The organism is Deferribacter autotrophicus, assembly GCF_008362905.1.
In the GTDB taxonomy this organism is placed as follows: domain Bacteria; phylum Chrysiogenota; class Deferribacteres; order Deferribacterales; family Deferribacteraceae; genus Deferribacter; species Deferribacter autotrophicus.
In genome coordinates, this window is the sequence record NZ_VFJB01000010.1 from 1 (window position 1) to 115,343 (window position 115,343).

Annotated in this window: 101 protein-coding genes, 10 tRNA genes and 1 other RNA gene (1 of these 112 running past the window's edge); 45 read left to right on the forward strand and 67 right to left on the reverse strand. The window is 32.6% G+C overall.

Annotated features, from left to right (window positions below; translation table 11 throughout):
• Positions 1–111: 111 nt before the first annotated feature.
• The 3 genes from istB to FHQ18_RS11830 form a co-directional block, all read right to left on the reverse strand.
• Complete coding sequence (gene istB, locus FHQ18_RS11820) at positions 112–849, reverse strand: IS21-like element helper ATPase IstB (RefSeq protein WP_149265513.1); 738 nt, start codon at positions 847–849, stop codon at positions 112–114.
• Positions 849–2,399 carry an IS21 family transposase gene (gene istA / locus FHQ18_RS11825; RefSeq protein ID WP_149265514.1) on the reverse strand — a complete coding sequence of 517 codons (1,551 nt, stop codon included), beginning with the start codon at positions 2,397–2,399 and terminating at the stop codon, positions 849–851. The genes istB and istA overlap by 1 nt, the downstream gene beginning before the upstream one ends.
• A gap of 231 nt (positions 2,400–2,630) precedes the next feature.
• Entirely contained in the window at positions 2,631–3,608 is a 978-nt protein-coding gene (locus FHQ18_RS11830; protein WP_223144621.1) for an ERCC4 domain-containing protein, read from the reverse strand.
• A gap of 451 nt (positions 3,609–4,059) precedes the next feature.
• Between FHQ18_RS11830 and FHQ18_RS11835 the strand changes: the two genes are divergently transcribed.
• Positions 4,060–4,133, forward strand: a tRNA-Arg gene (locus FHQ18_RS11835).
• 350 nt (positions 4,134–4,483) lie between these two features.
• Here FHQ18_RS11835 and FHQ18_RS11840 read toward each other — a convergent pair.
• Entirely contained in the window at positions 4,484–4,735 is a 252-nt protein-coding gene (locus FHQ18_RS11840; RefSeq protein WP_246798770.1) for a hypothetical protein, read from the reverse strand.
• Between the two features lie 559 nt (positions 4,736–5,294).
• Between FHQ18_RS11840 and FHQ18_RS11845 the strand changes: the two genes are divergently transcribed.
• Positions 5,295–5,864 carry an IMPACT family protein gene (locus FHQ18_RS11845; RefSeq protein WP_149267391.1) on the forward strand — a complete coding sequence of 190 codons (570 nt, stop codon included), beginning with the start codon at positions 5,295–5,297 and terminating at the stop codon, positions 5,862–5,864.
• Here the strand turns inward: FHQ18_RS11845 and rsmI are convergent.
• Genes rsmI through FHQ18_RS11910 form a run of 13 tightly spaced genes read right to left on the reverse strand, consistent with a single transcriptional unit; the run spans position 5,838 to position 15,841 of the window.
• Positions 5,838–6,659: a 16S rRNA (cytidine(1402)-2'-O)-methyltransferase gene (gene rsmI / locus FHQ18_RS11850; RefSeq protein ID WP_149267392.1), complete on the reverse strand. Its 822-nt coding sequence runs from the start codon at positions 6,657–6,659 to the stop codon at positions 5,838–5,840. The genes FHQ18_RS11845 and rsmI overlap by 27 nt on opposite strands.
• On the reverse strand, positions 6,656–7,036 hold the full coding sequence (locus FHQ18_RS11855; RefSeq protein ID WP_149267393.1) for a DUF2914 domain-containing protein: 381 nt from the start codon (positions 7,034–7,036) through the stop codon (positions 6,656–6,658). The genes rsmI and FHQ18_RS11855 overlap by 4 nt, the downstream gene beginning before the upstream one ends.
• Positions 7,037–8,005, reverse strand: coding sequence for a thioredoxin-disulfide reductase (gene trxB / locus FHQ18_RS11860; protein WP_188020415.1), 969 nt, complete (start codon positions 8,003–8,005; stop codon positions 7,037–7,039).
• Positions 8,006–8,524 carry a TlpA family protein disulfide reductase gene (locus tag FHQ18_RS11865; RefSeq protein WP_149267394.1) on the reverse strand — a complete coding sequence of 173 codons (519 nt, stop codon included), beginning with the start codon at positions 8,522–8,524 and terminating at the stop codon, positions 8,006–8,008.
• Positions 8,524–8,784, reverse strand: coding sequence for a hypothetical protein (locus tag FHQ18_RS11870; RefSeq protein WP_149267395.1), 261 nt, complete (start codon positions 8,782–8,784; stop codon positions 8,524–8,526). Before FHQ18_RS11870 ends, FHQ18_RS11865 begins: the two co-directional genes overlap by 1 nt.
• Entirely contained in the window at positions 8,781–9,623 is an 843-nt protein-coding gene (nadC, locus tag FHQ18_RS11875) for a carboxylating nicotinate-nucleotide diphosphorylase (RefSeq protein ID WP_149267396.1), read from the reverse strand. The genes FHQ18_RS11870 and nadC overlap by 4 nt, the downstream gene beginning before the upstream one ends.
• Entirely contained in the window at positions 9,617–12,238 is a 2,622-nt protein-coding gene (locus FHQ18_RS11880) for a valine--tRNA ligase (RefSeq protein WP_149267397.1), read from the reverse strand. Before FHQ18_RS11880 ends, nadC begins: the two co-directional genes overlap by 7 nt.
• 44 nt (positions 12,239–12,282) lie before the next feature.
• Positions 12,283–12,555, reverse strand: a complete 273-nt coding sequence (locus FHQ18_RS11885; protein ID WP_149267398.1) for a hypothetical protein — start codon at positions 12,553–12,555, stop codon at positions 12,283–12,285.
• A complete protein-coding gene (locus tag FHQ18_RS11890) occupies positions 12,533–12,745 on the reverse strand; it encodes a hypothetical protein (RefSeq protein ID WP_149267399.1) in 213 nt (70 codons plus the stop codon). Before FHQ18_RS11890 ends, FHQ18_RS11885 begins: the two co-directional genes overlap by 23 nt.
• Positions 12,746–13,174, reverse strand: a complete 429-nt coding sequence (gene tsaE / locus FHQ18_RS11895) for a tRNA (adenosine(37)-N6)-threonylcarbamoyltransferase complex ATPase subunit type 1 TsaE (protein WP_188020417.1) — start codon at positions 13,172–13,174, stop codon at positions 12,746–12,748.
• Complete coding sequence (locus FHQ18_RS11900; RefSeq protein WP_149267401.1) at positions 13,158–14,669, reverse strand: NAD(P)H-hydrate dehydratase; 1,512 nt, start codon at positions 14,667–14,669, stop codon at positions 13,158–13,160. Before FHQ18_RS11900 ends, tsaE begins: the two co-directional genes overlap by 17 nt.
• Positions 14,656–15,666, reverse strand: coding sequence for a D-glycero-beta-D-manno-heptose-7-phosphate kinase (rfaE1, locus tag FHQ18_RS11905; RefSeq protein ID WP_149267402.1), 1,011 nt, complete (start codon positions 15,664–15,666; stop codon positions 14,656–14,658). Before rfaE1 ends, FHQ18_RS11900 begins: the two co-directional genes overlap by 14 nt.
• The gene (locus FHQ18_RS11910) at positions 15,656–15,841 is read right to left on the reverse strand and encodes a Trm112 family protein (protein ID WP_149267403.1); all 186 of its coding nucleotides are present in this window, start codon (positions 15,839–15,841) and stop codon (positions 15,656–15,658) included. The genes rfaE1 and FHQ18_RS11910 overlap by 11 nt, the downstream gene beginning before the upstream one ends.
• Before the next feature lie 90 nt (positions 15,842–15,931).
• Here FHQ18_RS11910 and FHQ18_RS11915 point away from each other — a divergent pair, with 90 nt between their 5' ends.
• From FHQ18_RS11915 to FHQ18_RS11935, 5 genes are all read left to right on the forward strand, one after another.
• On the forward strand, positions 15,932–16,675 hold the full coding sequence (locus FHQ18_RS11915; protein ID WP_149267404.1) for a ZIP family metal transporter: 744 nt from the start codon (positions 15,932–15,934) through the stop codon (positions 16,673–16,675).
• Positions 16,676–16,677: 2 nt separating this feature from the next.
• Positions 16,678–17,574 (forward strand): tRNA modification radical SAM protein MnmL/YtqA, encoded by an 897-nt coding sequence (gene mnmL, locus FHQ18_RS11920; RefSeq protein WP_149267405.1) that lies wholly within the window; start codon positions 16,678–16,680, stop codon positions 17,572–17,574.
• The gene (gene cls / locus FHQ18_RS11925) at positions 17,568–18,974 is read left to right on the forward strand and encodes a cardiolipin synthase (protein ID WP_149267406.1); all 1,407 of its coding nucleotides are present in this window, start codon (positions 17,568–17,570) and stop codon (positions 18,972–18,974) included. The genes mnmL and cls overlap by 7 nt, the downstream gene beginning before the upstream one ends.
• Positions 18,975–19,051: 77 nt before the next feature.
• Complete coding sequence (locus tag FHQ18_RS11930; RefSeq protein WP_149267407.1) at positions 19,052–20,362, forward strand: FAD-dependent oxidoreductase; 1,311 nt, start codon at positions 19,052–19,054, stop codon at positions 20,360–20,362.
• Positions 20,363–20,380: 18 nt separating this feature from the next.
• Entirely contained in the window at positions 20,381–20,833 is a 453-nt protein-coding gene (locus tag FHQ18_RS11935; protein ID WP_149267408.1) for a universal stress protein, read from the forward strand.
• A 25-nt stretch (positions 20,834–20,858) separates the two neighbouring features.
• Here the strand turns inward: FHQ18_RS11935 and cuyB are convergent, their stop codons facing one another.
• The 4 genes from cuyB to FHQ18_RS11955 form a co-directional block, all read right to left on the reverse strand.
• Positions 20,859–21,563, reverse strand: a complete 705-nt coding sequence (gene cuyB, locus FHQ18_RS11940) for a cysteate racemase (RefSeq protein WP_149267409.1) — start codon at positions 21,561–21,563, stop codon at positions 20,859–20,861.
• Positions 21,563–22,846: a dicarboxylate/amino acid:cation symporter gene (locus tag FHQ18_RS11945; protein ID WP_149267410.1), complete on the reverse strand. Its 1,284-nt coding sequence runs from the start codon at positions 22,844–22,846 to the stop codon at positions 21,563–21,565. Before FHQ18_RS11945 ends, cuyB begins: the two co-directional genes overlap by 1 nt.
• Before the next feature lie 575 nt (positions 22,847–23,421).
• Positions 23,422–24,768, reverse strand: a complete 1,347-nt coding sequence (locus FHQ18_RS11950) for a sigma-54-dependent transcriptional regulator (RefSeq protein WP_223144622.1) — start codon at positions 24,766–24,768, stop codon at positions 23,422–23,424.
• The gene (locus FHQ18_RS11955) at positions 24,761–26,332 is read right to left on the reverse strand and encodes an ATP-binding protein (protein ID WP_149267412.1); all 1,572 of its coding nucleotides are present in this window, start codon (positions 26,330–26,332) and stop codon (positions 24,761–24,763) included. Before FHQ18_RS11955 ends, FHQ18_RS11950 begins: the two co-directional genes overlap by 8 nt.
• Positions 26,333–26,391: 59 nt before the next feature.
• Between FHQ18_RS11955 and FHQ18_RS11960 the strand changes: the two genes are divergently transcribed.
• Positions 26,392–27,273 (forward strand): amino acid ABC transporter substrate-binding protein, encoded by an 882-nt coding sequence (locus FHQ18_RS11960; protein ID WP_149267413.1) that lies wholly within the window; start codon positions 26,392–26,394, stop codon positions 27,271–27,273.
• 522 nt (positions 27,274–27,795) lie between these two features.
• On the opposite strand, the gene metH is transcribed toward FHQ18_RS11960, so the two are convergent.
• The 3 genes from metH to FHQ18_RS11975 all read right to left on the reverse strand — a co-directional run bounded on the left by metH (position 27,796) and on the right by FHQ18_RS11975 (position 32,402).
• Positions 27,796–31,170 (reverse strand): methionine synthase, encoded by a 3,375-nt coding sequence (gene metH, locus FHQ18_RS11965; RefSeq protein ID WP_149267414.1) that lies wholly within the window; start codon positions 31,168–31,170, stop codon positions 27,796–27,798.
• A gap of 185 nt (positions 31,171–31,355) precedes the next feature.
• Positions 31,356–31,772, reverse strand: a complete 417-nt coding sequence (locus FHQ18_RS11970; RefSeq protein ID WP_149267415.1) for a CoA-binding protein — start codon at positions 31,770–31,772, stop codon at positions 31,356–31,358.
• 12 nt (positions 31,773–31,784) lie between these two features.
• Positions 31,785–32,402, reverse strand: coding sequence for a flagellar hook-basal body protein (locus FHQ18_RS11975; protein WP_149267416.1), 618 nt, complete (start codon positions 32,400–32,402; stop codon positions 31,785–31,787).
• 419 nt (positions 32,403–32,821) lie between these two features.
• On the opposite strand from FHQ18_RS11975, the gene FHQ18_RS11980 reads away from it, so the two are divergent.
• Genes FHQ18_RS11980 through FHQ18_RS12000 form a run of 5 tightly spaced genes read left to right on the forward strand, consistent with a single transcriptional unit; the run spans position 32,822 to position 36,322 of the window.
• A complete protein-coding gene (locus tag FHQ18_RS11980) occupies positions 32,822–34,024 on the forward strand; it encodes an ABC transporter substrate-binding protein (protein WP_149267417.1) in 1,203 nt (400 codons plus the stop codon).
• A complete protein-coding gene (locus FHQ18_RS11985; protein WP_149267418.1) occupies positions 34,021–34,710 on the forward strand; it encodes a GTP-binding protein in 690 nt (229 codons plus the stop codon). Before FHQ18_RS11980 ends, FHQ18_RS11985 begins: the two co-directional genes overlap by 4 nt.
• 1 nt (position 34,711) lies before the next feature.
• Positions 34,712–35,704 carry an ATP-binding cassette domain-containing protein gene (locus FHQ18_RS11990; RefSeq protein ID WP_188020418.1) on the forward strand — a complete coding sequence of 331 codons (993 nt, stop codon included), beginning with the start codon at positions 34,712–34,714 and terminating at the stop codon, positions 35,702–35,704.
• A gap of 1 nt (position 35,705) precedes the next feature.
• A complete protein-coding gene (locus FHQ18_RS11995) occupies positions 35,706–35,948 on the forward strand; it encodes a hypothetical protein (protein WP_149267420.1) in 243 nt (80 codons plus the stop codon).
• Positions 35,949–35,989: 41 nt separating this feature from the next.
• A complete protein-coding gene (locus tag FHQ18_RS12000; protein WP_149267421.1) occupies positions 35,990–36,322 on the forward strand; it encodes a nitrous oxide-stimulated promoter family protein in 333 nt (110 codons plus the stop codon).
• Between the two features lie 62 nt (positions 36,323–36,384).
• On the opposite strand, the gene FHQ18_RS12005 is transcribed toward FHQ18_RS12000, so the two are convergent.
• The 3 genes from FHQ18_RS12005 to FHQ18_RS12015 all read right to left on the reverse strand — a co-directional run bounded on the left by FHQ18_RS12005 (position 36,385) and on the right by FHQ18_RS12015 (position 37,414).
• The gene (locus FHQ18_RS12005; RefSeq protein ID WP_149267422.1) at positions 36,385–36,903 is read right to left on the reverse strand and encodes a DUF2155 domain-containing protein; all 519 of its coding nucleotides are present in this window, start codon (positions 36,901–36,903) and stop codon (positions 36,385–36,387) included.
• 316 nt (positions 36,904–37,219) lie between these two features.
• Positions 37,220–37,313: transfer RNA gene (locus tag FHQ18_RS12010), tRNA-Ser, on the reverse strand.
• A 9-nt stretch (positions 37,314–37,322) separates the two neighbouring features.
• Positions 37,323–37,414 (reverse strand) — tRNA-Ser (locus FHQ18_RS12015).
• A gap of 160 nt (positions 37,415–37,574) precedes the next feature.
• Between FHQ18_RS12015 and FHQ18_RS12020 the strand changes: the two genes are divergently transcribed.
• From FHQ18_RS12020 to FHQ18_RS12060, 9 genes are all read left to right on the forward strand, one after another.
• Positions 37,575–37,665 (forward strand) — tRNA-Ser (locus tag FHQ18_RS12020).
• A 213-nt stretch (positions 37,666–37,878) separates the two neighbouring features.
• Positions 37,879–38,073: a LytTR family transcriptional regulator DNA-binding domain-containing protein gene (locus FHQ18_RS13000; RefSeq protein ID WP_425457916.1), complete on the forward strand. Its 195-nt coding sequence runs from the start codon at positions 37,879–37,881 to the stop codon at positions 38,071–38,073.
• A gap of 117 nt (positions 38,074–38,190) precedes the next feature.
• Entirely contained in the window at positions 38,191–38,799 is a 609-nt protein-coding gene (locus tag FHQ18_RS12030) for a 4Fe-4S dicluster domain-containing protein (RefSeq protein ID WP_149267423.1), read from the forward strand.
• Positions 38,800–38,817: 18 nt separating this feature from the next.
• Positions 38,818–40,698: an anaerobic carbon-monoxide dehydrogenase catalytic subunit gene (gene cooS, locus FHQ18_RS12035; RefSeq protein ID WP_149267424.1), complete on the forward strand. Its 1,881-nt coding sequence runs from the start codon at positions 38,818–38,820 to the stop codon at positions 40,696–40,698.
• A gap of 42 nt (positions 40,699–40,740) precedes the next feature.
• Complete coding sequence (locus tag FHQ18_RS12040; protein WP_149267425.1) at positions 40,741–41,232, forward strand: NADH-quinone oxidoreductase subunit NuoE family protein; 492 nt, start codon at positions 40,741–40,743, stop codon at positions 41,230–41,232.
• Positions 41,229–43,148: an NADH-quinone oxidoreductase subunit NuoF gene (locus FHQ18_RS12045; RefSeq protein ID WP_149267426.1), complete on the forward strand. Its 1,920-nt coding sequence runs from the start codon at positions 41,229–41,231 to the stop codon at positions 43,146–43,148. The genes FHQ18_RS12040 and FHQ18_RS12045 overlap by 4 nt, the downstream gene beginning before the upstream one ends.
• Complete coding sequence (locus FHQ18_RS12050) at positions 43,145–43,954, forward strand: 2Fe-2S iron-sulfur cluster-binding protein (protein ID WP_149267427.1); 810 nt, start codon at positions 43,145–43,147, stop codon at positions 43,952–43,954. Before FHQ18_RS12045 ends, FHQ18_RS12050 begins: the two co-directional genes overlap by 4 nt.
• The gene (locus tag FHQ18_RS12055) at positions 43,944–44,825 is read left to right on the forward strand and encodes an ATP-binding protein (protein WP_149267428.1); all 882 of its coding nucleotides are present in this window, start codon (positions 43,944–43,946) and stop codon (positions 44,823–44,825) included. The genes FHQ18_RS12050 and FHQ18_RS12055 overlap by 11 nt, the downstream gene beginning before the upstream one ends.
• Positions 44,826–45,125: 300 nt before the next feature.
• Positions 45,126–46,466, forward strand: a complete 1,341-nt coding sequence (locus tag FHQ18_RS12060) for an NAD(P)/FAD-dependent oxidoreductase (protein WP_149267429.1) — start codon at positions 45,126–45,128, stop codon at positions 46,464–46,466.
• 167 nt (positions 46,467–46,633) lie between these two features.
• Here FHQ18_RS12060 and FHQ18_RS12065 read toward each other — a convergent pair whose 3' ends face one another.
• On the reverse strand, positions 46,634–47,884 hold the full coding sequence (locus FHQ18_RS12065; protein ID WP_149267430.1) for an EAL domain-containing protein: 1,251 nt from the start codon (positions 47,882–47,884) through the stop codon (positions 46,634–46,636).
• Between the two features lie 446 nt (positions 47,885–48,330).
• On the opposite strand from FHQ18_RS12065, the gene FHQ18_RS12070 reads away from it, so the two are divergent.
• Positions 48,331–49,389, forward strand: coding sequence for an IS5 family transposase (locus tag FHQ18_RS12070; protein ID WP_149267431.1), 1,059 nt, complete (start codon positions 48,331–48,333; stop codon positions 49,387–49,389).
• A gap of 298 nt (positions 49,390–49,687) precedes the next feature.
• Here FHQ18_RS12070 and FHQ18_RS12075 read toward each other — a convergent pair whose 3' ends face one another.
• The 7 genes from FHQ18_RS12075 to FHQ18_RS12105 all read right to left on the reverse strand — a co-directional run bounded on the left by FHQ18_RS12075 (position 49,688) and on the right by FHQ18_RS12105 (position 56,954).
• Positions 49,688–51,112, reverse strand: coding sequence for an aldehyde dehydrogenase family protein (locus tag FHQ18_RS12075; protein ID WP_149267432.1), 1,425 nt, complete (start codon positions 51,110–51,112; stop codon positions 49,688–49,690).
• Between the two features lie 39 nt (positions 51,113–51,151).
• Positions 51,152–52,309 (reverse strand): iron-containing alcohol dehydrogenase, encoded by a 1,158-nt coding sequence (locus tag FHQ18_RS12080; RefSeq protein WP_149267433.1) that lies wholly within the window; start codon positions 52,307–52,309, stop codon positions 51,152–51,154.
• Positions 52,310–52,321: 12 nt separating this feature from the next.
• A complete protein-coding gene (locus tag FHQ18_RS12085) occupies positions 52,322–52,978 on the reverse strand; it encodes an ATP-binding cassette domain-containing protein (RefSeq protein ID WP_149267434.1) in 657 nt (218 codons plus the stop codon).
• Positions 52,979–52,999: 21 nt separating this feature from the next.
• Positions 53,000–53,737 carry an ABC transporter ATP-binding protein gene (locus FHQ18_RS12090; protein ID WP_149267435.1) on the reverse strand — a complete coding sequence of 246 codons (738 nt, stop codon included), beginning with the start codon at positions 53,735–53,737 and terminating at the stop codon, positions 53,000–53,002.
• A gap of 9 nt (positions 53,738–53,746) precedes the next feature.
• Positions 53,747–54,697 carry a branched-chain amino acid ABC transporter permease gene (locus tag FHQ18_RS12095; RefSeq protein ID WP_149267436.1) on the reverse strand — a complete coding sequence of 317 codons (951 nt, stop codon included), beginning with the start codon at positions 54,695–54,697 and terminating at the stop codon, positions 53,747–53,749.
• Positions 54,694–55,587 carry a branched-chain amino acid ABC transporter permease gene (locus FHQ18_RS12100; RefSeq protein ID WP_149267437.1) on the reverse strand — a complete coding sequence of 298 codons (894 nt, stop codon included), beginning with the start codon at positions 55,585–55,587 and terminating at the stop codon, positions 54,694–54,696. The genes FHQ18_RS12095 and FHQ18_RS12100 overlap by 4 nt, the downstream gene beginning before the upstream one ends.
• Before the next feature lie 68 nt (positions 55,588–55,655).
• Entirely contained in the window at positions 55,656–56,954 is a 1,299-nt protein-coding gene (locus FHQ18_RS12105) for an ABC transporter substrate-binding protein (RefSeq protein ID WP_223144623.1), read from the reverse strand.
• A gap of 220 nt (positions 56,955–57,174) precedes the next feature.
• On the opposite strand from FHQ18_RS12105, the gene FHQ18_RS12110 reads away from it, so the two are divergent.
• The 4 genes from FHQ18_RS12110 to FHQ18_RS12125 all read left to right on the forward strand — a co-directional run bounded on the left by FHQ18_RS12110 (position 57,175) and on the right by FHQ18_RS12125 (position 62,076).
• Positions 57,175–58,527, forward strand: a complete 1,353-nt coding sequence (locus tag FHQ18_RS12110; protein ID WP_149267438.1) for a sigma-54-dependent transcriptional regulator — start codon at positions 57,175–57,177, stop codon at positions 58,525–58,527.
• A gap of 2 nt (positions 58,528–58,529) precedes the next feature.
• On the forward strand, positions 58,530–59,804 hold the full coding sequence (locus FHQ18_RS12115; protein WP_149267439.1) for an ABC transporter substrate-binding protein: 1,275 nt from the start codon (positions 58,530–58,532) through the stop codon (positions 59,802–59,804).
• 112 nt (positions 59,805–59,916) lie between these two features.
• Positions 59,917–61,506 carry a sensor histidine kinase gene (locus FHQ18_RS12120; RefSeq protein WP_223144624.1) on the forward strand — a complete coding sequence of 530 codons (1,590 nt, stop codon included), beginning with the start codon at positions 59,917–59,919 and terminating at the stop codon, positions 61,504–61,506.
• A gap of 207 nt (positions 61,507–61,713) precedes the next feature.
• Positions 61,714–62,076: a transposase gene (locus tag FHQ18_RS12125; protein WP_149267441.1), complete on the forward strand. Its 363-nt coding sequence runs from the start codon at positions 61,714–61,716 to the stop codon at positions 62,074–62,076.
• A 23-nt stretch (positions 62,077–62,099) separates the two neighbouring features.
• Here FHQ18_RS12125 and FHQ18_RS12130 read toward each other — a convergent pair whose 3' ends face one another.
• The 6 genes from FHQ18_RS12130 to FHQ18_RS12155 all read right to left on the reverse strand — a co-directional run bounded on the left by FHQ18_RS12130 (position 62,100) and on the right by FHQ18_RS12155 (position 71,216).
• Entirely contained in the window at positions 62,100–62,420 is a 321-nt protein-coding gene (locus tag FHQ18_RS12130; RefSeq protein ID WP_342788503.1) for an ATP-binding protein, read from the reverse strand.
• 50 nt (positions 62,421–62,470) lie between these two features.
• On the reverse strand, positions 62,471–64,144 hold the full coding sequence (locus FHQ18_RS12135; protein ID WP_149265531.1) for an IS1634 family transposase: 1,674 nt from the start codon (positions 64,142–64,144) through the stop codon (positions 62,471–62,473).
• Between the two features lie 417 nt (positions 64,145–64,561).
• Positions 64,562–65,536, reverse strand: coding sequence for a Wadjet anti-phage system protein JetD domain-containing protein (locus tag FHQ18_RS12140; protein ID WP_149267443.1), 975 nt, complete (start codon positions 65,534–65,536; stop codon positions 64,562–64,564).
• A gap of 208 nt (positions 65,537–65,744) precedes the next feature.
• Positions 65,745–69,278, reverse strand: a complete 3,534-nt coding sequence (locus FHQ18_RS12145) for an ATP-binding protein (RefSeq protein WP_149267444.1) — start codon at positions 69,276–69,278, stop codon at positions 65,745–65,747.
• Between the two features lie 2 nt (positions 69,279–69,280).
• On the reverse strand, positions 69,281–69,955 hold the full coding sequence (locus tag FHQ18_RS12150) for a condensin complex protein MksE (RefSeq protein ID WP_149267445.1): 675 nt from the start codon (positions 69,953–69,955) through the stop codon (positions 69,281–69,283).
• The gene (locus FHQ18_RS12155) at positions 69,915–71,216 is read right to left on the reverse strand and encodes a hypothetical protein (protein WP_149267446.1); all 1,302 of its coding nucleotides are present in this window, start codon (positions 71,214–71,216) and stop codon (positions 69,915–69,917) included. Before FHQ18_RS12155 ends, FHQ18_RS12150 begins: the two co-directional genes overlap by 41 nt.
• Before the next feature lie 124 nt (positions 71,217–71,340).
• Between FHQ18_RS12155 and FHQ18_RS12160 the strand changes: the two genes are divergently transcribed.
• Complete coding sequence (locus FHQ18_RS12160) at positions 71,341–72,969, forward strand: DUF3843 family protein (RefSeq protein ID WP_149267447.1); 1,629 nt, start codon at positions 71,341–71,343, stop codon at positions 72,967–72,969.
• Between the two features lie 697 nt (positions 72,970–73,666).
• On the opposite strand, the gene FHQ18_RS12165 is transcribed toward FHQ18_RS12160, so the two are convergent.
• From FHQ18_RS12165 to FHQ18_RS12205, 9 genes are all read right to left on the reverse strand, one after another.
• Positions 73,667–74,887, reverse strand: coding sequence for an NAD(P)/FAD-dependent oxidoreductase (locus FHQ18_RS12165; protein ID WP_149267448.1), 1,221 nt, complete (start codon positions 74,885–74,887; stop codon positions 73,667–73,669).
• Positions 74,884–75,480: a 4Fe-4S dicluster domain-containing protein gene (locus FHQ18_RS12170; RefSeq protein WP_149267449.1), complete on the reverse strand. Its 597-nt coding sequence runs from the start codon at positions 75,478–75,480 to the stop codon at positions 74,884–74,886. Before FHQ18_RS12170 ends, FHQ18_RS12165 begins: the two co-directional genes overlap by 4 nt.
• A gap of 1 nt (position 75,481) precedes the next feature.
• Positions 75,482–76,333: an ATP-binding protein gene (locus tag FHQ18_RS12175; protein ID WP_149267450.1), complete on the reverse strand. Its 852-nt coding sequence runs from the start codon at positions 76,331–76,333 to the stop codon at positions 75,482–75,484.
• A gap of 13 nt (positions 76,334–76,346) precedes the next feature.
• Positions 76,347–78,260, reverse strand: coding sequence for an anaerobic carbon-monoxide dehydrogenase catalytic subunit (gene cooS, locus FHQ18_RS12180; RefSeq protein ID WP_149267451.1), 1,914 nt, complete (start codon positions 78,258–78,260; stop codon positions 76,347–76,349).
• 129 nt (positions 78,261–78,389) lie between these two features.
• Positions 78,390–79,097: a LytR/AlgR family response regulator transcription factor gene (locus tag FHQ18_RS12185; protein WP_149267452.1), complete on the reverse strand. Its 708-nt coding sequence runs from the start codon at positions 79,095–79,097 to the stop codon at positions 78,390–78,392.
• Between the two features lie 287 nt (positions 79,098–79,384).
• Positions 79,385–79,457 (reverse strand) — tRNA-Gly (locus tag FHQ18_RS12190).
• Between the two features lie 37 nt (positions 79,458–79,494).
• Positions 79,495–80,349 (reverse strand): NAD(P)-dependent oxidoreductase, encoded by an 855-nt coding sequence (locus FHQ18_RS12195; RefSeq protein WP_149267453.1) that lies wholly within the window; start codon positions 80,347–80,349, stop codon positions 79,495–79,497.
• The gene (locus FHQ18_RS12200) at positions 80,346–80,732 is read right to left on the reverse strand and encodes a RidA family protein (RefSeq protein WP_149267454.1); all 387 of its coding nucleotides are present in this window, start codon (positions 80,730–80,732) and stop codon (positions 80,346–80,348) included. The genes FHQ18_RS12195 and FHQ18_RS12200 overlap by 4 nt, the downstream gene beginning before the upstream one ends.
• A gap of 14 nt (positions 80,733–80,746) precedes the next feature.
• Complete coding sequence (locus FHQ18_RS12205) at positions 80,747–81,430, reverse strand: hypothetical protein (RefSeq protein ID WP_149267455.1); 684 nt, start codon at positions 81,428–81,430, stop codon at positions 80,747–80,749.
• A gap of 142 nt (positions 81,431–81,572) precedes the next feature.
• Between FHQ18_RS12205 and FHQ18_RS12210 the strand changes: the two genes are divergently transcribed.
• The 7 genes from FHQ18_RS12210 to FHQ18_RS12240 are packed head-to-tail and all read left to right on the forward strand — an operon-like array spanning position 81,573 to position 87,420.
• Positions 81,573–82,547, forward strand: a complete 975-nt coding sequence (locus FHQ18_RS12210) for a polyprenyl synthetase family protein (protein ID WP_149267456.1) — start codon at positions 81,573–81,575, stop codon at positions 82,545–82,547.
• Positions 82,544–83,527 (forward strand): AmmeMemoRadiSam system radical SAM enzyme, encoded by a 984-nt coding sequence (amrS, locus tag FHQ18_RS12215; RefSeq protein ID WP_149267457.1) that lies wholly within the window; start codon positions 82,544–82,546, stop codon positions 83,525–83,527. The genes FHQ18_RS12210 and amrS overlap by 4 nt, the downstream gene beginning before the upstream one ends.
• The gene (locus tag FHQ18_RS12220) at positions 83,488–84,444 is read left to right on the forward strand and encodes an FAD:protein FMN transferase (protein ID WP_149267458.1); all 957 of its coding nucleotides are present in this window, start codon (positions 83,488–83,490) and stop codon (positions 84,442–84,444) included. The genes amrS and FHQ18_RS12220 overlap by 40 nt, the downstream gene beginning before the upstream one ends.
• Complete coding sequence (locus FHQ18_RS12225; RefSeq protein WP_149267459.1) at positions 84,434–84,787, forward strand: NusG domain II-containing protein; 354 nt, start codon at positions 84,434–84,436, stop codon at positions 84,785–84,787. Before FHQ18_RS12220 ends, FHQ18_RS12225 begins: the two co-directional genes overlap by 11 nt.
• On the forward strand, positions 84,771–85,271 hold the full coding sequence (locus FHQ18_RS12230; RefSeq protein ID WP_149267517.1) for a Gx transporter family protein: 501 nt from the start codon (positions 84,771–84,773) through the stop codon (positions 85,269–85,271). The genes FHQ18_RS12225 and FHQ18_RS12230 overlap by 17 nt, the downstream gene beginning before the upstream one ends.
• A gap of 8 nt (positions 85,272–85,279) precedes the next feature.
• A complete protein-coding gene (locus FHQ18_RS12235; protein ID WP_149267460.1) occupies positions 85,280–85,867 on the forward strand; it encodes a Maf family protein in 588 nt (195 codons plus the stop codon).
• The gene (locus FHQ18_RS12240) at positions 85,867–87,420 is read left to right on the forward strand and encodes a fatty acid--CoA ligase (protein ID WP_149267461.1); all 1,554 of its coding nucleotides are present in this window, start codon (positions 85,867–85,869) and stop codon (positions 87,418–87,420) included. Before FHQ18_RS12235 ends, FHQ18_RS12240 begins: the two co-directional genes overlap by 1 nt.
• 126 nt (positions 87,421–87,546) lie before the next feature.
• Here the strand turns inward: FHQ18_RS12240 and FHQ18_RS12245 are convergent, their stop codons facing one another.
• Positions 87,547–88,599 (reverse strand): hypothetical protein, encoded by a 1,053-nt coding sequence (locus tag FHQ18_RS12245; protein WP_149267462.1) that lies wholly within the window; start codon positions 88,597–88,599, stop codon positions 87,547–87,549.
• Positions 88,600–88,684: 85 nt separating this feature from the next.
• On the opposite strand from FHQ18_RS12245, the gene FHQ18_RS12250 reads away from it, so the two are divergent.
• From FHQ18_RS12250 to FHQ18_RS12280, 8 genes are all read left to right on the forward strand, one after another.
• Complete coding sequence (locus FHQ18_RS12250; protein ID WP_149267463.1) at positions 88,685–89,128, forward strand: PepSY domain-containing protein; 444 nt, start codon at positions 88,685–88,687, stop codon at positions 89,126–89,128.
• Positions 89,129–89,171: 43 nt separating this feature from the next.
• Positions 89,172–89,417, forward strand: a complete 246-nt coding sequence (locus FHQ18_RS12255; protein WP_149267464.1) for an SHOCT domain-containing protein — start codon at positions 89,172–89,174, stop codon at positions 89,415–89,417.
• Positions 89,418–89,541: 124 nt separating this feature from the next.
• The gene (locus FHQ18_RS12260; protein ID WP_149267465.1) at positions 89,542–90,351 is read left to right on the forward strand and encodes an FTR1 family iron permease; all 810 of its coding nucleotides are present in this window, start codon (positions 89,542–89,544) and stop codon (positions 90,349–90,351) included.
• A gap of 71 nt (positions 90,352–90,422) precedes the next feature.
• Complete coding sequence (locus FHQ18_RS12265) at positions 90,423–90,857, forward strand: DUF2318 domain-containing protein (RefSeq protein WP_149267466.1); 435 nt, start codon at positions 90,423–90,425, stop codon at positions 90,855–90,857.
• A 32-nt stretch (positions 90,858–90,889) separates the two neighbouring features.
• Positions 90,890–92,053 (forward strand): ABC transporter permease, encoded by a 1,164-nt coding sequence (locus FHQ18_RS12270; RefSeq protein WP_149267467.1) that lies wholly within the window; start codon positions 90,890–90,892, stop codon positions 92,051–92,053.
• A 15-nt stretch (positions 92,054–92,068) separates the two neighbouring features.
• The gene (locus FHQ18_RS12275; RefSeq protein ID WP_149267468.1) at positions 92,069–92,740 is read left to right on the forward strand and encodes an ABC transporter ATP-binding protein; all 672 of its coding nucleotides are present in this window, start codon (positions 92,069–92,071) and stop codon (positions 92,738–92,740) included.
• A 431-nt stretch (positions 92,741–93,171) separates the two neighbouring features.
• Positions 93,172–93,345, forward strand: a complete 174-nt coding sequence (locus FHQ18_RS12685; protein ID WP_188020420.1) for a hypothetical protein — start codon at positions 93,172–93,174, stop codon at positions 93,343–93,345.
• Positions 93,346–93,521: 176 nt separating this feature from the next.
• Positions 93,522–93,728 (forward strand): hypothetical protein, encoded by a 207-nt coding sequence (locus tag FHQ18_RS12280; RefSeq protein WP_149267469.1) that lies wholly within the window; start codon positions 93,522–93,524, stop codon positions 93,726–93,728.
• A 144-nt stretch (positions 93,729–93,872) separates the two neighbouring features.
• Here FHQ18_RS12280 and ssrA read toward each other — a convergent pair.
• The 7 genes from ssrA to FHQ18_RS12315 all read right to left on the reverse strand — a co-directional run bounded on the left by ssrA (position 93,873) and on the right by FHQ18_RS12315 (position 96,066).
• Positions 93,873–94,219, reverse strand: a transfer-messenger RNA (tmRNA) gene (ssrA, locus tag FHQ18_RS12285).
• 46 nt (positions 94,220–94,265) lie between these two features.
• Positions 94,266–94,721, reverse strand: a complete 456-nt coding sequence (gene smpB, locus FHQ18_RS12290; protein ID WP_149267470.1) for an SsrA-binding protein SmpB — start codon at positions 94,719–94,721, stop codon at positions 94,266–94,268.
• A gap of 76 nt (positions 94,722–94,797) precedes the next feature.
• A tRNA-Asp gene (locus FHQ18_RS12295) sits at positions 94,798–94,872 on the reverse strand.
• Positions 94,873–94,880: 8 nt separating this feature from the next.
• A tRNA-Val gene (locus FHQ18_RS12300) sits at positions 94,881–94,953 on the reverse strand.
• 8 nt (positions 94,954–94,961) lie between these two features.
• Positions 94,962–95,036 (reverse strand) — tRNA-Glu (locus FHQ18_RS12305).
• A 4-nt stretch (positions 95,037–95,040) separates the two neighbouring features.
• Positions 95,041–95,116 (reverse strand) — tRNA-Lys (locus FHQ18_RS12310).
• Positions 95,117–95,977: 861 nt separating this feature from the next.
• A tRNA-Leu gene (locus FHQ18_RS12315) sits at positions 95,978–96,066 on the reverse strand.
• 241 nt (positions 96,067–96,307) lie between these two features.
• Between FHQ18_RS12315 and FHQ18_RS12320 the strand changes: the two genes are divergently transcribed.
• Positions 96,308–99,295 carry an ABC transporter substrate binding protein gene (locus FHQ18_RS12320; protein WP_149267471.1) on the forward strand — a complete coding sequence of 996 codons (2,988 nt, stop codon included), beginning with the start codon at positions 96,308–96,310 and terminating at the stop codon, positions 99,293–99,295.
• Positions 99,296–99,331: 36 nt separating this feature from the next.
• On the opposite strand, the gene FHQ18_RS12325 is transcribed toward FHQ18_RS12320, so the two are convergent.
• Together FHQ18_RS12325 and FHQ18_RS12330 are read right to left on the reverse strand one after the other, a co-directional pair.
• The gene (locus FHQ18_RS12325) at positions 99,332–100,696 is read right to left on the reverse strand and encodes a 3-oxoacid CoA-transferase (protein ID WP_149267472.1); all 1,365 of its coding nucleotides are present in this window, start codon (positions 100,694–100,696) and stop codon (positions 99,332–99,334) included.
• 11 nt (positions 100,697–100,707) lie between these two features.
• Positions 100,708–102,471 (reverse strand): aldehyde ferredoxin oxidoreductase family protein, encoded by a 1,764-nt coding sequence (locus FHQ18_RS12330; protein ID WP_149267473.1) that lies wholly within the window; start codon positions 102,469–102,471, stop codon positions 100,708–100,710.
• Between the two features lie 172 nt (positions 102,472–102,643).
• On the opposite strand from FHQ18_RS12330, the gene FHQ18_RS12335 reads away from it, so the two are divergent.
• A complete protein-coding gene (locus tag FHQ18_RS12335) occupies positions 102,644–104,368 on the forward strand; it encodes an ABC-ATPase domain-containing protein (protein WP_149267474.1) in 1,725 nt (574 codons plus the stop codon).
• Positions 104,369–104,382: 14 nt separating this feature from the next.
• Here FHQ18_RS12335 and FHQ18_RS12340 read toward each other — a convergent pair whose 3' ends face one another.
• From FHQ18_RS12340 to dnaJ, 7 genes are all read right to left on the reverse strand, one after another.
• On the reverse strand, positions 104,383–109,071 hold the full coding sequence (locus FHQ18_RS12340) for an NAD-glutamate dehydrogenase domain-containing protein (RefSeq protein ID WP_149267475.1): 4,689 nt from the start codon (positions 109,069–109,071) through the stop codon (positions 104,383–104,385).
• 181 nt (positions 109,072–109,252) lie between these two features.
• Positions 109,253–109,834: an NUDIX hydrolase gene (locus FHQ18_RS12345; RefSeq protein ID WP_149267476.1), complete on the reverse strand. Its 582-nt coding sequence runs from the start codon at positions 109,832–109,834 to the stop codon at positions 109,253–109,255.
• A 15-nt stretch (positions 109,835–109,849) separates the two neighbouring features.
• Positions 109,850–110,146: a phasin family protein gene (locus FHQ18_RS12350; protein WP_149267477.1), complete on the reverse strand. Its 297-nt coding sequence runs from the start codon at positions 110,144–110,146 to the stop codon at positions 109,850–109,852.
• Positions 110,147–110,155: 9 nt separating this feature from the next.
• On the reverse strand, positions 110,156–111,043 hold the full coding sequence (locus tag FHQ18_RS12355; RefSeq protein WP_246798773.1) for a sigma-70 family RNA polymerase sigma factor: 888 nt from the start codon (positions 111,041–111,043) through the stop codon (positions 110,156–110,158).
• Positions 111,044–111,177: 134 nt separating this feature from the next.
• Positions 111,178–113,781, reverse strand: coding sequence for an ATP-dependent chaperone ClpB (gene clpB / locus FHQ18_RS12360; protein WP_149267479.1), 2,604 nt, complete (start codon positions 113,779–113,781; stop codon positions 111,178–111,180).
• Positions 113,782–113,949: 168 nt separating this feature from the next.
• Positions 113,950–114,333 (reverse strand): heat shock protein transcriptional repressor HspR, encoded by a 384-nt coding sequence (locus FHQ18_RS12365; RefSeq protein WP_149267480.1) that lies wholly within the window; start codon positions 114,331–114,333, stop codon positions 113,950–113,952.
• An 11-nt stretch (positions 114,334–114,344) separates the two neighbouring features.
• Positions 114,345–115,343, reverse strand: partial view of a molecular chaperone DnaJ gene (gene dnaJ, locus FHQ18_RS12370; protein WP_149267481.1) — the 3' portion only. Its footprint extends 117 nt past the window's final position; the window shows 999 of its 1,116 coding nt (coding positions 118–1,116); the start codon falls outside the window, past its right edge — the gene reads right to left on this strand; its stop codon occupies positions 114,345–114,347.

Consider the following 115,343-nt stretch of genomic DNA (forward strand, 5'->3'; position numbering starts at 1 on the left):
TGCCCGTATCGCTTTATTCGGACACCCGTATCGCTATCATTCGGACACTTTAGACACTAATTTTAAGACCCCTTCTATGCAAAACTAACCTCACGGTATTTTTTAGTATCACTAAACTATATTCTCCTCTGATTTCAGTTTTCTAACACTTTCTCCGCTAAGTTTTATCTTATGACTGCTATGTACCAATCTGTCAAGTATTGCATCTGCCACAGTGGCATTCTTTAGACAATCATACCAGTTATCAATTGGTAATTGAGAAGTAACTATTGTTGAATTCACGCCAACTCTATCCTCTATTACTTCTAATAAATCATTAGCTTCATCAGCCTCAAACGCACTGATACCAAAATCATCTAAAATGAGAAGATTAAACCTTGCAAGACGGGAAAGCATTTTTATATAATCACCTTCTAACCTTGCCAGTTTTAATTCTTCCATTAATCTGGGAACCCTGTAATATCTCGCAGTATAACCATCAAGAATTGCTCTGTTTGCCAGTGCTTGAGCTATATAGCTCTTCCCCGTACCAGTAGGCCCAGTAATAATTATGTTCTGTTTTCTTCTCAAATAATCACCTCCTATCAGAGAAGTCATTATACTTTTATTCAATCCCCGTTGAATACCGTAATCGATATCTTCCACCCTTGCCATCTTCTCTTTCAGTTTTGCGGCAGCCAAGTTTCTTTTAATCTTTCGATTCAGCCTTTCCGATAGTTCGGCTTGAAGTAACTGAATTAATCTTTCTTCAAAGGGCATTTCGTTGTAAACTGGGTTTTCTTGTTGTTTGGTAAGTGCAGCACTAAACCCTTTTAAACTTAATTGTGATAAAAGATTATCAAGTTCCATTACTTTTCCTCCTTCTCTTCCTTGTAGTATTGTTTACCCCTTATATTCTCATGCTTATTTAAAGGGGTGATATCTTTTTTCGGTCTTTGCTGATAAGATTTGGTCTTCAAGATAGTTTTTACGCTTTTTACTGTAAACGCTCCTATTGAAATCGCTTTTTGACAGCTTAATTCCAATTCCTTTGCAGAGTATTCATCGGATAATTTTAATATCGCAATACAGGTTCTATAAGCATTTACAGGGTGATTCCTTGATTCCATTATCATTTTCATCAACTTAGTCGTATTTAAGCCTATTTTAGATGCCCAAAAAAATATTCTTTTTGGACTCCATCTTTCTTTACTCAATACGTGGTTAGGTGGCATATGTTCATCCAAAGTAGAAGCTTGACCTTTAATAAATAACCTGGGATGAACTGCTATTAATTTACCTTTGAAAAATATTTCTACGGTAGTGTTGGAATACCATACATCAACCTTTGATTTTATATATTGATAAGGAACAGAATAATAATTACCTGCAACTTCCACATGATAATCTAAATGAACCGTTCGTAATAAGTGCTCTCTATATTGGTAACGCTTCTTAGGTAATGGTAGCAATTCTTGACGCTCTAACTCCTCTAACAGCTCAAACCTACTCTTACCTATACCCCTTATCTTTTTTTCATTGTATTGCTCCATAAGAGGCTTTATAACAGCATTTATCTCTTCTACTCCGTAAAACACCCTATTCCTCAATTTGGCTAATATCCAGCGCTGTATCCCCTGAACTGCCTGCTCCACTTTCGCTTTATCCTTTGGATGGTTAGGTCTAGCTGGAATTATTACTGTATTGTAATATCTTGCCATATCTAAATAGCTGGAATTCAATTCAAGGGTTTCTCGAGTATTCTTTATTACTGCTGATTTTAAATTATCAGGAATTATTTGTCTCGGAACTCCTCCAAAATATTCAAAAGCCAACGTATGAGACAATATAAACGAAGACTGCTTTTGATTAGGAGTCGCATGAACAAATACCGCACCCGAGGCTCCAAGTACTGCTACAAATATTTGAACTGCTTTCTCCTCTCCTGTACTTACATCAACCATATTCATCGTTAATCCTGAATAATCAACAAACATCGTCTCCCCAGCATAATATATCTGACGCATTGTAGGGGATAGTCTTTGAATATAATCTTGGCAATATTTCTTAAACTGAGTATAGTTGTAACCTTCCGGATGTCTTTCTTTGTATTCCTGCCATAATAGTAACCATGTGACACCTTTTTTGCGTATCTCTTCAGCTATGTATGCAAAATCAGGTAATGGACGGTTGTTTCTTGACTTTGCTTTACGCTCTGGGAATAGCTTATCTTCAAGCTCATTATCCAAAAGCTTTAGCCCTTCTTCTATCGATAATCCCGTTATTTGAAAACGTGTACAGTAATCTAATACCGTTGATTTGGGAACTCCTAAAGAACGGCTAATTGCCCGATACGATAACTTATTTTGAAATCTTAAACGTAAAACATCTTTTACCATAGCCATAGCTAACCTCTTCATTTTTACTCCCCCTTTGTTTACTTTATGGGGAGTTTAGAGGTTAGTTTCGCTTAACTCAAGGTGTCCGAATAGTAGCGCTATGGTGTCCGAATGTTTCCGATACGGTGTCCGAATAAAAACGATATCACTGTCCGAATGTCAGCGATACAGGCAGCTCCATTAATTTTTTTATTTTGGCAACACAAAATTACAAATCTTCCAAACTAAAAATGTAATAACGCAAAATTCTTTTTACATTTTTTTCCAAACATTTTTTCTTCTGTTTTTTTTAGTAATGAGTTTTTCTTTTTTTAAATCATCGATAACTTTTTTTATAAAATCGATTGGTATATCGGGAAACAGTTCACTTATCATCTCAAATGTAAATTCTTCTGGCAAGTCATCCATAATTTTCTTTTTTATCTCATAATAGATTCCTCCTTTGATTACTGGCGTAGTTCCATATTCTTGTATTATTTCAGATATTTTTTCATGAGGAGTGTCATTTTCATGGGAATCTACAGCTTCAAAAAATCTATATGTCCATTCGTTGGCAAGTTTACGATTACCAGCAAACACTATAGGAAGATTCGGGTGGAAAGCAAATAGTTCAGCAATGGCTTTTACCGCAAAAGAGGGTGTATAAAATTTTAATTTATCAGCTTTTAAAAAATCTGAGTAGTTTGCTTCAATAACAAGAGCTGAATATTTGTATGCTGAAAGTTCAGCAAGCTGTTGATGGAAAACTGACATTTTTCGAAATTCGGAAATCAGATTATCAAATGTTTTTCTTTCCACTACAGCAAGTATTTCATTATCTTTTAGTAATGCATAATCACCCACGGGTAATCTTGTTTTTTCGGTATTGCTATTTGAGAATTTCCATGGATATTTTTCATTAGTATCTATTAGAATATTTAAGTTTTCTGAGTGATAGGTTATTAACTTAACCCTTGGTTTCCTTTCCTTTAATGCTTGTTGTGTTCTCCAAAAAATTTGTTCGTATTCTCCATCTTTGGTTTTGTACTTTTTCTTAAGAAATAAAAAATCGCATCGTTTGTTTATTGGTCTATCAAGGACAACGACAAGTCTTTTGCCTATTCTTTTTAAAGATATGACAGGTACCCTTTCTATTTCTTCAATTGGTGGATCCATTTTTCTATTATCTTCACGAAGACAAAAAATATTACCTTTTTGTCCTGGCCATTTATCTTGTACTCTGAGTGCCAATAAGGTTTTATCCCCCTGTCTAATAGTCAGGCGGTATGGAAATTTTTCGTTATTAACTGATTCAAGAACGTAAAAAGTTGTTGCCATGGCTAATTGCTCAGAGCTATATTTTCTCTTTAATAACTTGTTTATTAATTTATTTTATACAAAATTTTTTCTGTAGTCACTCTATTTTTTCAAAACCTTGTTTGATTGTCTTTATGGAAAAACATTTTCTGGGTTCAAGTTCCCATAAAACCGACATGGACGGCGGTTTTAGAGGAACTTGCCTCGGAGCAAAACTGGACGTTTTGCGAGAATGAAGAAAATGTTTTTCCATAAACAATAAAGTGTAACTTTTTGAAATATAATCATAAATTATACTAGTAACCAAAAAAATGGGGTGACTCCAGAGGTAATTTTATTCTTGACTAAATTGGAAAAAACTATATATTTGCATCTGCTTGAACATGCGCCCTTAGCTCAACTGGATAGAGCATCTGACTACGGATCAGAAGGTTGGGGGTTCGACTCCTCCAGGGCGCGTTTCCTTTTCTTAATTTTTCAATAAATTATCAAAATTCAAAATAGCCTAAAATAGCTCAAAATAAACATAAAAAATGATACAAAGACGTCACAGTTTTTTCATGAATTTTCCAATAGCTGAAATAAGGATGTTGTACAGTCATATACTCAACCTATAACATGCTGATAGTGTTGAGATTGCTTCGCTAACGCTCAGGGTGACGCCTTTATGTTTTTAGTCATTGCGAGGAGCATTTGCGACGAAGCAATCTATTGTTTATCAATAAGTTACAAATCTATAATATCTTTTTTATTGTGCAATATTCTCGAAATATAAATTATTTATTTTAAACAGCTATTTTTTTCAACATTTAATACTTCCCTTCATCAATAGCCACAAGACACCACTCGAGATTTTCCCTACTGAAAGACAGCTCATAAATATTTTCTCCTTCTGTCACAGTATACTTATAAATCACATCTCGCCCTTCTCTTTCCTTCCACTGATAAATAATTTTTTTTATGAAAATTTTTGTGCCATAATATATAAACCACACAGGCTTTGGAAACCCCTCATAAAAGATAGCACCGACCTTTATTTTCTCATTTAGCATCACCAACATATTAAAAACCTCCATAGCAAACATATGTTCGCCTATACATTTTATACCATATCTCCTTTTAATTTTCAAGAAATCATTGAAATGTACTTTAATCTAACGTCACTCCAATTTTTGTAAATATCCCTATTACTGCACAAATTGAGGAAATACATTTTTCGTTGTAAGGGTTGTAAGAGTAGTAAAAGTAGTAGGGGTAAAAGGGAAATAAGGAGATAGAAAAAGTTCAATAACTAAGATTCAATGTTTAAAATAGGTTTATGTTGAAATTAAAGAAGTAAATATGAAGTACCACTCATACAGCTCTTATTACTCTTACAACCTTTACTACCCTTACGACCATTGACAACTATAAAGATAATCCTCCTGTTCATAAAGAACTGGAATACTCCAACACTTTAATCCATTGACTAACAATAAAAATAGAATAGTATGGTTAATATAAAATTTTTGGTGACAGCAGTCATGCCAGTTATTACAATTGAAGGAACAAAGGTAAATATAGGACAAAAAATAGGCCTGACAATGTAAGCATTGAGAGAAAACTTATCTCAGAGGGAACATGTTCACTGTAGATGAAATAGTTACCGAAAAACTTGAAATAAAAAAATCCACATTCATATCATATCTTGTTCCGTATGATCAATTTGATAGTTATCATGCTTATCTGAAAAAAGAACATAAAAAAGCAAACCATATTGTATGGGCTTATAGATTTTTAAATGATTATAATCAGATAATAGAAAATCAAACAGATGATGGAGAACCAAAAAACACATCAGGTAAACCCACATTAAATGTATTGAAAGGGAAAAATCTTGTTAATGTAGCCATCTTTACTGTCAGGTATTTCGGTGGAATAAAACTTGGAACAGGTGGACTTGTCAAAGCATATACAGAATCTGCAGCCAAAGTGGTTTCTAAAGCTAGATTAATAGATATTGATAAATGTTACACAAAAGATTTTTTATTAGACTATAACAAACTAAATTTTTTTGAATATCTTATTAGAATAAATAATGTAAAAATAATTGATAAAAAATTTACAACAAATCAAGTTAATATCAAACTACAAGGGGATAAAAAGGTTTTAGAAGAAATTGCGTTATCCATTGAAAACAAATTCCACTAAGTTATAGGCATCATTTCTTTTCAAACCAAACGTTTTTAAAATCTTTACAATATCCTTTTTATCAAACCCTTCCTTATAAAGTCCTTTTATAATCTTTTTATAGTCAGCATAATTTGTTTTATTATAAGTCTCTTTGTTGTTATCTACAACTATAACAAATTCCCCTTTAACAGTAATATCTTCAACTTCATTAATATTATCTATAAAAACTGTTTCCTCATAAATTTTTGAAATCTCTCTTATAACAGCAAAAGGAGGAGTAAAATAATCAAAAAGAATCTTCAAAGTATCTTTAACTCTGTGAGGTGCTTCGTAAAATATCAAAGTAGATTTTATGGTAGTTAATCGCTCAATCTCTTTTATCTTTTCACTTTTTTTATGTTTTAAAAACCCATAAAAGAAAAAATGGTCACTTGGAAATCCAGACATAATAAGGGCAGGAACGAATGCAGTAGCCCCTGGCAACACTTCAAACTTTAAATTATTTTTTATCAATTCCTTTATTATAAAATGACCTGGATCTGAAATACAGGGAGTACCGGCTTCACTTATTAAAGCAAGCCTCAATCCACTTTTAAGTTTAGAAAGAACAAGAGAAATATTTTTTTTTTCGTTGTCCTTGTGAAGAGAAGTTATTTTTTTCTTAATTCCATAATGATTTAATAAATTTAAAGCCTTTCTTGTATCTTCAGCTAAAACCTCATCAACTTGCTTTAAAACTTCAATACTTCTTAATGTAATATCACCCAAATTCCCAATAGGGGTAGGAACAACATAAAAAGAGGTTTCTATCATTTAACAGTGAAACTGATTGAATCAATCATTTTCCCATCTTCCGAATAAATCTCCACTTTCCACTCACCTTTCCATTTTGGCAATATTTTTTTCGAACTATATGTACGCCATCTATTTGAATTAACTGCTAGAGGAACTTCTGCCATAATGTTATCCTTGTAAATCCATATATGAATCACCTTTGTAGGATATTTATCAGTTTTGATTTCTGTAAAACAGTAAAGTTTCCCTACATGGGAATCAAAACTATCAGAAACTTCTACAGGCTCACGATTTTGAATCCCTTTTGCTATAGCTTTTCTGCTTACTTTAATATCTGCATAGGCAAAAGCATTCAACAAAAAAATGGTCAAAAATACTAATATTAGACGTTTCACTTAATCCTCCTGAGGATAATTTTCTTCAATATACCTTTCAGCCATCTTTGCAGCAACAGCTCCATCTGACACAGCAGTCACAATCTGTCTAAGCTCTTTCTTTCTTACATCACCAGCAGCAAAAATACCCGGAATATTAGTTTTTGTAGTTTCATCTGCAATTATGAAACCTGACTCATCCATCTCTATCAACCCTCTAAAAGCATCAGTATCTGCAGTCCACCCTATAAAAACAAATACACCATCAACTTTCAATTCACTTGTCTTACCTAGCTTTTTATCATAGAGGGTAATAGATTCAATTTTATCCTCACCATTTACCTTTTTAACAACACTATTCCAAATAAACTCTATCTTAGGATTTGCAAATGCCCTATCTTGTAAGATTTTTGCAGCTCTAAGCTTATCTCTTCTATGCACAATATAAACTTTTTTAGCAAATTTAGTCAAATAGTGTCCCTCTTCAACGGCAGAATCCCCTCCACCAATTACAGCCACCACTTTATCTTTATAAAATGCTCCATCACAAGTAGCACAAAATGATATTCCTCTACCAAGGAATTTATTTTCACCAGGAACCTCAAGATTTTTTGGTTTTGCACCTGAAGCGATTATGATAGTTTTAGTTTTAATTTTTATATCCTTATATTGCAAACATACATATTTATAACCATCACAAAACTCAACACCTCTACATATTCCATTCTTTATCTCTACTCCAAAATGCTTAGCATGCTGATAAAGTTTCTCAGTTAAATCTCCACCTGAAATCCCTTCAACAAAACCTGGATAGTTTTCAATAATTTCAGTTATAGCTACCTGCCCCCCAGGAAAGTTCTTTTCTAAGATTAAAGTCTTTAAATTATCCCTCGCAGCATAGATTCCAGCTGTGAGCCCAGCTGGTCCTCCACCAATTATCACTACATCGTACACTTCTTTTAAGTCATCAAAATTAAAAAAATCTTCCATCTATTCCCCTCTCAATATTCTTTTTATCTCTTTCATTACAGGCACCTTAGATGCATAAATAAGCCTGTTCTTTTCATCTAAAATCACCAAAAATGGCCAACTGTTTATGCCAAAAATCTTCTCAACATTTTTTATATTAGTCAAATATAAATGTTTTTCAATAAGTTTATAACTTTTGTCAGAAACATATTTGAGGAGTGAATATTTATTCTGTCTAGTCTTGATAAACACCATTAAATATACATTCTCTTTTTCTGCTAAATAAACAATTCCCGCTAAGTTTTTCTTATAAAATGTAGAAAAAATATTTCTTTTATTCAAAAAAATTATCATTTTTTTTAGCTTTACATCATAAAGATTAAACGAATTACCATCCAATGTCTTAACTTCAAAATTAGGAATTACAGAATACAGAGGAGGTGGGTCGTTTTGTCTATATTTATAAAGATAATAAAAAGCGTAAGCTACAAGTATAAAAACTAATATGTTTTTTCCAGAAAAAAATCTTGCGCCTCTCATTACCAGATTTTGGAATCCACATCTTTTCCATATTTTGCTATTAAAATGTCTATTAACGTCTTATCATAAATTTTTGGACTGATAACGGATGTATCCACTTTTTCATTGAAAAGTTTTTTCCCTAATTCAATTTCCTCTTCCAAAACTTCAAAAACATTATCATTTTTAATCCCATCTACTACCTTTTCCTTATTGTATAAAACAATATCACTAACAATTGTTCTTGCCAATCTTTTCGCTTTTTCCAAATCCGTAATCATAGGAGCTCTCCAAATTTCATACTGATATCTACCGCTTTAAATCTGTTTGTCAGGGCGCCCACTGAAATGTAGTCAATAGGGAAATTTTTATACAAAGCCAACTTCTCTAATGTAACACCCCCTGATACTTCAATTCTAGCACGACCATTCACTATTTGGCAAGCCTCTTTGATTTTATCCAAAGGAAAATTATCAAGCATAATTATATCAGCACCGGCTTCCACAGCTTCTGCAACTTCATCTAAATTTCTTGTTTCAACCTCAATTTTTACCGTAATAGGTATACCTTCTCTTAATATTTCCACAGCTTTTCTAATTGAACCAACCGCATCTATGTGAGTATCCTTTAACATAACTCCATCAAAAAGACCAATCCTGTGGTTTGTGCCACCACCTGTTCTTACAGCATACTTTTCAAGAACACGCATTCCAGGAGTAGTCTTCCTAGTATCTAAAATTTTTATATTTGTCCCTTCTAATGCTTTCACATATTTATAGGTATTTGTTGCTATTCCAGACAATCTTTGCAAAAAGTTTAAAACAGTTCTTTCCAGCTTTAAAATAGTCGCTGCTTCACCTGTAATTTCAGCCAAGATATCTCCCGGATTAACAAAGTCACCATCATTTTTTAGATAATTCACCATTACATTTTTATCGGCACTGTTAAATATTTTCTCCACTAAAGGCAAACCACAAACAACGAAATCTTCCTTTGCTAGCAAATAATATTTACTTCTTTTCAAAAAAGGCGCAATAAACTTTGTGGTCAAATCTCCACTGCCAATATCTTCAAGCAGTGCAAGTTCTATAATTTTGTCAACCAAAGCGGAATTTAACATAGTTTCTTTAACCTTTCGATACTCTTTTCAATTTCTTCAAGCTTTATTTTAGCCTCTTCATATTTTTTCTTATCCTTCTCAATAATATGAGCAGGAGCCTTTTTAAGATACTCCTCATTTTGAAGTTTTTTCCCGTAAACTTTAATATCTTTTTCAAAAGATTTTTTCTCTTTTTCTAGTCGCTTAATTTCTTCTTCAAAATCCACAATACCTTCTAATGGTATATAAATTGTAAAATCTTTCTCCACCTGAACAGCTGACTTCTCTATCTCACTATCTGTGAAAGAAATATTTTCAATCTTAGCCAACTTTTTAATGATTTCAGATTTCTCATTAATCAGATTTTTAAAATCATCTCCACATCTCACAAAAATATCAATCATTTTTGCAGGAGCAATATTATATTCGCCTCTAACTGTCCTTACATTTGTAATAAATGCAATAACTTTTTCGATATTATCAAAATCATCTTTAAAATTAAACTCATGCTCAGGATATGGTCCAAAAGTGATTGTTTCATTACCAGTTAGATTTTTGTAGATAAACTCCGTCACAAAAGGCATAAATGGATGTAAAATTTTCAATGACTCTTCCAGAACAAATCTCGCCACAGCAAGGGCATTCTTCTTATTCACATTATTGTAGATTCTGTGTTTAATAAATTCTATATACCAGTCACATAATCTATGCCAGAAAAATTGATATATCGCATTTGCTGCTTCATTAAAGTCGTATGACTTGATATATTTTTCTACATTTTTCCCTGTTTCAGCAAGGTTTTCAAGGATCCATTTATCTTCCATTTCAAGTGCATCAAAATCTATATCATCCACACTACCATCTAAATTCATCATTATAAACCTTGATGCATTCCAGATTTTATTTACAAAATTTTTATACCCTTCGATCCTATTCTCTGCCAACTTAATATCTCTACCCTGAGCAGCGAAGGCAGCTAGGGTAAACCTGAAAGCATCCGCACCATATTTATCAATCATTATCAGAGGATCAATTACATTGCCTTTTGATTTACTCATTTTCTGCCCATACTGATCTCTGACCAGAGCATGAATATAAACATGTCTAAAAGGAACATCATTCATAAATTTGAGTCCCATCATAATCATTCTGGCAACCCAGAAAAATAGGATATCAAATCCAGTTACAAGACAACTTGTGGGGTAAAATTTTTCGAGGGTTTTCGTTTTTTCAGGCCACCCCATAGTTGAAAATGGCCAGAGTGCAGAAGAAAACCATGTATCAAGAACATCTGTTTCCTGACGTAACTTTTTGCTTCCACACTTCTCACAAGATTCAGGATCTTTATAATCTACATTTATATGACCACATTCATCACAATACCATGCAGGAATTCTGTGTCCCCACCAGATTTGTCTTGAAATACACCAATCTCTAATATTATACATCCATTCAAAATATGTTTTTGTCCACATTTCTGGAAATATCTTGATCTCCCCTTTTTCCACAGCCTCAATAGCCTTTTCTGCAAGTGGTTTAATCTTCACAAACCACTGCATTGAAATTCTAGGCTCAATCACTGTTTTACATCTATAACAATGTCCAACAGAATGCTCATGTTTTTCTATTTTCTCAATAAGATTAAGTTCTTTCAACTCTTCAACTATTCTCTTTCTCGCCTCAAACCTATCAAGCCCCTTAAACTTACCCCCGTTTTCATTGATGATACCTGAATCATCCATTACGTTTATCTCTTCAAGCCCGTATTTTTTCCCTAATTCAAAGTCATTTGGATCGTGAGCAGGAGTAACTTTAAGTGCCCCTGTCCCAAATTCCATATCAACATATTCATCCGCAATTATGGGCAATCTTCTCCCCACAATGGGAAGTATCACATATTTGCCAATTAGATGCTTATATCTATCATCATTAGGATTAACAGCTACAGCCGTATCTCCCAACATTGTTTCAGGTCTTGTGGTAGCAATAAGAAGTTTTTCATCGCTATCTTCCACCGGATAGTAAATATAATAAAGTGCTCCTTCCTTATCCTCATGCTCCACTTCAAGATCGCTTAAAGCCGTATGACACCTAGGACACCAGTTAATAATATAGTTTGACCTGTATATAAGCCCTTCCTTATATAGTGTCACAAAAACTGTACGAACAGCGTTTGACAAACCTTCATCCATTGTAAAACGTTCTCTATCCCAATCACAACTTGCACCAAGCCTTTTCAACTGATTAATAATCTGTCCACCTGATTCCTCTCTCCATTTCCAAACTCTTTCTATAAATTTCTCTCTTCCAAGATCGTGTCTTGAAATCCCCTCCTTCGCAAGCATCTTCTCCACCACATTCTGGGTGGCTATCCCCGCATGGTCAGTCCCTGGCAACCAAAGAACTTCATACCCTTTCATTCTATGAAATCTTATTAAAATATCCTGCAATGTATTATTCAAAGCATGCCCCATATGTAGGGAGCCTGTTACGTTTGGTGGTGGAATAACAATTGAATAAGGTGGTTTATCGGAATGCTCATTCGCATGAAAATACTTTTTTTCAAGCCATTCATTATAAAGCTTCTCTTCAAACTCTTTAGGATCAATGCGAGTAGGTAAGCTTGTCTCTTTCATCTTCACTTCTTTTCCCTTATTGCTTTTAAACTTTTCTTAAAATCTTAATTTAATGTTACGTCTTTATTTTCCATATGGATAAAACTGCTAATAAGTTTGTTTAACTTATCGATGTATGATTCAATAACCTTTAATTTATACTGCAAAAATTTCCTTTCCTCATCATCAATATCGTCACTCGTAAGCCTTTTATAAATTTTCTCCATCTCCGATAAAAACAGAGTTAAATCTTCCAATCCATCCTTTGCAATATTTACAGCATTCAAATCTTTCGCCTTTAACTCTTTCAAAATATCAATTCCATCCACCTTCTTCATATCCACCCTCTTCACCTTCCATTCCACCCATAACTTCTTCACCTTTTAAATATATTTTGTCAAAAACTTCTCCACAAGATTGACACTCATAATGAAAAATTATCCACAAATCGTTATCCACCATTATTTCAGTGGGATTTAATTCTTCAAGATTTTGCTCTCCACAATATGGACAAAATACTGGTTCCATCTACTCTCCTTTTTTATAAAAAATTTCAATGACTCTACTAAATTCACCTGTTTTCTCAATATTTATTTTAATATAGTTATCAAGCATACTTTCCAAGTTAACCCTTTCTGCCCATTCCACAAACTTTATACCATCCTCTTCTAAGTATTCAAAAAATCCAAAATTTTCAAGTTCAATAAAATTTTTAATACGGTATAAATCGAAATGAAAAATGGTAAATTCTCCTCCTGAATATGTTTGCATAAGAGTAAAGGTTGGACTTGTAATTACATCTGAGCATCCTATACTTTTTGCAACAGATTTTACAAAAAACGTCTTTCCTGCTCCAAGATCCCCCTCAAGGAGTATAATTTCACTGCCCTTTAAATTATTAGCAAACTGCTCTGCAATTTTTTCTGTATCATTTATACTATTACTGATATGCTTCAATTTTATTAAACCCTCTGTAAAGATTTTCGATTACTTCAGTAGTTTTTATACATTTTTCGTTTTTCTCTTCCATCAAAAGTGAAGCTGTCACATTCATCACAAAACATCCAATTTTGGCTGCATCTACCAAAGAATATTTTTGAGCTATAAGACCTCCAATCACTCCAGCAAGACAGTCTCCACTGCCACCTTTTGCAAGAGCTGGTACTCCATTTGAAACTACAAAGAGTAAACCATCAGGTGTAGCAATGATAGTGTCAGCACTTTTCAAGACAAGCACTACACCATATTTTATCGCAAACTCCTTTGCAAGATTTATCCTATCTTTTAAAACCTCATCCTTTGAGACCCCAAGAAGCCTTGCAAACTCACCTATATGAGGAGTAAGCACCGCTCTGTACCTTAATTTTTCAAGCAAGATTTCATCCAAATGAAAAAGCCCATCAGCATCAATTACTGTAAAATGGTCAGTTTTATCAATTAGTTCAGCCAAAAATTCTTTAATCTGATGGTTTCTACCCATCCCACAACCTATAGTCAAAACATCTTTATCCTGCACAAAATCCACAATTGCATTAACTTCATTCAGTGTATAAAAATCTTTACCCTGTACAATGTATGCCATAACTTCAGGATATCTTGACAGATAATAGTAATAATCTTCAAAAATTGCACAGGTTGTAAGGCCAGCTCCTGCCATCAGAGATGCATAGGCTGCCATCACAGGAGCTCCCATTTTTCCTTTTGAACCACCGATAACCACATTGTGCCCAAAATTGCCTTTATGAGAATCAGGCTCTCTCTTGTAAATCAAAGGTAAGTTTTCATAGTTTAACATAAACAACTCAGGATTTACCTTTGAAACGGCAGAGTCCGGTATGGAAATATCCTTAACAACTACTTCACCACACATCTTTTTTGCAGGGTAAAAAACATGTACAATTTTAGGCCTTGCAAGGGTTACGGTCAAATCAGCTTTTACACATTTACCAAAAATTTCATAACTACTACCTGATAATCCGCTCGGTATATCCACTGCAATTTTAAATCCTCTTGAAAAATTAATTTTCTCAATGACCTGCTCAGCCACACCTTTTACTGCTTTGCCCAGTCCAGTACCGAAAATCGCATCAAAAATCACATCATAACTGTCAAACTCAACATTTTCATCATATTGTATAAACTTAACCGGATACTTTTTCAAAATGTCATAATTTATTTTGGCATCACCTTTAAAATCTTCAGGAGGGTAGATCAAAATAACATCCACAGAAAATCCGTTGTTGATAAGATGCCTTGCCACAGCAAGCCCATCTCCACCATTGTTCCCCTTCCCTACTACAACGGCAATTTTATCTTTTTTCACCTCACACTTTAAAAACTCTTCAAAAATCCCCTTTGCCGCATTCTCCATCAAAACAATAGATGGAATTCCAATCTCTTCAATTGTATATCTATCAGCCTCCATCATCTGAGCAGAGCTAAGCACTTCCATCTGTAACCTCCATCATCTTTTTTAACAACATAGGGAGGTTTTCTTTTAACTCATCTGTTGTTGTTGTAGCAGTTCCTACTTTTCCAACCACAATACCGGCAGCAGCATTTGAAAGGATCGCTGCATCTACAAAATTACCACCAGCAGCAAGCGCTGATGTAAACACAGAAATCACAGTATCACCAGCTCCAGTAACATCATAAACCTCTTTTGCCACTGCAGGAATATGTCTAACTTCTTCATCAACAAACACCGTCATCCCTTCCGCACCACGAGTGATAAGAAGTGATTTTGTCCCAAGTTTATTTAGAATATATTTCCCGCACTTAATGAGAGATTCTTCATCCTCTATTTTTATATTAGTAGCTTGTGATGCCTCTTTGTTATTAGGAGTAAGAGAAGTGACATTTTTATAATAATAAAAATTTTCTATCTTAGGATCAACTGTAATAATCTTTTCAGAAAAATTCTCTACAAGCTGTTCAATCAAATATTTAGTTATAACCCCTTTACCATAATCTGACACTATTATAGCATCAAGTTCATCTTTTACTTCTTTTAAATAATCTATTATTTTATCAGTATCTTTCTTTTTTAGCTTATGTTTTTCTTCTTTATCAAATCTCACCATCTGCTGGCTGTGTGCCACAATACGAGTTTTAGTGGATGTCATCCTGCCATCATCTATAAAAAATTGATTTTCAACCCCTCTTTCAACTAAAAGTTGTTCCAATATTTTACCATTACCATCTTTTCCCACAATACCACATAAAAAAACATTTACACCAAGAGCTCTCAAATTAGCCGCCACATTGGCAGCCCCTCCTGGCATTAACACCTCTTTTTTAACATCCACCACAGGCACAGGAGCTTCTGGAGAAATCCTGTCTACAGTTCCATAAATAAAAACATCAAGCATCAAATCGCCAATAACAAGAATTTTGAGTTCTTTAAAATTATCAATTAAAGAATAAAAATGCTTTAAATCAATACTCATCTGTATTCTCTACCTCTTTTGCTTCATCAATAAGCATAACAGGAATATCTTCTCTTATTTCATAAAGAAGTTTGCAATTATCACATACTATCCATTTTTCATCTTTAGAAAGTCTAATATCACCTTTACATTTAGGACAAGCAAGTATATCAAGAAGCTCTTTATTGATTCCCATAACACACCTCTATATTTTTGTTTGCAAACTTTATATATCTAATTTATATTTGATTAAAAAACAAGTGGTAAAATTAGTGGGAGTTTCTTGATGAATGCAATTTTTTACGGATTTTTAGGCAGTTTTATTGCAGGGCTTGCAACTACACTTGGAGCTTTACCTCTTTTTATTATAAAAAATCCTTCGAGAGCTGCTCTAGATTTCATGTTAGGAATATCTGCAGGAATAATGCTCGCTGCCACCATATTCAGTTTGCTTATCCCAGCCATGGATATAGGTGGAATAACCATTACAGTTATTGGATTCCTTGCGGGAGCCATTTTTCTAAATTACATGGAAAAATTTATTCCACATTACCATGTAGAAAAAGGTTATGAAGGTCCTCCATCTAGAATGAGAAAAATTTGGCTTTTTGTACTTGCTATTACATTACATAATTTCCCTGAGGGGTTAGCTGTGGGAGTATCCTTTGGAGGAAACCAAATTCAAAATGGAATATCACTTACAATAGCCATCGGTTTACAAAATATCCCTGAAGGGTTGGCTGTGGCTGCAGCACTTATTTCTGAAGGAAAAAGTATATGGTATGCTACTACCATCACCTTTTTATCTGGAATTGTTGAACCAATAGGAGGATTATTGGGAGCTGGAATCGTTTCAATTATGCTACCATTGTACCCCTTTTTCTTGTCGTTTGCTGCAGGTGCCATGTTTTTCGTAATAAGTGATGAAATTATACCTGAAACTCACAAAGGGGGATATGAAAGACTTGCCACTTTTGGCATAATTGCTGGTTTTGTTGTAATGTTAATTCTTGATAATGCATTGGGATAATTATGAGATATTATACATTCAGTGAATTTCTTAAAAAAAGGTATGGAAAAAAGGTATGGAAAATACCTGTTGATGCCGGTTTTACCTGTCCAAACAGGGATGGCACAAAAGGTATTGGAGGATGTGCATATTGTAATGTCAGTTCTTTTTCAAACATAAGCACTGATGAAATAAAAGATCAGATTTTAACTAAAATAGCAAAACTTGAAAGGCGCAAAATAAACAAATTTATAGTTTATTTCCAGTCATATTCAAATACTCATGCACCAATTAATATAATCAAAGAAAAAATCGAATCAGCACTTGTCGACGACAGAATTGTGGCATTATACGTGGGTACTAGGCCTGACTGTATCGACGAAGAAAAACTTGAATACTTTAAGAATTTAAGCAAAAAAATTGATATAGTGATGGAATACGGACTTCAAACCATCCACAATGTAACACTACAGAAAATAAACCGTGCAAGTACCTTTGAAGAGTTTGACAATGCTTTAAAACTAACCAGAAAATACGAATTACCTGTTTGCGCACATATAATATTAGGTCTACCTGGTGAAAATGAATCAATGATGTACGAAACAGTTAAATATTTAGCAAAAGAGAAGATAGACTTTATTAAATTTCACCACCTTCATATTGTAAAAAATACTAAAATGTGTACAGATTACCAAAAAGGTAAAATAAAGTTATTATCAGAAGATCAGTACATAAAAATTCTTGCTCACAGTATATCTCTCTTGCCTGAAAATACTGTAATAGCAAGGGTTGTAGGAGATGCACCCAACGATTTTCTTATTGCTCCAAATTGGCCAGCAAATAAAAGCGAATTTTTAAAAAAACTTAATAATTATATGGAGACAAATAATCTCTTTCAGGGTAAACTTAAACAATGTTAACCATTTTAGAGTTTATATTTCAATATATCGGTTTAATAATCTCTTTTGTTTTCGCTCTTATAATTTTGTCAGGTAGAAGAGAGGCAAGAGCTACCCTTGCCTGGCTTCTGGTGGTTATATTTTTCCCCTATATTGGTGCCATTTTTTACATTTTTTTTGGCAATTACAGATTAAAAAGAATTGTTGAAAGAAAAATTAGAGATTCAAAAAGAATTCATGTTACTCAGTACCATAGCTATTTACCTGAATATGAACAGAACAAGTTTGGAAAAATTGTAGAGAAAATAACAGGGCTTGAGCCATTTTTATGCAGTGAAATGGAACTTTTACCAAGTGCAATTGAAAAATATTCAAAACTTTTTCAGGATATAAATAATGCAAAAAATTATATTTTACTGGAATACTATGTCTTTCGCCAAGACGATGTTGGAAAATTTTTAATAAAACTTCTGACAAAAAAAGCACGTGAAGGGGTAAAAGTTTTTCTTATTTACGATGGAATTGGTGCTATCGGACTTACACTTAAAAAAACACTTAATCCTTTAATTGAGGCAGGTGGAAAATGTGCTCCTTTTCTATCCCCTTTAAGTTTCAAGACCTTTTCAAGGGTAAATTTTAGAAACCATAGAAAAATCGCCATAATTGATGGAGAAGTCTGTTATACCGGTGGGATAAATATAGGGAATGAGTATGTAGGCGATTTGTTTAATGAACAAAAATGGTACGATGCACATATAAGATTTAGAGGTAATGGGGTAAGATTTGTTGAAGAAATTTTTGCTGAAGATTGGTACTTCATAACCAATGAAGATATCACTGAACTTTTCGATACAAGAGAAATAAAAGGCGGAGATACTACTGTTCATATAATTCCTTCTGGACCAGATCAAGAATCTCCTTACATCTATGATACCCTCTTTACAGTTTTTAATCAGGCCGAACAATCCATTGAAATTATTACTCCCTATCTTGTTCCTGATGCACCCATAATGGAATCACTGAAAAATGCCGCCAAGAGAGGAGTTTTAGTAAAATTAATACTTCCTGGGAAAAATAACCATCCAATGGTGGCTGCGGCAGGTCGCTCATATTATGAAGAATTGCTAGCAGCTGGTGTAAAAATCTACGAAATGAAAGATATCATGCTCCATGCTAAAATAATAAAAGTGGACAATAATTGGGTTACAGTTGGTTCAGCTAATCTTGATATCAGAAGTTTCAGACTTAATTTTGAGCTCAATGTAGTTATTTATTCAAGTGATTTTTCTTACCAGGCTACTCAGCTATTTAACTATTATCTGAACATGTCAAAAGAGATAAATTATGAATATGTAATAAACAGACCATATCGTGTAAGAATCTTTGAAGGTATCTGTCGCACCCTTTCCCCTGTGTTATAATAAAGTAATTCACAATGCAAAATATTACCCCTTATGGTATAATTAATTAGTAGGAGCATCTTATCAGGAGTTTATTAATGAAAATAGTAATTATTGGTGGCATTGCAGGCGGTTTGACTTGCGCCAGCAACATAAAAAGAAAGAAGAAAGACTTTGAAGTGGTAGTTTTTGAAAAAGGTGGTGATGTCTCATATGGAGCATGTGGCATGCCGTACAATCTTATGTTTCCTGATATACCTCCAGAAGAACTGTACGCACTCAGTTTGGATGAAATCATCAATAAACGTGGTGTAGATTACAGGTTAAATCATGAAGTTATAGAGGTGGATTTAAGTTCAAAAATTGTCACTGTGAAAAATGATAAAGGAACATTTCAAGAGAAATATGATAAGCTTGTCATTGCAACAGGAGCAAGAAGTAACAAAATTCCGATATTTAACAATGAACCAGATTCATTCTATTTCAAGACATTGGAAGATTTAAAAAAGGTCAAAGGATATCTCCAAAATAAAGAAGTAAAAACAGTGTGCCTAATCGGTGCCGGTTATGTCAATTTGGAATTAGCAGAAGTTTTTAGTGAAATGGGTAAAAAAATAATAATCCTTGAAAAAATGGATAAAATTTTACCTGCATTTTGTGATGAAGTGAGAAAAAAAGTTTATCACAAGATGAAAGAAAAAAATATCGATTTACATCTGAATGTAGATATCATCTCAAAAACAAAAGGAAAATTGGAAACAAACAAAGGTACATTTGAAGCCGATATGTTCATTATATCAGCTGGAGTGACTCCAAATAGCGAAATGTTTGATGTGGAAAAAGGGGTAAAAAACGCCATAAAGGTAAACAGATATCAACAAACCAACGTAGAAGATGTATATGCCGTAGGAGATGTAACATTAGCATATAATAGAATCATCGATGATTATGTGTATTACCCTCTTGGCACCACAGCCAATAAACAGGGGCGAGTTGCAGCCCACAACATCGTTTATGGAAACACTCTCGAATTTTTCGGCATTGTTCAAACCGCTGTTTTCAAATTTTTTGAATATACAGTCGCCACCACAGGATTAAATGAATTCCAGATGAATCAACTAGATATAGATTTTGAAAAAACTGTCATTATCTCCCATACAAGGGGAGCATACCCTGGCAGAGGACGCTTATCCGTAATTCTATATCACGACAAGGAATCAAGAAAAATACTTGGCTGTCAGATGGTTGGTGAAGATGTTGTAGCAAAAAGAATTGATATTGTGGCTACTGCTATAAGTATGGGAGCTACTGTGGATGAATTTGCATGGTTTGACCTCTCTTATTCTCCACCTTTTTCCCCAGTGTGGGATCCTGTGCTTATTGCAGCACAGAAGGCTATGAAAAAATAAAATAAAAGGAGGTCTGTAATGTTCAAACCAAAAAAAATACTAGTTCCAGTTGATTTTTCAGACGGATCTGAAATATGTTTTGCAAAAGCCTTTGAAATTGCTGAAAATGCTGGCTCAAAAATTGTATTACTTCACGTGATTGAAAAAAAAGATAACGAATTAATTCAAATGTATCTCACAAAAGAACAGATTGAAAAAGTCAATAAAGACATAAAAGAGTATGCCGAGAAAAAAATGGATTCACTCTTAGAACAAGTTGGAACAGGTAAAACAGTAGATGTAGAAAAAAGAATCATTTTTGGAATTTCTTACAATGAAATAGTTGCAGCTACTGAAAATGAAGATTTTGACCTTGTGATAATTGCATCACACGGTAAAAGCAGTATGGAAAAATTCTTCTGTGGTAGTACTACAGAAAAGGTAGTGAGAAGAGCTGCCTGCTCCGTATTAGTGGTAAAAGAGAAAAAATAAAAGAGGGCACCCCCTCTTTTTATTGTCAACTAACAGACTGATCCAAGCAAAATGAAACCACATGTTTCGCCAGAGATTCTGTCGCATCAAAAATATCTACATTTTTATTTTTTTCAATATATGGGAGTAAAATGGGAATTTCAGTACAACCGGCAATTAAACAATCGTAATCTTCGTCTACAATCTTCTCAAATACATCTTTAAAAATATCCACAGCTTTTGTAAAATCTCCAGCCTTTAAAGTATAAATTGAGTTCATTATACTTTGTTGAATTTTGTCATTAAAATCAACTATTTCCAAACCTTTTAACTCAAAAGGGGTATGGTACACTTTTCCGATAAAAGTACCATCTGTTGCCATAAGGCCTATTTTTTTATATTCTTTTTTACTTTTCAAAATATCGCTTAACACAGCTTCCACAATACTTATAAAGGTTACCTGTGTCCGCTTTCTTAACTCTTCTATAAAATAGTGTGCGGTATTGCACGGCATACACAAACAATCGACTCCTGCCTTTTCCAACCGCTCCATTGACTCTAACAAATAAGGAAGCGGATTTTCACCTTTACCATAAAGAAAAGCTGTTCTGTCAGGTATTTGCGGATAATTATCTATTACTACAGGAATATGCTCTTGATCCTTTTTAGCAGGAGTATTTTTTATAATTTTTTTAAAAAGGTCCAGAGTTGCCTCTGGACCCATACCACCGATAATTCCGGCTCTTTTCATTATTTTTCCAATATATTAAAGTCAACTTCGTTTTCAAACTTGGCAACAACAGTTGTACATGTCAAGTCCCCTGCAACGTTGAGAGCTGTTCTACCCATATCAAGTAACGCATCCACACCTAAAATCATAGCATATGCCAAAGACACAGGGCTACTTGCTGAAAGATCTAATCCAACAGAATTTAATACCATGAGAAGCATAATCGCACCGGCTCCAGGAACACCTGCAGTACCGATAGAAGCTAAAACTGCCGTAACAATTACAGTAAGCTGTTGAGAAAAAGTTAAATCCATACCTGTAGCAAAAGCCACAAACATAACACAAACACCTTGATAAATGGCAGTTCCGTCCATGTTAATTGTGGCACCAAGAGGCAATGTAAAGGAATATACACCTTTTGAAACACCAAGCTGATTTTTTGCCACATTCATTGTTACAGGCAATGTCCCACTACTACTTCTTGTAACAAAAGCTGTAATAATAGCTTCTTTTGCTTTACTGAAAAATTTTACAGGTGAAATGCCGGTTACTTTCAACAGGCCTCCATATATTAAAACAAGATGTACAATCAATGCCAAATACACCGTAAGTGTCACAGCACCTAAAGGACCAAAAGCCTTTGCCCCTTGCTTTGCAAACACAATCGCAATAAGCGCAAAAACACCAATAGGTGCATATTCTAAAATCCATTTAACTATTCTGTAAATTACTTCAGCAGCACCGTCAAAGAAATTGAATACAGTTTCAGCTGAATTTCTAATTCTGCTATCTTCACTGCCCCTTAAAAAAGCAAGACCAATACCAATCAGCATGGAAAAGAATATGGTTGGTAAGATTTGTCCTTTGGCAATTGCAGCAAAAGGATTTTTAGGAATAATATTCAAAATTGTATCAACTAAACTAGGAGCATTCGCTTTTTTTACAACTCCTTGTCCAACTGTAGCAAGATCAACACTTGTTCCAGGATGTAACAAATTACCAAAGAACAAACCAATAGCCACAGCAAAAGCTGATGTAACAAGGTAAATAACTAAAACTTTTACACCAATCTTACCTATTCTTGATGGATGAATACTAGCTGAACCTACTATTAAAGATGTAATAACCACAGGCAACACTATCATTTTTAACAGCCTTACGAAGACATCACCGAAAGGCTTCACCCAAAGTATCTTTTCACCAAAAATAATACCACATACTGCACCCAATATTAATCCTATAAGGATTCTTAATAAAAGGTTTGACTTAAAATACAAAGACAACAAAGATTCTCTTTGATTCATTATACACCTCCACAAATTTTAATTTTTAATTTGCAAAAAAGGTGCCAGAAAGCTAATTACTATAACTGATTGATATTTCTGAACACTTATGAAAAGATAAATCAAAATTTTGTGCGCTTTCACACCCCTGGCGTGCTATTTCGCACAACCCATAACTAGCGCTTGCTGAAAAAAATCCCAATGTTTTGTTACAATTGTGTTTTTTAGAAAAACAAACTAAATTTCCCTCAGTTTTTTCTATAATTTATAATGAAAACAGGGGTGTTTTTTAATGAATATTTGCTATAAGCCATTCACTTTACTCAGAGCAACGATAAATTTCTCCCTCCCTATCTCCCTATTCCCCTCAACCTTATCCTGCCCCTATTTTGAACATTTAACTTTTTCTATCTCCCCATTTCCCTTTTACCCTTACAACCTCTACAACCCCTACTACTTTTACTACCCATACTACCCTTACAACTCTTACAACCATTGCCAACCATAAAAACAATTCTCATACTCATAAAAAACAGGGGTGACGCCAGACTTCTCATCCAATTCTATGAAGCAATCTTATTCCTAACTCAATCAAACTATAATAAATTATATTTTTTCATTTTTCTTAATAAAGCATACCTACTGATTCCTAACTTTTCAGCAGCCTTTGTTTTAACAAAATCACTTTCTTCCAATGCCTTTATAATCATTTCTCTTTCCAGCTTATTAATTTCTATAACACTTTTACTTTCTGATAAAGAAAGTCCTTGATAATTATCATCACATTTTATCACAAAATGTTCCGTAGTAATAACCGGCTCATTGGATAAGATAACTGCCCTTTCAATAAGGTTTCTTAGCTCTCTGATATTTCCAGGCCATCGGTATCTCTTAAGAATTGAAATAACCTCTTCATCAAACACCAGCTTTTTATTATATTTTTTCGTGTATTGCTCCAAAAAAAAGTTAGCTAGTTCTATAATATCCTCTCCTCTTTCTCTCAAAGGAGGTATTTTAATATTAATTACATTCAGACGATAATATAAATCTTCACGAAACTTTTTATCTCTCACAAGTTGTTCCAAATCTCTATTTGTAGAAGCTATAACCCTAACATCTATATTAAATTCTTTCACACCTCCAACTCTTCTAAATGTCTTGTTCTCTAAAAAAGAAAGAAGCTTTGCCTGCATATCAAAAGGGATTTCTGCCACTTCATCCAAAAAAAGTGTTCCTTTATCAGCAAGTTCTACTAGCCCTTTTTTACTATTCTTAGCATCTGTAAAAGCCCCTTTTTCAAATCCGAAAAGCTCACTTTCAATCAAATTATCAGGAATAGAAGCACAATTTACCTCTATAAAAGGATTCTCTTTTCTTTTACTCAAGTTATGTATAATTCTAGCGAATAAATTTTTCCCGGTACCGCTTTCTCCCTGAATCAATACCGTTACATCATCCGCATCAGCCACCATCATCAAAAGCTTTTTCAAATCCTTCATTTTTGCACTTGAACCGATCAGCGAATCAATCTCCACACACTCATACTCTTTATTTCTTCTAAAATTCAACTCTTCTAAAATTTTCTTTCTTTCCAACGCCCTTTTTATTATCAAAATAATTTCATCTAACCCGAAAGGCTTATTGATATAATCGTAACAACCCATTTTTATCGCTTCTACTGCTGTATCAAGATTGCCATGAGCAGTTATAACAATTACTTGGGTCAAATTGTTTGATTTTAAAATTTTAGGATAAAGGCTTAGACCATGGCAATCAGGCAAACTCAAATCAAGCAAAACTACATCGGGATCATAGTTTTCCAAATATTTCAGAAAACTGGAACCATCAAAAAATATATCAACAAGAAAATTCTCGTTTCTTAAATTTTTTGCTAAAAATCTTGCAAAATTAACTTCATCATCAACTACTGCAATTCTATACATCTTCATCACACCTTTTAAATTTTAATATAACTTCGGTACCAACCCCTTCATCACTTTTTATATCAAATTCTATATCATTTTCTCTACAAAGACTATAAACAATGGATAACCCCAAGCCAGTCCCGGAATGTTTTGTGGTAAAAAAAGGATCAAAAATCTTTGATATAATCTCTTTTTTAATCCCTTTTCCATTATCAATAATTTTCAATATATATCCTTCCTCGCACCTAAAACCTTTAATATCAATTTCACCATTCTCATCAATTGCTTGAATTGAATTTAGGAGAATATTCAACAATATCTGCTGAAAATGATTTTTATCAAGAAAATACACATATTTTTCTAAATCTAGTTCAACTTTTACTCTTTTAGTATCCATTTGATGTTTCAGCAACCTCAAACAACTTTTTATCTCATTAGATATTTCCACTTTTGTTTTCATCGCTGGAGATGGCTTTGCAAAATTAAGTAGATCAACAATTAACTTACTGACTCTATCTATCTCGTTGTTTAAAATCTCAATAGTCTCCAAATCACAACTTACAGAATCCCTTTTTAAAGACTCCAACCCCATCTTAATACTAGCAAGTGGATTTTTAATCTCATGAGCAATACCTGCGCTTAAAAGCCCTAAAGAAGAAAGTTTTTCAATCTGGATAATTTTTTCCTGAGTTTTTTTCAATTTATCAAGCATTTGATTGAACTGCTCGTAAACGAAATTTATCTCTTTACTGTGAGAATCTGTGATTTTATAATTCAAATTCCCTTTTGCAACTATATCGTAGCTCTCTAACAACGTCTTGTACGGCATCGTAATCCAATTCAAAAAATAAAAACTAAAAATTATAGACAAAAAAACAAAAGATAAAATTAACGCAACAATGGTAACGATTTTGCTTTTATAATTTATAAATACAGCTTTTCTATCAATATAATAATTTAGTTTTATCGGTGCATTTTTTAAAGCCAAAGAAAATATTAAAGGGTCAACTAGTTTTTTATTCTCTTTGTAAAAATAGTTATCGTTAAATATAATCTCTTTTCTTGTTTTATAATTTTTATCGATTGTAAAATCGATAAAAGATTTCAATAACTTTTGCAATTTCACATAGGTACAAACATATCCCAACAACTTTTTATCAAAACTAATTATCGGCTCTTTAAAACTTAAAAAATCATTATCCATTTTACCTTTAGTTTCAATCAAAACTTTTCCGTTTTCTCTTACCAAAGAAACAGAATCAAAACCGAAATAATCACCAAACTCTTTTAATCTCTTATTTAAAAAATCCTTCTTCAAAGGAGAAAGATATTCGGTCATACTCGCTTTGATAATCGATAACTGAGCAATAGCAAACGTACTCTTTCTATATCCGTCTATTTTTTCGTCAATAGAAACGGATATGTTTTTAAGAGAACTGGAAACACTACTTTGCAACTCATTCAAAAAGCTGTTAATGTATTCCTGGGTATAATAATACGTCAAAAGAAGTAATGGTAACAAACCTGTCGCAATATAAAATAAAAAAATATAATATCTTAATCTTACGCCCTTTTTCAGCATAAACTCCCTTTACTTTGCAATACTATTGATTTTAGCAAAAGTCTATAATATATTTGCGTATGCTTGTTTACAGACTTTTTTTCATTATTTTTCTTTTCATCTATTCAACATCAATTTTTGCCGAAGATATTATGAGCAAAATAGAAAAAAATGGAATGATAAAAATAGGTTTTAGAGATCATTTATATCCTTTTTCATATATTGACTCACAAAACAAATTCAGAGGATTTGCAGTTGACTTTGCCAACCTCCTTGTTGAAAAACTAAGTGATCATTTCGGCAAACCAATTAAGCTAATCCCGGTCCAAATTACCACACAAAATAGATTTAATAAAATTGTTAATAACGATATTGACATCGAAATGGGATCAACAACTTATAGTTTTGATAGAGAAAAAATCGTAGATTTCAGCATAATATATTTCTTTTCCGAAACCACCATAATACATAATAAACACAGCATTAAAAACACAAACGACTTAAACGGTAAGATAGTTGCCGTCACCATGAATACAACCAATTATCACTTTTTGATAAAATTCTTGAAAAATCATGATGTTAAACTCAAAAAGCTTATACTTTTGAATGAGCATTTCGATTCACTCCCATTGTTAGAGGAAAGAAAAATTGATGCATTTTGCTCTGATAGAACGATTTTATTAGGTATTATAAAAAAAATAAAAAATAAAGATGATTTCATCATCTCAAATACACCCATCGGCTATGAGCCATATGCTTTTATGCTGCCTGAAAACAACTCCGATTTCAGAGATTTTGTTAACAATTTTTTAATATGGACAATTAAAACAAACATTTATTTCGATATCTATAAAAAATGGTTTAAAATCAATGATACAATAATCCCTATTTCCCCATATTTGAGAGAATATTTATCCGTCATCTCTTTTGATCTACCAGACAACTGGTGGGAAAAAAACTAGTTACTTATCATTGAAAAAATCATTTAAGAGGTTGTCTGGCACCTCAGTTGAATAAAATCAAAAAAGGATGAAGTTATATATGAATAAATACAATTATTCGAGTAAATTCCTTGAGATGCTCGATCACTTCGTTCCTCGCAAAAAAACGTAACGCGTTACGTGTCACACATTACGCGTTACGTTTCACGCATCACGGTATTATAGTCATTGCGAGCGCGAGTGAAGCAATCTCATTCACTCATATTTTCATTACATCTTTATCCTTAACCTTACTTAACCTCAACCTATTTCAAACCTTGAACTATGAACACATGTAATAAAGCATTTGAATAGTATATCGACCACGCATAACTCAAGTTACATTGTTCGGAAATTACAATACGTACGGTGTTATTACACATGTTGAACCTTGAACTTTGAACCTTGAACCTTGAACTTTCTATATCTCTCCCTCCACAAAAAATGAGATGACGCCAGTTACCTTTCTATTAATTTAGAATTATCCTTAATTAGCCTAAATCACTATGTCACAAAATAGTTTGCCTCCGGATGATGAACAATTATAGCGCTTGTGGTATATTCAGGCACCATTTCATAACCCTCAGTCAATTCCACACCGATTTCTTTACCATTAAGCAATTTATGAACTATTAAATTACCCTCTAAATCAGGACAGGATGGATACCCAAAGCTATACCTTCTTCCTTGATATCTCATATTTAAAATCTGCTCTACAGAAAGATCTTCATTCTCAATACCAAGTTCTTTTCTAATAACATGATGCCAGTATTCTGCTAAAGCCTCCGTCAATTCTGTAAAAAAGCCGTGATACAAAAAGTATTCTTTATATTTATTCTCATTAAAAAGCTTTTTGGTGTAATTTACAGGCTTCTCTCCTATAGTCACAAGCTGAATCGGCAGGATATCGAACTTATCAGATTCTAGATCATGAAAATAATCGGCAACACACAGATAAGGGCTTTTTTTCTGTCTTGGAAATTTCATTGTAGCAATATGTTTCTCATCATTATCATAAACAAGTAAATATCTCCCATTACTTTTTACTTTGTAATATCCATAAGCAACGGATAGTTCACAAAGATTTTCTCCAACAATAGTATTTTTAATTTTTTCAAGCTCAGGATAAGCCACTTTCTTCAGCAAATTATTATATTCTTCATCACTCATATCTTTCTTCTTGTAACTCCACCTTGTATAAAAAAGTGTGTAAAGATTCATAAATTTTACCACATCCTCAAAGCTTATGTTTCTCACAACAGCATTTCCAAAAAATGGTGGCTTAGGTGGACTATCCACAGGCTTTATATCACTTCTCACATCCAACTCCTCTTCAACAATTATTTTTTCAACTCTACTTGACTTTTTGTCTATCAAGTTGTTGTTATCATCATCCTTCTTTTCAAGGTATTTAAGGGCGTCAAAAGCATCTCTACAATAAAAAACTTGTCCAGGTAAAATAGGTTCACATTCATTTTTTACAAACCCCTCGGTTAATGCAGCACCGCCTAATAAAATTTTTGCTTTTAAATTATGCCTTTTAATTTCATCAATATTATCTTTCATCACGGTAGTTGATTTCACAAGGAGACCACTCATCCCTATAGCATCCGCATTTACCTCTTTTGCCTTTAAAATCATATCTTCCACTGATACTTTTATCCCGAGATTATACACCTTATATCCATTGTTCGATAAGATTATATCCACAAGATTTTTTCCGATATCATGCACATCCCCTTTTACAGTAGCAAGCACAATAACTCCTTTATTTTCGGAGTCATCTTTCTCCATAAAATTTTCAAGATAAAGTACAGATTTTTTCATCACCTCTGCTGATTGAAGAACAAAAGGTAGTAACATTTTCCCTGCACCGAAAAGATCCCCCACCTCTTTCATCGCCACAATAAGAATATTGTTAATAATATCAATGGGAGAATACTTTTTCAAAAGCTCATCAAGTAATTCTTCCAGTCCCGATTTATCTCCTCTTAAGACCTTCTTCTTCAACTGCTCTTCAGGGGTTAATTTCTCAGCTAATTTATTATCTTCACTCTCATCCACCCTTTTACTGAAATAATCTAGAAATCTTTCAAGAGCTTTTTCTTTACCATAAATCAAATCCAAGCAAAGAGTTACCTCATTTTCAGAAATTCTAGAAAGAGGAATCACTTTTGCAGGATTAACAATTGCCATATCAAGGCCACATTTTACAGCTTCATTCAAAAAAACCGAGTTCAAAATATGTCTTGAATGTGGTGCCAGTCCAAAGGATACATTGCTTACTCCTAAAACCGTTTTAGCGCCCTGTAAGTTCTCTTTTATCATTTTGATAGCATTAAGAGTTTCAGCTGCAGCAAAGGTAAGAGTCTCATCCCCACTACCAATGGAAAAAGTCAGAGGATCAAATATGAGGTCTTCTGGATTAAGCTCGTAATCCTTTGTCCATACATCATATATTCTCTTTGCTATCTGAAACTTTTTTTCAGCCGTCATAGCCATGCCATCTTCATCAATGGTTAGAGCTATAACAGCCGCAGGAAATTTCTTTACAATTTTTAAAATCTTGTGAAGTTTTTCTCCTCCGTCTTCAAAATTAATGGAGTTGATTACAGGTTTTCCTGCATATCTTTTAAGAGCATTTTCAATAACAAGTGGCTCCGTAGAATCAATGACTATAGGTATAGTCAAAGCAGTATTTATCATCGAAACAAATCTACTCATATCATTTACTTCATTGCGCTCGGCATAAGCCACACACACATCTATTAAATGAGCACCAGCATCTTCCTGCTCTTTAGCCACATTTACCATTCCATCAAAATCATCTTTTAACAAAAGTTCCCTAAACGCTTTACTCCCATTAGCATTTGCTCTCTCGCCAATAAGGGTTGGTGGTGGTGATTGCATAAGCTTTGTGGATGTATACAGACTTGCAGCTTCTCCTTTGTATTCGTATCTTTTTTTAGCTTTAGGTTTAAAAGAGTTTGCCACCATCCTCAAAGCCGCAATATGTTCATAGGTGGTTCCACAACACCCACCAATTAGATCCAACCCATATTTCTCACATAAATCAGCCATAATTTCAGCCATCTTTTCAGGAGTAAGATCATATACAAATTTCCCATTTATATTCTGAGGCAATCCGGCATTCGGGATACATGAAATCTTTCTATCCCACAACTCACTCAACTGTTTTAACGGCTCATACATCAAATCAGGTCCCACAGCACAGTTTATTCCTAAAGAAAAAATAGGATAATCTCTCAATACCGTAGTCACAGCGCTTAAATCCGATCCTAAAAGCATTGTTCCGTTCTGCTCTATTGTCACGGATACCATTACGGGCAGTTCTTTATCTTTTTTATTCAACGTATTAAATGCAGCAAGTAGTGCTGATTTTATCTGCAATAAGTCTTGACACGTTTCGATTAAAAGCAAATCCACACCACCGTCGATCAGTCCCGAAATCTGCTCCTCATACATTTTATACAAATCATCAAAAGAAATCTGTCCAAGACTCGGCAATTTGGTGCCCGGACCTATAGAACCTGCCACAAATTTATTTTCAAATTTATCTGCAGCTTTTCTTGCGATTTTTGCTGCAGTAAAATTTATATCATAAACTTTATCTTCGAGATTATACTCTGAAAGGACAAGTCTTGACGCACCAAAAGTATTTGTCTCCACTACATCTGCGCCAGCTTTAAAAAACCCGGTATGAATATCTTCAATTATTTCAGGGTAAGTAAGATTCAATACTTCATTACAACCAACTCTTCCATTCCACTTGTCCTCAGGAATTTCTAATTTCTGAATAGAAGTCCCCATCCCTCCATCAAAAAGAACTACGTTATCTTTAGCAAACTCCCTAAACATTTTCACCTCTAAAAAATTACTTTTATATTTATAATTGTTTGTTTTTAACAATGAAATGATAACTTTTCAACAAATTATTAAGATTTCTAAGACTTTAAAAAACTTTGTAGGGTGTGGTTTTATACCACACCCTACAAATCCATAATCTACCACCTAATAATCTTTAATTTAAAATTCAAGCCATCTTACACAGCGTACAATCCTAACCTCATAAATTCTTTATAAATACATTTATCCATGATAATAGGAACGCCTGCTTCTTCGGCAATTTTTTTAGCCTCTTCAGAATAAACCTCTTCCTGCAGCCAGATTAACTTTGCACCTTTTTTTATGGATTCTTTCACAATCTCCGGAGCAAATTCGCTTCTTCTAAAAACATCCACTATATCCGGTGTAACAGGAACATCAGAAATTGATTTATATGCCTTAACACCTAAAACTTCTTCCTCTTTAGGATTTACGGGAAAACAGTTATACCCCTTTTGCATCAAAAATTTCATAATACCGTTACTTGCCCTCTCAGGATTATTTGAAGCGCCCACAATAACAATATTTTTTGCATTTTCTAAGAACTCTTTCAAGAAATCATCTGTAATTTGCATCTTATCATCCCCCTATGTAGTAAGATTATCTATGATGGTACCCAGCATTTCATCCGCTGTCTTTATACTTTTCATATTTGCTTGAAAATATCTTTGATTAACTATCATATTTACTATTTCTCTTGCCATATCTACATTGGAAGCTTCAAGATAACCAGGCAAAATTTCATAACTATTTTCGGGGATCTTTTTTCCCGATGAGCTAAATATCTCGATTTTACCCAAAGGTTCTTTATCGATATACACCGTCCCATCAGGAGCAACTCTCACCTCTCCTGTTTTCCCGATACTTAACAAAATTCTTCCATTACTATCCACTATATTTCCATCTTTATCCATCTTAAAATTACCGTTTCTTGTGAAAACTTCTCCATTATTATCTGCAAGTTTAAAATAACCGTTACCATTAATTGCCAAATCAAGATTTCTTCCGGTATAAATTAAATATCCAGGTGACTTAGTATCTCGCAGAGAATAAACTTTTACGCCATCTTTTGAGAGTTCCTGATTATATGTTACTATTTTTTTATATCCAGGCGTATTTACATTAGCTATATTGTTAGCCGTATTTTCCTGATATACTGTGGCAGCATTTAATGCACTTAAAGCACTGTACAACCCTTTTATCATACTCCTAATCTAATTCACTCAAAAACTTTTTTCAACAAATATGATATACAATGTTCAATGTTCAACGTTCAAAGTTATAATTCAAAATTCAAAATCCAAAATTAATTCATTATCTTTCTACTTTCCTACATACCATTACAAAGCAAAGCAATCTAAGTACTATCAGTAAGTCATGACTCGACACTCTTCAGTACAACACCCCCGATTCGCGAATCGAATACCATACACTCACCATTCGTTCTGCCTAAACTTCAACCTTGAACTTTGAACGTTGAACATTGAACATTGAACTTTTTCTATCTTCCACTACTTTTAACACATTACAACCTTATTTCATTAAAATTTGACTATAATCAAAGAAAAAGATAAATCTACTCCTATTATTAGTTGCAGAATAAAATAAAGAGGTGAAAAGAAAAATGAAACCAGATATAAAAATAAAGGATCTTTTACAGAAAAAACCAAAAGCTGTAAATTTTTTCAAAAGTATTGGTTTTAAAAATATCGAAAAGGAAAATAGCCCTTTAAGATTGCTCACATTAAACTCTTTAGCCAATATGAAAAAGATAAATGTGGATACTCTAATAAGCCAATTGGAAGAATATCTTGAAATAGAAGAAAACAAAGCAGATATCACTCTCTTAGAGCAAAATAAAAAAGGTGATATAACCATTGCCGGTGTATTACCATGCCCTGTAAGAATACCTTTACTTGAGAAAATTAACGAAAAGATAGAAGAATTTGAACTCTCCAAAAATCATCAGGTAAACATTAACCTTGAGTCCGCATCAAAAGGCCTTGAATGGATGAAAGAAATAATAGACTTTGATAACCCTGATACTATCCCTGACATCTCTATTTCTGCAGGCTTTGAATTCTTTTTATACGAAAAATCCAAAAAATTAATCAAAAAAGGTTTTTTTGAAGATGTGGTACCAACCCCTTTAAATAGCGATTTTGAAGATATAAATCTCAAAGATCCTTACAATGCACTCTCCGTTTTTTCCGTGGTACCTGCCATCTTTATGGTAAATTTGGAAGAGTTAAATGGCAGGGAAATACCAAAATCATGGAAAGATCTCATTTTCGGTGATTATGAAAATCTTGTTTCAATACCCGTTGGAGATTTTGACTTGTTCAACAGTATATTAATCCACATCTATGCTGATTATGGTGAGGAAGGGATTGAAAGATTACAAAAAATCATGTTTACTGGACTTCATCCGACGGTTGCGGTAAAAACTCAGCAAATGAAAAACAGTCAAAAACCTGCTGTAACCGTTATGCCTTACTTCTTTTCCAGAATGGTGGGCAACTTACAAACGGTAAAAATTATCTGGCCAGAAGATGGAGCAATTATCAGTCCTATCTTTGCTCTTGTTAGAAAAGATAAAAAAGATAAAATAAAACCTCTTACTGATGCTCTCATATCAAAAGAAGTGGGTGAAATATTATCTCACAGAGGACTTTTCCCATCTTTAAACCCTGAAGTAAAAAACACACTTATTGAGCCCGGAAACTTCAAATGGGTGGGCTGGAACTATTTATTTGAAAACAATGTTGAAGAGTTAATAATTAGACTTAATAAACGTTTCGAATCATTAGCAGGAGTTGTCAAATGAAACTTATAACAGTAAGCGGTCCTCCATCATCAGGGAAAACAAGTATTATTATTAAAGCCACTGATGAACTGCAAAATAGAGGTTTAAAAGTAGCAGTGGTAAAATTTGACTGTCTTTCCACTGATGATGATAAGATTTATGCTAAAAAAGGTGTACTTGTAAAAAAAGGATTATCAGGCTCCATCTGTCCAGATCATTATTTTGTAAGTAATATTGAGGAATGTTTTAATTGGGCAAAAGAGCAAAATGTTGATATCCTGATAAGTGAAAGTGCAGGACTTTGCAACAGATGTTCACCACATATAAAAGACATTTTAGCTGTTTGCGTTATCGATAATTTATCAGGGATTAACACCCCAAAAAAAATCGGCCCAATGCTTAAAGGTGCCGATATAGTCGTCATTACAAAGGGTGATATCGTATCTCAAGCTGAAAGAGAGGTTTTTGCATTGAAAGTCAAAATCGTTAATCCAAAGGCATTCATTATGCATGTAAACGGCATCACAGGCCAGGGAGCAAATGAACTTGTAAACCTTCTTTTAAAAGCAAAAGATACAGACTCAATCACTGAAAATAAATTAAGATTTCCCATGCCGGCAGCTGTTTGCTCTTATTGCCTTGGTGAAACAAGAATCGGCAAACAGTATCAAATGGGAAATGTAAGAAAAATGGAAATGGGTGAGTAATATGAAGTTGAATGAACTTTTAGAAAAATATCCTTACGTAAAAGATATTTTCGACAGTTATAATTTAACATTAGAAAACCTGGACATAACTCTGGATCAATTCTTAGAATCGATCAATGAAGATGAATTACAAGAACATGGTGTCACAAAAAATGAGATCCTTGCTACAATAAACAATCTCATAGAAGAAATTAAAGAAATTGAAGAGGAAGAAGCTAAATTTAATGTGGAAACCCTTACAATTCTCGGTGGTTTTGACAAGTCAGGACAGAAGGAAGATGTGGAAATAACCATTAAAAAAGGCGAGATCATCTCTGTTGTGGGCCCAACAGGTTCAGGAAAAAGTAGATTGCTTGCTGATATCGAATGGTTGGCACAGGGCGATACGAATACAAAAAGAACCATTTTAATAAACGGTCAAAAACCTTCTCTGGATTTTAGGTATTCCACAGATAAAAAACTTGTAGCCCAACTTTCACAAAACATGAATTTTGTTGTGGATTTAACAGTCAGAGAGTTTATCACCCTTCATGCGGAAAGCCGAATGGTTTTAAATACAGAAAAAGTGGTGCAACTAATTTATGAAAAAGCCAATGAGCTTGCAGGTGAAAGGTTTGACTTTGATGTACCCATTACCTCTTTAAGTGGTGGTCAATCAAGAGCATTGATGATAGCAGATACAGCATTTTTAAGTAAATCTCCCATTGTGCTTATTGACGAAATTGAAAATGCAGGAATAAACAGAAAAAAAGCTTTGGAGATATTAGTCAGCAACGACAAAATTGTTATCATGGCTACTCATGATCCAATCCTTGCTCTATTGGCTGATAAGAGGCTTGTTATAAACAATGGAAAAATTGCAAAAATAATTGAAACAACGAAAGAAGAAAAAGAAATTTTACCAGCTTTGGAGAAAATAGATCAAAAACTTTTGAGTATTAGAAACAAGCTTCGTGATGGCTTTGTAATAAACGAAATATATATGGAGGTATAATATGCACGAAGGATGTAGTGGAAATTTTGAAAATGGAAAACAGGTAGTAAATAAACTAAGAATGATGGGTTTTAGCAATCAATACATGCCCATGCCTATGAAAATAAAATGTAAAAACTGTGAAGAAGAGTTTATGATGGAAACTTTTGAGGCAAAATGTCCGAAATGTAGAATGACTTATGGAGTAACCCCCTGTCACGCTTTTTCTCCAGAAAATGTCAAGGAAGCAGGAATAGATTATTGAGAACCGATAAATTTAACTGTTAACTGGAGGCAGAATTTTAAATGTTTAAAAGAACACTAAGCAAAGAAAAAAGGATAAAAAAAGACGCAAAAGTTCTAAAAAAATTTATAAAGGTCTATTGTAAGAAAAATCACTTAAAAAACGGTGTAAAAGAGTACAAAGAAGGATATTGTGAAGATTGTTACGACCTTCTACATTATGCTTTAAAAAGAAATGAAAAATGTCCTTTAGATCCTAAACCTCAATGTAAACATTGCACTATTCACTGTTATAAACCCGAATACAGAGCAAAAATCAAAGAAGTCATGAAATTTAGTGGAATTTATTTCCTAAAAAGAGGCAGACTTGATTGGGTATTTCATTATTTCTTCTGATGAAAATACAAAAAAAGCCCCTCAAAAGAGGGGCTTTTTTTTATTGATATAACAACTATTCCTTATTTTTTTAGAGCACTTTTATAAACTATAGAATACCTATCATCAGTAAAAGCATGCATTGTAGGAAACTTACCAAAAACCCAACCATCAAAAACAAGCTGTTTATCTTTATAAATTTTCACTTTAACAGCCGGATTATTTTCTTCAGCACTTTTAGATGTCATTACGCCACTTTCATCCATAACAAAGTCAGGTAAAAACGCTTCCACTTGAATTGATAGAGGGGTTCCTGATACTTCAGAAGTTTGCCCAATAATTATTTCAGTGTCGATATCCTTTTTTTCTTGATTATCTTTAACAGCGATAATTACACTTTTAAATTTCTTTGCTACTTCATCTGGAACAACAATTCTTTTCTCTACTTTTTGTTCTGTTTCATGAGGACTTTCAGCCTTTACGGTTGTTTCTTGCTGAACTGGTTTAGCATGTATATCAGTCTTACTTTCTCCTTCATCTTTCATTGTGTTTTGTGAACACGCAATTGCAATTGCTAAAAAAATAAACAAAAGTTTTTTCATCATTACCTCCTGAAATAATCGAACACGAAAAGGGTAAATTCAACCCCTCACCGCAATATTATTTTTGATATGTATAGTTATAAAAATTATTTAAATCAAGTGTTTTTTGAACTAGGCATCATCACAGTTTTTGCAAATAAGTTGTAAAGGTCGTAAGGATAGTAGGAGTTATAAAGGTTGTATGGATAAAAAATAATTTCCTAGTTAACAAAAAGTTAGGTGATGCTAGATAATTTTGGATTAAAAAAATCGATTAAATATTTTTGAAAACTTTCTCTGATTCGTCCCTGAAAACTAAAATGTGGAATTTTATAGATGGCGGAGAGGGCGGGATTCGAACCCGCGGTACCCTTTTTAGGGGTACACTCGCTTAGCAGGCGAGCGCCTTCGACCGACTCGGCCACCTCTCCATAAAAAAATGGCGGAGGGGGTAGGATTCGAACCCACGGTGGGCGTCAACCCACAGCGGTTTTCAAGACCGCCGCCTTAAGCCAGACTCGGCCACCCCTCCGAAGAGCGAGTCATTATATAATACAACAAAAAAAATTTTTCAACAATTTTATTTTTGAAAATTATTTTTTTGTAAAAATCACTTTATTATAAAGAAAATTTTATTGAAAAGAAATAGTTTATTTACAATTTGTTATAATTTATTATAAAGATTTATATATGGAGAGGTGCCGGAGCCTGGCTTATCGGGCCTGACTCGAAATCAGGTGTCCGACCTTTGTCGGACCGCGGGTTCAAATCCCGCCCTCTCCGTATTCTTTATAATATTCTTTATCAATCAATAACATATAAGAAACTGTTCGCCCCACCCTCTCCTTCTTCTTGTGATTTTAGAAATGGCTGAAAGATAAAAACGTAAGAAAATTGAAAACAGCAATTACTTTATGACAGCACTGAATAAGAAACGATAAGAAAAATATGGTAGATTAAGGTAATAAACATTTTTCCAATATAGGCATATCTGATATAAAAAATAGTTTGAAATCTATAGGTTTCTTTAGAACTCACAAAAGTTATCTTATAAATTTACAATATTTAAGTGAAATGGAATGTGAAGGAAATAAATGTCAATTAATTCTTAAAACACCTAAAAAGACCTTTATTATTCCATTAAGTAGGCGTAATAAAACAAAATTAAAGGGTAATTTGTCCATTCGTTAGAGTATTTTACCACTAATTATCCTTTTTCAACCTGTTAATACATGTAATCACCCAGGTATCATTCAATTGACAAACTATGTTTTAATATGTTTAAATGTTTAAATAAGGGGGTGCTAAATGAAAGCCGTACTTATTTTTCCGGAAAGGTGCATTGGTTGTAAACATTGTGAACTATCGTGTGCTATTGCACATTCTCAAACAAAAAGTCTGTTTAGCATGTTTTCAGAGAAAATTATTTCAAAACCTAGAATTCATGTAGAAGTTGGTGAAGATCTTCTAACATTTCCAAACAAATGCAGACACTGTAATCCTGCTCCTTGCATAGAAATTTGTCCTACAAATGCTATTGTAAGAGATGAAAGTACCGAATTTGTTTTGGTGGAATATAGTAAATGTATAACATGTGGCATGTGTGCCATAGCTTGTCCTTTTGGAATAATCACATTTGATAAGACACCAAATGTAATGACTAACAGGAGTGTTAATCTAAAATGTGACAATTGTATTGAGAGAGTGGAAGAAGGTAAAGAACCTGCATGTGTTGAAGCATGCAAAACAAATGCTTTGGTATTTGGAGAAATAAATAATTTAATCGGCAAAAAACGGAAAAATATTACTAAAACAGTTACAAAATCTCCGGATGAAGCAGAGGAATTTGAATTACCAGAAAATATTAAATTGTGGCGAAGCATGTTAAAGCATGAAGCCCACTCAAACAAAAATTAATCAAATAAGGAGGTAAAAATGCCTAAAAATTGGAAACCTGAAGATAAATCTATAGATCAGGCAACTCAAGAAATGATAAAAAAAGCAGAAAAAGAAAATATTGAAACTATATGGGATAGGTTGGAAGCTCAACAGCCACAATGCGGTTACGGTCAGCTGGGTATATGTTGTAAAAATTGTTTTCAGGGACCTTGTAGAATAGATCCTTTTGGTGATGGACCTAAGAAAGGGGTATGTGGAGCAACCGCAGATACCATAGTAGCAAGAAATTTAGCGAGAATGATAGCTGCGGGCGCTGCGGCTCATTCAGATCACGGTAGACATGTTGTCATAGCGATGTACGAAGCGATTGAACATGGTGCACCCTATCCTATAAAAGACGAAAAGAAATTAAAATCCGTTGCTAAAAAGCTTGGTATAGCCGTGGATAATAGGGAAATCAAAGAAATTGCAAAAGATGTAATAAAAAAAGCATTCGAAGACTTTGGGAAACAAGATGATAGTATCATAAATTTTGCTGATGCCTATGCAAATGATAAAAGGAAGCAAACATGGAAAGATGCTGGAGTTGCACCAAGAAATATTGACAGAGAAGTAGTAGAGATAATGCACAGAACAACTATGGGAGTTGATCATGACACCGTTTCTTTAATCGCTCAAGGTATAAAAGCTTCTCTTGGAGATGGATGGGGCGGATCTTTAATAGCCACTGAATTTCAGGATATACTTTTTGGAACACCGCAAATAGGAAAAAGAGAAGCAAATTTAGGCGTTCTTAAAGAAGATTATGTTAATATTGTTGTACATGGACATGAGCCTGTTCTTTCAGAAAAAATAATTGAGGCTGCACAAGATCCAGAGCTTATAGAGCTTGCAAAAAAATATGGCGCCAAAGGTATAAATGCAGTTGGAATGTGCTGTACAGGTCTTGAACTTTTGGTAAGACATGGCACTCCCATAGCTGGTAATTACTTACAACAGGAATTAGCTATAGTTACAGGTGCAGTTGAGGCAATGGTAGTTGATGTGCAATGTATAATGCCTTCTTTAGTAGATGTGGCAAGATGCTTCCATACAAAAATTATTGATACAAGCTCGTTGGCTACTTTTCCTGGTGCTACCCATATCAAATTTGATGAAAGAAAAGCAGACGAAATAGCAAAAGAAATAGTTAGAACAGCCGTTGAAAATTTTTCAAATAGAGAAAAAAACAAAGTTCAGATTCCAAAAGGCAAAAGTGAAGCAATAGGTGGTTTTTCCGTTGAAGCTACTCTTGAAGCATTAGGTGGCAGCTTACAACCACTAGAGGATGCAATAAAATCCGGTACAATTAGAGGAATAGTTGGTATAGTTGGCTGCAATAATGTTAAGGTAAAACATAATTATAATCATATTACTCTCACCAATGAGCTTATAAAAAACGATATTCTCATCATTGGAACCGGCTGTTGGGCAACAGCATGTGCGGAATACGGTATATTCTTACCTGAGTATGCGAAAAATGCTGGCGATGGATTAAGAACTATTTGCGAATCACTTGGTATTCCACCGGCTTTAAATATGGGCTCGTGTGTTGATTGTTCAAGGATGCTTGTACTTGCAGATTTGATGGCAAGAGATTTAGGGGTTGATATTTCGGATTTACCTCTTGCAGGTTCTGCTACTGAAGCAATGACGGAAAAAGCAGTTTCCATAGGGACATATTTTGTTGCTTCAGGAATATTCACCCATTTGGGTACTACACCTCCGGTTCTTGGCAGTCAAGAAGTTGTAAAAGTATTGACAGAAAATGCTTTTGATATTGTGGGTGGAGCATTTTATGTCGAACCGGATCCGGTAAAAGCAGCCAAAACTTTAACCGAGTATATAGAGAAAAAGAGAAAAGCTTTGGGAATTTAAAGGAAGGGCAGTCCCCTCCCTTTAAATTTTAAGAGGTAAACAATGGATGCAAAAACCATAGATGAAATTATCGAAAAGTATAAAAATCCATCAGGTATGGTGTTAGGTATTTTGGAAGAAATACAAAATATCAATAAGTATTTATCTAAAGATGCATTGATTTATGTTTCAAAAAAAATCAATGTACCTTTTTCTCAATTGTATAGTGTGGCAACGTTTTATTCGTTTTTTAATTTAAATCCCGTAGGTGAACACATTATAAGCGTTTGTACGGGTACTGCATGTCATGTGAAAGGTGCTGCCGAGATACTTAAATCGCTGGAATACCTGCTTGGTATAACCAAAGAAGAATCTACAGAGGATTCGAAGTTTTTTTTAACCACTCATGATGGATGTTTTTCCCTAAATGCGGCTCGTTGTTTTGGTTGTTGCTCTATGGCACCTGTCATAAAGGTGGATGATAAAATGTATGGCTATGTAACAATCCAGAATCTACCAAAAATACTTAAAGAGTATGGCTGGAGTAAAAAATGAAAATTACGTCATTGGAGGATTTGGAAAATATAGCCAGAAAAGGTTTAAAAAAATTAAATCCCGATAACAAAGTACGCATAAGTGTAGGATTTGCGACATGCGGTATTTCGGTAGGAGGGGATGATGTTTTTAAAACCTTTAAAGAGAAAATATATGAAAGAAAACTTAATAACTTAGAACTATGTAAGACAGGTTGTATAGGTTTTTGCGGAGAAGAACCTCTTGTAAATATAAAGATGCCGGGCAAAAGTATAGTAGTGCTACATAGAGTAACACCTAATGATGTGGATGATATATTGCAAAAAATAGAAAATGAAACATACGAGTTTCATAAGGCTTTCTTTAAAATAGATGATTGGGATCACGTAACATCCAAAATACATTATGGTGACGGTTATGAAAATATACCTAAATGGAATGAAATAAAATTTTTTAAACCTACTAAAAGAGTCGTGTTAAGAAATTCTGGAATTATAAATCCCGAAGATATCGATGAATATATTGCTGTGGGCGGATACAGATCCCTTTATAAAGTTATAAAAAGTATGACTCCTGATGAGATAATTGAAGAAGTAAAAAAATCCGGATTAAGAGGTAGAGGAGGAGCAGGATTTCCAACCGGATTGAAATGGGAATTTGCAAAGAAAGAACAAAGTGATGTCAAATATGTTATATGCAATGCGGATGAAGGTGATCCGGGTGCTTATATGAATCGAAATGAAATGGAATCTGATCCACATATGATAATTGAGGGAATGATAATAGGAGCCTATGCGACAGGGGCAACCGAAGGTATAATTTATATAAGAGCCGAATATCCTCTGGCTGTAGAAAGGTTTAAAAAGGCTATAAATGACGCCAAGAAGTACGGATTATTGGGAGAAAAGATATTGGGAAGTAACTTTAATTTTGACATAATAGTAACAGAAGGAGCAGGTGCTTTTGTATGTGGTGAAGAAACAGCTTTAATAGCTTCTGTGGAAGGGGAAATAGGAAGACCGAGATTAAAACCACCGTATCCTGCTCAAAAAGGGTTATGGGGTAAACCGACAAATATTAACAACGTTGAAACATGGAGTAATGTCCCCGTAATAATAGCAAAGGGTGGTGATTGGTTTTCCAAACTTGGGACCCAAAAAAGTCCTGGTACAAAAGTATTTTCTCTTGTTGGAAAAGTTAAGAACGTTGGTTTAGTTGAAGTGGAGTTAGGAACCACTATTGATAGGATAGTTAATTATATAGGAAATGATGGCGTTAACAACGGGAAAATTAAGGCAGTTCAGACGGGAGGTCCCTCAGGCGGATGTATCCCTGAAAATTTGTTTAATACTCCGATAGATTATGAACATCTTGCTGCGGTAGGATCTATTATGGGTTCCGGTGGAATAGTAGTGATGGATGATGATACTTGTATGGTAGATACAGCAAAATACTTTCTTGATTTCTCTATAGATGAATCATGCGGTAAATGTGTATCTTGCAGAGAAGGATTAAAACATATGCATGATATATTGGATGATATTACAAAAGGAAAAGCGACATTTGAAGATATTGATACATTGAAAGAACTTGCTCAAACTGTAAAAGTAACATCTCTTTGCGGTCTAGGAAAAACCGCCTCAAATCCTGTTTTAACTACATTGAAGTATTTTTATAAAGAGTATGAAGAGCATGTGAAACATAAACGCTGTTTTGCTAGAGTATGTAAAGATTTGATTCGGTATGTAATAGCCAAAGATGAATGTACGGGATGTACCATTTGTGCGAAAAGATGTCCCGTAAATGCCATCAACGGAGAAAAAGGCAAGCCTCACATCATTAGTCAAAATGTATGTGTAAAATGTGGAATATGTTATGACGTATGTAAATTTAATTCAGTTAAAAAATTATCTGAAGCTATAGGCGGTGAGAAATGACTGAATATGTGAATATCTACATAAACGGTAGGAAATATGAGGCGAAAAATGGAGAAATGCTTTTATCAGTAGCAAGAAGAAACGGTATATATGTACCTTCCTTATGTTATGAAGAAGCTCTCGGCGCTTATGGATCATGCCGTATGTGTATTGTTGAAGTGATAGCAGGAGAGCAAAAAGGTATTACTACTTCTTGTTCGCTTGCTTGCACAAAAGATTTAAAAGTAGAAACAGATACTCAGGAAATAATCAAACACCGTAAGATACTTATAGAACTATATTTAGCTCAAGCCCCAAACTCTGAGAAAATTCGTGAATTAGCAAATAAATATGGCGTTAAGAATACTAGATTTAAAAGAAAAATAGAAAAAAAAGATCCTTTGGATAATAAATGTATTCTCTGCGGTCTATGTGTTAGAACATGTAATGAGTTAATTGGAAGAGGTGTAATAAATTTTATAAATAGAGGTTACAAAACAAAAGTTAATACGCCGTATTTCGAATCCAGCGAAATATGTATGGGATGTAAAGCATGTCTAGAAGTATGCCCTACTGATGCCATAACTATAACGGATAAAGGAGATACAAGGATACTATCATCTTGGAGTAATACAACCGTTAAAATGGAAAAATGTATAGGATGTGGTAAGTTTTCTGTGCCTGAGCCAATAAGAAAAAAAATGGATTCTAAATTTTTCTATGAAGATGAAGTATTAAAGAATTTATGTCCGGATTGTAGAAAAAAACTTATAACGAAAAAAGTAACATTAATAAGTGAGAAAAAGGTGGAACAATATGTCAAGTAAGGAAAAAGAAAAATTATTTAGCGTAGCAAAAAAGTTAAAGGAAAAAACCAATAATGATAATGAAAATCTAGAGTTTAAAATTGTTGTTACAGGTAAAGGTGGTGTTGGAAAAACAACTACTTCGGCTATTTTATCGCATTTGTTTGCAAAGGATGGATACAATGTGTTGGCAATAGATGAAGACCCTCAGATGAATTTACCATACTCATTGGGATTGGATGAAAAAAAGGCGAGCAAAATTATACCTTTATCACATAACCTTGACTATATAGAGGAAAAAACAGGTGCAAGACCTGGTACATCATGGGGATTGTTTTTAAGTCTTACCCCTGATGTTAAAGATGTGGTGGAAAAATTCGGAGTAAAGGTAAATGATAAAATCAGCGTGTTTGTTATGGGGACGGTAGTTCAGGCTGCAACAGGCTGTCTTTGTCCCGAAAATGCCTTGCTCGATGCTGTTATAAGATACATCTCTTTAAGGAAAAATGAAATAATTATTATGGATACTCAAGCCGGGGTTGAACATTTCGGCAGAGCTTTGGCAAAGGGTTTTAGACATTGTGTTGTTGTAACGGACTATACTTTCAATGCAATTGAGGTTGCCAAACATACAGCTAAGTTGGCTCAACAAATTGGAATCCCAAACATATATCTGTTAGTAAACAAAATTAGGAAAGAAAGAGACATTGAAAAAGCCAATGAATATTTACAAAGCTGTAACGGTCTATTTAAAGAGGTGTTTTTCGGAAAACACAGTGATTATATACTGGACAATGAGCCGTTTGTTACACCAGTTATAGATGTAAATGACGAATATATAATAACATTACAAAAACTAAAAACTACACTACAAAGAAATAATATAAACTAATTTGTATTACTCGTATAATTGTTTTTAAAACCAATAATTTTCTGGTGCTTTTTATTAGTGTTTTAATAAAAATTTTGGCTTCAGAGTGTTGTGTTAGAATTGTGATAAGATTCATTACCATATTATTTTAACGTAGTCTTAATCTACTAGATAACTCAACTTATTTATAATTAAATGCAATTATAAATATACTTAAAATTATGGTTAGAATCCCATCCTTTCTGTATTTCCAAACTTTTTATTGACATATGTTCATTATTTGCTATCTTCTTCTGAAAAAGCAACAATAAGGAGGTTGTTATGAAAGTAGTGGTTATTGGCGGAGGACCTGGAGGTATTCAAGCAACAAGAACAATTAAAATGCATAATCCTGACATTGATGTGACAGTGATTAGACCTGAACCATACAGTGTAATTTATTGTGCTCTTCCATATGTGATAGAAAATCTTGTTGAAAGGGAAAAAATTAGAAAAAGTGATGAATTAGTTACAGGTGTTGGAGCAAAACTCATCAAAGACAAAGCAACCAAAGTAGATTTTGATACTAAGACTATCCATACCGAAAAAAGTGGAAACTTTAACTATGACAAATTAATTATTGCAACAGGTGCAAATCCATTTGTACCCCCAATCCCTGGTCATGACCTTTGTAATATAGCAACAGTAAAAACCGAAAATGATTTAGAAAACATTTTAAAATATTTAGAATCAGGAGCAAAAAAAGCAGTAGTTGTGGGAGCTGGAAATATCGGTATTGAAATGGCTGTTGCTATGAAAGAAAGGGGTTTGGAAACATACCTTATTGAAATGCAAAATAGAGTTTTACCAAATTTGCTAGATAAAGATTTTTCAAAATATCCAGAAGAAGACATCCGAGAAAAAGGGATAAATTTGCTTCTAAATACAAAGGTGGAGGCCCTTGAAGGTCAAAAATATGTTGAAAAAGTAATACTTTCCACTGGTGAAACAATAAATTTGGGTGAACATGATCTAGTAATTTTTGCAGTGGGCGTAAAGGCAAATGTAGAAATTTTTAAAGATACAAATTTAAATATTGATAACTCTGGTATAGTTGTAGATGCCCACATGAGAACTAACATAGAAGATGTATATGCCGTAGGAGATGTAGCATCATTCATCTCTTTTATCGATAAAAAACCGATAGGAGGAAAACTCGCCACAAATGCGGTTCCAATGGGCAAAATTGCTGCATACAATATTTTAGGAAGAAATTACAAATATCAAGGATTTATAAATGGAGCCATCACTAAGGCAATTAAATGGAGAATGGGTGGTACCGGTTTTACTGAAGAAGTAGCTAAACAACGTGGTTTTGAAATTGTCTCAGCTGTGGGAGAAACTACAACAAGATTTCCTATAATCCCAGGTGCTAAAAAAGTATACGTAAAACTTATAGCTGATAAAAAAACTAAAAAGATTATTGGTGGTCAAGTGGTTGCCGGAGAAGGTGTTCCTGGCAGAATAGATACAATCTCACTAGCAATACAAAATAAAAATACAGTATATGACCTTTTTAATTTTAGCTACTGTGCTCAACCTTTCCAAACATTTTTCCCTGCTAACAACGCCATTACAATGGCAGCAGAAAAACTAATGAATTATTTTGAAAAAAATGCTTAACAAAAAGAGGAGGGGGTCCCCTCCCCTTTAAATCACACAATTATTAATGGTTACCTCCATAATGGTATAATTATTTTTCTCAGAATCTTCTTAAAATCTTTTTAAATTTTAAGAATTAGGAAAGAGTTGTTTGTTGAATAAAAAATGCTTAATGTTTTTGTACATATCTATGTTGATGCTTTTTTGAATTCTTGAACAATAAAATCTACACAAAGTATGTAATGCTTAGAATTTTTATTTTTAAAAACCACCGAAAGCGTTCTGCATAAATTCCCAGTTGCGTGAGAAATATATTCATCTGAAAAATAAAATGGTAATCCCAACTTTTTTAAATAGTAGTAATATTCTTTCAATGAATGGTCAGTACCAATTTTTGCTGGCTGAAATATTTTATGCTTTCTTTGAGGTATTTCGTTAGAATCATAAGTTGTTATGCTGATCTGTATACCATCCATATTCAAAATATATATACATTCTACATCCTCAAGGCCCTTTTGGATATTAGCTATTTCTTGATTAAAATTCTCTGGTTTTGCTTTTTTTAGTTTAAGCAATATCTTTTCTAACATTGCTAAATATTTTTGTTTATTTTGCTGATTTTTGAAAAGTTTCTCTTGTAAGTATAAATTTATGGAGTTAACCGTTTTTTCGATTTTTTTTAAGCAATGTTCTTCAAAGTTATTTACATCGTTTGTTGGTTCTGAAAAATAATATCCCTGAAAATGGCTAATTCCCATCTCGTAACATTTTATAACTTCTTCTTCAGTCTCAATTCCTTCAGCTAGCGTTATTGCTCCTATTTTGTTGGACAAGTGTATTATAGAATTTATAATGGATTGTTTGAAATAATCCTTGTCAACTCGCTTAACCAACTCTTTGTCAATTTTAATGATATCTGGTTTTACCTGTACTATTCTATCCAAGTTCGAATGATTTGCACCAAAATCATCCAAAACAATTAGAAACCCGTTATTTTTACAATCCTCAACAAATTTAATCAGTTTTTCAATAGATCTGATCCTAGTTTCCACAATTTCTATAGCAATAGAATTAAATGCAATACCAGCACTTTCAGCTAGCCTTTTTGTCCATCCTGGGATAATATTAGGTCTATCGAGAATAGAAGAATCAATGTTCATAAAAAGGATATAATTACTGATATGCTGTAACCTAATAAAACTTTCGATGGCTTTTTTCCTGCATATTCTGTCTATTTCTAAACTTTTTCCCAACACTTTTGCTTCATTAAATAATTTCATTGGAGAAATAATCTTCCCTGTCCCTGGCTCTATACCCCGGCTTAATGCCTCAACACCCACAATTTTCTTTTCTTTAATGTTGATTATTGGTTGAAATACAGTAATTATATTTTCTTGCTCAATAACCTCAATTACCTCAGAATAACTACTATTAATCATGGATTATTTTCCCATAAAATTATTTTTAATATCAAGTTTAGTTAATGCAAATAAAATGCCACAATAAAAATAGCCAATTAATATAAAAAAAATGTATTTTATGGCTGACATATGGCTAACAACTAGAACCTTCTAATAGATTATAACTTTAATCAAATGATTATTTTTTGACTTAATTTGTATAATCATTAATCAATATGACTAACAACTATAAAATACTTATAGAGTGTTTTTCCATTTTAGAACCTCCCGTATTTTTCTTAAGGGCTCACAGGAGGTTCTTTTTATCTAAACAACAGACACAATTAAAGTTACACTAAATATTTAACTCTTCAGATTTCTTATACAAATAAAGGATGTTGCACAGTAAATTTTAATAACCAATTGATATTCTTTGTAATATTCACTAAAATAGCATTGATTTTTAAAGAATAAGGGGGGGAGAAATGCCTGAAAGAAAGATAATGGGTCTAACAGTAGCCGATTTAGCAACTCAGGATAAATTGTCAAAACAAAAGAAGAACAGACTAAGATTGATAAAAGAACTCATAGATTTTTCAAGGATAGATAAGATATTACGCAAGCATTATAAATACACAAAGAATGCGAGTGGTCATTCCGCCTATCCTCCATTATTACTGTTCAAGATACTGTTTTTGCAGAATTTGTATAATTTAAGTGATTACGAGATAGAAGAGTGTTTGCACGACCGATTGAGTTTTATGGACTTTGTGGGTTTATCGATGGAAGATGAAGTTCCAGATCATTCTACGATATGCCGTTTTAGACAGAGATTATCTAAACTTAATTTGGATAAGAAATTATTCAAAGAGATAAACCGTCAATTAAAGAAGCATGGCTTTATATTGGAGAAGGGTGTGATAGTAGATGCTACAGTTGTGGAAGCAAAAAGCCGTCCTGATAAGCATATAGAAATAAAAGATCAAGAATTTTCAGAGGATGAGCATTCAGATACGGATACAGATATTTCTAATACAGATGTAGAGATAAAATATCCATTAGAAGAGGATGCTAATTGGTTGAAAAAGGGTAAAAAGTCTTATTATGGTTACAAGGCACATGTAGCAGTGGACAGTGCTCACGGATTTGTATTATCAGTAGGAATTACTGGCGCTAACGTTCATGAATCTAGATATTTGAGATATTTGGTAAATGATTTAAAGAGTAACGGGTTAAATATAGAGAGATTATTTGCGGATAAGGGTTATAGTAGCAGAGCTAATCGTGCTTTTTTACGAGCAAATGCTATAGAAGATTTAATAATGCATAAGAGAGTTAAAGGAGGCGGATTGACGGAATTGCAGGAAGAATTGAACAGGCTGTGTCGCAAATTTCGTTACAAGATAGAGAGAAGTTTTGGGACATTGAAAACGAATTATGGATTGGGTAGATTTAGGTACAGGGGGCTTCGCAAAGTATTGTATGAATTTTTAATGAAATCGCTATGTTTTAATGTTGTTAAGGCGTTGAGATTATGTTTTTAGGAGGTTTTGACAGTGGAATTGCGTCCAAAATCGGAGATTTTGGGCGTAAATATGGTTTTTAATAACGAAAATTGGCTGTAAGAATGAATTTTTTTTAAATTTTAGGTGATAAAAAAATCAAAAAAAACTGAAATTTTAAAAATATCCTTGCTGTGCAATGTCCTTAAGATTTATTGTACTAAATAAAAATTTCGTTGCATAGCATAATTTACTATTAAACAATTTGTTAAATAACTTGTTTTTTTATAATATAATTTTTATTCTATATTATCAAATAACAAAGGGGGATTTCCCCCTTTTAGCTTAAATTGAATACCACCATCCTAACTTCTGTCATTTCATCTACAGCGTATTTCACACCCTCACGGCCAAGGCCTGAAAGCTTAACACCGCCATAAGGCATATTGTCAACCCTGAATGTTGGAACGTCATTCACTATTACACCACCAAAGTCAAGCCTATTAATCAGATAAAAAGCAGTATTTATATCCTGAGTAAACACACCCACCTGCAACCCGTATTTTGTATCATTAACAAGCCTGATTGCCTCATCTAAATTATTATATTTAAACAAACTTACTACAGGTGCAAAGACTTCATCCTTAACCACCTTCATATCGCTTGTGCAATTTTCAAGCACTGTAGGATAATAAATACTGCCTTTTCTCTTTCCACCTACAAGTATTTTGGCCCCCTGGCTAACAGCTTCATTCACCCACTGTTCAACCCTTTCAGCCTCTTTTAAATCTATCATAGGGCCAACTACAACATCATCTTTCAACTGGTCACCTACTCCCATCCCTTCCAGACTTTTTACATACATATCTTTAAATTCATCATAAATACTCTCATGGATATAAATCCTCTGCACACTTATACACACCTGACCAGAATTTGCAAACCCGCCAACCACACATGTGGGCAAAGCTTTTGCAATATCAGCATCTTTATGAACAATTACAGGCCCATTATTTCCAAGCTCTAATGTAACTCTCTTAGTCCCTGATTTTGCCTTTATCTGTAGTCCCACTTCAGGAGAACCTGTAAATGTAATTTTAGCCACTTTATCTGATTCAACTAAAGCATTACCCACCGTTGAACCAGAACCAACGACAATATTTATCCCTTCTGCAGGAAATCCTGCTTCAAGAATCACTTCCACAAGCTTGATTGCTGTAATTGGCGTAGATGAGGCAGGTTTCAAAACAACAGGGCAACCAGCAGCAATACCAGGGCCTACTTTATGAGCAACAAGGTTCAGTGGAAAATTAAATGGAGTAATAGCACCCACAACCCCAATAGGATGCCTCTTATAATATCCAAACCTGTTTTTACCACTTGCCGCAGCATCAAGAGCAACTACTTCTCCATTATCACTTCTTGCTACATCAGCACTAAATTTAAATGTCTCGATAGCACGTGCCACTTCCCCTCTTGCAAATTTGATCGCTTTACCAGACTCTAGTGAAATTGTTTTTGCAAAATCCTCTGCTCTATCCTGAAGAAGCATTGCAATTTTTTCAAGGATCTCCCCTCTTTCTTTTGCTGTTAGGGAAGCAACTTTTTCCCTTGCCGCATATGCTGTATTTATAGCAAACTCAACCTCTTTTTTACTTGCTTCATAAACTCTTGCTATAACTTCTCCATTATAAGGATTAGTTACATCAAGAACTTTTTCTGTTTCTCTCCACTTTCCTCCAAAAAACAATTTTTTTGTTTCCATGTTATCCTCCTGTTTTTTTTCAAAATTTATCTTAATTTATTAAAAAGCAGCTTTATAAATGCTATATGCATCTTCTTTTTTTAATTCTCTAGGATTATTAACCAATAACCTTTCTTGCTTCATTGCATCTTCTGCCATCATTTCTAAATCCGACTCACCTACACCAACTTCTCTTAACTTAGTTGGCAAATTTAATTTTTTAATCAACCCTTCTAATTCTTCTATGTATTTCTCGGCTATTTCTTCGTTAGAACCTTTAAAATCAATATTTGGGAAAGTAACCCTTGCTAATTCCGCATAATATTTTGATGCAAGAGGTAAGTTAAATCTCATAACATGTGGTAAAACTAATGAATTACTTAACCCATGAGGCACATGAAAATGCCCACCAATAGGATAAGCTAACGCATGGACAGCAGCAACAGGTGAATTTGCAAATGAAATACCTGCTATAGTTGCGCCTAACAGCATATTTGACCTTGCTTCAACATCACTTCCAGTGAATACAGCTTTTTCAATATTTGTTCCAAGCAAATTCAAGGCCTCTTTAGCAAAAGCATCTGAAATTTTATTCTTTTTATATTTGCTTGTATAAGATTCAATAGCATGTACCATAGCATCAATGCCAGTCATCGCTGTAATTTTAGGCGGTAAATTCAAAGTTAAAATAGGATCAAGTAAGGCAACATCAGCATATAATATTTTAGAGACAACACCCTTTTTCTCGTTTATACCTGTAGTAACTATTGCTATAGGCGTAACTTCTGATCCTGTACCTGCCGTTGTAGGTATTTGAATTAAAGGAAGCCTTTCACCTTTTGCTTTATCAACTCCATAAATATTTTCTAAATTTTGTTCAGAAATTGATAAAAATGAAACTAGCTTAGCAACATCCATTGAGCTACCACCACCAAAACCAATTATACCATCAACAGATTCTTTTTTAGCAGTGTCAACAGCTCTTAATACAATTTCTTCTGGTGGATCTGCTACCACTTCAGAAAATATACAATAATCTAATCCTCCCTCTATCAAAACTTTTTCAACATTATCAACTAATTCATTCTCAATCAAACCTTTGTCAGTCACAATTAAAAACTTTTTAATCCCATACTCGCTAGCTAAATCATTAAGCTTAGTTAATGAATTAACTCCAAATATTAAATTTTTCACAGTTTGAAATGAAAACTCTTTCATAATTATCTCCTTTTAATTAATATTTTCCTGCTTTACAATCGTACCCCTTTCTATATAAAAAATCATATCCAATAATCCTACAGCATGTTTATACTCTGACTCAGTTATTAATATTGTAGTACCTAGTGATTTTAACTTTTGAAGTAGTTCAAGTAATCTTTTTGCTAACGCTGGAGCTACCCCTTCAAAAGGCTCGTCTAATAATAATATGCTTTTTCCAACAACAAGAGCCCTAGCTAAAGCAACCAATTTTTGTTGTCCACCACTCAACTGCGAAGCTTTTTTTTTAGCAAATTTTTTTATTTCTGGAATCATTGAATAAATTAAATCAAGCTTCTCATCATAATTATTTGATTTAAGGGACCACAATGGAAGCAATATATTTTCCTGCACGGTTAAATCAGGAACTAATCTTCTATCTTCAGGCATATAACCGATACCATATTTAATACGATTATATGGTGGATAATTTACAATATTTTCATTATTAAACAATATTTCTCCAGATTTTATTTTTAAAACCCCCATAATAGATCTTAATAATGTAGTTTTGCCAGCTCCATTTCTACCAACTAAACCTGCAAAAATACCATTTGGTATTGATAATGAAAGTTTCCTAATTATTGGTATCTTATTAATTTCAACATCTAACTCCTTAATTTCTAACATCTTGAACTCCTCTTGATATCCTTATCCTATAACATATTTTCTTACTAATTCATCTTTCAACACTTCATTTTTATGCCCATCTGCTATAATCCTACCTTCATGAAATGCAATAACTCTCTTAGAATATCGTTCTATTAATTCCATATCATGTTCTATAAACAGACATGTAGAATTCATATTCGAAACCACTTGAAATATTCTGTCCATTAATGGAATTTTTTCATCAGCAGCAACACCACTTGTTGGCTCATCTAAAATGATAACCTCAGAATTTCCAAGGGTTGCCATACATATATCTAATAATTTTCTTACCCCTTGTGGTAGAGCTGAAACAAAATGATCTTTGTAGTCAATTAAGCCAAAGTTCTCAAGTTGCACAATACATTTTTGGACTCTATCATCATTCTTTATCAATTTAAAGAAAGCTAGTTTCTCATTATTTAAAAGAGCTTCAGCAATAAGCATATTTTCTAATACAGTTAAGCTAGTAAAAAGCTGTGATATTTGAAAAGAACGTCTAATTCCAAGTTTGACAATATACTCAATATTATAATGAGTAATATCTTTCTTTTTATATAATACTTTTCCATGATCTGGTTTTAGATATCCCGTGATGATATTAACAAAAGTTGTTTTCCCAGCCCCATTTGAGCCAATAATTCCTATCAATTCATTCTTTTTAATCACGACGTTGATATCATTTAGTGCCACACTACCACTAAAATTCTTCTTTACATTTAACGTTTCTATAATTGTCACATTACCCCCCTAATTATTAACAACTTTTTTAAATTTCTTAAACACTGATAAAATTCCATTAGGTAAAAATATTATAATTATTAATAATGAAATTCCTAAAATTAACTGCCATAAATAAGGGAAGTAATTATAAGCATAAGTACGTATTAACTCATAAACAATGCTTGCAAATAAAGGACCAAATACATTATAAATTCCACTCATTAACCCAATAAAAACAAACTCTCCAGATGTGCTCCAATATGCCAAATCTGGATCAACATGCCCTGTCACTAAAGCAACTAATGCCCCTCCAATACCAGCTAAAATGGAAGAAAAAATATAATTTGCATACACAAGCTTGAAAACATTACCACCTAAATACTCAACTCTAATCTCATTTTCTTTAATTCCAAACGCTACAAAACCAAACTCTGAATTAAAAAATTTATAATTAACAATAGTTATTAACATAGATAAAACTAAACAATAACTAATTAACACTATATCTTTTATATTACCTATTAACGTAACACCAAACACAGTAACTTTATCAATATTAAAGCCATCTGTACTACCTAAATATGGAATTTTTACAATTAAGGCATATAAAATCATTGACAACGCCATAGTAAACATAGCAAAAAAGATATCTCTGTATTTACATAATATTAAACCTGTTATAACACTAACCAACACTACTGTTATTATCGTAATAATAAGAATTAAATTTATTTCGTATACCATAAAATTATTAATTAATAATCCCACAACATAACCACCTATACCATAGAAGAATCCTTGACCAAAAGAAACTAACCCCATTCTCATTAATAGTACTATTCCAACTACAACAATTCCTTTTGCTAATGATATTTTAAGTATAAAACTCAACCATTCAGGAACAACAAAACTTAATACAAATAATAAAATATAAACGATTAAAATCATTAAATAGTCTTTGCTTTTCTCAAACATCATATTTTCCTCACAACTGATTTGTAAAATAAACCTTGAGGTCTAAATAATAACACCAATGCCATAACTACATAAATAACAAAGAGATCAAATTGAGGAAAATAATGTATAGCAAAAGATCTCGCAAGTCCTACAATTAGTGCCCCTAATAAAGAACCTTCAATACTTCCCAATCCCCCTATCACAACAACAGCAAACGAAACAATAATTACTTCAACACCAATACCGGGCACAACAGAAATTGCAGGTGCAGTTAAGGCTCCTGCTACTGCACTTAAACTACATCCTAATAAAAACGTAAACAGAAATATTTTTGATACATTTATTCCTAAACAAACACTTACTTCCCTATCAAAAATAACTGCTAGTATCTTTTTACCAACTATAGTTTTGTTGATCATAAACCATAGCAAAAACCCAATTAATAAAGCTACCAAAATCAAAAATAAATCATACCCAACAAATGAGACATTACCTAGACTTATATTTCCAAACATTGTATACGGCTGATATGCAAAATACCCATCTACTCCCCACACTAATTTTATAATATCTTCAAACATCAACAATACTGCATAAGTAACTAAAACCATAAGTACTTCATCATTCCCATACATATAACGCAATAAAAACTTTTCCAAAATAAATCCTGTAATAATTGCTATAATAATAGAACTAACTATATACAATAAAAGTGCTATAAAATTATTCGTGTAATATCCATAATACCAAACTATTATAGAGGCTGCTGTATATGCTCCAATGGCATAAAAGCTCCCGTGCGCCATATTCAAAATTCTCATTACACCATATATTAAAGTCAATCCCACAGCTATTAAAAATATCCAAGAAGAATATATTAAAGCATCCACAAGCACTATCAATACTTCCATGACTCCTCCAATCATAATCCAGACCGGCTATAGATACCGGTCTGAATTTAACTACAATTCGTATATATTTAATTACATTTAGCACCAGGAAATCCTTGATTAATCCAATCTAGTGTTTTAACTCCGTCAGGAGGGCTAACGCATTCTGGAGAAAATATTACTACGTCTTTAACTGAAGGTTTACCATCTTTTTTAGTAAATTTTCCAACAGGAATTTCTTGAACTGCTTGATGTCCCTTACCAAGTCTCATATAAACTTTTCCACTTGGTGCTTCAAATTCAGCATATTCAAAAGCCTTAACAATTTTTTCTTTATCTTTAACACCAGCTTTGTCTACAGCATACTTAAGTCCAAGTATCGCTTGAGCCATTTTATAAGCAGGATATGTTGGAGGGATTCCATATTTTTTAATAAAATTTTTCCTAAACCATCTGTTCAACTCATTATCAGGGGCATAAACTCCAAACCTTCCTCTTCCAGCACCTAATATAGCACCTTCAGGCATTTGACCTTTTAACCTAAACATAGCAGTTTCACCACAAGAAAGAATTGGTGTCTGTTTTTTAAATAAACCTCTTGCAGATGCTTGTAATATGAATGCCTCCATATCTCCACCCCAGAAACTGCTATGAATATATTGAGCAGGTTTACTCATTAAAGTAGAAATTTCAGCACCATATTGCCCTGCAAATAATTTTGGAAAAAGGACGGCCTTGAACTCTATATCTGGTTTTAATGTTTTTAATGCAGAGGAAAACTCATTCCAAGAATCTATTCCCCATGAATAGTTTTGATTTATTGCAGATACATATTTTAAATTAGGATCTGTCTTAATTAAATATCTTGCTAATGCAATACTCTCTATTGCTGAATGAGTGCCTGTACGAAATACGTATTTATATGAATTTTCTTCAAAAATTCTATGTGTACCACAATCAAAAAATACTGTGATTGTACCAAGCTCATCAGCTACAGGAGCTATAGCTAAACAATCTCCGCTTGATATATAGCCTACAACTGCATCAACTTTTTCTCTTAAAACTAAATTTTTAAATTCTGCAACTTGCTTTGTTGTCCCTCCAGCTTCATCTATAACAACTGGAATTATTTTCATGCCAGCAAAGCCTTTTGAATTATAAGGTGCAGGTAATTTTCCTTTATTAATAGCATCAACCACTAAATCTGCAGCATTTTTTGCAGGAACACCAAAAGGTCCAGCTGCTGCTCCTGATAGAAAGGTTACAACGCCTAATTTAAATACTTCTGCTTTTACTGAACTATTAACTAAGCTTATTAAAAATATAAAGATCATAAAAAATGATGCAATCTTGCTTAAGCTCTTAAACATAAAACTCATAATACGCATGACATCCTCCTTTACTTTTATTTACTACACAGCTGCATTTTTTTATTTGCAATTTTGATGCCATCAAAAAAACCCTGTTCTATTAATGGATACTATTATTCTTTTCTATCTAATGATGAGCGCTTTTTTACCAATATGAGCGGTTTTGAACTATCATTAATGTGTTGATTTTATTGTTTTTTTGTATTATATTTTTTGAAAAATATAGGTAACTAAATCTATGTTATATAATAAAAGTGTTTTAATTATTGACGACGAAAAAAAATTAGTCAAATCATTGTCTATAACATTAGAAAATCTAGGTATATCAACATATAAAGCATATAATGGGAAAACTGGTTTTGAAATTGCCTTAAAAACAAAACCAAAAATAATTTTATTAGATATGCGTTTGCCAGATATTAATGGTTTAGAACTACTTAAAGATCTAAAAACTGAACTACCTGATACTGTTGTTGTAATTATTTCAGCTTACGGTGATGTTCGTACAGCAATAAACGCCGCCAAAAATGGTGCTACTGATTTTCTAACTAAACCGTTTGATATCAATGATATCATTAATTTAATAAAGGATGTTAACACCTTAAACAATAACTGTAATGACATTGAAATTCTAAATCAACTTATTGGAGAATCTCAAATAATAAAAAATCTAAAAAACAATTTAGTTAGGATTGCAAAAAGTTCCACTGACAAAATCCTTATTTATGGAGAAACAGGAACTGGAAAATCCTTAATTGCTCGTGCAATACATGAACTATCAAATCGTAAAAATAATCCTTTTGTAGAACTTAATTGTTCAACTATTCCTACTGAATTATTTGAAGCAGAACTTTTTGGTGCTGAAAAAGGCTCATACACAGGTGCAATTACAAGAAGAGAAGGTTTAGTGGAATTAGCCAATAACGGTACACTTTTTTTAGATGAAATATCAGAATTGCCTCTTAATCTTCAATCAAAATTCCTAAGTTTTTTAGAAAATAAAAAGTTTCGTCCCTTAGGATCTAAAAATGAACTATATGCAAATGTACGAATTATAGCGGCGACTAATAAAGATCTTAGTGACTTAGTTGAATATGGAGAATTTAGAGCTGATCTTTATTATAGATTAAACATAATAACTGTACATATTCCTCCATTGCGTGAGAGAATTGAAGATATACCTTTACTTTGCGAATATTTTGTAAATCATTTTGCATTTAAAGAAAATACCAAAAAAATTGTTTTAACAGATGAAGTTTTAAAAATTTTCAAGAACTATATGTGGCCAGGTAACATAAGAGAGCTTAGAAATTTAATTGAACGTTTAACAATATTATATCCTGGAGAAACAATCACTCAACAACATCTACCACCTGAATTTTACCATACACAAGATAACTTTAAACACGATAGTCAATTAAAAGCACATAACTCTGATAGTATATTAAAAGAAAAATTAATGACTACTGAGTATAACTTAATCTTAGAAGCATTAAAAACAACTAACTATCATAAAAGTAAAGCTGCAGAATTATTAGGAATTTCTCGTCATGCACTGAAAAGAAAATTAAAAAAATACGGTATTAGTTAAACATGAAATCTATTAAATTAATCATCTTAATTTTTTTATTAACATTCTCGTTTAACTCTTATAGTAATGGAACATTGATTTTAGGGTTTCCACCAAAGTCAGCAAATGTTAGAGTTGGTTGTCTTTATCCTCTAAGTGGTCGTAATAAATTATATGGTTTAGATAGCATAGAAGCTATTAAGTTAGCTTTAAAAGAAAATAACAATACATCATTAAAAATCAGTGTTATAATTGAAAATACAAAATCAAAACCATATATTGCTGCTAAATTAGCTAATTATTTAATAAAAAAGTATAAAGTTAATTTTTTATGCGGTGTAGTAAGTTCAGCAGTTGCTCTTACTGTAACCAAAATTGCTAAAAATGAAAAAATACCTTTTTTAGGTACAGATCATTCATCTTCAAGATTAACAATTGAAGAGTTTCATAAGTATTACTTTCGAGTAACTAACAATACCTTACAATCAATGAGTGCTGGAGCTTTATTTTTAAAAGAATTAAAAGAAAAACTTAAATGGAAAACAATTGCTTTTATTGGCCCTGATTATGAGTATGGACATAGAGCCTGGATGGATTTAAAATTAGCATTAAAAAGTCTTAATATTAAATTTAAAATTGTTGGTGAATATTGGCCGAAATTATTTGAACCTGATTATACATTATACATTCAAAATTTATTAAGAAATAAACCAGATATTCTTATTAATGCTCATTGGGGACAGGATTTAGTTGCCTTTTTGAGGCAAGCAAAAAATTTTGGTCTTTTAGATAAAGTCATATTTTGTAATTTTGATACTGGAGGAAACTATGAGGTAATGGCTTCTCTTCAAAGTGAATTACCCTCGGGACTTATTTTAGGCGCAAGGCATTATAATAACTGGCCTCAAACAAAAGATAATATAAACTTTGTAAATTCTTTTTTTAAACAAACAAATAGATATCCCAGTTATGTTGCACACGGTGCTTATGCAGGTATAAAAGTGATTTTCGAAGTATTAAAAAAAGTTAAACACATTAACAACAAAGAAGAAATTATAAAAGCATTAGAACATTTAAAAATTAAATTGCCTAAAGATCCAGATAATTTTACATCATTTTTTAATCCAAAGACTCATCAAATAATGCAAGTCATAGCACTTGGTGAGACAGTTCCTAATTTTAATTATCCACCTGCTACACGCATGTTAGGTAATTGGAAAATATACTATCCTACAGCTTTAGAACAAATAATAAATAGTGTAAGAAATAAATATCTAACTCAAAATGTCAATTATTAAAGTTTTAATTCAAAAACCTTTAAATTTTATAAAATTCTTTAACAAGTCGATAACACGAAAGTATCTTGTTTTAGCATTATTAACAACACTTTTACCAACATTCCCCATATTTATGTTATATGATAAATACACCATAAAACTTATCAATAAACTTAATAAAAACCAATTAAATGGTTTATTAACTGTAGCAGCCAACAAAATGCAAAATTATCTAAATTCAAAGATATCACAGATTCAATCTATTGCAGATTTACCATCTATTATCAATTTCTTAGAAAGCAAAAATATTAAAATTCTTCAAAATTCCACTATAGATATTATTTCTTATGAAATAGATAAAAGTGATACTTTTGGCTTAATAATTTTCGATGAAAAAGATAATATTATTATATCATTTCCTGGCCAAATTGCATCAGGTCCTCCGTATTTCGGATCATCAAATTTGGATTTAACTAATTTATATATTACAAAATTTAAAAATGATATAGAAATTGTCGGCCCATATCCACCAAATAAAGGTTATTCTGGTTGGTTTTTAATTCGCAAAATCATAAAAAAAAATAATACTATACTAGGAAGTGTAGCTTTACATTTACGATTAGCATCGCTGACTGAAATTATTGGTAATTTATCTACTTCAAAATACTATAGATTCATTTTACTTACCCCTGATAACATTTACTCCAGTATAGGTATCCCAATATCAGAAAGATATCTTCCTGATATTATAACAGGTTATCCCATAATTCCAGGATGGTATTCAGGTGTTATAAAAATCAATTTAAGCTCATCTAATTTCGGAATAATTCGAGAATATTTATTAGTTTTATATATAATAAGCATTATAATTATAATTTTTATATTTCATAGACTTTCTCAAAGAATGAAACAAGATATATTTCCTTTAATTAAAGCTGCTAAAAAAATCGCAAATGGTGATTTGAATTATAAAATAAATATAAAAGGGGAAAATGAAATTTCATCTTTAGCTCAAGAATTAGAAAAAATGAGAAAACAATTAAAATATTTCATAGATAATAAAATTTATAATGAAAGAAAAATGCTTATGGGGCAACTATCAATTAACATTGCCCATGAATTAAAAAACCCATTAGCAACCATAAAAACAAGCATCCAATCATTGCTTTTTAGAGAATCTGATTTTCAAAAAAAAGAATTATATATTATGATTGTAGAAGAAATTGACCGTATTAACATCATTATCAATGAACTTTTATTATTCTCTAATTCCAAGAAACCCAAAATAACTATATTTGTACTTAAAAACCTAATTAATAAAATTGAAGTTCTTTTTAAGTCAACTTTTTCTAATAATAATATTAAGTTCATCAAAAAAGGTAACTTTGAAATTAAAATTAAAGCCGACAAAAATCATATTTTTCAAATTTTATATAATTTAATTATTAACTCCATAGAAGCTATGCCAAATGGTGGATTACTAGTAATATCTTGTAAAGCTGCTAATAATGAAGCAAAAATAGAAATTAGAGATACTGGTTCTGGAATACCTAAAAAATATTTAGATTTAATAACTACACCTTTTTTTACAACAAAGAAAAATGGACAAGGACTTGGATTGTCAATAGCTTTAGAATTAACAAAAATTAACAATGGAAAACTAGAATTCATTAGTACCTTGGGTAAAGGGACAACAGCTATACTTACCCTTCCCTTAAAATAAACATTGGATCATAAGACTCCGTAACAAAAACAGTCAAATCCTTCTTAGTTTATGTTAACTAAAAATAAGATCTAAAACCTAAAAATGAGGTTATTTAGTCATTGCTGAAAAACATCTAATATTTTGATATTACTTGCAAAAATAAGATTTCAGTGCTAATATTCCCCTAGAAAATACCTCAATTTTGTCAAAAAACTGGGGGATGAAATGAAATCAAAAAAACAAGAACATATGATAGAACAACTAGTAAAACCAGTTTTAGTTAACATGATAGACTTAAAACATCCTTTAGTAGAATTAGCAGATTCTATAGATTGGGAAAAGCTAGAAGAAATATTCGGTAAACTTTACCATGAAAATCAAGGTCGTCCAGGAATAAAAATTAGATTGATGATAGGTCTTCATTATTTGAAATACACCTATAATATGAGTGACAGAGAAGTGTTATATCGTTGGTTAGAGAATCCATATTGGCAATATTTTGCCCGTATCGCTTTATTCGGACACCCGTATCGCTATCATTCGGACACTTTAGACACTAATTTTAAGACCCCTTCTATGCAAAACTAACCTCACGGTATTTTTTAGTATCACTAAACTATATTCTCCTCTGATTTCAGTTTTCTAACACTTTCTCCGCTAAGTTTTATCTTATGACTGCTATGTACCAATCTGTCAAGTATTGCATCTGCCACAGTGGCATTCTTTAGACAATCATACCAGTTATCAATTGGTAATTGAGAAGTAACTATTGTTGAATTCACGCCAACTCTATCCTCTATTACTTCTAATAAATCATTAGCTTCATCAGCCTCAAACGCACTGATACCAAAATCATCTAAAATGAGAAGATTAAACCTTGCAAGACGGGAAAGCATTTTTATATAACCCAAGTTTGACAGTTGATTTTGCAAATGATATTGTTTATTAATAAGATAGCGAAAACAAAAAGTGAAATTATTTACTACAAATGTCTCAACTTAGGTATAGGACAACCCAGAGCCTTAAATATCTTCTTTTGCCTATCAGTTACACGAGTAAGCGATATACCCCTTATCCCAGAATTCGTAAGATAACTCACTGTCTTCAATTTCCTCAGCTCAAATAATGCCTTCTCCCAGCTCAAATCTACACCAGCATCTTTCAATCTCTTCTCCATTATACTCGTTACCAACATTGATAGAAAACATAAGAATATATGACCCCTTATCCGATTCTCGCTAAAATGATACATCGGACGAACTTCAAGTGAATGCTTTAACTCCCTAAATCCATGCTCCACTCTCCATAACTTCTTGTAACTCTCTATTATCTCTTCCTTACTATAGTCAAGCTTACTTAAATTACTTACAACCATAAACCAGCCAAAACCAGATTCCAAACGATTAAGTACTTCCATATTAGGCTCTACATCAATCTTTCCATCTGATAATGAAAGTTTATACCACCTGCTCATGCCTTGCGACTTTAAAAAAGATTTCAACAGATGATACTTATCCGTAACACTTATCCGCTTCTTATTTATCTCTTGAAATTTGTTCTCAAAAAGAGATAACTTCTCACGATAACGCTTCATATTCAACCTGTAAGTCTCAGGATTAAACGATAATACATACCTCAATTTTGCCAATTTACCATTAGAGGTCTCATAATCCAATTCCTTCTCAAAAATAAATTCCTCTTCCTTATTTCTCTGATTCAAGTTTGCTTCTGATAAAATTTCTCTGCTAATCTTCTTATTCTTATCCTCTCCTATAATAAATGTCTGATCTCCTTCTATAAGCTTATCCAAATTTGAAGAACTTATCATTCCCTTATCTGTCACTATCGATACCTCTATAAGCTCTCCAAATCTCAACTTAATATCCTCAATAACTGATATTAACGTTGTCTTATCTACTCTATTACCTTCAAAAACATAATGACATAATGGAATACCTTCTTCTGTCATTACAACTCCTATCGTTACCTGTACCCTGTCAGGACGATTATCCCTAGAATATCCATACCTCCTAATATCCGATGAATCTAACTCTGATGAAGTCTCAAAATAGCTCGACGTTATATCATAAAAACACATCTTCAAATTCAAATCAAACATAGTCAACACTCTTTTAGCCAACTTATTCTCAATCTCTTTCTTATGTTTTATCAAAAAATCCATCGTACGTAGTAAATTCTCATAACTTATATCTTTTCTCTTCAATCCTGGAATATATACCGTCTCAAGCCAAGAAAGTAACTTTAGTTTACTCGATGGCTCCGATATCCTATTCGTCAATAATGCTTTAAAATGTGATACCACATCAAACTGTATCTTACTCTCCTTATCCTGCTTCTTTTTCAATTCTTGAAATAATTTCAGCTCCTTCAATATCGATAAAACCACAAATATATCACCAAAATCTTTGCTCTCACCAAATTCCTTTATGCTTTCGTAAAAAACTTCACCTTTTAATTTCATTATACTATCTACAAATTTATCTGCATCAGTTTCGAGAAATTTATCTAATGGACCGAAATGATATAATATTCTTGTTCTTGGTTTACCTTCTTCATTACGGTAAGATTCTACTAACTGTACAGCTTGGTGAATTTTACCTGAAGAGCTTTTTGATTTTACGACTCTCAAAAACATACATATAGATACCATAATAAAAACATTAAGTCAAGAAATATGAGACATACAAGAACAATATACGTACTACATCACACATTTTTTTTCAAGTTTTTTCAACACAAAAATCCTTTATTTAAAGCATTCCTGACAACGAGTATCTTGAAATACCCTCAGATTCTGTCAAACTTGGGTTATTACGAAAAAAATGGGGGGTGAAAGTTATACTATTACCTTATTTCGGGGGTTTTAAAGGGGGTTTACCCCCTTTAAATTTTCGTTAGAAAACTAATTTCCAAAGGATTCATACTGTTTTTATCCAATTTTCGGGGGATTTAAAGGGGGGTACCCCCTTTAAGTTATACTTACAAATGTTCCTAAAAAAGTATTTGCTTAATTATTAATAAGATATACTTTTTCAGCAGAAACTACTTATGTTTATTTCATAGAACACCAATCTGGTGTTCTTAGTTTATTTTGCAGTATAAAGGCAGTAATCAGTTCCTGTTCAATCCTGTAATTCCCTAAGTTTCTCATATATTCAGAGATTTCTTTTAAGATGCTGGAGTTTAATGTACTTGCATTATACTCTTTTTCTGCAGGCAGAAGATTTTCTATCATAATACTGACTGATTTTATTGTATCTAAGTCTGGATAGAAAACTGCTGCTTGGTTGTTGAATAGTAAGATATCGGCTATCATCAAACCTGATGGATCAACATCTCCAAAATGAATTATTTGTTTATCATTAAAAGGTTGCAATGCTCTACTTACCTCAGAAATATTCTGAAAACCACCAGCGTAAATGAAAAGGCTATTTTTAGGAGTGAGTTTGAAAAAAGGGGATAAATTTTCAAATATTACTATATATTTTGCATCTGTTACAATTTTACTCAACTTGTTGCTAAAACAGGAGAAAAAATTGTTTTTGGCCATAATATTTGTAATATCTTCATTATCAAAATACACTTTGTTGTCGCTTCGCAGATGAATAATGTTGAAATAATTTTCAGCTTTTTTATTAGATTTCTTGATATATTTATCAACTATTTTTCTTAATAAAGAGGATTGCTGTATGGTTTTTGAATTTCCAAAAACAACGGTGGAAATATGCCTTAGATCCCGATTTTCAGGCTCATGTTTTTCCAGATACTTGTAGAGTTTATATGCCTTTTCTAATGATTCAATATCTTTTGGATGTATATTTTCAGATTTTAGAAAATTATATTTTTCAACTATATCTTTGCAATGTTTGTTAAAAAATTTTTTTAAATAATCAACATCACCAACAACGATTTTTCTGTTTTTTCTTATAACAATCCCGGCATTGATAAATTCATCAACGCACTTTGAATAACTGCATTCACCTGTTTCTAAAAGTTTTAATAAAAGAAGACACCTTTTAAGCATCATTTAATTTTCACTGAAAAAGCATTTTTAGTAGAAATTAGTTTATCATAGCTGCTTGTGTCAATGTAAATTTTCGGTTTTGTTTGTTATTGATATACTTTGAGATTGCTTCGCTATCGCTCGCAATGACGACTTCATTACCGTCATCGCGAGGAGCAAAGCGACGAAGCGATCTCTTTTAATTAACGCTGAAAAACTTTGTTTTTCAGCATTAATTATTTAATTCGAATCTGACATGCGGCATGACAACACCGTTTTCACCGGATATCAGATGATAATGCATCCCTTTGTTGAAGTTTGGAAGATTTGGAAGTGCTACAATTAATTGCAGCCCCCAGTTTTTGGCTATTTCATAAAGGGTATTCAAAGAATCTGCATCAAGGCGATCTGCTTCATCCAGCACAATGGGAAGCATTTTATTTTTGAGACTCTCATCTGATAATCGTGTAAGCATACTTAAAACTATAACAATGTTAGTGCCAAGATTTTCACCGTTTGAAAGTCCTCTGTTTCGCAGGTTGCCAAATTCGTCAAAAAGTTCAATTTCAATATCAAAGTAATTTTTGTAATCCAAGACATCATTTTCTGTTACCTGTGCTCTATTATATCCCAGGTTTTTTCCTAATTCTTTTATAAATTCTTCAAAATCTACGTTATCTGATTCTAATAAACTCATTATGGAACCTGATTGATGAATTTTCTGTAGTTTATGATATGCAGACCTTTCTTCCACTCTAAGTCTGATCTGTCTTATTTTACCAAAACGCACTGATTTTAAATCGTTATTTAATTTTCTGAGTGTGCTTTTTATTTTGTAAATATTCTCTTCAATACCTGTTTTAAAGTTACCGATTACTGCTTTAATATCCTCTTCAATCTGTAAAAGTTGCACATTGAGTTTTTCAAGATCTTCCTGTAGCTTTGATAATGACTGAAAGTTTGGAAATACCTTAACTACTGCATCATTAAATTGTTCTAAAATCCCAGAGGATTCTGGGTAATTTTTCTCATGTTTTTTCAAAAAGTTTTCAAGCTCCTTTTCAAATACACCTTTGCTTTTGTAAAATTCACTTTCTGTAATGTTAAACTGCTTTGGTGAAATATCCTCTTTGATCAAAGAGTTTGCTTCTTCATTGATTTTATGCAGTTTTTCTTCGTATATTTGAATATTTTCTTTTAATCTCTTTATTTCCTCCACCAATTTTTCTTGCCTGTATTCAATTTTTCGCCTTTTATCTTTGAGTTCATCTATTTCATTTTGCAGTTTTTCTTTAACATTTTTCAATTTTTCCTTTTCTCTGTGTAAAACTTCTATTTCTGTAAAATCAATTTCACCTTTTAAAATTTCCATTGGGTATTCATTTTCAAGTTGTTTTTTGGTGGCTTCAAGTTCATACTTACGTCGTTCTACATCCTGAATATCTTTTTCTGCTTTTGTGTATTGAACTTCTGCAGCCTGTAATTCTTTTTCAATTTTTTTCACTTCTTCCTGAATGATAATAAATTCTTCTTTTATTTTCTCAAGTTTGTCTGAAGCTTTAAGGTATTCCTGTTTATAATCATCTCTGGCGTAATAAGATTTAAGCCTTTGGATGATAGTGAAATCATTTTTTATCTTTTTATAAATGAAACTTTTTTCTTCAATTAATTCAATCTGTTTCTGTTTTTCCTGAACCTCATTCTCCAAATGAGCCATATCCAAATATTCGAAAATGTATATTAAATTGTTTATATCATTCAGTATGTTTGAGTTACTAAGAATTTTCTGTTCAATTTCATCTATTTCTTTTTCTAATACTTTGATTTCATTTAAAAGGGCATCTGCTTTCTGTTTTCTCGATTTTTCACCTATTATTGGATATTTTGGCTTAGGCTCAAATCTGATTATATTTGGTGAGTTTTTATCTGTCACTAAATAACCATCATTTACACTTTCTGCAATAAAATCATCAATATTGATATCCTTTTTATTTATGAAATAAAGGCGCCTGTTTCCTTTTGCGTAACTGTATATTTCATCAGGATGTTCTAATATCGCTGCATATTTCAGTTCACCAAGGATCGATTCAAGTTTTTCACTTTCTTCGAGAGAAACATTATCGAACATTTTGTATAAAAATTTACCTTTAAAATTTTTTAAAGTATCAGGTAACACAATTTTACCTTTTAAAAGTTCGTTTACTTCTCTGTTTTTCTCTATGATTTCTTCTTTATAGGCTTCTTTCTGCTTCTTTAAGTTGAAAATCTCAGATTCTTTAGCTTTAGCTATTTTTTGCAGTTCTTCTTTTGATGTAAATGTTATGCCGATACTTTTTAACTTGTTTTTTAAAGTAGAAGCTTTTCTATGGTATTCGAGTTTTTCCAACAATGCATCATATTCTTTTTTAAAAAAGTGTAAATTTTCAATATCTTTTGATACCTGTTCCCAGTAGTTTAAAACCCGCTCAAAATCAGTTAGATTATCTACTTTCTCTTTTGTTATCTCCAACATTTTTTGGAAATGTTTTTGAAATTCTAAATAATTTTTGTAGTGATAAGATAAAGCCTTTAGCTCACCTTCTATTTTTGCTTTTTCTATTTCCAGAGTATGTTTTTTTGATTTTAGTTCTGCAATCAATTCCTGTTTTTTGGTAAGCTCATCGTATAGCTTTTTATAAACCTTCTGGATTTCTATCAATTCGCTTTGAATCTTTTTCAATTCATTTGAAATGGATGAATATTGCTCATATGCTCGAAAATTTCTTTCTAAATCCGAAATATTTAACAACAATTTTTCCAACTGTTCCTCATTAAATTTCAGTTCTTTGCTTTTTTTATCCAATATTTTGTTTATCTTTTCAATTTCTACATTTTGTTTTTTTATAATGGTTTCTTTATCGATTATTTCTGTTTTAGCATTTTCTAATTTTGAAGTATAAACGTTTAATTGATTACTAAAATATTTGATTGCTTTATCGTAATACTCTTTTGCCGCCTCTTCCAGATTGGAAATTTCTTCTTTAATCATTTTTATTTGTGATATTTTTCTGACAATGATGCCACGTTGTTTGATACTTTTGGTCAGAGAGTAAATTAGCTTTCGTGGACTTGAATCACCTGTGGATAGCATATCTTTTATCATTTTTTTACCTTGCCTGAGTATTCCGGTTGAGATGGATCTGTATAATGTTGAGAACTCAGATATCCTGGATGAAATATTGATCGCCAGAATCCCTTTTTCGTATAAATAATTGTGATATTCAGTTATTGTTTGAAAGTTTTGAAACCTCATTTCAGGATATTTATTTAATAGATGTTTTGTTAATATCTGAAAATTATCTAAAAGCAAATTTCCGTCAAAAAAATCATCAGGAATAACTTTAACATTTTCTATTGCAAACGGCTTTATATCCACTTTCATGTCAGGATTTTTTAGCAGTCTGATGCCAAAAGATATTTTATGATTTATATGAGCGGTATTTTCGGCAGAGTTTATATTGAAAACAATATATCCTGCAGAGCCATACATATAATCGCCAAGTGAGCGGTCATCTTTTTGTGTGGTTATATTAAATTTTGTATAATGCTGATTGGCAATGAGGCCTATCTGGATAGCATCAAGTAGCGTTGTTTTGCCGACACCATTTTTACCAAACAATGAAGTAAAAGTTTTATCAAAATAAATCATGCACTTTGGGTATAGTTTGAAACCGATAACAATGAGTGATTCAAGATAAATTCTATCTCTTTTCAAAATAACGGACATTTTTAATCTTCCTCTACAATATCAAAATCTGTCTCATTGATGAAAATATTTAGAAGCTCACCAATATCCATATCTTCGTTGTTCTGTTTATCATAAAGTTCAAGTGCAAGATCAAAAAATCTCTTAATGCTACCTTTTATTTCGATTTTAGAGTTTGCAATGTTAGCAGGAGTGCCATCTACAATATCTATAAAATTATATTTGTTAAGCTGTCGCAATGTCTTTGCATAGTTATCCTTCACTGTTTCAAGACGCTTGTCGGATTCATAAAAATTCTGCATTTTTTTAACAAATATCTCATACAGATGTTCTAACGCAAATATAGAGTTTAACTCTTCAAACAACTCATTTGCATTAAATGTAGGATCTTCCATATTTTGGAAAAACTTTAAACTTAGATACATCCCAAGAAATGTTTCAGATTTGCTGAAATATTCAAATGAAGTATATCTGTCCTTTTTAAGAACTGAAAGATAAAAGTTGCTATCGTAATTTTGTAATTTATATCCTAAAAATTCATAATATTCAGACAAAATTTCAATATTTTCCTCTATAAAGGCATATTCGGAAGGCATATTACTTGCAGAAATGTTAACACCATCCAAAAGTAAATAATTAACTTTTCTAAAGATAGAATTATTTTCCCTGATGAGTTTCTCTAAACTGTTCTCTGTCATTTATACCTTTTTTTTGCTTTAATATAATGTTTGATAAGTAACAATTTTCATATTTGAATTCTGTACTGTCCAATATTACAGACACTTTTTCTGAAATTTCAAAAAGTATTTTGTTATAATATTTAGGCAAATTACTTTCCACCAGAGGGAATTTTATAATCTCGGAGATATAGTCTATTTCCCCTTCTTTTTCAAGTTTCATTAATAAATGCTCTATTATTTTTTCAATTTCTTTTTTCTCAAATGTATCTATCTCTTCATGTGTAATAATATTTTCTGTGTATATATAAACTGGTTTTCTCGGCCTTGTTTTCCATTTGTATTTAAAATCTTTAACTCTGAGACGACTTGGTTTTCTAAGTAAAACCTTCTTTTTAGTAAAAAACAAAAGCAGTTTTTTTTGAAATTGCAAAATATTATCCAATGAACTGATGCTTATTTGTGAAGTGATAAGACTGACATGTCTGTTTATAAATTCTGTGACATCGGTTAATGTATTTTCAAGTTCATTTTTGATACTGAATAATTTTCGATAAGCTTTGTGGATACTGTCGATTGTATCGCCATCATTTTGACATTTTTTCTCAAGAATATTCATAAAATAAAGGATTTGATTATAAGCAGAATATTTTGATAAAGAGGTGGCAATTTCTTTTAGCAAGTTGCGAATTTTTTCCAGATATTCTAAAAAATGAGTAAAAGATTCTTCATTACCACTCCTGATGGATGCTTTTATTTCTGCTTTTATATCCAATATCTCTTCTTTAATCTGCATAATTTTTTTATCTATTTTAAATATTAGATCAAAAAAAGTGTGTTTGAAAAATCCATAGATTTCATTAATAGAAGCATTTTCAAGGTTTTTTAGAGCTATATAAATGGTATTTAGATTGCTTTCCACATCTGAAATGGTTTCCAGATCTTTTGAAAATAATCCGTTTAAAATACTTGAACTTATTTCTGATAAGTAGTAAGCGTTTTTCTCAGTGGCAGAATACAATAAAAACCCTTTTTTTAAAAGGTTTTCCATTACAGTATCAGTTTTTATTGGGATATTACAGTTAAACTGACTCAAGTATCCCATACTTCTTTGTATCGCTATATTTACGATTTCTTTGTCTATAAAATCGTTTTCATCTGATTCTTCTTTATGGATATGCAAAAGATAAAGTGTTACAATTTCTACAGGTGAAAGCGTAATACCATCTGGAAATTTTGTAAGTAAGTTTTTTATTTTTTCTATAATTTCCGCTTCAGTCATAAACTGATTTTATAACATAAATTATTATTCGTTGCAAAAACTTTGTAGAAAAACCAATTTAAGGATCAACTTTTGATTGATTTTATACAAAATTTTATTACTATACATCAACCGTGAGATACGTATGAAGAAAAAGAAAAAAATTGAAAAAATTTATATTAAAACATGGCTTGATATTAAACCTTATACAAAACAGACTTCCTCGGATAATTATTACCTGGAAGTTGCAAATAAAGTCAAAAACATTCTTCTTTCAAGCAAATATAAGAATGAGTTAATTGAAACTTTAGATGATGATTTTATAGATTTATTATCTGTTTTTCTGACATCATATTTAGAAGATATTGTTTCTGAACTAAATATCTGGAGCACTTTTATACACCTACATAATAAGCTATATAATAAGCTGTTACCCTTTTACAAACCAAGTGAATACAAAAGAAATGATTTAAATTATGAGGATATCTGTTTCTTGCTCTGGTATTATATGAGTTTAACGGAAGATGATCCCCTACTGGAACCTGATCATGAAATAGTAATAAACCTGGCAGAAGAGATTTTCAATCTCTTTCTTAAAACTAAAGATAAATTGCCTAAAAACAAATTTTTAAAACAATTTTACTATATTGATGGAAATGAAGAAAATTTTTATAAAATTCGAGATATTATTCAGAACATATTATTTTCCACCTATTTATTTTTTCCAGATACAGGAATTGATTACATATATAAACTTGAAAATTTCATGATTAAACTTCCTGAAAAAATAAATATGCCAGAAGATATTATAAAAATGAAAAATATATTCAAAAATGATTTCACCTGGAAAGCAAGAACTAAGTTGTTAAGCTTAAAAGGGAATGAATGGTTAGCTGAAATGCTTGGAGATAATCATCCCCTTTATGATGCTATCAAGAAAATTTCACCAAAAGTAACATCTCACTTTTTATTCGAGTCAGAAGATGAAAACTATGTCTATTTAAAACATATCGCCACAGACAAGATCTTAAATGTAACAAAAAAGTCAATGCTTGATGTACCTTTTGATATATTAAAAAAAGACATACTTTTAATTGATCTTATAAAGTTTAAAGAGGACTGGTGGTTTTCAGGTGGAATTTATTTTATAGATTACGATGAAGATTTAATAGTTGAAGAAAAACAGTCCCTTAGCAGTAAGACAGCATTTAGCTTTCTATCACCGAAAAGGGAAGTAAAAGAAGTATTAAATTGGCATTGCGACTATTTTAAGGAATTTAACAAAGGTTCATTGGTTGCATTTATGCCTTTAAATGAAGTTAATAGCTTTTTAAAAAATTTTTTGGAATATATAAATGAATCAATCGCCAAAAAGTATGGCCTTTCAGATAAACCTACAATATTAATGCAAAATAACCTTTTTGATGAATTTGAAGATGGCTCTATGCCCGTAGTAGTCTTTTTTAATCCTGAGAGTGGGATTGAAATTTATTATGACATAATAAGTGCTTTTCCAGCGGAAAACAACCCCTATTTTGATGAAGAAGATTTTGATTGGGATTTCGAAGATCTGTTGACATCAGATGATTACCCTGCTACTTTAGCAAAATATTGTATTGAAAATTTTAGAGATAAAATTGATTTTTTTAATGATGAAACAGAATACATTATTGAAAATTTAGATTTTCTTTTAAGGTTCTGGAAAGTTCATTCATATTATTCTAATGTAAATTCTTATGTTTTTGTAGATACAATGCACAACGAACAGATATAATTTTTGCAAGGAAAATCAGGTTTACAGTATCACAGGTACAATAATTCCACAGTAAATGGTGCCTAAGATTCTTCACCTAAAAAAATATTTCAAAATATTGAGACTGCTTCGTCCCGAGCATCAAAATTAGTTCAAGGTTCAACACGTGTAATAATACCGTACGCATTGTAATTTCCGAATAATAAAACTTGAGTTGTGCGCAGTCAATATACTATACAAATGCTTTATTACACGCGTTCGATGTTCAACCACCGCCTATAAAGGTTATATGTTGCTATCAATACTATTCCAACATCAAGCAAATTATATCATTAGCCTTAATAAACACATATAGGCGGGGTAAAGGTTCAACCCGTGAAATACTAAATAGCAAATTTTAGCTTACAAGTAATGAACCTTATACTTATGTCTCAAAAAAAAAACATGTGTAAAAACTTTATTCCACGGGTTTAAGGTTAAATGTGAAATAGATGTTTGTAATTATTTGTAGTAATTTGTGGTTATTTATAGATATTTGTAGTTATTTGTACCAATTTACCTACTCACCTATTAACCGATTTACCTATTCACCCATCTACCCATCCGCTCATCTACACCTCCACTATACTACTCACTACTACACCTGTCGATGAAATTATTTTGATTGTTTTATACCATATTCAGTAAATTTGCGGAGTTACGGTTTAATTTATACATTTTAAGTGTTAAATCCCATCATTCTGCGATAATAACAATCTCCTTTATTATCAGAAAGAATTTCTTTAATTATACCTTCAACTCTTGTTTGTGATCGATAAAGATTGTAAATATAGCCAGAAATACGTGTATCACCAATAAGTTGATAACCATTGATTTTTCCGTTTTTTAAATACACACGGCGAAATAAATCATTGTTTTGCCACGTAATTGCTTCACCTTCAAAAGCTCCTGCGGAGATAATAGGAAAATTGATATGTTTTTTTAAAACATTTGTATTAATCGACCCCTCATATTTTGTTTTTCCATAAATAATGTTTCGAACTGCAGTACGAGCTTGCATCATTGCATTAGGATAAGTTGCATAAATTCCCGACTTACCGGTTATGGCATGGGGAGTAACTGCAACATCACCTGCTACATAGATATTTGAATCAGCTTTTAAGTTTTCGTCTACTTTTACACCGCTATCATCACCCGTTAAAGGTTCTGAATTTGGTGAAACACCAATAGCAACTATCATCAATTTTGTATCAACAGATTCTCCATTGCTTAATTTTACGCTCTTTAATTGTCCTGCTTCTTCGATAATATCAGAAACTACTGTTTGCAAACGAATATCAATACCTGTAATTTCTATTAATTTTTTAGTTGCAAATGCTCCTCCTTCTTGATCTGTCATTTGTGAGAGAACACGAGTATTTCTATGAACAAGAGTAACCTTCAAACCTCGATGCCACAAAGAAAGGGCGGCATCAACTCCAATAAACCCGCCACCAAATACAACAACTCTATCTATATTATTTTCACGAATATAACTATCTATTGCAAGCATGTCGGTAAGCGTTTTAAACCCAAATACTCCATGGATCTCAAGCCATTCTGGACGTGGATACCAACTTTTTCCTCCTGTTGCAAAAAAAAGCATATCATAAGTTTCTGTCATCCCGTTGTCGAGATATATCCGTCGACTTTCAGTATCCACTTTAACAACAGCATGTCCCAAACGAGTAGTAACGTTATAGCGTTTATAAAAATCTTGACCTTTCCAATAAACTGTTTCCAATGGCTCCCCTGCTAAAAAAAATGGCAAAACACAAGGTGAATAAGGAGGAAATTCCTCATTACCAATCATAACAATTTCATCTCTATAACCATTATGACGAAGCTTTTCAACAAATTCAGATGCAGCCATTCCGGTTCCAATTGTAACTATCTTCATGATTTTTCACCTCGACGGGCAGCAAATTCTTTTTTACGTAATTCTCTAAACAGTTCAATGTGCTTTGGCATATCCTCTTTATTCATTAAATACACTTTCAAACTTTTGACTGCTTTTTCATTACGTAATGGTTCAAATTCTTCAAAAGTAAGTGCATTACTATGACAGGCCTCCACACAAGCAGGAATTTTATTGTTTTTTAATCGTTCATTACAAAGGTCACATTTATATGCAACATCTCTGCCATATTTTGCTCTATGAGTCTCTTTAAAAGATATAGCATCAAAAGGACAAACCATCGCGCACATAGCACAAGCTTTGCAAAGGTCTGGATTAAGAATTACTGCTCCTGTCTCATTATCACGGGTAATTGCCCCTGAGGGACAAGCATCCATACACCAAGCTGGATCGCAATGACGGCAGGAAACAGGAAATGCTTCGTGTTCAACAGCAAGAACTCTAACATTAACTTGAGTTTTTTTATCTCCAAGCAAACCAAAAAGACTATGAGAAGGATGGTGTTCTATTGCACAAGCAATTTCACAAGCTTTACAGGCAACACACTTTTTGTAATCCACAAATATTTTTTTCATTTTAACTCTCCTGCAGAGTCTTTTGTTTATGATACTTTTGAAACGTCAATAAGCTTTCCACTAATTTTGAAATTTCTACAATATAAAGGCTATTTTCATAAAAAATACGAGTAACATCTGGCTCTAATGCTTCGAAACGTGGTTCTGAAGGCAAATAGAAAACACTATCGAATAAATTTGAAAAATCAGACTGGGTCATTGTTTCAAATCGAGTCAATTGTTTTTCATTATTATTTTTTACTTTATTAATAATCAAATGAACGTAGGGAATGCCAATTTGTCTAGCTAATTCAGCTGAATGTTTGGCTACAGATAGGGCATTAAAAGTACTGTCAGAGATTACTAGACATTGCGAAAAGCCTTTTGACAAAGCACGTCCGAAGTGTTCAACTCCAGCTTGAGTATCAAGTATAATTACCTCATTATCGCGTAGCGCCAAATGTTTAATTACCGAATCCAGCAATACATTTTCAGCGCACAAACAGCCAGCAGCAGCCTGAACAACCGTTCCCATAACTAATAAATTTAAATTATCATCAACTTTTATCCCAAATCGTTGAACCACGTCTTCTACTCTTGGGTTAAGTCGAAATAAAGAGCCCCAGGATTTACCAGGACGAACACCTGTTTTTTCTTCAATATAATCAAGATTTTTATTTAACGGTACAATTTTGGAAGCTTCTTCAATTGGCAAGCCTAATGCATATGGAAGATTCATTTGTGGATCCTCATCCACGGCAAGAACATTCATACCTCGCATTGCTAATAATTTAGCAATACATGAGGTTAGTGTTGTTTTACCAACCCCACCTTTCCCTGTTATAACAATTTTAAAGTCTTTATTATCATACATGACTTTCCCCAACCTAAATTCCTAATGCTGTACGTTTTTCTAAAATGATTTCTTCCATACGTTTTGCTGTAGCTTCTGGTCCTTCTTCAATAAAGAAATAACCGCCGAGCAATTCTTTTGCACCTTCTGTAAGAATTTTTGTTACCTCTGGACCACCAAGTATAGGAGGAGCTGGCCAAAGGTGAACTGGAACTCCTGAACCAACAAAATAGGTACCTATTGCTACAGCTTTTTCAGTCATCCATTCTGGAGCAGAACCAACTAATGGTAAATCTGAAATGTCCACATCAAGATGTTCTGCTAATGCACCGGCCAACACCAACATTCTTGAACAATCAACACAAGACCCCATATGCAATACAGGTGGAATGTCAAGTGCTTTACAGACTGCCTTTAATCCTTCCCCAGCAAGTCCTTGAGCACTAATATCCATTAAACCTGCCTTAGCTGCTCCAATCGCCCAACAACCTGTACCAATAACAAGGATATCACGTTTAATTAATTCCTTAGTTAATTCTTGGTGATATAAATCCTGTTTCACTTTAACATTATTACATCCAACTATACCTGCCACTCCTTTTATAGAGCCTTTTGCAATAGCATCTACCAACGGTGCAACTGAACCACCAAGAATTTTAAGAATTTCTTCAACACTAAATCCTACAATTGCATTTGAAATATTAGACGGAATATAAACTTTACTTTTATCTCTATTTGGGAATGCATCGATACCTGCTTGCACAATCTTACGAGCGATATCATTTGCTTTTTCTTCATCAAATTGAATATGAATGGCACCTGGTATTGCTGCTTGTTCATTTGTAGTAATAAATTGAGTGTGGAAACAATTTGATAACTTAGCAAGTGACGGATAAATACACTGAACATCAACAACCATTGCTTCAACAGCACCAGTCATTATAGCTAATTCACTATGTAATTCATTACCTGCAATACCAACGCCTTGACGCATTAATAATTCATTACCAGTACAACACAATCCTGCCACATTTACTCCTTTTGCTCCAACTTTGCGAGCAGCTTCTTGCATTTCTTCGGAAAGAGCTATCTCAACCACTTTTTCTGAAAGTATTGGTTCATGACCGTGAATAATAATGTTCACATACTCAGCATCTAATACACCGAGATTAGCTTTTACGGTTTTTATAGTTGGAGTTCCAAACAAAATATCTTGTATTTCAGTAGCTATCAAAGAACCTGCCCAACCATCGGAAAGAGCACAGCGAACAGTTTGCATCATAAGTGAGAGTGGATCAGCATCACAACCGAAGTGGGTACGGTGTAATATATCCACAGCTTCACGATCAATACCACGAGGTAGCAGGCCCATTTTTTTCCCAGTTTTTTCAAATAACATTGTTTCTATTTCCTTTAACCGCTCAATTCGTTTTTTAGGCATATACTTTTGTAAGAAAATAATGGGCTCCTCATCTTGTTTTCCAAAACAGTTGATTGCTACATCAGCTACATCACTGGCAATTTCAAGATATGAGCGACCTGCAGTATTAATACCAAGACGAGTTGCAACTGCTTTCAATTTCTCAACATCAGTAATTCGATAATCTTTATTCTTACCTATCGCAACTTCTTTTAGTAAGAGTGCGGCTCCTCGACCATGGTCAGAATGTGAAGATGAACCAACAGCAGCCATACGAGCTAAATTGCGAGCTACGATTGTATCTGCAGTAGCTCCACAAACACCATGGGTTGGTTCCTCACCAAAAGGATTGATACGACATGGGCCCATTGTACATAAACGACAACAAGTTCCCAATTGTCCATAACCACATTGTGGTTGCTGTTTTTCTAATCTATCCCAAATTGTTTCATATTGCTTTCTCTCGGCTAAATTCAACATTTCTATAGCAGCAGGGTCTGCACTTCTCTTGCGTGATAATTCGCTCATGATAAACCTCCCTATAATATTTGATCATAGTTTTATATATTTTTATTTGAACATAACAACGTTATAATAGTGAATTGCATAATAAATTGGTTAATGGTATTAAAATGGAAGTGAAAGAAATAGGACAGATTATTTTAAACCTATTTTTTTTGAAAAATCGGCTACTTTGCTTCGGCTAATTGGCAATGAAACATCACAACCCTGAAGTTGCAATAAATATGATTGACCATCTTTTATTACCTTTTCAATTTTAGTAAGATTAATTATATAGCTACGGTGAATCCTATAAAAATATTCAGTTGGTAATCGTTCTTCAAGAAATAATAGTGAAAAATCACAAAGATACTCCCCATCGATGGTATAAATTTTAGAATAAACATTTTCTGCTTTTATGTATAATATTTCAACAGGATCTATTAAATATATTTCCTTGCCTAAAGTTACAGGTATTTTGATGAAAGTTTGCTCCTGATTAGTGATATATGGAGTAATATCATAAACAAGCATACAATTTAAGTTTTCATCGTTATTATTACTCAATAAAGGAATTAATTTAATGAACAAATAATGATCTTTATTGTGAGCACTAATTCTTTTAAATGAAAAAGGAACAGGTCTACTGGAATCCTTCATTAGCCGCAACATAGCTTTTATTTTATTTTGCGCTTTAACATCATGTAGCCCCATGATATCACTCGTAAACAGTTCTTCTTTACTAAATTCCGAAAATGTTAATAGTATAACTCTATTTATGTATTTGACGGATAAATTGTCATCAAATAAGATAATACCTGGATCTAATTTTTCGAGTATCTTTAGTAGCCTTCTACCTTCCATATTATATCACATTATAAAAGTTCAAACTTATTATAGCCTTTATCATTAAAGAATTTCCACTTAATTCTGAAACCAAGTTTTAATCTAATTTATATTAAAAGCACTCCCTTTTATGGGATTACAAACCACCTTAACTTGTTGTTACAAAATAATAACATATTACACTAATAAGGTGGCTTGCAATAAATAGATTATCTTTAAAAACTGAGGAATGCAACGAAAAAATTATTGTAGATTTTCATAACTTATTCTTAGACTATTCTTTATTTAGGAAGACAAAAAAGAAAAGCGGGCGACGGGGCTCGAACCCGCTACCTCAAGCTTGGGAAGCTTGCGCTCTACCAGGTGAGCTACGCCCGCATCAGAATTAATTATTTATAAAATTATTAGTGCGTTGTCAATATAATTCATCCACAATAGCAGCAAAATCTTTATCACCCTTACCATTTATACTAAGTTCTCTATACAACTCCTTAACCATTGATGACAAAACTGAAGGGAAACCTACATCCCTTGCAAGGTCATAATAACACTCAAGATCTTTTATTAATGTATTCACATCGAAATGGGGATCATAATTTTTCTCAAGGATCTTTAATTTTTTACCTCTTAAAACAAGGCTATCACCTGCCCCATTCTCTAATAATTCAATAGCAAGTTTCCTATCCATACCTATAAGCTCACATACACGTACAGCCTCTTTCAACACTGCCATAAAATTCCCAAGCACCATATTATTTACAAGCTTAAATCTTGTAGCCACGCCAATTTTTTCAAAATGAAATACCTTGTTTCCAAAAAGGGACAAAATATGCTCCACTTTATCAAAAATCACTTTTTTACATCCAGCCAGAACTGTAAGCGAACCACTCTTTGCTGGAACAACACTACCAATAACAGGAGCCTCCACATAAAAATTTTTATTAGATTCTACTTTCTCAGCAATCTCTTCCACATCCTTAAAATGATTAGTAGTTGTGTCAATCACAATTTTACCTTCAACATTTTTAGAAAAAAGTCCCGTATCACCAAACAATACCTCTTTCACACTTTGACTATCGTAAAGGTTTAAGATGACTATATCTATTCCCTCATCCCATATCTGATAAGGCATATCCTTTTTTATAATATCATATTTTTCCATTTTCTCTTTTGTTCTGTTCCACCCCACTATTTCCACTTTGTGGTTTAACAGATTTTCCACCATTGCAGAACCAAGCTTACCAAACCCAATAAAACCAACCTTTATCATCCCCTAATCTCCTTTACACACACAGCCTCTATTTCAACATTCACATCTTTAGGTAATCTTGAAACCTCAACTACCGCTCTTGCAGGTCTGTGATTATCAAAAACTTTTGCATAAACCTCATTTATCTTAGCAAAATTGTCCATATCCTTGAGATAAATCGTTACTTTTGCTATGTCATACAAGGAAAAACCTGCATCCTCCACAATTTTCAAAAGATTGTTCAATACTAAACTCACTTCAGATTCAATATCTGATTTTAAAATTTCGTTGGTTGAAGGATCTATTGGTATCTGTCCTGAAATAAAAAGCATATTGCCAACTTTAACTGCCTGAGAATAAGGGCCAATTGCTTTTGGTGCTCTTGGAGTATTAATATATTCCATCACAACCTCCAACACTAAATTTTCATACCGGTAATTACTTTCCAGACAAAATAAAATTCTGTATCAATCCTATCAAGAAGCTTGAAAAATTTTGTAAATTCGTTATCGCTTTTAAATAAAAAAGGTTTAAAATTTTTTAGTGCAAAAAACTTTTTAAGCTCATCCATGCTGATATCCTGAATAAGCTCGTCTTCCTTCAAATTTATAAAAATATTGTTTAAACCATTCTTTAAAGAAGAATACCATCTCTTTAGTTTTTCATAAACAGGTATTTCACTACCAGCACTTAAAATTTCAAGAGCATTCTTACCATTTTTCCCATACACCTGAGGATATACTACAAAAAGGAATTTACCACCTACATTCATGCTCAAATTAATAGCATAAATAACATCGTATAAAGGCTGAAAATTGAATGTACCGCATAAAGACATAAGATAATCCACTCTCACTTTTGAAAGTGTATAGGCAAGGTTTACTTCATATCTCACAGGGATAGTGTTTTTATAATTTTGCATCTTATCCTTACTGACCACATAAATCCTTTTAAAGCTTTTTTTATCAGCAAGATGTTTTGCCGTAATATAATCATTAAACGATATATCACACGCTGTTAAACCATATCCTGCTTCTATATCAAGTCCATCAAAAAGCTTTAAAAAAGTAAGATAATCCTCTTCTATTTGTGTAAAATTCATCACAGTCACCTTTTTAGATTATTAACAGTTAAATTTTAATTTACTGTTACGCATTTTTAAGATATATAATTTGAACAAACATTTCAATAAGATAATCTTACTCGTTTTTACGAGTAACTAAAAGTTTATAAAGAGGGTTGAAATGACATTAAATGAAGTTATGGAACTTGTTAAAGATGACGTAAAAAAAGTAGAAGAAGAATTACTTAAAAACCTAGATTCAGAAGTTCAAATGGTAAACGAAGTTGCATCCTACGTTTTTAAAAGTGGAGGGAAAAGACTTCGTCCAATTTTTTTAATCCTCTCTTCCAAAATAGCAGGGTATGAAGGTGAACGTGCTATCGTCTTAAGCGGAGTTGTTGAGTATATTCATACTGCTACTTTACTTCATGATGACGTTATTGATGGCGCAAAATATAGAAGAGGTAGAAAATCAGCTAATAACGTATTTGGAAACGATATAACAGTATTATGTGGAGATTTCCTCTACTCAAGAGCTTTCGTCAATCTTGTTAAAGATGGCGACAGTGATGTACAGATGATTCTTGCCAATGCCGCCAAAACCATGAGCGAAGGTGAAGTATTTCAATTAGTAAAAACGGCAAATTTCGATTTAACCATGGAAGATTATTTAAAAATCATATACTGCAAAACAGCTGTTCTTTTCTCAAGCTGTTGTGAAATAGGAGCAGTACTTGCTAAAGCATCTTTAGAAGAAAGGGAAAACTTAAAAGAATTTGGCAGGCTTGTAGGGATTGCCTTCCAGATGAGTGATGATATACTGGATTATCTTGGCGATGAAAAAAAGACTGGGAAAAAGCCTGGCACCGATTTAAAAGAAGGTAAAATGACCCTTCCACTTCTGCTTTTAAGAGACATTGCCACAAAAGAGGAGAAAAAGAGACTTCATGAAATTATTCTTGATGAAAATCATAATGATGAAAATCTAAACTACATAATAGATCTTTTACATAAATATGATATTAAGCAAAAAGCAGAAGATTTTGTGGACAATTTCATCAATGATGCTAAAATTAAATTAGATATATTTCCTGATTCTAAATATAAAGAGGCACTCCTATTTTTGAGTGAATACGTAATTAAGAGAGATCGATGAACGTAGAAGCAAAATATTATGACAAACTATCCGATGATAAAGTACAATGTAAACTTTGCCCCCATAACTGCGTAATCAAAGATGGTAAAACTGGACTTTGTTTAATAAGAAAAAACGAAAACGGTACACTTTATCAAACTTCATACAATGAAGTTAGCTCCCTAGCACTTGATCCCATTGAAAAAAAACCCCTATACCATTTTTACCCTTCATCAAACATTTTATCAATAGGTACAAACGGGTGTAATCTTAAATGTCCATTCTGCCAAAATTGGCAAATAGTCACAACAATAACACATAGAGAAAAAATAAATCCTGATATCTTGAAGGAAATCGCTACCATGAACCACTCAATAGGTATTGCCTATACTTACAACGAACCGTTTATCTGGTACGAATTTATACTTGATTGTGCAAAAGTTTTTAAAAATGCAGGACTTAAAAATGTTTTTGTTACAAACGGACAGATAAATCGTGAACCTTTGATGGAATTAGCTCCATATATTGATGCAGCTAATATTGACCTCAAAGGGTTTACAAATGATTTTTACAAATGGATTAACGGCGATTTAACCACTACTCTCAATACTATTGAATACCTGTTTAAAAATGGTAGCCATATAGAATTAACAAATCTTGTAGTGACAAATAAAAATGATAATTCAGACACTTTTGATGATATGTGCAGGTGGATTGCAAGCATAAGTAGTGACATACCGTTACATATTTCAAGATATTTCCCAAATTACAAGCTCAATGAACCGCCCACACCACTAGAAACATTGAAAAACTTTTATGAAATTGCCAAAAAATATTTAAAATATGTCTATATAGGTAATGTACAAATAGAAGATGCAACAGATACCCTTTGCCCAAAGTGCAATCATCTTTTAGTGAAGCGTGATTTTTATTTAACAAAATGTCACATAAAAGAACCTGTATGTCCAGAGTGCTCAGAAAAGCTTTATTTTGTTTTATAATTTTTACACTTATCTCTTGCTCAAGCCAAAATAGTTATGAAACCAATAGCTACTATGCACTTGGAACAATTTTAAATATTACACTACCTAAGTCAAAAAGCGAATTTTTCGAAAAAACATATAAACTTATAAAAAAAAAAGAAGATAAGATAAAAAGTTTCTATGATAATTTTAATTCATCCCCTACCCACTCTAAAATTGTAATTGATGATGAAATTTACAAACTTTTTAAAAAGGCTCAATTTTTTTACAATCTTTCAGAACATAAGTTTGATATTACCATTTACACTCTTACTTCTCTGTACGGTTTTCCCGAAGGACCTTTCAAAGTACCTACAAATAAAGAATTAAACACTGCCAAGAAAAAACTTGGTTTCAAGAATATACAATTTGATAAAAATTATGTAATCAAACAAACAGACCTCAAAATCGATATGGGAGCCTATGCAAAAGGGTATATCGTAGATAAAGCAATCGAGTTATTGAAAAAAAACGGTACTGAAAGTGCCATTGTGGACGCCGGAGGAGATCTTTTTGCACTCGGCTTAAAAAATGGAAAAAAGTGGCGTATAGCTATAAAACATCCTGATATTGAAAACAGATTTTTGAGTATTGTAAACGTTTCGAATAAAGCTGTGGTTACCAGTGGAAATTACGAACGTTTTTTCATCACTAAAAACGGGGAAAAAATCATTCATATATTTGACGCCACAACAGGTAAAACCGCTAATAATTACAAAAGCATATCCGTCATAGCAGATACTACTGAAATGGCCGATGGCCTCAGTACTCTCTTTTTTTTACTATCTCTAGAAAAAATAGAAGATTTATGTAAAAAATATAACGCCCCTACCCTTGTATACACTATTGATAACAAACTTATCAAATTATGCTCCTGGGAATCTTATGAAAATTAAACCTCTTGATATTATCATGGTTACTTTGCTTGTTATTATATCTATCTACCCACTTTTTCAAAAAAATAGCGGGAAAAAACATCTTTATCTCCTTGTGGACGATAAAAAAATAGAACTCTCATTTAAAAAGAAAATCATCGATTTAAAAGCCAGCTTTAATAAAAACATAATAATTGAAATTGATGAAAAAAAAGCCCGTATTTTAAAATCTAATTGCCCCCTACAAATTTGTGTCAAAACAGGCTGGATATCTAATTGTAACGATGCTACTGTTTGTATTCCAAACAGAGTGGCATTGATAATAGAATGCGAAGAAAGTGAGTACGATGCTATCTCAAAATAAAAAGTTAGCTCTTTTATCCATTTTCTCAGCCATAACAGTAATTCTTGGCTACCTTGAAAACTTTATACCATTGCCTTTACCGGGAGTAAAACTTGGCTTGAGTAATATCGGAGTAATGCTATCCATTTATACACTCGGTTTCAGTTATTCCCTTGCCATTGTCACATTAAAGTCATTAATTGTCCCCATCTTCACAGGAAACTTTATAGTTAAAATTGCGCTTGGTTTACCAGCCTCTTTAATCTCATTTTTAATCATGTATGTTTACTTTTTTTTAACAAAAAATTATTCAACACCTTTATCTACAGGAGCTTTAGGGGCTTATTTTCATATACTAATACAATTTTTTGTAGCTAAACAGCTTTTTATAAAAAATCTTGCAATTTTTAAAATTTTCCCTTATTTCTCTTTGTTATCCGTGCTAACAGGTATATTAACAGGAATAATAACATATAAGATTTTAAAGATTTTAAATAATTATTGAGGCATAAAATGTATCAAAAGATTATATTAGCAAGTGGTTCACCTAGACGTAGAGCTTTGCTTTCAAGGCTTGGAATAAATTTTCAGTATGTTACTTCCACCATAGAAGAAAAACTTAACCCAGATAAAGATATTGTGGATGAAGTAATAAGACTTGCCACAATGAAGGCTTACGATGTTGCAAGAATTTATGATGAAGCTTTTATAATTGGAGCAGATACTGTTGTAGTATGTGAAGGTAAAGTGCTTGGTAAACCTCTTACAAAAGAAAATGCTGTGAAAATGTTAAAATTCTTAAGTGGAAAAAAACATCAGGTCATTACTGGTGTAGCTGTAATCAATAAAAACGCTAAGTTTATAAAGCAGTTTCATGACATCACTGATGTTTATTTTAAAAATTTAAATGATGATTTGATAGAATGGTATATAGAAAATGATGAACCTTTTGACAAAGCAGGAGCCTACGGAATTCAGGGTATGGGATGCTTACTCGTAGAAAAGATTGAAGGTAGCTACGAAAATGTGGTAGGTTTGCCTGTTTCAAAACTTTTTGATGTTTTTAAAGAAATAGGAATAAGTCCATATAGGGGGTTATAGTGGAATTTAAAAATCTTGCTGATATGCTAACAAAAAATGCTAAAAGGTATAAAAACAAAAAATACATCTTTTTTGAAGATCAAAAATACACATTTAACCAAGTAAATAAAATAACAAATAAACTTGCCAATGCTTTACTTCGTCTTGGTCTGAAAAAAGGTGACAGAGTAGCTATCCTCCTTGATAATTCTCCAGAGTTCATATTTTCATTTTTTGGAATTACAAAATGTGGTGCTGTGGCTGTACCTATAAATAATTTTTTGAAAGAAGAAGAAATTACATATATTCTGAATGATTGTGAAGTAAAATTTTTAATTTCATCAGAGAATTATAAAGACTTTTTCCCGTACTTAAAAAGTAACACAAATTCTTTAGAGGAAATTTTGACCTACGATTTTTCCTCTTCTTACTCAGTAAATTTAAATGAATTAATGGCAAATGAATCAGACGAGAATTTGCCATGCGATTATGACATGGAAGAGTTAGCTGTTCTCATATATACATCGGGAACAACCGGTAATCCAAAAGGCGCAATGTTAACCCATAAAAACCTTCTTTCAAATTGCCATAGTACAACTCAAGCTTTTAAAGTCAAAAAAAGAGACAGATTTTTACTGTTCCTTCCTATGTTCCATTCCTACGCATTCACCACCTGTGTGCTACTTCCTACTTTTTTAGGTTGCTCAATCATTATTTTGCGCTCAGTATTGGAATTAAGAAGTAAAAAATTTAAAAATATACTCTTATTTAAAAGACCTACCTTTTTCTTAGGTGTTCCTCAGGTTTATTCAGCCCTTGCAAAAGCAAAATTACCAAATTGGTTTATTAAGTTTCTTTATCCTGTAAGAATACATGCAAGTGGCGGTGCACCTTTACCTGAAGAGATTTTAAATGTTTTTAAAGAGAGATTTAAAAAACCTATTATTGAAGGATATGGACTTTCTGAAGCGTCCCCCGTTGTTTCTGTTAATAGATTAGAATGGCAAAAGCCTTATTCTGTGGGACTCCCTCTGCCAGGTGTTGAAGTGAAGGTGGTCAATGACGATGAAGAAGAGCTACCTGTTGGTGAGATAGGTGAGTTGATAGTAAAAGGCCCAAATATTATGAAAGGCTATTGGAATTTACCAGAAGCCACTACACAAGCAATCAGAAACGGATGGTTATTTACCGGAGATATGGCAAGATTGGATGAAGATGGTTTTATTTATATCGTTGATAGAAAAAAAGACTTGATAATTGTAAAAGGGATAAATGTATACCCAAGGGAAATAGAAGAGCTCCTTTATCAGTACCCAGGGGTTGAAGCAGCTGCAGTAATAGGAATACCAGATGAAGCAAGCGGAGAAGTTCCTGTTGCATATGTAATGCCAGCTGATGGTGCAGAACTAAAAGAAAAGGATATAAAAAACTATCTTAAAGAACACCTTGCAAATTATAAATTACCAAGGAAAATAATTTTCACTAAAGAATTACCTATGACAGCTACTGGAAAAGTGTTAAAGAGAAAACTAAAAGAACTAGTTTTAAAAGACTATCAAAATAAAAAAAGTTGAAAAATTCAGAATACCAAAGGAAATAAGTGCAAGTAGCTGTTGTTGCAAATTTAACAGACGATAAATTTAAATTCAATAAAAAAATGGGGGAGCGAAATGCTCCCCCATTTTTTTAATTAGAAGATTTTACTTTAATTTACTAGGTTTAACCCCATTCTTACCAAGGTATTCAATTATCTGATTCATCATCTCAAGATGCTGTTTTACATCCAATTGGCCATCTGTACTAACTTTCTTCCAGAGCTGCTCTTTACTCATGTTCTGATGGCAACCCATACATGTACCTGTTTTTAGTATAGTATCAATTTCTTTTTTATTAAAAGGTCTACTGAGTGGCCAGTGTGTACCTACAGTGGCAAGCTGTTTTCCATCTCTGGTTACAATCTGTGACCAGTCAAACTTAAGTTGTGGAATACCAGGTATTTGAACTTGGTATTTCTTTGGTATAGGCTTAAATGTTTTTGCATCAATTAAATCTTCCACTATATCCTCATCATATTTACCAAATAGACCACCACCTATACCTAAACCAACAGTTTTTGGATTTGTATGACAGCTCTCACAAGTTCTTGCTTTTCTTTGGGCTGTATGAGGTTGAACAGGTGCCATATCAATCGCTAACGGTGGCTCTTTCTGCCCTCGTTCTTTAGCTTCATCATAGCTGTATTCAATTCGATTATTTATTAACACCTTACCATCAGGTCCAATAACAGTATAAGTTACCTGACATCCTGGCATAAGTGGAGTTACACGATTCTCACCATTATAACCAAGTACAGGATCTTCCCATCTCAAATATGATCTTGATTCCATAGCTTTACCTGGTGATTTGATTCCCGGTTTTCCTAATGGAGCATCCGCAGTTAAACCATTTTTATATCTTTCTGGTACATTACCGGATGCAACCCAGTCTATATTTGTTTTACCATTAGATAAATCCACCTTCACGTGGCAGCCATAACATTGAGGTACCCATGAAGAATGACATGCATAACATTCCATCTTATCCATGTGTTTTTGAACAGATTTCATTGCCACTTTACCTTCATAGTTACCATAAGGTTCCTTATGGTAACTATCTTCAAAAATATTTTTAAACTTGGTGTAAAATTTACACAATTGTGTAAATTTTACACAGCTTCCAAGTAACGCTATTCTAGCTATTCCCTTAAATATCAATCAGTTATCAACTTTTGGCATTCTGGCATCCTTTATGCTCTAAATATAAATGTAAACGTTGAAAAAAACATTAGGAGGTGCAGTTATGAAAAAACTGTTAATTTTAGCAACAATAGTAGTTTTTGGAGCAACTTTAGCTTTTGCTCAAGGACCAGGATTCGGTAGAGGTTTTGGTTATGGATACGGAATGGGACCTGGAATGATGGGTCGTGGTATGATGGGACCAGGTTACAATCAAGGTTATGCCCCAGGTGCTGGCTATGGTCCAGGCTATTGCATGGGCTACGGTTACGGCGCAGGTTTTCAAGGCCCTGTAAAACAGATCACAGAAGAAGATGCAAAAAAAGCAGTGGAAAAAGTTTTGAAAGAAAATTTTAAAGGCTACACAATAAAAGAAGTTGAGAAATTCAGAGTGCCAATGGGAACAATGTATGAAGTTGATGTTGTAGATTCTGCAGGTAACAAATTTGAATTTCATGTAAACCCTTGGGGTTTTGTCAGAGGGCCTTTTCCTGACTACAATAATTAAAAGAGGGGCAACCTCCCCTCTTTTTTTAACAAGGAGGTAAGCAATGATTCACGGATTTGGTGGTGGATACGGATTTGGTTTTATGGGCATATTTAATATGATTATCTGGCTTGTTATATTAATTGCTATCATTTATGCATTAATTTATCTGATAAAAGGTTTTACATCACACTCAAATATCAAAGAGTCGAGCTCACATGAGGCTTTAAAAATATTAAATCAACGCTATGCAAAGGGTGAAATAACAAAAGAAGAATATATCGATATGAAAAGAGACATAGAAGATTAAAAATTATTTTATTGATTACAGTTTAACCATAGAAAATGGCCTTAAAAGTTTTATTAATCTAACTTTTTTATTGACATATAACATTATTGCTTATATATAACCTCAAAATTCATAGGAGGTTGGTATGATAAGTTTTGTTATAACTTTTAGGGAAACTTTAGAAGCAGCGCTTATTGTTGGTATAATCTGTGCTTATCTAACAAAAACAAAAAATCAGCATTACAAAAAACATGTAAATATTGGAATAATATCTGGAATTTTTCTGAGCATTATTGGAGCTATAATTTTCAATGCAATAGCTGGTGGATTTGAAGGTAAAGCTGAAGAAATTTTTGAAGGCATAACAATGATTATTGGGGCACTTTTAATTGCTACAGTAATTTCATGGATGTCCACAAAGAAAAACATTACGCAGGAAATAACCAATAAAGTAGATCATGCATTAAAAACAGGTACTGCCTTGGGAATACTATTTCTTGTAACCATATCAATACTTAGAGAAGGGATTGAAACTGTTATATTTTTAAACGCAGCAATGACAAATTTAGATTTCAATCAAATAATCTTTGCTCTTTTAGGAATTATAATTGGGGCTTTTACTGGGTTTGTGGTATATAAAGGATTGTACAAAGTTAATCTGAAAACACTTTTTAATATTTCCTCTGTTCTGTTAATTTTATTTTCTGCAGGACTTTTTGCTCATGGTATACATGAGCTTCAAGAAGCTGGAGTTATCCCTGTTATTATAGAACATGTATGGGATATAAATCCAGCAGACAAAACACATCCATTTCACGAAAACGGCTTAATTGGCAGTTTTCTAAAAACTCTTTTTGGATACAACGGTAACCCATCTTTGTTGGAAGTGCTTAGTTATATTTTTATGCTTCTTTCCACTATTTTTATATGGAAAAGAAAAAATCTCAGAAGTTGAACTCTTATAAAATAACTGAACTTTTAAAAATAATTCATATCAAACCAATATGATATAAAAGGAGGATAAAAATGCTAAAAATTAGAAATCTTGTTTTAAGCCTTTTAGTACTGTTTATATTAATTTCATGTGGTGGCGGTAAATACAAAAATGTCACCGCTGAAAATGGTATTGTAAAAATCCCTGTTAATGAAGTTAATGATGGGAAAATTCATTATTATGTTTACAAAACGCCTAATAAAGAAATAAAATTTTTTATTCTTGCAGACAACCATGGTACAATCAGGGCAGCTTTTGACGCATGCGATGTTTGTTATCCAGAAAAAAAAGGATACCGTCAGGAAGGTGATTTTGTAATATGTAATAATTGTGGTCAACGATTTCATGAATCTAAAATAAATGAAGTGAAAGGCGGTTGCAATCCAGCTCCATTAAAAAGAAACTATGACAAAAATTTTATTTACATAAAAGTTAACGACATCTTGCAAGGTTCATTTTATTTTTAATCAATTTTGATTTAAAGCTAAGAGTTTGAACAATGAATTTGTTAACAATACCATTACGCAATCTGAAAAGAAAATTATTAAGAACGATATTATTAATTACCGTATTTACTTTTGGAATAACATCAATTGTTACATTAAACAATATTTCAAAAGTAGTAGGAAAAAGTTTAGAAAAAAAATTAAATGAGTTTGGTGCAAATATTATTATTTATCCCAAAACAGAAAAATTAAAAATTTCTTATGGAGGATTTGATCTGGGAAACCTTTCTTACACTGTAAAATATTTACCAGTGAAAGAAAGTGTTGAAAAAATTAAAAATATCGAATTGAACCGAAACATTAGCTCTATTGCACCAAAACTTATTACCCTTTATAAAATAAATGATAAACATGTAGGAGTAATAGGTATAAAATGGTCTGAAGAAAAAAAAATTAAAAGTTACTGGAGTATTAATGGAAAATTTCCTGAAAACAAAAATGAAATTCTTATAGGCAAAAACGTCGCAAAAACCTTAAATTTAACGCTTGGCAGCATAGTCGAATTAAAAAATACCAAATACAAAATATCGGGTATCCTGAATAATACTGGGACAGATGATGATAATGTTATTTTTATGGATATCGATGAACTTCAGAAAATCTCTGGATTAGAAAATTTAGCAAACTTTATTGAAGTCTCAGCTCTTTGCTCAGGTTGTCCCATTGATGATATAGTAAAACAAATATCTGAAAAACTTCCTAATACTGATATTAAAGCACTTCAAAGCATAGTAAAACAACGTATGTCAGCGATCAAATTTGTAGAAAAATTAGCATATTCTGTCAGCGTAGTGATTTTGGTTATTGCTTGTTTTATGATTGCAATGTTTATGTTTGCATCTGTAAATGAAAGAAAAAAAGAAGTTGGATTATTAAGATCACTAGGTTATTCGAAATTTAATATTTTCAACATTTTTAGCTTTGAAGCGATGCTGATGGGATCAATTTCAGGTATTTGCGGATATATATTAGGCTATTTATTCACCTTTTATGGATTATCTATACTAAAAATTAACAACGTTGCTCCTGAAAAATTCAATTTTGTCGAATTTCTATTAGTAGTAATTGGTGTTATTATCATTTCTACGGTATCTGCTTCTTTTCCAGCACTTAAAGCCTCTAAAATTGAACCATCAGAAGCTCTGATACAATTATAAAGTAGGAGTAGTAAAATGTTAGTTGCAAAAAATATATATAAATCATACAGTTCTAACGGTATTAAAAATTTAGTTTTAAAAAACATATCCATAGAAATAAATAGCAGTGATTTTGTATGTATTGTTGGTAGATCTGGATCAGGTAAAAGTACTTTGATTAACGTTTTATCAACTCTTCTAAAACCAGACGAGGGTACTATTTTATACAACAACATTGATATCACTTCACTTTCAGAAAAAGAGTTAAACAATCTAAGACTTAAAGATTTTTCAATAGTATTCCAATTCCATCATTTAATGCCTTATCTCACTGCCATCGAGAATGTGTTGTTACCTTTTATGAGCAATTTTAAACCTGTCACTAAAAAACAATATGAAAAAGCAAAAGAAGCACTTGCTAAAGTAGGCTTAGCGGGAAAAGAAAACAGATTACCTGGGCAACTCTCTGGAGGTGAGCAACAAAGAGTTGCAATTGCAAGAGCTATTGTAAAATCACCTAAAGTTCTGTTTGCTGATGAACCTACTGGAAGTCTCGATAAAGCCAATGGTGATGAAGTCATAAAAATTTTACATAACTTAAATGATGAAGGAATCGCTGTAGTTATGGTAACCCATGAAATTAATTACGCAAAAAACTGTTCAAAAGTAATCGAAATGGAAGATGGGATTATCAAATCTATAAATTAGTTAAACTTTACTTAAATAACCTGGACTAGATGTCCAGGTTATTTTTCAAACAATTATCCTTTTAAGTGCAAACAAATCAAGTGCTATAAATCTAGCTTACCCCTATTTCATTAATATTTTCAAAGACCATTACATCGTAATTGATGCTAACTTTTTGATATTACAAAAAAACTCAGTTCTTGTTATTATGACATTCTGAACTCATTTCAGAATCTACTTATTTAACAGACAGTTAGATCCTAAAAACTAGTTCAGGTTAATTTGCCATACTGAAATTTTTCAAAAAAATAAAAAAATTCTGAAAAGATAATAAAAATATGTTATAATTTTTTATCAAGGCAATCTTAATAAAGGAATAATCATACAATCTTTAAGGTATAATTATTCCGTTAGCTAAAAATAATGTAAGATATCATTAAAAGGAGAACAATATGAAAAAAATATTTATATTTGTTACTTTGCTTATCATACTAAGTTACAATGTTTATCCATTAGACGAAATGGCAGCTGCATCTGCTGATCAATTAAAAGTTATAGACAATATTATAAATGCTTTGGAGGTCACACCAAAATACAAATCTAAAGCAAAAGAAAATATAATATAACTAAAACCTCTTTCACAAATGATTGGTTTGCTAAGTGGATTACAAACAAAACTCCTGCTAAAAGTAAATTTGCCAATGATGAAACAAGGATTATAAATTTAATTATTGTAAATAACAAAAGAACCGTTAATTATCATCTTATTTACTTTAAAAAAGCAGAACAAATCTTTTTATTTATGAGCGATATTATAGAAGGTTCATCTTCAGAAATCATCAATATTTACAAAAAAAGAAAAGAAAATAATAAATATGAAATACTTTCAGAAGGTAACAATTATGCCTTCATAGGAGAAAAAGGCTTTATGTCATACCAAATTATCCATATAACTCCTCCAGTTGGATTGATCGATTATATAGATGCTATGGTGTTAGATCTAAAATAAAAAATAACTTTTTATCAGCTCTATAACTTGTTTAAACATACAGCAAATTTAACTACTTACTAAAAGAGATTTGCATCAAGTTGTCCCTACAAATAAAATTCTAGATAATTTCTGATGAATTATAAATAAGATATAGATGCTTTTTGGTGGAGGCGGCGGGATTCGAACCCGCGTCCGAGGAAACTTCAGCTTAAGGCACTACATGCTTAGCCTGTGTTTTGAAGTCCTGCTGATGTGCCCACAGGCAGGCCCAATCAGCAGCAAGCCTCTAAATTCTCGTCCAAAGCTTAGAGGCGTCACTTTGGACCAGCCTGCTAAGTTGGCGCCCATCACAGAGCCGCAGGCAAACCCTGTGTGGACGTCGCTGCATTAATTAAGCAGCGAGTGCAAGTTCGTCGTTTGCAACTATTTTTGTCTGGCTGTTTTACGAGGTGCCAGACCTCGGCATGCGCCTTAAACCTACATTTTCCCCGTCGAAACCTTACGCCCCCTCGACATATTAAAATTTATACCAAATTTACTACTTTTCAAGTTATTTTATTTTATTTTGTATTTATTTTTCAAAGTGCGTGAAATTTCTCTTTCTAAATCTTTTTTCTTGATTGTTTCACGCTTATCATACAACTTTTTACCTTTAGCAAGTGCTATTTCTATTTTCACTAAGTTATTTTTCAAATACACTTTAAGGGGAACAAGTGTTAATCCCTTTTCCTGCACTTTACCAGCTAAACGCTCAATTTCTCTTTTATGTAAAAGCAGTTTCCTTGTTCTTGTAGGGTCATGATTCATAATATTCCCTTGCTCATACGGGGATATATGACAATTCAATAAAAAAGCTTCACCATCCTTTATCCTGATAAATGAATCACGTAAATTAATTCGCCCATTCTTAGCAGACTTTACTTCTGTCCCCTTTAAAACTATCCCTGCTTCATATTTTTCAATAATTTCATAATCATGAAATGCTTTTTTATTTGTAGCCAAAACTTTCATAAAACCAATATACCTCTAGGAACAAGTTTTGTAAATAAAAAAAGCCATCTCGTTTTTACCGAGATGGCTTTCCCAACGGGGACGACGAGACTCGAACTCGCGACCTCCGGCTCGACAGGCCGGCGTTCTAACCAAACTGAACTACGCCCCCATAAAAAATGGGCGGTGCAGGGATTGAACCTACGACCCCCGGCTTGTAAGGCCGGTGCTCTCCCAGCTGAGCTAACCGCCCATGATTTACGTCCCCAGGGGGATTTGAACCCCCGTTACCGGCTCGAAAGGCCGGTGTCCTAGGCCAGGCTAGACGATGGGGACTTAATGGTGAGCCGTGCAGGCTTCGAACCTGCGACCCACTGCTTAAAAGGCAGTTGCTCTACCTACTGAGCTAACGGCTCACTCTCTTTTTTCCGTCTGGCCTCATCGCCCGACGGGATTGAACATATAACAAAACAAATGAATAAAGTCAACTAGTTTTTTCAAAATTTTTAATTTTTTTTACATATTTTTTTTCTTTTGATTACAAACCCTTTAAAATCAACATCCAACAACATTTTTTTCATAGGGAGAACTCACAAAAAGCATTGCCCAACCTGGTAGCAGCTATCCAAATTAATGTTGGAAACAAACTAAAAATATCTCCTTGGAAGTTTCCAGGTAGTTATTTGGTAAATAGCCGTGAATGTATGTAAAGCACTTACTAAGACATTATAGAATCTATTCTCTGATACTCGCTCTTATAACTATCTCATTACACATTTTTTTCAGTTTAATTTTAACCCAGCTTTGCCAAAAAATATGAAGATATTTTCAAAAGTAATAGGGGTTATAATGGTTGTGAGAGAAAGAGGGAAGATAGGGAAATGGTAAGAGAGGAAAAGTTCAAAGTTCAACACGTGTAATAATACCGTACGCATTGTAATTTCCGAACAATAAAACTTGAGTTGTGCGTAGCCAATATACTATACAAATGCTTTATTACACGTGTTCAAGGTTCAATGTTCAAGGTTCAACCCTTGGAATACTAAATTGCAAATTTTAGCTTACAAGTAATGAACCTTATACTTATATCTCAAAAAAACATATGCAAAAACCTTATTCCACGAGTTCAAAATTCATCATTTATCATTTTTCTATCCCCTTAATCTAAACCTAAGCCTTAACCTGAATTTTCAATAAGTTACATTAAAAGATGGAAAACTTGGATTAAAACAATAAAGTTTAAAATGAATCTACAAGTTGATAACTAAAAGGAATTATGGTGCCCAAGGGGGGACTCGAACCCCCACGGGATATTACTCCCACAGGATCCTGAATCCTGCGTGTCTACCAATTCCACCACTTGGGCAATAGAACTATTTTACTAATACAGAAAGAGGTTTAAGCTTTTTGCCAAATTTTGTCAAGTGCAAAAAAGTAGATAGATACAAAGATTTATCAAGAAAAAATTAATTAAAGTGGTAAACATCTATCTACTATTTACCGTAATTAAAATATACTTCAAACGATAAAAAACAATTAAAAGGATTTAACAAAGAAATTTTATTTGAATAGCAAAATTATATGCTATAATAGTTTATATAATAATTATGTTATATTTATTGAATAACTGTTTAAAAAATAAGATTATTTTCATTGTAATTTTATTTTTTGCATTTAGTATCTTAGCGTTTGCAGAACATAAAAATATTTTGATTTTACATTCATATCATCCGGAATACACATGGACATCTACAATTGATTCAAAGATAAAAGAGGTATTATCAAAATATAATGATATTGAATATTTTACAGAATATTTAGACACAAAAAGGTTTAACTCTCCACAATATCTTAAATTAATTAAAAACAATCTGATTTTTAAATATCAAAACAAAAAAATTGATTTGATAATTGTAGCAGATAATACTGCTCTAAATATTATCGTGGATTTAAAAGATAAAATTTTCAAAAATATACCTGTAATCTTTTGCGGAATTAATCATTTTAAAAAATCCTTATTGAGAAATTACAGGGATATCACCGGTGTTAGAGAAGATCTCAGTGTGGATGAAACAATTAATATTATTAATAAACTTCATCCAGAAATTAAAAAAATCCTGTTTTTAGGAGATACTCACTTTTTGGTTTATAAATATTACAATAAAGGTGTTGTTCAGGATTACATAAAAAACTCAACTCAAAAAGAATTAAAATTAGAAATCGTTGAAAATAAATTTTTAGATGATTTAGTTAAAGAATATAAAAATGTTAAAAATGTTGCTTTTATTGTTATTTCTGGTCTGCGTTTAAAGAATGGTGAATTTCTTTTAATTAATAAAGCATCAAAATATTTGGCTGATAAAATTCCTGCTCCATTTTATACGCTATGGGATATTGTAGTTTATAGTGATGGTGCAGTAGGAGGAAAAGTTGTAAATGCAAGTGAACAAGGAAGGTTAGCTGCTCAATATGCAATTAAGATATTAAAAGATAATATCTCACCTGAAAATTTGGATATTATTACATCAACAAAAGCAAATCGCTGGTTATTTAATTATAAATATCTGGAAAAATTTGGCATTAAACTTACATCACTGCCAGAAAATAGCATAATCATTAACAAGCCGAATAACTTTATAAAAATACCAAAGAAGAATATTTATATCATAATTTCACTATTATTAACCATTACCGCTGTCTTGACAACAATAACTCTCTATAAAATAAGGACTGAGACCATTTTACAAAGGTATAAAATAATTACTGATAATACCTTTGATATAATAATCGAAACCGATGAGAAAGGTAACATTCATAATATAAATGGTAAGTTTAAAGAAATTTTAGGTTTTGATAAAGATGAACTTTTACAATTGAATATAAAATTCTTTTATGATGACGAAAAAGAAAGAGATAAGTTTATCAATGACATTTTACTAAACAGACAAATAAATAATTATCTTAGAGTTCTAAAAAATAGAAATAATGAGAAAAGATATTTTTTACTATCCGCCACACTATTTAAAAAAGGTCGAAATTTTAGAATCTTGAGCGTTTTAAAAGATATAACTAATGAGTTTATTCATAAAGAGGAATTATCTTTTTTTGAATATATAATTGAAAACTCTCCTTTGATTATTGTTATTACTGATATGCAAGGTAAAATTTTAAAAGTTAACAAATTTGCTGCTGACAAAATGGGATTTAAAAAAGATGAACTAATAGGCAAAGATATTAGGGAGTTTAGAAGCAAAGAACATAATGAAGAATTTTATAATGATTTATGGAATTCTTTGAAAGAAAAAGGATTCTGGCAGGGAGAGTTTATAAACAAAAGAAAAGATGGAACAATCTTTTATGAAAATGCGGTTATAACAAAAATGAAGTATAAAAATCAAGATATTGTAATTAAATTTGGTACAGATATTACCGAGTTGAAAAAGTATGAAAAACAGATGATGGCGAATCAGAAATTTGAATTATTAGGGAAGTTTTCCAGTAGTATCGCTCACGATTTTAATAATATTTTAGCTGTAAATTCAAATTACACCCAATACTTAAAAATGAAACTAACTGATGAAAAAGACCAAATAATATTAAAAAAGATACTTGATAGTATCAACAGAGGTTCTCAGTTTATCTCCCAACTACTAGCATTTAGTAGACAAAGTGAAAGTAAAACTATTCAGTTAAATATTTCTAGATATGTGGAAGATGAAAAAGATACATTTAGGAGAATCATAAACGACTCAATTGATTTATCAGTAGAGGTAAAACAGAAAAAATTGTTTATTAATACCGATCTCATTCTTTTAGAACAAATGTTTTTAAATTTATTAAAAAACGCAGAGTATGCTTTGCTTAACGACAATAAAAAGGAAAAAAAATTAAAGCTTACTTTAGATAAAAAATGTTTTAGTGAAAATGTCAAAATTGAAGATTTTACAATAAAAAAAGGTTGTTATGTTGAAATAACCATAGAAGACAATGGAATAGGAATAAAAGAAAAAGATAAAAGTAAAATTTTTGAACCATTTTTCACTACAAAGCCATCTGGGGAAGGAACAGGACTTGGATTATCATCGGTTTATGGTTTTATAAAAAGATTTAATGGATACATTATTGTTAAAAGTGAATATAAAAAGTATACTAAATTCATAATTTATTTACCTCTGCTTAATGATGCTTCTGAAGATAATTATGAACAATCAAAAGAAAACAATAAAATAAGTGGTAACAATATTAAAAAGATAGTATTTATCGATGATAATATAGATATCCTTGAAGGTGTCAAAATAAGCTGCGAAGCTCTTAATATAGACGTTGTACCATTTTCAGATGGTAATGAAGCTGTAAAATATATTGTAAACCATAAAGATAAAATTGATTTAGTAGCCACAGATATAAGCATGCCAGGTTTTTCAGGTAATGATGTTGTTAGAATTTTATTAAGTAAAGGTTTTAATAAACCTATTATTATGATTTCAGGTTACGGAATTAATGCAGCAGATAGCGATTTATTAAATTACGATAATGTAAAATTTTACAGAAAACCATTCAAGCTGATTGACATATTAGAAACTCTAAATAATTAAACAGGTGGTATATAATACCACCCTTAAAATGTTAAATTAATTTGTCTTCAAATTATCAGAAACCTTGAATTCGCAACCGGTATATTTTCTAATATCAGTCAAATTAGAAAATGGAGAAATCTCTATTAATGTTAGTCCACCTTTATCTATGGTAAATACCCCTTTATCAGTAACAAGCATATCCACAACTTCTTTGCCTGTAATAGGCAAACTACATTCCTCTAAAATTTTCGGAGATCCATTCTTGGTCACATGCTCCATCATTACAATAACCTTTTTAACACCATTAACAAGATCCATAGCACCACCAGGCCCTTTGACCATCTTTCCAGGTATCATCCAGTTTGCAAGATCCCCTTTTTTGCTCACCTGCATACCACCAAGAACAGTCAAATCTATATGACCACCTCTCACCATGGCAAAAGATTCTGAAGAATCAAAGAAACATGCACCTTTTTTATATGTAATGGTCTGTTTCCCGGCATTAATTAAATCTGCATCTGCCTCGGCCGCAGTCTCCGGAAATGGTCCTATTCCAAGTAAACCGTTTTCCGAATGCAAAGTTATATCCATATCATCCGTAATAAAGTTTGCTACCAAAGTAGGCATACCAATACCAAGGTTTACATACATCCCCTTTCTAAGTTCCTGGGCAACCCTTTTTGCCATCCACTCCCTTTTCTCATTAAATTTGGCTTCTTTCATATTTTCCAAAGTTGTAAGCTGTTCAATTCTCTTTTCGTACTGCTCACCCACAACTAATCTATCCACATAAATACTTGGCAGATGAATATAATGAGGATCAAGCTCACCAGTTTCTACTATCTCTTCCACCTCAACCACTGTAAATTTTGCCGCCTTTGCACACACTGCATTAAAGTTATTTGCCGTATATCTGAAAACCACATTCCCTTTTTTATCTGCCTTCCACCCCTTTACAATGGCCAAATCTACCACAATACTCTTCTCTAAAACATATTCTTTACCATTAAAAATCTTTATTTCTTTACCCTTTGTTAAAATTGTACCATATCCTGTTCTGACATAAAAAGCAGGTATGCCTGCTCCTCCAGCTCTCAGTCTTTCAGCCAATGTACCTTGGGGAACAAGCTCTAACTCAAGTTCTCCATTTAAATACAGTTGTTCAAAAATTTTGTTCTCACCCACATATGAGGAAATCATCTTCTTTATTTGTCTTGTTTGAAGCAGTAACCCCAGACCAAAATCATCAACTCCTGCATTATTACTTACAAAGGTCAAATTTTTGACACCAGACTCTTTAATGGCGTTAATTAAATTTTCCGGGATACCACACAAGCCGAACCCACCTGCAGCAATCACCATTCCATCTTTTAGAACATCTCTTAAAGCTTCTTTTACCGAATTGCAAATCTCAGCCATTGTTTCCTCCTTTAATCTTTTGGTACCCCGTCTTTATCCCACCCTCTCAATGCATAGTAATCCTGCAATAATCTATTAAACTCATCTTCTTTTAAAACTTTGCCACTTTCCAAAGGCTCTTCAAAAAGCCTCTTTGGTAGTTTATCAAGAGAAAAAATCTTGTCAGGATTTTCCCTTATATTAAACTTTTTTGCTAATGAAATAATTTTATTTGCACGCTGTTTTAACTCTTCTTTTGTTACGCTATTATCTCCATACAACATTTGCCAGAGTTTCAAAGTCTCATCCCATAAGTAAGTATCTCTGAAAAACCTACACAAAATAAACGTATCGAAAATACAAAACCTATCTTCCCAATCAACAAGCAATTCGGCCTTACCCTCAAGCACATCAGGATCTATTACGCCACTCAACTCCGCTTTGTAAAATCCGCTTCTCAAATGGCAGGCACCTCTGCAAGATACGGCATAACCAAGAGCAGTCCCTTTCAAAGCCCTCGGATCATATCCTGCCGGCTCAAGCCCTTTGTTATGGATAGCAAGATCTTCTGCATCAAAATATCTAGCCGCATACTCTATTCCGTGGCTCAATATCTCTCCCACACCATCCCCATAAACAATCTTTTCAATCAGTTCAATGACATGATTTACATTTCCATATTCATATCTCTCTTTTATTTTACCTATAGCTGATAGTTCCATAGCAAAAGCAACAATGTTTCCTGCTGTAATTGTATCAATTCCTAATCTGTCACATTTATCATTAATATAAATAATATCTTCTATGTCTCTAATACAGCAAAGACCTCCAAAAGCATAAAGAGTTTCGTATTCGGGACCTTCCAAAATAATGCCAGGATATTTACTGTCAGGTCTTGTTTTTGTAAGATTTCCACAAGAAATAAAACATGCTGGACAAGCTTTAGGTACAACATCACAAATCTCTTTCTGCCTTTCAATGGTAATATTTTCAAAACCATCCAATTTCCCTTTATGCCAATATCTGGTAGGAAACGCTCCCACTTCATTTAATAAAGACACCCCCATGGCAGTACCAAATTCTTTATATTTCAATGAGATAGGATCATTTTTACCTTTTTCACCAATCAACTTAAAAAACTCTTCCAGCTCATCCGGAAAACCTATCTCTCTTTTTGCATTACCATGAAAAACTATCCCTTTTATCTTCTTACTTCCAAAAACGGCACCAATACCACCTCTACCAATACTTCTCCAATAATCATTCTCCACCAAAGCAAACTTAACAAGATTTTCTCCGGCAGGCCCAATCACTATGGCACCAGCCCCTTTTACCCCCACTCTTCTCTTCAGTTCATCTTCCGTATAATAGGTATCTTTACCCCACAAATCAGAGGCATCATGAAACTTCACTTCTTTATCGGAAATCTCAAGAAAAATAGGAGCGTTGCTTTTTCCTCTTATCACAATGGCATCATAACCTGTCCTGGAAATCGGTTTTGCAAGTTTACCACCTGCAGTACTATCCACATAACAGTTGGTAAGAGGACTTTTTGTGTAAACACCAAAACGATAGCTCCCCCAAACCTTCTGATCAGCAGCCGGTCCCACATTTATTATCAGATGATTATCTTCCGAGAAAGGATCCACACCTTCCGGATTCAATTCATAAAGAAGATACGTACCTATCCCTTTGCCCCCACCATAACTATCCAATACATCATCAGACAAATCTCTAACTTCATAACTTTTAGAATTTAAATCGATAAAGAGATATTTTTTGTAAAATGGTAACATCTTCCACCTCCCAGTTAAATTATAACATTATTTCATCTTTAAATTCAACAAAGGATCTGAAAATGTTTAATGATGGATGTATCTTATAAAGTATAAAGATTTAGGCAGATTTAAAAATTGACTTTTATATGACTTTACAAAAATATATCATTAAAATTACTAGGGGGATGAAATGATCACATCAGATTTAATAAAATTTTTAAAACGTATTAATCATAAAGGCTATTTAAATTACCAGATGTTAAAAAATTACCCACTAATATCAGATAATTACTCTCTACATTTTCTCAAAATTCAAAAAGATCCATTTGCCTCTCCATCTCTGTTGGAGCTAACTATAAATTTAGATTTTCTAGGGTATCCATCTTTCTTCTTTGAAAATGACCATAGAAAAATTGCATTTCAGGATTATCTTTTGAGAATACTAAAAACAACAGCTGACAAATTTAGAGGTTTTATTAAAGGATCAGGCAAAAGTGGCGTGATTTTTGTAAACTCAGGTGGACAAAAAATTATTGAGCGTTCTAGTTTGAAATTCACAGATAACCAACTCAAATTTTTGTTCAACATTGGGCTTCCTGCATCTGGTCGCTCCATCCTATCAGATGAATGTGCTAAAATATTCAATAAAATCACACCATCATTTATAGAGACAATCCTATGGAAAAACCTAAATAAAGAAGCATGTTATTTACATGTAAAAACATACGAAAACTTTTTTTATATAAGAAATCAGCTTGATAAACTCGGTCTAATTGCATTTATAAAAAACGGCTCCATACTTCCAAGAGAATCTTCAATCAGTGATAAACCCAAAAAAAATGCTTTGAAATTTCAATCCCCTAATACTTTAGAGATTAAAGTAAAACTACTTCATCCCATTATTGAAGATAATATAGAAAAAAATGAAATCACAGGTATGGGGATAAAAAAAGGGATTACAGTAATCGTTGGTGGTGGATATCATGGTAAATCAACCTTGTTAAATGCTTTAAGTCATGCTGTTTATCCACATATTCCTGGCGACGGTAGAGAATATGTTGTAGTAAAAGAGTCAACAATGAAAATCAGAGCAGAAGATGGAAGATTTGTTGAAAAAACAGACATAACCCCTTTTATTAACAACTTACCTGATAAAAACAATACAAAGGAATTTTCCACACTAAATGCAAGTGGCAGCACATCCCAAGCAGCAAACATCATAGAAGCTATTGAAATGGGTGGTGAAGTTTTTCTCATAGATGAAGATACATCAGCCACCAACTTTATGATAAGAGATTACAAAATGCAAAAACTTATTCCAAAAGAAATCGAACCCATAACACCATTCATTGACAGAGTAAAACAATTAAAAAATGAATACAACATTTCCACTATCCTTGTCACTGGCGGAAATGGCGATTATTTAGATGTGGCGGATACTGTAATTCTCATGAAAAATTATACACCTTACGATTTCACAGAGAAAGCAAAAGAAATTATAAAGCAATTTGATAGTAAAAGATTAAATGAATCCTCACCCCATTTTGATGTCACCTTCCAAAGAACAGTCCAATCCTCTACCTTTAACTTTATTTATAAAAGCAAACGATTGAAAATAAAAACATTAAAAAAAGATCGTCTTTATATTTGCAGAGAAGAAATTGATTTAAAAATGATTGAACAAATTGCAGAAGAGTTGCAGGCTGAAACTATCGGCTATTACATCAACTACATTGCAAATAATTTCACAGGCCTAACCATTGAAGAAATAACCTCAAGACTTAAAAAAGAACTTGCTTCTTATGGCTTTAAACACCTTGAAAATAAGAATAATAGGTTAGTAAAACCCAGAGTTTACGAAATTATTTCCGCATTAAACAGATTGAGAACCTTAAAAATCAAAAAAGGGGGCTAACGGCCCCCTTATTGTTAATGTAGTAAATTATAAAACATTTCCAAAATAACATTAAACGGTACAAGGGTTGTAACCTTGTTCTCCATAATATCATCAAGGAAATTCTTGTAATTTTCAAAGAATGTTTCTTCTTTTGTATGTAGTGACTTGATATAAAATTTATCCATACAACTTTTTTCAGTAAGTAATTTTTGAAGTAATTTTAAGCGATTAAGTAGATTTTCTCTATTAATTCTATCCCACTCACTTGTAATGACAATCTCTTTAATAGCATTTTTAATTTCTAAGAATTTAAAAGTTTCACCCACTTTGAAATAGCTGTTAATTGCAACATCTATATCATAACCCTTGCTTACAATTAATTCAAATATATCAAAAGCAGGCTTAGAATATTTTATTCCAGCTATCTGCTTCGCTAAACCACCTGGAATTCCACCATCCTTTAAAGAATCTCCAAACTGCTTCATCATATCTTTTACTTTGCCTGTAACTTTTGCAGGTATTCTTTCCATAATTTTCAAAAATAATTCTTTATTATCTATAAGCGCTTTAAAATTATCCTTATTAATAAGCCATTGTACTCCCACTTTTAATGTTTTTTCCAGTTCAATTAAAGCATTGTATTGAGCTTCCGCAGTTGCTTTATTATCCAGAGCAAAAATTCTTTCTCTAACATTATTTATGTCCAATAATTCTTCTATAAACATATAATTACTAATCAAAGTTGAAAAATCCTGATTAGTATTTTTAAATAATTCTATAAAAAATGTTATCCCGGTCTGGTTCACCACTTTGTTAACAATAACCGTAGCTGCAATCTCCTTTGCTAGTTTGTGTTCAAACAAGTGTTCTCCAAATCTTTTCTTCATATAATCTGGATAATAACTCATATAATTCTTTCTAACTAAAGGATCATTCATATCAATATTTTTCTCTATTTCGTTATATAAAAAGATTTTCACATAAGAAAGAAGAACAGCAAGCTCGGGTCTTGTCACATTCCTTTTTTCTTTTATGAAGCTTATATTTTCAAGTTTAAAATCAAGTAACCCCACTTCTTTTAAAAACTTAGCAGTCTCTTCAAAAAGAATCTGATTTGTCTTAGATCTTATCAAATCACAACTTACAGCAAGAGATTGCATATAATTATCTTTTAAAACAAGCTTTTCAACCTCTTTGGTTAAGTCTAAAATAAGTTTATTTCTCTCTTTTATATCTTTCACAAGTTTTTTCTTAATAAACTGGTCAAGTATAATCTTAAGGTTAACCTCGTGGTCAGAAATATCTACACCACCGGAGTTATCCAAAGCATCAGTATTTATCTTACCGCCTAAAAGCGCATACTTTATACGTGCTTTTTGAGTTAAACCAAGATTACCACCTTCACCAACTACCTTAACCTTCAAATCTTCTGCATTAATCCTTACGTTATCATTAGCATGATCACCTACATCAGCATTAGTTTCTGATGAATCCTTTACATATGTTCCAATTCCACCATTCCATAAAAGCTCAGCATCAAGCTGCAATATCATTCTGATTAGCTCTTCACCTGACACTTCATCTTTTGTAGTTTTGAATAACTCTTTCATCTGCTTGGTCAACTTGATACTTTTTGCAGACCTGTCAAAAACACCACCACCTTCTGAAATTACCTTGTCGCTATAATCTTTCCAGGTAGATCTTGGCAATTTAAAAAGTCTCATTCTTTCAATATAACTTACATCTGCATCTGGATTTGGATCCACAAAGATATGCATATGGTTAAAAGCTGCAAGTAGTCTCGTCTTCCCAGACAAAAGCATACCATTTCCAAAGACATCACCTGACATATCTCCAATACCAACCGCAGTAAATTCCTCTTTTTGAATATCTTTTCCAAGCTCTCTGAAATGCCTTTTAACACATTCCCATGCCCCTTTAGCAGTAATACCAATCTTTTTATGGTCATAACCTGTTTTACCACCTGAAGCAAAAGCATCACCTAGCCAAAAACCGTATTCCATGGAAATTTCATTTGCAATATCACTAAATGTGGCAGTCCCTTTATCAGCAGCAACTACAAGATATGGATCCTTTTCATCATAGACAACCACATTGTCTGGATGAACAATCTTTCTGCCATGATAATTATCAGTAATATCAAGAAGCCCTCTAATAAATGTTTTGTACTGATCTATTACATGCTGCAGATCTTTCTGTTTATCAGAGAAACGTTTTTTTACAATAAATCCGCCTTTAGAACCCACAGGAACAATTACCGCATTCTTCACCATCTGTGTTTTCATAAGCCCAAGTATCTCTGTCCTAAAGTCATCAGGTCTATCACTAAACCTCAATCCACCCCTTGCAACTTTTCCGCCTCTCAAGTGAACCCCTTCCATCTGAGGGCTATGGACATATATTTCATACAGTGGTTTTGGATCAGGGATAAAATCCAGATTTCTACTTGAAATTTTTATTGAGATATAATTTCTTTCTGGCACTTTATAAAAATTCGTTCTTACAATAGCATCAATAAGTTTTAAAATTTTTCTAAAAACTGAGTCTTCCACAAGTGTCTGAACCTTATCAAGGTTTTCCCAAACATCTCTTTTTATTTCTTCGTAAGCCTTAACCTCTTTTGAAATATTAAATTTTTCTTCAAACAATTTTACTATTTTCTTTGTAATATCAGGATATTTGAGCAATGTCTGACTTATTGTAGCCCTGCCCAATCCAGTATCTACCTGCGCAATATAATTTCTCAAAGTTCTTAAAATTTCCACTTCTCTGTAATTGAGTTGCTCCTTTAGCAATAAACTGTTTAACTTATCATTTTCACACTTTTCTTTAACAACTGCTACCACCATTTCAGGTAATATTTTACCAAAAGTGTTTACAAACTTTTCACATTCACCTACATCATCCAGTAAAATACTGCTTAAGTATAGAGAATCTTTACCTGTTTTTACTTCATAAATTTCATCTTCAATAACTTTCAATCCCATATTATCAATTACAGGCATGATATCAGTAAGTAGTATCCTTGCTTTAGAATAAATTTTTAAATACACTTTATTATTGTAAGTAGAGAGTCTTGCATAAATATCTTTCAAATCATATAAAATTTTCACATCTACTGCTGCTTCTGACGGCGGGGTTTTAGACTTATAACTTTCACTCAAATTATTAGCAAAAATATTATAAAGATCATCAGCAATACGTCCTGTATATTTATATGATAACACATCATGAAGTAAATCATTCCAATCCTTGATTTCATTTATCACAATATCTTTAAGACCTGTTTCATCTTTTTGTTCTATTACTTTTACCTCTTTTGCAAGTACATGAAGGTGTAAAAATACATAACCATGCTCATCATGCCTTACAGAGATATCCAAAGTTTTACCACCATAATATTCAGCTACTTTTTCGCTTATACTGTTAACCACTTCTGTAGAATAACGGTCAGATGGAAATACAATAAGAGCATAAAGATGCTTACTGGGTAGAAAATGTTTTGTGTAAATCCTTATCTGATTTTTCCCCTGGATTGTTAGTAAGAGTCTAATAACCTCAACCAATGAATCTTTATCCAGATTAAATATTTCTGTTTTCGGATAATTATTTAATGTATCTTGCACCCACTTAAAATCATGTGAGCCTTTAACAAATTTAAAATAATTAAACAGGTTATCAATCTTCTTTCTCAAAAGAGAAATTTTATGAGGAGGAGTGGCAATACCAATTTTACCAAAAACTCCTAAGATTGTTACAGCTCTACACTTCCCATTATCATATTCCACAAACATTATACGATCATAATTTTTTCTTTTTTTAATTTTCGATTTATATAATGCTTTATCTATAATTACTGGATACCCTTCCACAAACTTTAATCTTTTTTCTCTTATTGCATCCACAAGCTTTGGGATAATATTTGTAGTCCTATTAAGCTTATACACTCCTAGTTGATCAGCTTTAAACTCTCCTTTTTGAAGATCCGTAACATCTAAAATTCTTATTCCCTGCAGTATAAAAGCCCCATCAATAAGCCAATCTATAAAATCTGCCACCTCAGGATTCTTGTTTCTATAATCCTCAGATAAATTGGATAAAACGGTTTTCATTTTTGGATAATCATCTACGGCAAGTATAATTTCATCATAAATTTGTTCTATTTCACTTGAAATCTCATGGAGCTTTTCTTCATCAATCTCTTCTAGAAATATAATTACAAAAGATTCATTGTTAAAACCAAGATCAGGATCACCTATCTCAACAATATTCCCCCTCTTATCTCTTTTTACATTAAAAATGGGGTGCAATAAAAACTGCTGATTGTATTTTATCTCATAAAAATACTCTCTTATGCTATCCACTATAAAAGGTCTATCATCTGTTACGACAGAAAGAATGGAAAAATTACCTATAAAAAACTTTGATTCTAAAGCATGTATTTTATCCATATAATATTTTTTTCTTTTTCTGTTATTTAGCACATCGTAAAGATAGTTTAAAAAACTTAACAAATCATTATCACTCAAGATTTCAATTAAATTTTGAGGTAAATGAGAAAAAATAAGCTTTGCAAAACTAAATTTTGGACTACTTTCACCGTATTCCTTTGTTATCAATTTTAAAAACTTCTTAAAATTCTCCTCTTGCTTAAAATCTTTTAAGATTTCTTTGCCTGTTAAACATGAGATGTTGAGCATGACCCACTCCTAAAGGTTTATTTTATCTGGTTATAAATATTATAACTTTTTTAATAATACAAGTATTTTCACAAATAATTAAAAAATTATTTTTTGCCCTACTAAATTTGTAAATTATAATTTTTATACACTGTTTTAGTTTTTTTTATTACACATTTGTTAAGAAACTTCTTACTTTCAATTAGATTAAACATTTTTTAATGATATTTAAAAACTTAAAAACAATTCTCCCAGTTAGCCCCCAGATAATCAAATCTTCAAACTTATAAAAATAAACTATTCTCTTCTCTCCATCTTTCACCCAATTTTCAGTCCAAAACACTGATTCATCAAAAAAATATCTAACAGGAACAGCAAAAACCCTCTCCACTTCTATATCATCACAATTAAAAGATATATCATTCAAATTTTTTACAATAAACCCCACATAGGGTGTCACTTTATACCCTGTTATGGAATATTCATCATCAAGTTTTCCAAGGATTTTTATATACTCGGGAGGTATACCTATTTCCTCTGAGGTCTCACGTAATGCCGTAATTCTTAAGGTATCATCAGAGTTTTCACAGCTGCCACCAGGAAAAGATACTTCACCACTATGATTATTCAATCGTTTATGTCTTTTGGTAAAAATGATTTTTAAAATATTTTCTTCATATATTAGAGGAACAAGAACAGCAGCAGTCTTGCCTACAGGCTTTTTTTTCTCTCTAAGATATCCTTTTAGTACATATGAAATACAATCAAGTTCATTACTTGTCAGACTTTATTTCTCCTCTTACAAAGATTCTATTTTAGCTTCTAATTCAGCTAACTTTGCTTCCAATTTTTTCAAATCATCTTTGCTTACCAAATTCATTTTATCTAATACAGTTTTTATCATTTTTTCCATAAAGTCTTCAAGTTCTTTTGTATTACTTTCAAGCCCTTCGATAATATCCTTCACAAGCTTATAATCTTTAGCAGAATCTTCTCCTTTTTTTATAAGTGATTCATAAAACTCTTTCGCTTTCTCTTCTGTGAGACTTGCAAGACCTATACCTGCAAAAATCAGCTTCTTTGCCAGTTCATTCATTATTCCCTCCTAATTCAAGAAATCGTTTAATTTTCTTTTTAAAGCTTTTTTACGCAACTTTCCTAATGCTCTTGCCTCTATCTGACGAACCCTCTCCCTACTAATATTCAGAATTTCTCCTATCTCCTCAAGGGTTTTTGGAGCCCCACCATCAAGTCCAAATCTCCATTTAATAATCTGTGCTTCTCTATCATTTAATTCCGAAACTATCTCTTCTATATTGTTTTTCAGTGTATTTAAGAAAATCTCTTCTTCAACACTTTTCCCGCCAGATTCTAGTAAGTCGATAAAAGATTTATCCTCACCCTCCTTTATCGGAGCTTCAAGGGAAAGATAGTTTCTTGAGACTCTCAAAACATTTTCCACATCCTTCTCATCCATATTCAAATAAAGGGCAATTTCATCAGGTGTAGGCTCACGCCCAAGCTCTTTACTTAAAGTTTCAATGGCTTCATTGATTTTATAAAGGATGCTTGCCTGTTTTAAAGGAAGTTTTACAGTTCCCGACTGCTCGGCCAAAGCCTGAATGATAGCTTGTCTTATCCACCAAACAGCATAAGAGATAAATTTTACACCTCGTTCAGGATCAAAACGTTTTGCTGCTTCAAGTAATCCAAGATTACCCTGATTTATTATATCAGCAAGTGGCAAACCTGTATTTTTATACCTGTTAGCAATGGAAACTACAAATTTGAGATTTGATAAAACAAGCTTCTCCAGTGCTTTCATATCACCTTGCTGAATTTTTTTACCAAGCTCATATTCTTCTTCTTTACTTAGAGGTTTAAACTGAGAAATCCTGTTAAGATAATTCTTTAGTCCATCTTCAGAAATATCATCAATCAAAGGTATCTCTAAAAATTCTTCTTCTTTTTTTTCTATATCAGCTTTCTCCATAACCCCTTCCATATTATCCCTTGATTAATATGATATATATCCTCTCCACTTGTTCAATTATTATAACATAAATTTTATCTTTTGCATAATCAGAAATTAAAAATAAAAAAAGGGGGAAACTCCCCCTTTAAATTTTAATTTTTCTCAATTACCAATTCTTCATTCTGAAACTTAATCTTAACCTTATCTCCAGATTTAATATTTCCTTTAATTATTTCTTCAGCAATCTTGTTTTCTATCAACCTCTGGATAGCCCTCTTCATTGGTCTCGCACCAAATTTTGGATCATATCCAGCTTTAACCACCATATCTACCGCACTCTCATCAAATTCAATTTCAATATTATTCTCTTTCAATCTCCTAGCAAAATTATTCAACAAGAGTCTAGCAACCTCTCTCAAGTGTTCATCACCCAATGGATGGAACACTATTATATCATCTACTCTGTTAAGAAACTCAGGTTTAAAGTAATTGTTCAACTGTTGAAACACAAGCGACTGAATTCTTTCATAATTTTCTTCCCAATTACCACCTTTTTGAAACTCTTCCTGTATCAAACTGCTACCAATATTAGAAGTCATTATGATTACTGTATTTCTAAAATTAACTGTCCTACCTTTAGAATCTGTTAATCGTCCGTCATCTAAAATCTGAAGCAACAGGTTAAACACGTCTGGATGAGCCTTTTCAATTTCATCAAGCAATATTACACTATAAGGTCTTCTCCTTACTCTTTCTGTAAGCTGACCACCTTCTTCATATCCCACATATCCTGGAGGAGCACCTATCAATTTTGCCACAGCATGCTTTTCCATATATTCACTCATATCAATCCTTATCATCGCATCTTCCGAATCAAAGAGAAACTCAGCCAAAGCTTTTGCAAGCTCAGTCTTACCAACACCTGTAGGCCCTAAGAAAATAAATGAGCCTATAGGTCTATTAGGATCATTAAGTCCTGCACGACTTCTTCTAATCGCTTCACTTACCGCTTTAATTGCTCTATCTTGACCTATAACACGCTTGTGGAGATACTCTTCCATTTTGATAAGTTTATCAGCTTCTTCCTCCAGCAATTTATTCACAGGAATACCGGTCCATTTTGATACAATAGCAGCAATATCTTCTTCATCTACTTCTTCTTTAAGCATCTTTTTATTCTTTTGAACCTCTTTCAATTTATTATTTACTTCTTCAAGTTTTTGCTGCAATTCGATTAATTTGCCATATTTAATCTGAGACGCAAGCTCAAGATTACCTTCCCTTTCTGCTCTCTGCATCTCTATTTTCGCTTGCTCAATCTCTTCTTTAATTTTCCTTGATTCCATAATCAGGTTCTTTTCATTTTGCCAATGTGTTCTCAATTCATGTATCTTTTCCTGCAAATTACTAATCTCCTCTTCAAGCTTCTGCAATCTTGTTTTACTTGCCTCATCTTTTTCTCGTCTTAATGCCTGTCTTTCTATCTCAAGCTGTCTCAATTTCCTTTCAAGTTCATCCAATTCACTTGGCAGACTATCAATCTCCATTCTCAATTTTGCTGCAGCCTCATCAATCAGGTCAATTGCTTTGTCAGGCATCTGTCTATCACTAATATATTTATTTGCAAGATACGCAGCAGCAACAATAGCTGAGTCTTTAATCTTAACCCCATGATGCACTTCATACCTTTCCTTCAATCCTCGTAATATGGAAATGGTATCTTCCACTGAAGGTTCATCAACAAACACAGGTTGAAACCTTCTTTCAAGAGCTGCATCTTTTTCTATATATTTTTTATACTCGTCTAAAGTTGTGGCTCCTATACAATGCAACTCTCCTCTTGCAAGTGCTGGCTTTAAAATGTTCGCTGCATCCATCGCCCCTTCAGCAGCACCGGCACCAACCAGAGTATGAAGTTCATCGATAAATAGAATTATTTCACCTTCACTTTCCCTTATCTCTTTTAAAATAGCTTTTAACCTTTCTTCAAATTCTCCACGAAACTTTGTCCCTGCTATCAATGCCCCCATATCAAGGGCAAGAACTTTTTTATTCTTCAAAGAATCAGGCACATCACCATTTGCAATTCTTTGTGCTAAACCTTCTACAATGGCAGTTTTACCAACCCCAGGCTCACCTATCAATACAGGGTTGTTCTTGGTCCTTCTTGAAAGAACATGTATAACCCTTCTAATTTCTTCATCTCTACCAATTACGGGATCTAATTTTCCATTTCTTGCCGCTTCAGTCAGATCTATTGTATATTTTTCCAAAACGTTCATCTTCTCTTCTGGATTCTGGTCAGTTACTCTACTAGAACCTCTAATCTCCTTAATTGCTTTTTCTACAACTTTTCTATCAAGGCCATATTTTGTTATTATCTGTCTAAGACCATACCCAGCATTCTCTATTACACCCAAAAGCAAATGCTCTGTGGAAACATACTCGTCCTTAAACTCCTTTATCACTTCAAATGCAAAATCGATTGCCTTCTTTGCATCTGATGACATATAAACCTGTTCAGAACCACTAACTTTGGGCAAGCCATCAATAGCTTTTTCCACTTCCTCTTTCAGTGCAGCCACATTAACACCGATTTTTTGCAGTAAAGGAACTATTAATCCATCTTCCTGAGTGATCAATGCATATAAGATATGATCCGGCAACAGCTGTTGTTGTTGTTTATCTTCTACAAGCTTTATTGCATTTTGCAATGCATCACTTGCTTTTATTGTAAGTTTGTTCCAATTTATCATAGTTACCTCCTAATTTATAAATTTTATTTCAAACTATTATGTTTTTCCGCCTTTGCCCGTTCATGAGCGGTTGAGGCGGATCGCAATGACAATTTTTTGCGTCATTGCGAAAAAATGAGCACCCAATGTGTTAGATGCTCCCTTCTAAAATTACATATAATTCATACTTCACTCTTCTTTCTCTATTTTCACTTTAATAATATTCGTTTGATTTGAGGGAACAATGGCCCCCTCTTTCATACTTTTTTCAAACTCTTCACCAAGCCTGCTTTTTATAAAATTAAGCAAGAAATTCATCTGAGATTGCAACTCTTCTATCTGCTTTCGCATATTCAAAATTACTTCAACCCCTGCCAGATTTACCCCTAAATCTTTAGTCAAAGTTATTATAAACTTTAACCTTTCAATATCTTCATCAGAGTAAAGCCTTGTATTACCCTCCGTCCTTGTAGGTTTGACAAATCCCAATCTCTCATACTGTCTTAAAGTTTGAGGGTGAATATTTAACATTTCCGACACAATGCTTATTACATACAAAGGTTTCTTCCTCATAATCCACCTCTTTATAATCTACCCTTTGCAAGCAATTTCTCTCTATCAGTTATATGATACCGCTTTTTCATCTCTTTCAGTACATTTCTATCAGATTCAATCGCCACAGCAGGGATTTTAACATTTATCACAATATAAAGATCACCATTTCCCCCACCTTTTAAGTGAGGCACTCCTTTTCCTCTTATCCTAAATTTTTGCCCAGGCTGTGTACCTGCTGGGATATTTATATTAACAGCACCGTATGGTGTTGGCACTGTAATTTTCTCACCCAAAGCAGCTTCAAACATATCAATATCAACGTTTACATACAGGTTATCCCCTTCACGTTTATATACCTCATGTGGGATAACCTTAGTGACAATATAAAGGTCTCCACTTGGGCCACCATTTATGCCATCATTACCTTTTCCTGGTACTCTAATCTTTGAGTTGTTATCCACACCCGCAGGAATCTTAACCTTAATACGCTCACTTACGTAAAATCTACCTTTACCACCGCACTTTTCACAAGGTTTGTAAACTATCTCTCCTTCACCTTTACACTGAGGACACGTTGTAGATATTGAGAAAAATCCAGAACCTTGCCTTACAGTCCCTTTACCACCACACACTCCACAAACAGACCTCTCTCCACCTTTTCCTTTGCACACATCACAATTTTTCAACCTGTTGACAGATAGTTCTATTGTATTACCAAAAATAACATCTCTAAAAGGTATTTGAACTGTATAATACAAATCCTCCCCTTTTTGAGCGTAAGAAGAGGTAGTTCTTCTTTTACCATTGGTTGAAGCTCTACCAAAAAGATCTTCAAATATATCTTTGAAAATATCAAAATCTTCAAAAGTTGTTCTAAAGTTTTCAAAATTCATATTTGAGAAGTCATAACCCTGTCCACTTGATGTAAACGCATCATGACCCAACGTATCATACTGTTTTCTTTTTTCAGGATCTGATAATACTGCATAAGCCTCGGATATTTTCTTAAACTTTTCTTCAGCCTCTTT

Excerpts from the sequence above, each read along its gene's own strand:
- istB (WP_149265513.1), bottom strand. The coding sequence starts at position 849 with ATGGAACTTGATAATCTTTTATCACAATTAAGTTTAAAAGGGTTTAGT.
- istA (WP_149265514.1), bottom strand. The coding sequence starts at position 2,399 with ATGAAGAGGTTAGCTATGGCTATGGTAAAAGATGTTTTACGTTTAAGA.
- FHQ18_RS11840 (WP_246798770.1), bottom strand. The coding sequence starts at position 4,735 with ATGTTGGTGATGCTAAATGAGAAAATAAAGGTCGGTGCTATCTTTTAT.
- FHQ18_RS11845 (WP_149267391.1), top strand. The coding sequence starts at position 5,295 with ATGTTCACTGTAGATGAAATAGTTACCGAAAAACTTGAAATAAAAAAA.
- rsmI (WP_149267392.1), bottom strand. The coding sequence starts at position 6,659 with ATGATAGAAACCTCTTTTTATGTTGTTCCTACCCCTATTGGGAATTTG.
- trxB (WP_188020415.1), bottom strand. The coding sequence starts at position 8,005 with ATGGAAGATTTTTTTAATTTTGATGACTTAAAAGAAGTGTACGATGTA.
- FHQ18_RS11865 (WP_149267394.1), bottom strand. The coding sequence starts at position 8,524 with ATGAGAGGCGCAAGATTTTTTTCTGGAAAAAACATATTAGTTTTTATA.
- FHQ18_RS11870 (WP_149267395.1), bottom strand. The coding sequence starts at position 8,784 with ATGATTACGGATTTGGAAAAAGCGAAAAGATTGGCAAGAACAATTGTT.
- nadC (WP_149267396.1), bottom strand. The coding sequence starts at position 9,623 with ATGTTAAATTCCGCTTTGGTTGACAAAATTATAGAACTTGCACTGCTT.
- FHQ18_RS11880 (WP_149267397.1), bottom strand. The coding sequence starts at position 12,238 with ATGAAAGAGACAAGCTTACCTACTCGCATTGATCCTAAAGAGTTTGAA.
- FHQ18_RS11885 (WP_149267398.1), bottom strand. The coding sequence starts at position 12,555 with ATGAAGAAGGTGGATGGAATTGATATTTTGAAAGAGTTAAAGGCGAAA.
- FHQ18_RS11890 (WP_149267399.1), bottom strand. The coding sequence starts at position 12,745 with ATGGAACCAGTATTTTGTCCATATTGTGGAGAGCAAAATCTTGAAGAA.
- FHQ18_RS11900 (WP_149267401.1), bottom strand. The coding sequence starts at position 14,669 with ATGGAAGTGCTTAGCTCTGCTCAGATGATGGAGGCTGATAGATATACA.
- rfaE1 (WP_149267402.1), bottom strand. The coding sequence starts at position 15,666 with ATGAGTATTGATTTAAAGCATTTTTATTCTTTAATTGATAATTTTAAA.
- FHQ18_RS11910 (WP_149267403.1), bottom strand. The coding sequence starts at position 15,841 with ATGGGAATCAATAAAGAGCTTCTTGATATACTTGCTTGTCCTAAATGT.
- FHQ18_RS11915 (WP_149267404.1), top strand. The coding sequence starts at position 15,932 with ATGAATGCAATTTTTTACGGATTTTTAGGCAGTTTTATTGCAGGGCTT.
- mnmL (WP_149267405.1), top strand. The coding sequence starts at position 16,678 with ATGAGATATTATACATTCAGTGAATTTCTTAAAAAAAGGTATGGAAAA.
- cls (WP_149267406.1), top strand. The coding sequence starts at position 17,568 with ATGTTAACCATTTTAGAGTTTATATTTCAATATATCGGTTTAATAATC.
- FHQ18_RS11930 (WP_149267407.1), top strand. The coding sequence starts at position 19,052 with ATGAAAATAGTAATTATTGGTGGCATTGCAGGCGGTTTGACTTGCGCC.
- FHQ18_RS11935 (WP_149267408.1), top strand. The coding sequence starts at position 20,381 with ATGTTCAAACCAAAAAAAATACTAGTTCCAGTTGATTTTTCAGACGGA.
- cuyB (WP_149267409.1), bottom strand. The coding sequence starts at position 21,563 with ATGAAAAGAGCCGGAATTATCGGTGGTATGGGTCCAGAGGCAACTCTG.
- FHQ18_RS11945 (WP_149267410.1), bottom strand. The coding sequence starts at position 22,846 with ATGAATCAAAGAGAATCTTTGTTGTCTTTGTATTTTAAGTCAAACCTT.
- FHQ18_RS11950 (WP_223144622.1), bottom strand. The coding sequence starts at position 24,768 with ATGTATAGAATTGCAGTAGTTGATGATGAAGTTAATTTTGCAAGATTT.
- FHQ18_RS11955 (WP_149267412.1), bottom strand. The coding sequence starts at position 26,332 with ATGCTGAAAAAGGGCGTAAGATTAAGATATTATATTTTTTTATTTTAT.
- FHQ18_RS11960 (WP_149267413.1), top strand. The coding sequence starts at position 26,392 with ATGCTTGTTTACAGACTTTTTTTCATTATTTTTCTTTTCATCTATTCA.
- metH (WP_149267414.1), bottom strand. The coding sequence starts at position 31,170 with ATGTTTAGGGAGTTTGCTAAAGATAACGTAGTTCTTTTTGATGGAGGG.
- FHQ18_RS11970 (WP_149267415.1), bottom strand. The coding sequence starts at position 31,772 with ATGCAAATTACAGATGATTTCTTGAAAGAGTTCTTAGAAAATGCAAAA.
- FHQ18_RS11975 (WP_149267416.1), bottom strand. The coding sequence starts at position 32,402 with ATGATAAAAGGGTTGTACAGTGCTTTAAGTGCATTAAATGCTGCCACA.
- FHQ18_RS11980 (WP_149267417.1), top strand. The coding sequence starts at position 32,822 with ATGAAACCAGATATAAAAATAAAGGATCTTTTACAGAAAAAACCAAAA.
- FHQ18_RS11985 (WP_149267418.1), top strand. The coding sequence starts at position 34,021 with ATGAAACTTATAACAGTAAGCGGTCCTCCATCATCAGGGAAAACAAGT.
- FHQ18_RS11990 (WP_188020418.1), top strand. The coding sequence starts at position 34,712 with ATGAAGTTGAATGAACTTTTAGAAAAATATCCTTACGTAAAAGATATT.
- FHQ18_RS11995 (WP_149267420.1), top strand. The coding sequence starts at position 35,706 with ATGCACGAAGGATGTAGTGGAAATTTTGAAAATGGAAAACAGGTAGTA.
- FHQ18_RS12000 (WP_149267421.1), top strand. The coding sequence starts at position 35,990 with ATGTTTAAAAGAACACTAAGCAAAGAAAAAAGGATAAAAAAAGACGCA.
- FHQ18_RS12005 (WP_149267422.1), bottom strand. The coding sequence starts at position 36,903 with ATGAAAAAACTTTTGTTTATTTTTTTAGCAATTGCAATTGCGTGTTCA.
- FHQ18_RS12030 (WP_149267423.1), top strand. The coding sequence starts at position 38,191 with ATGAAAGCCGTACTTATTTTTCCGGAAAGGTGCATTGGTTGTAAACAT.
- cooS (WP_149267424.1), top strand. The coding sequence starts at position 38,818 with ATGCCTAAAAATTGGAAACCTGAAGATAAATCTATAGATCAGGCAACT.
- FHQ18_RS12040 (WP_149267425.1), top strand. The coding sequence starts at position 40,741 with ATGGATGCAAAAACCATAGATGAAATTATCGAAAAGTATAAAAATCCA.
- FHQ18_RS12045 (WP_149267426.1), top strand. The coding sequence starts at position 41,229 with ATGAAAATTACGTCATTGGAGGATTTGGAAAATATAGCCAGAAAAGGT.
- FHQ18_RS12050 (WP_149267427.1), top strand. The coding sequence starts at position 43,145 with ATGACTGAATATGTGAATATCTACATAAACGGTAGGAAATATGAGGCG.
- FHQ18_RS12055 (WP_149267428.1), top strand. The coding sequence starts at position 43,944 with ATGTCAAGTAAGGAAAAAGAAAAATTATTTAGCGTAGCAAAAAAGTTA.
- FHQ18_RS12060 (WP_149267429.1), top strand. The coding sequence starts at position 45,126 with ATGAAAGTAGTGGTTATTGGCGGAGGACCTGGAGGTATTCAAGCAACA.
- FHQ18_RS12065 (WP_149267430.1), bottom strand. The coding sequence starts at position 47,884 with ATGATTAATAGTAGTTATTCTGAGGTAATTGAGGTTATTGAGCAAGAA.
- FHQ18_RS12070 (WP_149267431.1), top strand. The coding sequence starts at position 48,331 with ATGCCTGAAAGAAAGATAATGGGTCTAACAGTAGCCGATTTAGCAACT.
- FHQ18_RS12075 (WP_149267432.1), bottom strand. The coding sequence starts at position 51,112 with ATGGAAACAAAAAAATTGTTTTTTGGAGGAAAGTGGAGAGAAACAGAA.
- FHQ18_RS12080 (WP_149267433.1), bottom strand. The coding sequence starts at position 52,309 with ATGAAAGAGTTTTCATTTCAAACTGTGAAAAATTTAATATTTGGAGTT.
- FHQ18_RS12085 (WP_149267434.1), bottom strand. The coding sequence starts at position 52,978 with ATGTTAGAAATTAAGGAGTTAGATGTTGAAATTAATAAGATACCAATA.
- FHQ18_RS12095 (WP_149267436.1), bottom strand. The coding sequence starts at position 54,697 with ATGATGTTTGAGAAAAGCAAAGACTATTTAATGATTTTAATCGTTTAT.
- FHQ18_RS12100 (WP_149267437.1), bottom strand. The coding sequence starts at position 55,587 with ATGGAAGTATTGATAGTGCTTGTGGATGCTTTAATATATTCTTCTTGG.
- FHQ18_RS12105 (WP_223144623.1), bottom strand. The coding sequence starts at position 56,954 with ATGCGTATTATGAGTTTTATGTTTAAGAGCTTAAGCAAGATTGCATCA.
- FHQ18_RS12110 (WP_149267438.1), top strand. The coding sequence starts at position 57,175 with ATGTTATATAATAAAAGTGTTTTAATTATTGACGACGAAAAAAAATTA.
- FHQ18_RS12115 (WP_149267439.1), top strand. The coding sequence starts at position 58,530 with ATGAAATCTATTAAATTAATCATCTTAATTTTTTTATTAACATTCTCG.
- FHQ18_RS12120 (WP_223144624.1), top strand. The coding sequence starts at position 59,917 with ATGTTATATGATAAATACACCATAAAACTTATCAATAAACTTAATAAA.
- FHQ18_RS12125 (WP_149267441.1), top strand. The coding sequence starts at position 61,714 with ATGAAATCAAAAAAACAAGAACATATGATAGAACAACTAGTAAAACCA.
- FHQ18_RS12135 (WP_149265531.1), bottom strand. The coding sequence starts at position 64,144 with ATGTTTTTGAGAGTCGTAAAATCAAAAAGCTCTTCAGGTAAAATTCAC.
- FHQ18_RS12140 (WP_149267443.1), bottom strand. The coding sequence starts at position 65,536 with ATGATGCTTAAAAGGTGTCTTCTTTTATTAAAACTTTTAGAAACAGGT.
- FHQ18_RS12145 (WP_149267444.1), bottom strand. The coding sequence starts at position 69,278 with ATGTCCGTTATTTTGAAAAGAGATAGAATTTATCTTGAATCACTCATT.
- FHQ18_RS12150 (WP_149267445.1), bottom strand. The coding sequence starts at position 69,955 with ATGACAGAGAACAGTTTAGAGAAACTCATCAGGGAAAATAATTCTATC.
- FHQ18_RS12155 (WP_149267446.1), bottom strand. The coding sequence starts at position 71,216 with ATGACTGAAGCGGAAATTATAGAAAAAATAAAAAACTTACTTACAAAA.
- FHQ18_RS12160 (WP_149267447.1), top strand. The coding sequence starts at position 71,341 with ATGAAGAAAAAGAAAAAAATTGAAAAAATTTATATTAAAACATGGCTT.
- FHQ18_RS12165 (WP_149267448.1), bottom strand. The coding sequence starts at position 74,887 with ATGAAGATAGTTACAATTGGAACCGGAATGGCTGCATCTGAATTTGTT.
- FHQ18_RS12170 (WP_149267449.1), bottom strand. The coding sequence starts at position 75,480 with ATGAAAAAAATATTTGTGGATTACAAAAAGTGTGTTGCCTGTAAAGCT.
- FHQ18_RS12175 (WP_149267450.1), bottom strand. The coding sequence starts at position 76,333 with ATGTATGATAATAAAGACTTTAAAATTGTTATAACAGGGAAAGGTGGG.
- cooS (WP_149267451.1), bottom strand. The coding sequence starts at position 78,260 with ATGAGCGAATTATCACGCAAGAGAAGTGCAGACCCTGCTGCTATAGAA.
- FHQ18_RS12185 (WP_149267452.1), bottom strand. The coding sequence starts at position 79,097 with ATGGAAGGTAGAAGGCTACTAAAGATACTCGAAAAATTAGATCCAGGT.
- FHQ18_RS12195 (WP_149267453.1), bottom strand. The coding sequence starts at position 80,349 with ATGATAAAGGTTGGTTTTATTGGGTTTGGTAAGCTTGGTTCTGCAATG.
- FHQ18_RS12200 (WP_149267454.1), bottom strand. The coding sequence starts at position 80,732 with ATGGAATATATTAATACTCCAAGAGCACCAAAAGCAATTGGCCCTTAT.
- FHQ18_RS12205 (WP_149267455.1), bottom strand. The coding sequence starts at position 81,430 with ATGAATTTTACACAAATAGAAGAGGATTATCTTACTTTTTTAAAGCTT.
- FHQ18_RS12210 (WP_149267456.1), top strand. The coding sequence starts at position 81,573 with ATGACATTAAATGAAGTTATGGAACTTGTTAAAGATGACGTAAAAAAA.
- amrS (WP_149267457.1), top strand. The coding sequence starts at position 82,544 with ATGAACGTAGAAGCAAAATATTATGACAAACTATCCGATGATAAAGTA.
- FHQ18_RS12220 (WP_149267458.1), top strand. The coding sequence starts at position 83,488 with ATGTCCAGAGTGCTCAGAAAAGCTTTATTTTGTTTTATAATTTTTACA.
- FHQ18_RS12225 (WP_149267459.1), top strand. The coding sequence starts at position 84,434 with ATGAAAATTAAACCTCTTGATATTATCATGGTTACTTTGCTTGTTATT.
- FHQ18_RS12230 (WP_149267517.1), top strand. The coding sequence starts at position 84,771 with ATGCTATCTCAAAATAAAAAGTTAGCTCTTTTATCCATTTTCTCAGCC.
- FHQ18_RS12235 (WP_149267460.1), top strand. The coding sequence starts at position 85,280 with ATGTATCAAAAGATTATATTAGCAAGTGGTTCACCTAGACGTAGAGCT.
- FHQ18_RS12250 (WP_149267463.1), top strand. The coding sequence starts at position 88,685 with ATGAAAAAACTGTTAATTTTAGCAACAATAGTAGTTTTTGGAGCAACT.
- FHQ18_RS12255 (WP_149267464.1), top strand. The coding sequence starts at position 89,172 with ATGATTCACGGATTTGGTGGTGGATACGGATTTGGTTTTATGGGCATA.
- FHQ18_RS12260 (WP_149267465.1), top strand. The coding sequence starts at position 89,542 with ATGATAAGTTTTGTTATAACTTTTAGGGAAACTTTAGAAGCAGCGCTT.
- FHQ18_RS12265 (WP_149267466.1), top strand. The coding sequence starts at position 90,423 with ATGCTAAAAATTAGAAATCTTGTTTTAAGCCTTTTAGTACTGTTTATA.
- FHQ18_RS12270 (WP_149267467.1), top strand. The coding sequence starts at position 90,890 with ATGAATTTGTTAACAATACCATTACGCAATCTGAAAAGAAAATTATTA.
- FHQ18_RS12275 (WP_149267468.1), top strand. The coding sequence starts at position 92,069 with ATGTTAGTTGCAAAAAATATATATAAATCATACAGTTCTAACGGTATT.
- FHQ18_RS12685 (WP_188020420.1), top strand. The coding sequence starts at position 93,172 with ATGAAAAAAATATTTATATTTGTTACTTTGCTTATCATACTAAGTTAC.
- FHQ18_RS12280 (WP_149267469.1), top strand. The coding sequence starts at position 93,522 with ATGAGCGATATTATAGAAGGTTCATCTTCAGAAATCATCAATATTTAC.
- smpB (WP_149267470.1), bottom strand. The coding sequence starts at position 94,721 with ATGAAAGTTTTGGCTACAAATAAAAAAGCATTTCATGATTATGAAATT.
- FHQ18_RS12320 (WP_149267471.1), top strand. The coding sequence starts at position 96,308 with ATGTTATATTTATTGAATAACTGTTTAAAAAATAAGATTATTTTCATT.
- FHQ18_RS12325 (WP_149267472.1), bottom strand. The coding sequence starts at position 100,696 with ATGGCTGAGATTTGCAATTCGGTAAAAGAAGCTTTAAGAGATGTTCTA.
- FHQ18_RS12330 (WP_149267473.1), bottom strand. The coding sequence starts at position 102,471 with ATGTTACCATTTTACAAAAAATATCTCTTTATCGATTTAAATTCTAAA.
- FHQ18_RS12335 (WP_149267474.1), top strand. The coding sequence starts at position 102,644 with ATGATCACATCAGATTTAATAAAATTTTTAAAACGTATTAATCATAAA.
- FHQ18_RS12340 (WP_149267475.1), bottom strand. The coding sequence starts at position 109,071 with ATGCTCAACATCTCATGTTTAACAGGCAAAGAAATCTTAAAAGATTTT.
- FHQ18_RS12350 (WP_149267477.1), bottom strand. The coding sequence starts at position 110,146 with ATGAATGAACTGGCAAAGAAGCTGATTTTTGCAGGTATAGGTCTTGCA.
- FHQ18_RS12355 (WP_246798773.1), bottom strand. The coding sequence starts at position 111,043 with ATGGAGAAAGCTGATATAGAAAAAAAAGAAGAAGAATTTTTAGAGATA.
- clpB (WP_149267479.1), bottom strand. The coding sequence starts at position 113,781 with ATGATAAATTGGAACAAACTTACAATAAAAGCAAGTGATGCATTGCAA.
- FHQ18_RS12365 (WP_149267480.1), bottom strand. The coding sequence starts at position 114,333 with ATGAGGAAGAAACCTTTGTATGTAATAAGCATTGTGTCGGAAATGTTA.